At 66.7% G+C, this 114,633-nt stretch carries 102 protein-coding genes, 4 tRNA genes, 1 rRNA gene, 1 other RNA gene and 1 pseudogene (1 of these 109 only partly in view); 46 read left to right on the top strand and 63 right to left on the bottom strand.

Annotation, left to right across the window (positions count from 1 at the left end; genetic code table 11):
- The 5 genes from ACIG5A_RS14660 to ACIG5A_RS14640 form a co-directional block, all read left to right on the top strand.
- Positions 1-180 carry the 3' end of a hypothetical protein gene (locus ACIG5A_RS14660; protein WP_397240727.1) on the top strand. Its footprint begins 522 nt before the window's first position, so only the last 180 of its 702 coding nucleotides appear in the window; the start codon falls outside the window, past its left edge; it ends in the stop codon at positions 178-180.
- A gap of 21 nt (positions 181-201) precedes the next feature.
- Positions 202-1,023, top strand: coding sequence for an SGNH/GDSL hydrolase family protein (locus ACIG5A_RS14655; protein WP_397240726.1), 822 nt, complete (start codon positions 202-204; stop codon positions 1,021-1,023).
- 150 nt (positions 1,024-1,173) lie between these two features.
- On the top strand, positions 1,174-1,932 hold the full coding sequence (locus ACIG5A_RS14650) for a hypothetical protein (RefSeq protein ID WP_397240725.1): 759 nt from the start codon (positions 1,174-1,176) through the stop codon (positions 1,930-1,932).
- A gap of 49 nt (positions 1,933-1,981) precedes the next feature.
- Positions 1,982-2,803, top strand: a complete 822-nt coding sequence (locus ACIG5A_RS14645; RefSeq protein ID WP_397240724.1) for a MerR family transcriptional regulator — start codon at positions 1,982-1,984, stop codon at positions 2,801-2,803.
- An 82-nt stretch (positions 2,804-2,885) separates the two neighbouring features.
- On the top strand, positions 2,886-3,236 hold the full coding sequence (locus ACIG5A_RS14640) for a VOC family protein (protein ID WP_397240723.1): 351 nt from the start codon (positions 2,886-2,888) through the stop codon (positions 3,234-3,236).
- A 52-nt stretch (positions 3,237-3,288) separates the two neighbouring features.
- Here the strand turns inward: ACIG5A_RS14640 and ACIG5A_RS14635 are convergent, their stop codons facing one another.
- Positions 3,289-3,723: an SRPBCC family protein gene (locus ACIG5A_RS14635; protein WP_397241754.1), complete on the bottom strand. Its 435-nt coding sequence runs from the start codon at positions 3,721-3,723 to the stop codon at positions 3,289-3,291.
- Positions 3,724-3,927: 204 nt separating this feature from the next.
- On the opposite strand from ACIG5A_RS14635, the gene ACIG5A_RS14630 reads away from it, so the two are divergent.
- Entirely contained in the window at positions 3,928-5,379 is a 1,452-nt protein-coding gene (locus ACIG5A_RS14630) for an FAD-binding oxidoreductase (RefSeq protein ID WP_397241752.1), read from the top strand.
- The gene (locus ACIG5A_RS14625) at positions 5,376-6,692 is read left to right on the top strand and encodes a class I SAM-dependent methyltransferase (RefSeq protein WP_397240722.1); all 1,317 of its coding nucleotides are present in this window, start codon (positions 5,376-5,378) and stop codon (positions 6,690-6,692) included. Before ACIG5A_RS14630 ends, ACIG5A_RS14625 begins: the two co-directional genes overlap by 4 nt.
- Positions 6,693-6,808: 116 nt before the next feature.
- Here ACIG5A_RS14625 and ACIG5A_RS14620 read toward each other — a convergent pair whose 3' ends face one another.
- The 3 genes from ACIG5A_RS14620 to ACIG5A_RS14610 form a co-directional block, all read right to left on the bottom strand.
- Entirely contained in the window at positions 6,809-10,555 is a 3,747-nt protein-coding gene (locus ACIG5A_RS14620) for a protein kinase (protein WP_397240721.1), read from the bottom strand.
- Between the two features lie 170 nt (positions 10,556-10,725).
- The gene (locus ACIG5A_RS14615) at positions 10,726-11,364 is read right to left on the bottom strand and encodes an SgcJ/EcaC family oxidoreductase (protein WP_397240720.1); all 639 of its coding nucleotides are present in this window, start codon (positions 11,362-11,364) and stop codon (positions 10,726-10,728) included.
- Positions 11,365-11,409: 45 nt separating this feature from the next.
- Entirely contained in the window at positions 11,410-11,862 is a 453-nt protein-coding gene (locus ACIG5A_RS14610; protein WP_397240719.1) for an SgcJ/EcaC family oxidoreductase, read from the bottom strand.
- Positions 11,863-11,955: 93 nt separating this feature from the next.
- Here ACIG5A_RS14610 and ACIG5A_RS14605 point away from each other — a divergent pair, with 93 nt between their 5' ends.
- A complete protein-coding gene (locus ACIG5A_RS14605; RefSeq protein ID WP_397240718.1) occupies positions 11,956-12,441 on the top strand; it encodes a MarR family winged helix-turn-helix transcriptional regulator in 486 nt (161 codons plus the stop codon).
- Positions 12,442-12,450: 9 nt separating this feature from the next.
- Here ACIG5A_RS14605 and ACIG5A_RS14600 read toward each other — a convergent pair whose 3' ends face one another.
- Positions 12,451-13,353, bottom strand: coding sequence for a LysR substrate-binding domain-containing protein (locus tag ACIG5A_RS14600; RefSeq protein WP_397240717.1), 903 nt, complete (start codon positions 13,351-13,353; stop codon positions 12,451-12,453).
- A gap of 118 nt (positions 13,354-13,471) precedes the next feature.
- On the opposite strand from ACIG5A_RS14600, the gene ACIG5A_RS14595 reads away from it, so the two are divergent.
- Positions 13,472-13,912: a nuclear transport factor 2 family protein gene (locus tag ACIG5A_RS14595; RefSeq protein WP_397240716.1), complete on the top strand. Its 441-nt coding sequence runs from the start codon at positions 13,472-13,474 to the stop codon at positions 13,910-13,912.
- 16 nt (positions 13,913-13,928) lie between these two features.
- Here the strand turns inward: ACIG5A_RS14595 and ACIG5A_RS14590 are convergent, their stop codons facing one another.
- The 4 genes from ACIG5A_RS14590 to ACIG5A_RS14575 all read right to left on the bottom strand — a co-directional run bounded on the left by ACIG5A_RS14590 (position 13,929) and on the right by ACIG5A_RS14575 (position 22,387).
- Entirely contained in the window at positions 13,929-15,005 is a 1,077-nt protein-coding gene (locus ACIG5A_RS14590; protein WP_397240715.1) for an esterase-like activity of phytase family protein, read from the bottom strand.
- A 138-nt stretch (positions 15,006-15,143) separates the two neighbouring features.
- The gene (locus ACIG5A_RS14585; RefSeq protein WP_397241750.1) at positions 15,144-17,279 is read right to left on the bottom strand and encodes a 3-hydroxyacyl-CoA dehydrogenase NAD-binding domain-containing protein; all 2,136 of its coding nucleotides are present in this window, start codon (positions 17,277-17,279) and stop codon (positions 15,144-15,146) included.
- A gap of 61 nt (positions 17,280-17,340) precedes the next feature.
- Entirely contained in the window at positions 17,341-18,552 is a 1,212-nt protein-coding gene (locus ACIG5A_RS14580; RefSeq protein ID WP_397240714.1) for an acetyl-CoA C-acetyltransferase, read from the bottom strand.
- 379 nt (positions 18,553-18,931) lie between these two features.
- Positions 18,932-22,387, bottom strand: a complete 3,456-nt coding sequence (locus ACIG5A_RS14575) for a DNA polymerase III subunit gamma and tau (RefSeq protein ID WP_397240713.1) — start codon at positions 22,385-22,387, stop codon at positions 18,932-18,934.
- A gap of 503 nt (positions 22,388-22,890) precedes the next feature.
- Here ACIG5A_RS14575 and ACIG5A_RS14570 point away from each other — a divergent pair.
- Both ACIG5A_RS14570 and ACIG5A_RS14565 read left to right on the top strand, forming a co-directional pair.
- On the top strand, positions 22,891-23,715 hold the full coding sequence (locus ACIG5A_RS14570) for a hypothetical protein (RefSeq protein ID WP_397240712.1): 825 nt from the start codon (positions 22,891-22,893) through the stop codon (positions 23,713-23,715).
- 108 nt (positions 23,716-23,823) lie between these two features.
- Entirely contained in the window at positions 23,824-25,140 is a 1,317-nt protein-coding gene (locus ACIG5A_RS14565) for an ammonium transporter (protein WP_397240711.1), read from the top strand.
- A 62-nt stretch (positions 25,141-25,202) separates the two neighbouring features.
- Here ACIG5A_RS14565 and ACIG5A_RS14560 read toward each other — a convergent pair whose 3' ends face one another.
- Positions 25,203-26,324 carry a neutral zinc metallopeptidase gene (locus ACIG5A_RS14560; RefSeq protein WP_397240710.1) on the bottom strand — a complete coding sequence of 374 codons (1,122 nt, stop codon included), beginning with the start codon at positions 26,322-26,324 and terminating at the stop codon, positions 25,203-25,205.
- A 125-nt stretch (positions 26,325-26,449) separates the two neighbouring features.
- Between ACIG5A_RS14560 and ACIG5A_RS14555 the strand changes: the two genes are divergently transcribed.
- The gene (locus ACIG5A_RS14555; protein ID WP_397240709.1) at positions 26,450-28,063 is read left to right on the top strand and encodes a DUF2207 family protein; all 1,614 of its coding nucleotides are present in this window, start codon (positions 26,450-26,452) and stop codon (positions 28,061-28,063) included.
- Between the two features lie 89 nt (positions 28,064-28,152).
- Here ACIG5A_RS14555 and ACIG5A_RS14550 read toward each other — a convergent pair whose 3' ends face one another.
- Positions 28,153-29,421 (bottom strand): ROK family protein, encoded by a 1,269-nt coding sequence (locus ACIG5A_RS14550; RefSeq protein ID WP_397240708.1) that lies wholly within the window; start codon positions 29,419-29,421, stop codon positions 28,153-28,155.
- A gap of 402 nt (positions 29,422-29,823) precedes the next feature.
- Here ACIG5A_RS14550 and ACIG5A_RS14545 point away from each other — a divergent pair, with 402 nt between their 5' ends.
- The 4 genes from ACIG5A_RS14545 (at position 29,824) to ACIG5A_RS14530 (ending at position 32,856) form a co-directional block, all read left to right on the top strand.
- Positions 29,824-31,623: a hypothetical protein gene (locus ACIG5A_RS14545; RefSeq protein ID WP_397240707.1), complete on the top strand. Its 1,800-nt coding sequence runs from the start codon at positions 29,824-29,826 to the stop codon at positions 31,621-31,623.
- Between the two features lie 77 nt (positions 31,624-31,700).
- Entirely contained in the window at positions 31,701-32,156 is a 456-nt protein-coding gene (locus ACIG5A_RS14540) for a hypothetical protein (protein WP_397240706.1), read from the top strand.
- Positions 32,157-32,188: 32 nt separating this feature from the next.
- Positions 32,189-32,320: a hypothetical protein gene (locus ACIG5A_RS14535; RefSeq protein ID WP_397240705.1), complete on the top strand. Its 132-nt coding sequence runs from the start codon at positions 32,189-32,191 to the stop codon at positions 32,318-32,320.
- Entirely contained in the window at positions 32,317-32,856 is a 540-nt protein-coding gene (locus tag ACIG5A_RS14530) for a hypothetical protein (protein ID WP_397240704.1), read from the top strand. Before ACIG5A_RS14535 ends, ACIG5A_RS14530 begins: the two co-directional genes overlap by 4 nt.
- Before the next feature lie 121 nt (positions 32,857-32,977).
- Here ACIG5A_RS14530 and ACIG5A_RS14525 read toward each other — a convergent pair whose 3' ends face one another.
- Together ACIG5A_RS14525 and ACIG5A_RS14520 are read right to left on the bottom strand one after the other, a co-directional pair.
- Complete coding sequence (locus tag ACIG5A_RS14525; RefSeq protein WP_397240703.1) at positions 32,978-33,691, bottom strand: hypothetical protein; 714 nt, start codon at positions 33,689-33,691, stop codon at positions 32,978-32,980.
- A gap of 106 nt (positions 33,692-33,797) precedes the next feature.
- On the bottom strand, positions 33,798-34,385 hold the full coding sequence (locus ACIG5A_RS14520) for an HhH-GPD-type base excision DNA repair protein (RefSeq protein WP_397240702.1): 588 nt from the start codon (positions 34,383-34,385) through the stop codon (positions 33,798-33,800).
- Positions 34,386-34,560: 175 nt separating this feature from the next.
- On the opposite strand from ACIG5A_RS14520, the gene ACIG5A_RS14515 reads away from it, so the two are divergent.
- Positions 34,561-35,376, top strand: coding sequence for a methyltransferase domain-containing protein (locus tag ACIG5A_RS14515; RefSeq protein WP_397240701.1), 816 nt, complete (start codon positions 34,561-34,563; stop codon positions 35,374-35,376).
- A 65-nt stretch (positions 35,377-35,441) separates the two neighbouring features.
- On the opposite strand, the gene ACIG5A_RS14510 is transcribed toward ACIG5A_RS14515, so the two are convergent.
- Both ACIG5A_RS14510 and ffs read right to left on the bottom strand, forming a co-directional pair.
- Positions 35,442-36,728, bottom strand: a complete 1,287-nt coding sequence (locus ACIG5A_RS14510; protein WP_397240700.1) for an aminotransferase class I/II-fold pyridoxal phosphate-dependent enzyme — start codon at positions 36,726-36,728, stop codon at positions 35,442-35,444.
- A 135-nt stretch (positions 36,729-36,863) separates the two neighbouring features.
- Positions 36,864-36,958: signal recognition particle sRNA small type (gene ffs / locus ACIG5A_RS14505), an RNA gene on the bottom strand.
- 106 nt (positions 36,959-37,064) lie between these two features.
- On the opposite strand from ffs, the gene ACIG5A_RS14500 reads away from it, so the two are divergent.
- The 3 genes from ACIG5A_RS14500 (at position 37,065) to ACIG5A_RS14490 (ending at position 39,586) form a co-directional block, all read left to right on the top strand.
- A tRNA-Ser gene (locus ACIG5A_RS14500) sits at positions 37,065-37,152 on the top strand.
- A gap of 609 nt (positions 37,153-37,761) precedes the next feature.
- A complete protein-coding gene (locus ACIG5A_RS14495) occupies positions 37,762-38,400 on the top strand; it encodes a hypothetical protein (RefSeq protein WP_397240699.1) in 639 nt (212 codons plus the stop codon).
- A 133-nt stretch (positions 38,401-38,533) separates the two neighbouring features.
- Positions 38,534-39,586 carry a nucleotidyl transferase AbiEii/AbiGii toxin family protein gene (locus ACIG5A_RS14490; protein ID WP_397240698.1) on the top strand — a complete coding sequence of 351 codons (1,053 nt, stop codon included), beginning with the start codon at positions 38,534-38,536 and terminating at the stop codon, positions 39,584-39,586.
- A 688-nt stretch (positions 39,587-40,274) separates the two neighbouring features.
- Here the strand turns inward: ACIG5A_RS14490 and ACIG5A_RS14485 are convergent.
- From ACIG5A_RS14485 to ACIG5A_RS14475, 3 genes are read right to left on the bottom strand one after another with little or no spacing between them, the layout of a single operon-like run.
- A complete protein-coding gene (locus ACIG5A_RS14485; protein ID WP_397240697.1) occupies positions 40,275-40,625 on the bottom strand; it encodes a hypothetical protein in 351 nt (116 codons plus the stop codon).
- A 58-nt stretch (positions 40,626-40,683) separates the two neighbouring features.
- A complete protein-coding gene (locus ACIG5A_RS14480; protein WP_397240696.1) occupies positions 40,684-41,415 on the bottom strand; it encodes a hypothetical protein in 732 nt (243 codons plus the stop codon).
- Positions 41,412-44,477 (bottom strand): hypothetical protein, encoded by a 3,066-nt coding sequence (locus ACIG5A_RS14475; RefSeq protein WP_397240695.1) that lies wholly within the window; start codon positions 44,475-44,477, stop codon positions 41,412-41,414. The genes ACIG5A_RS14480 and ACIG5A_RS14475 overlap by 4 nt, the downstream gene beginning before the upstream one ends.
- An 841-nt stretch (positions 44,478-45,318) precedes the next feature.
- Here ACIG5A_RS14475 and ACIG5A_RS14470 point away from each other — a divergent pair.
- Positions 45,319-46,971, top strand: a complete 1,653-nt coding sequence (locus ACIG5A_RS14470) for an amidohydrolase (protein WP_397240694.1) — start codon at positions 45,319-45,321, stop codon at positions 46,969-46,971.
- A gap of 40 nt (positions 46,972-47,011) precedes the next feature.
- On the opposite strand, the gene ACIG5A_RS14465 is transcribed toward ACIG5A_RS14470, so the two are convergent.
- The 4 genes from ACIG5A_RS14465 to ACIG5A_RS14450 all read right to left on the bottom strand — a co-directional run bounded on the left by ACIG5A_RS14465 (position 47,012) and on the right by ACIG5A_RS14450 (position 50,532).
- The gene (locus ACIG5A_RS14465; RefSeq protein ID WP_397240693.1) at positions 47,012-47,455 is read right to left on the bottom strand and encodes an OsmC family protein; all 444 of its coding nucleotides are present in this window, start codon (positions 47,453-47,455) and stop codon (positions 47,012-47,014) included.
- 64 nt (positions 47,456-47,519) lie between these two features.
- Positions 47,520-48,899: a DHA2 family efflux MFS transporter permease subunit gene (locus ACIG5A_RS14460; RefSeq protein WP_397240692.1), complete on the bottom strand. Its 1,380-nt coding sequence runs from the start codon at positions 48,897-48,899 to the stop codon at positions 47,520-47,522.
- The gene (locus ACIG5A_RS14455) at positions 48,896-49,099 is read right to left on the bottom strand and encodes a hypothetical protein (RefSeq protein WP_397240691.1); all 204 of its coding nucleotides are present in this window, start codon (positions 49,097-49,099) and stop codon (positions 48,896-48,898) included. Before ACIG5A_RS14455 ends, ACIG5A_RS14460 begins: the two co-directional genes overlap by 4 nt.
- A complete protein-coding gene (locus tag ACIG5A_RS14450) occupies positions 49,096-50,532 on the bottom strand; it encodes an amidase (protein WP_397240690.1) in 1,437 nt (478 codons plus the stop codon). Before ACIG5A_RS14450 ends, ACIG5A_RS14455 begins: the two co-directional genes overlap by 4 nt.
- A gap of 76 nt (positions 50,533-50,608) precedes the next feature.
- Between ACIG5A_RS14450 and ACIG5A_RS14445 the strand changes: the two genes are divergently transcribed.
- Entirely contained in the window at positions 50,609-51,001 is a 393-nt protein-coding gene (locus ACIG5A_RS14445) for a MerR family transcriptional regulator (RefSeq protein ID WP_397240689.1), read from the top strand.
- 18 nt (positions 51,002-51,019) lie between these two features.
- On the opposite strand, the gene ACIG5A_RS14440 is transcribed toward ACIG5A_RS14445, so the two are convergent.
- From ACIG5A_RS14440 to ACIG5A_RS14430, 3 genes are all read right to left on the bottom strand, one after another.
- A complete protein-coding gene (locus ACIG5A_RS14440; protein ID WP_397240688.1) occupies positions 51,020-51,463 on the bottom strand; it encodes a hypothetical protein in 444 nt (147 codons plus the stop codon).
- 153 nt (positions 51,464-51,616) lie between these two features.
- Positions 51,617-52,078, bottom strand: coding sequence for a DUF6640 family protein (locus tag ACIG5A_RS14435; RefSeq protein ID WP_397240687.1), 462 nt, complete (start codon positions 52,076-52,078; stop codon positions 51,617-51,619).
- A gap of 186 nt (positions 52,079-52,264) precedes the next feature.
- Positions 52,265-52,825, bottom strand: a complete 561-nt coding sequence (locus ACIG5A_RS14430) for a hypothetical protein (RefSeq protein ID WP_397240686.1) — start codon at positions 52,823-52,825, stop codon at positions 52,265-52,267.
- A 143-nt stretch (positions 52,826-52,968) separates the two neighbouring features.
- Between ACIG5A_RS14430 and ACIG5A_RS14425 the strand changes: the two genes are divergently transcribed.
- A complete protein-coding gene (locus ACIG5A_RS14425; RefSeq protein WP_397240685.1) occupies positions 52,969-53,856 on the top strand; it encodes a DUF2268 domain-containing protein in 888 nt (295 codons plus the stop codon).
- A 45-nt stretch (positions 53,857-53,901) separates the two neighbouring features.
- Complete coding sequence (locus tag ACIG5A_RS14420) at positions 53,902-54,660, top strand: MerR family transcriptional regulator (RefSeq protein WP_397240684.1); 759 nt, start codon at positions 53,902-53,904, stop codon at positions 54,658-54,660.
- A gap of 5 nt (positions 54,661-54,665) precedes the next feature.
- Here ACIG5A_RS14420 and ACIG5A_RS14415 read toward each other — a convergent pair whose 3' ends face one another.
- A complete protein-coding gene (locus ACIG5A_RS14415) occupies positions 54,666-55,934 on the bottom strand; it encodes a hypothetical protein (RefSeq protein WP_397240683.1) in 1,269 nt (422 codons plus the stop codon).
- A gap of 152 nt (positions 55,935-56,086) precedes the next feature.
- Between ACIG5A_RS14415 and ACIG5A_RS14410 the strand changes: the two genes are divergently transcribed.
- Positions 56,087-56,440, top strand: a complete 354-nt coding sequence (locus ACIG5A_RS14410) for an MmcQ/YjbR family DNA-binding protein (RefSeq protein ID WP_397240682.1) — start codon at positions 56,087-56,089, stop codon at positions 56,438-56,440.
- Between the two features lie 73 nt (positions 56,441-56,513).
- Here ACIG5A_RS14410 and ACIG5A_RS14405 read toward each other — a convergent pair whose 3' ends face one another.
- Entirely contained in the window at positions 56,514-56,756 is a 243-nt protein-coding gene (locus ACIG5A_RS14405; RefSeq protein WP_397240681.1) for a hypothetical protein, read from the bottom strand.
- Positions 56,757-56,872: 116 nt separating this feature from the next.
- On the bottom strand, positions 56,873-58,381 hold the full coding sequence (locus tag ACIG5A_RS14400; RefSeq protein ID WP_397240680.1) for a wax ester/triacylglycerol synthase domain-containing protein: 1,509 nt from the start codon (positions 58,379-58,381) through the stop codon (positions 56,873-56,875).
- A gap of 166 nt (positions 58,382-58,547) precedes the next feature.
- Here ACIG5A_RS14400 and ACIG5A_RS14395 point away from each other — a divergent pair, with 166 nt between their 5' ends.
- Complete coding sequence (locus ACIG5A_RS14395) at positions 58,548-60,194, top strand: cytochrome bc complex cytochrome b subunit (protein ID WP_397240679.1); 1,647 nt, start codon at positions 58,548-58,550, stop codon at positions 60,192-60,194.
- Positions 60,195-60,326: 132 nt separating this feature from the next.
- On the opposite strand, the gene ACIG5A_RS14390 is transcribed toward ACIG5A_RS14395, so the two are convergent.
- On the bottom strand, positions 60,327-60,536 hold the full coding sequence (locus ACIG5A_RS14390) for a DUF397 domain-containing protein (protein WP_397240678.1): 210 nt from the start codon (positions 60,534-60,536) through the stop codon (positions 60,327-60,329).
- A gap of 417 nt (positions 60,537-60,953) precedes the next feature.
- On the opposite strand from ACIG5A_RS14390, the gene ACIG5A_RS14385 reads away from it, so the two are divergent.
- From ACIG5A_RS14385 to ACIG5A_RS14375, 3 genes are read left to right on the top strand one after another with little or no spacing between them, the layout of a single operon-like run.
- Positions 60,954-61,433, top strand: a complete 480-nt coding sequence (locus ACIG5A_RS14385; protein ID WP_397241748.1) for a DUF309 domain-containing protein — start codon at positions 60,954-60,956, stop codon at positions 61,431-61,433.
- 10 nt (positions 61,434-61,443) lie between these two features.
- On the top strand, positions 61,444-62,379 hold the full coding sequence (gluQRS, locus tag ACIG5A_RS14380) for a tRNA glutamyl-Q(34) synthetase GluQRS (protein WP_397240677.1): 936 nt from the start codon (positions 61,444-61,446) through the stop codon (positions 62,377-62,379).
- A gap of 47 nt (positions 62,380-62,426) precedes the next feature.
- Positions 62,427-63,170, top strand: coding sequence for an RDD family protein (locus tag ACIG5A_RS14375; RefSeq protein ID WP_397240676.1), 744 nt, complete (start codon positions 62,427-62,429; stop codon positions 63,168-63,170).
- Between the two features lie 67 nt (positions 63,171-63,237).
- On the opposite strand, the gene ACIG5A_RS14370 is transcribed toward ACIG5A_RS14375, so the two are convergent.
- Positions 63,238-63,762, bottom strand: coding sequence for a DUF4190 domain-containing protein (locus ACIG5A_RS14370; RefSeq protein ID WP_397240675.1), 525 nt, complete (start codon positions 63,760-63,762; stop codon positions 63,238-63,240).
- A 29-nt stretch (positions 63,763-63,791) separates the two neighbouring features.
- On the opposite strand from ACIG5A_RS14370, the gene ACIG5A_RS14365 reads away from it, so the two are divergent.
- Positions 63,792-64,574 carry a queuosine precursor transporter gene (locus tag ACIG5A_RS14365; protein ID WP_397240674.1) on the top strand — a complete coding sequence of 261 codons (783 nt, stop codon included), beginning with the start codon at positions 63,792-63,794 and terminating at the stop codon, positions 64,572-64,574.
- 46 nt (positions 64,575-64,620) lie between these two features.
- Here ACIG5A_RS14365 and tgt read toward each other — a convergent pair whose 3' ends face one another.
- From tgt to ACIG5A_RS14340, 5 genes and pseudogenes are all read right to left on the bottom strand, one after another.
- Entirely contained in the window at positions 64,621-65,856 is a 1,236-nt protein-coding gene (gene tgt / locus ACIG5A_RS14360; protein WP_397240673.1) for a tRNA guanosine(34) transglycosylase Tgt, read from the bottom strand.
- Positions 65,857-65,959: 103 nt separating this feature from the next.
- Positions 65,960-67,879: an ABC transporter ATP-binding protein gene (locus ACIG5A_RS14355; protein WP_397240672.1), complete on the bottom strand. Its 1,920-nt coding sequence runs from the start codon at positions 67,877-67,879 to the stop codon at positions 65,960-65,962.
- A gap of 80 nt (positions 67,880-67,959) precedes the next feature.
- Positions 67,960-69,684 (bottom strand): annotated as a pseudogene (locus ACIG5A_RS14350) (ABC transporter ATP-binding protein); the annotation flags it as partial.
- A 69-nt stretch (positions 69,685-69,753) separates the two neighbouring features.
- A complete protein-coding gene (locus tag ACIG5A_RS14345; RefSeq protein WP_397240671.1) occupies positions 69,754-70,242 on the bottom strand; it encodes an RrF2 family transcriptional regulator in 489 nt (162 codons plus the stop codon).
- Positions 70,243-70,388: 146 nt separating this feature from the next.
- Positions 70,389-70,982, bottom strand: coding sequence for a TetR/AcrR family transcriptional regulator (locus ACIG5A_RS14340; protein ID WP_397240670.1), 594 nt, complete (start codon positions 70,980-70,982; stop codon positions 70,389-70,391).
- Between the two features lie 208 nt (positions 70,983-71,190).
- On the opposite strand from ACIG5A_RS14340, the gene ACIG5A_RS14335 reads away from it, so the two are divergent.
- Both ACIG5A_RS14335 and ACIG5A_RS14330 read left to right on the top strand, forming a co-directional pair.
- A complete protein-coding gene (locus ACIG5A_RS14335; protein ID WP_397240669.1) occupies positions 71,191-73,500 on the top strand; it encodes an MMPL family transporter in 2,310 nt (769 codons plus the stop codon).
- 202 nt (positions 73,501-73,702) lie between these two features.
- Positions 73,703-76,003: an MMPL family transporter gene (locus ACIG5A_RS14330; protein ID WP_397240668.1), complete on the top strand. Its 2,301-nt coding sequence runs from the start codon at positions 73,703-73,705 to the stop codon at positions 76,001-76,003.
- 65 nt (positions 76,004-76,068) lie between these two features.
- Here the strand turns inward: ACIG5A_RS14330 and ACIG5A_RS14325 are convergent, their stop codons facing one another.
- From ACIG5A_RS14325 to ACIG5A_RS14305, 5 genes are all read right to left on the bottom strand, one after another.
- Entirely contained in the window at positions 76,069-76,269 is a 201-nt protein-coding gene (locus tag ACIG5A_RS14325; protein ID WP_397240667.1) for a hypothetical protein, read from the bottom strand.
- Between the two features lie 92 nt (positions 76,270-76,361).
- Positions 76,362-76,571, bottom strand: coding sequence for a hypothetical protein (locus ACIG5A_RS14320; protein ID WP_397240666.1), 210 nt, complete (start codon positions 76,569-76,571; stop codon positions 76,362-76,364).
- A 112-nt stretch (positions 76,572-76,683) separates the two neighbouring features.
- Positions 76,684-77,298: an RDD family protein gene (locus tag ACIG5A_RS14315; protein WP_397240665.1), complete on the bottom strand. Its 615-nt coding sequence runs from the start codon at positions 77,296-77,298 to the stop codon at positions 76,684-76,686.
- Between the two features lie 141 nt (positions 77,299-77,439).
- A complete protein-coding gene (locus ACIG5A_RS14310) occupies positions 77,440-78,147 on the bottom strand; it encodes a cupin domain-containing protein (RefSeq protein ID WP_397240664.1) in 708 nt (235 codons plus the stop codon).
- 205 nt (positions 78,148-78,352) lie between these two features.
- A complete protein-coding gene (locus ACIG5A_RS14305) occupies positions 78,353-79,207 on the bottom strand; it encodes an SDR family oxidoreductase (RefSeq protein ID WP_397240663.1) in 855 nt (284 codons plus the stop codon).
- Between the two features lie 62 nt (positions 79,208-79,269).
- Here ACIG5A_RS14305 and ACIG5A_RS14300 point away from each other — a divergent pair, with 62 nt between their 5' ends.
- The gene (locus ACIG5A_RS14300; RefSeq protein ID WP_397240662.1) at positions 79,270-79,662 is read left to right on the top strand and encodes a winged helix-turn-helix transcriptional regulator; all 393 of its coding nucleotides are present in this window, start codon (positions 79,270-79,272) and stop codon (positions 79,660-79,662) included.
- Between the two features lie 78 nt (positions 79,663-79,740).
- On the opposite strand, the gene ACIG5A_RS14295 is transcribed toward ACIG5A_RS14300, so the two are convergent.
- The 3 genes from ACIG5A_RS14295 to ACIG5A_RS14285 all read right to left on the bottom strand — a co-directional run bounded on the left by ACIG5A_RS14295 (position 79,741) and on the right by ACIG5A_RS14285 (position 81,626).
- A complete protein-coding gene (locus tag ACIG5A_RS14295) occupies positions 79,741-80,103 on the bottom strand; it encodes a cystatin family protein (RefSeq protein ID WP_397240661.1) in 363 nt (120 codons plus the stop codon).
- Positions 80,104-80,898: 795 nt separating this feature from the next.
- Positions 80,899-81,258, bottom strand: a complete 360-nt coding sequence (locus ACIG5A_RS14290; RefSeq protein WP_397240660.1) for a hypothetical protein — start codon at positions 81,256-81,258, stop codon at positions 80,899-80,901.
- A complete protein-coding gene (locus ACIG5A_RS14285) occupies positions 81,255-81,626 on the bottom strand; it encodes a hypothetical protein (protein ID WP_397240659.1) in 372 nt (123 codons plus the stop codon). The genes ACIG5A_RS14290 and ACIG5A_RS14285 overlap by 4 nt, the downstream gene beginning before the upstream one ends.
- 211 nt (positions 81,627-81,837) lie before the next feature.
- Between ACIG5A_RS14285 and ACIG5A_RS14280 the strand changes: the two genes are divergently transcribed.
- On the top strand, positions 81,838-83,001 hold the full coding sequence (locus ACIG5A_RS14280) for a helix-turn-helix domain-containing protein (RefSeq protein WP_397240658.1): 1,164 nt from the start codon (positions 81,838-81,840) through the stop codon (positions 82,999-83,001).
- Positions 83,002-83,961: 960 nt separating this feature from the next.
- On the opposite strand, the gene ACIG5A_RS14275 is transcribed toward ACIG5A_RS14280, so the two are convergent.
- The 3 genes from ACIG5A_RS14275 to ACIG5A_RS14265 all read right to left on the bottom strand — a co-directional run bounded on the left by ACIG5A_RS14275 (position 83,962) and on the right by ACIG5A_RS14265 (position 86,530).
- On the bottom strand, positions 83,962-85,611 hold the full coding sequence (locus ACIG5A_RS14275; protein ID WP_397240657.1) for a phage/plasmid primase, P4 family: 1,650 nt from the start codon (positions 85,609-85,611) through the stop codon (positions 83,962-83,964).
- A gap of 281 nt (positions 85,612-85,892) precedes the next feature.
- Positions 85,893-86,225 carry a hypothetical protein gene (locus tag ACIG5A_RS14270; RefSeq protein ID WP_397240656.1) on the bottom strand — a complete coding sequence of 111 codons (333 nt, stop codon included), beginning with the start codon at positions 86,223-86,225 and terminating at the stop codon, positions 85,893-85,895.
- A 50-nt stretch (positions 86,226-86,275) separates the two neighbouring features.
- Positions 86,276-86,530 carry a helix-turn-helix transcriptional regulator gene (locus ACIG5A_RS14265; protein WP_397240655.1) on the bottom strand — a complete coding sequence of 85 codons (255 nt, stop codon included), beginning with the start codon at positions 86,528-86,530 and terminating at the stop codon, positions 86,276-86,278.
- A 42-nt stretch (positions 86,531-86,572) separates the two neighbouring features.
- On the opposite strand from ACIG5A_RS14265, the gene ACIG5A_RS14260 reads away from it, so the two are divergent.
- Both ACIG5A_RS14260 and ACIG5A_RS14255 read left to right on the top strand, forming a co-directional pair.
- Positions 86,573-87,202 carry a hypothetical protein gene (locus tag ACIG5A_RS14260; protein WP_397240654.1) on the top strand — a complete coding sequence of 210 codons (630 nt, stop codon included), beginning with the start codon at positions 86,573-86,575 and terminating at the stop codon, positions 87,200-87,202.
- Positions 87,203-87,343: 141 nt separating this feature from the next.
- Positions 87,344-88,495 carry a tyrosine-type recombinase/integrase gene (locus ACIG5A_RS14255; RefSeq protein WP_397240653.1) on the top strand — a complete coding sequence of 384 codons (1,152 nt, stop codon included), beginning with the start codon at positions 87,344-87,346 and terminating at the stop codon, positions 88,493-88,495.
- A 37-nt stretch (positions 88,496-88,532) separates the two neighbouring features.
- Here the strand turns inward: ACIG5A_RS14255 and ACIG5A_RS14250 are convergent.
- The 3 genes from ACIG5A_RS14250 to ACIG5A_RS14240 all read right to left on the bottom strand — a co-directional run bounded on the left by ACIG5A_RS14250 (position 88,533) and on the right by ACIG5A_RS14240 (position 89,820).
- Positions 88,533-88,623 (bottom strand) — tRNA-Ser (locus ACIG5A_RS14250).
- A 101-nt stretch (positions 88,624-88,724) separates the two neighbouring features.
- Positions 88,725-89,183 (bottom strand): nucleoside deaminase, encoded by a 459-nt coding sequence (locus ACIG5A_RS14245; protein ID WP_397240652.1) that lies wholly within the window; start codon positions 89,181-89,183, stop codon positions 88,725-88,727.
- Positions 89,184-89,280: 97 nt separating this feature from the next.
- Positions 89,281-89,820, bottom strand: coding sequence for a tRNA adenosine deaminase-associated protein (locus tag ACIG5A_RS14240; protein ID WP_397240651.1), 540 nt, complete (start codon positions 89,818-89,820; stop codon positions 89,281-89,283).
- A 58-nt stretch (positions 89,821-89,878) separates the two neighbouring features.
- On the opposite strand from ACIG5A_RS14240, the gene ACIG5A_RS14235 reads away from it, so the two are divergent.
- Positions 89,879-90,832 (top strand): prephenate dehydrogenase, encoded by a 954-nt coding sequence (locus tag ACIG5A_RS14235; protein WP_397240650.1) that lies wholly within the window; start codon positions 89,879-89,881, stop codon positions 90,830-90,832.
- Positions 90,833-90,962: 130 nt separating this feature from the next.
- Here the strand turns inward: ACIG5A_RS14235 and ACIG5A_RS14230 are convergent, their stop codons facing one another.
- The 3 genes from ACIG5A_RS14230 to ACIG5A_RS14220 form a co-directional block, all read right to left on the bottom strand.
- Positions 90,963-91,562, bottom strand: coding sequence for a putative glycolipid-binding domain-containing protein (locus ACIG5A_RS14230; protein ID WP_397240649.1), 600 nt, complete (start codon positions 91,560-91,562; stop codon positions 90,963-90,965).
- 81 nt (positions 91,563-91,643) lie between these two features.
- Positions 91,644-93,767 (bottom strand): ABC transporter ATP-binding protein, encoded by a 2,124-nt coding sequence (locus tag ACIG5A_RS14225; protein WP_397240648.1) that lies wholly within the window; start codon positions 93,765-93,767, stop codon positions 91,644-91,646.
- Entirely contained in the window at positions 93,764-95,620 is a 1,857-nt protein-coding gene (locus ACIG5A_RS14220) for an ABC transporter ATP-binding protein (RefSeq protein ID WP_397240647.1), read from the bottom strand. Before ACIG5A_RS14220 ends, ACIG5A_RS14225 begins: the two co-directional genes overlap by 4 nt.
- A gap of 429 nt (positions 95,621-96,049) precedes the next feature.
- Between ACIG5A_RS14220 and ACIG5A_RS14215 the strand changes: the two genes are divergently transcribed.
- From ACIG5A_RS14215 to ACIG5A_RS14205, 3 genes are all read left to right on the top strand, one after another.
- Positions 96,050-97,183, top strand: a complete 1,134-nt coding sequence (locus ACIG5A_RS14215; protein WP_397241746.1) for a DNA cytosine methyltransferase — start codon at positions 96,050-96,052, stop codon at positions 97,181-97,183.
- A 70-nt stretch (positions 97,184-97,253) separates the two neighbouring features.
- Positions 97,254-97,673: a very short patch repair endonuclease gene (locus ACIG5A_RS14210; protein ID WP_397240646.1), complete on the top strand. Its 420-nt coding sequence runs from the start codon at positions 97,254-97,256 to the stop codon at positions 97,671-97,673.
- A gap of 345 nt (positions 97,674-98,018) precedes the next feature.
- Positions 98,019-98,759 carry a DUF998 domain-containing protein gene (locus ACIG5A_RS14205; protein ID WP_397240645.1) on the top strand — a complete coding sequence of 247 codons (741 nt, stop codon included), beginning with the start codon at positions 98,019-98,021 and terminating at the stop codon, positions 98,757-98,759.
- Here ACIG5A_RS14205 and ACIG5A_RS14200 read toward each other — a convergent pair.
- A complete protein-coding gene (locus ACIG5A_RS14200) occupies positions 98,752-100,326 on the bottom strand; it encodes an esterase-like activity of phytase family protein (RefSeq protein WP_397240644.1) in 1,575 nt (524 codons plus the stop codon). The two genes, ACIG5A_RS14205 and ACIG5A_RS14200, sit on opposite strands and share 8 nt — an antisense overlap.
- Positions 100,327-100,458: 132 nt before the next feature.
- On the opposite strand from ACIG5A_RS14200, the gene ACIG5A_RS14195 reads away from it, so the two are divergent.
- The gene (locus ACIG5A_RS14195) at positions 100,459-101,169 is read left to right on the top strand and encodes a maleylpyruvate isomerase family mycothiol-dependent enzyme (RefSeq protein ID WP_397240643.1); all 711 of its coding nucleotides are present in this window, start codon (positions 100,459-100,461) and stop codon (positions 101,167-101,169) included.
- 73 nt (positions 101,170-101,242) lie between these two features.
- Positions 101,243-101,824, top strand: coding sequence for an NADPH-dependent FMN reductase (locus ACIG5A_RS14190; RefSeq protein ID WP_397240642.1), 582 nt, complete (start codon positions 101,243-101,245; stop codon positions 101,822-101,824).
- Between the two features lies 1 nt (position 101,825).
- Here the strand turns inward: ACIG5A_RS14190 and ACIG5A_RS14185 are convergent, their stop codons facing one another.
- From ACIG5A_RS14185 to ACIG5A_RS14170, 4 genes are all read right to left on the bottom strand, one after another.
- Positions 101,826-103,127, bottom strand: a complete 1,302-nt coding sequence (locus tag ACIG5A_RS14185) for an ATP-binding protein (RefSeq protein ID WP_397240641.1) — start codon at positions 103,125-103,127, stop codon at positions 101,826-101,828.
- Positions 103,127-103,819 carry a response regulator transcription factor gene (locus ACIG5A_RS14180; protein ID WP_397240640.1) on the bottom strand — a complete coding sequence of 231 codons (693 nt, stop codon included), beginning with the start codon at positions 103,817-103,819 and terminating at the stop codon, positions 103,127-103,129. Before ACIG5A_RS14180 ends, ACIG5A_RS14185 begins: the two co-directional genes overlap by 1 nt.
- A gap of 46 nt (positions 103,820-103,865) precedes the next feature.
- Positions 103,866-105,356 (bottom strand): alpha/beta hydrolase, encoded by a 1,491-nt coding sequence (locus ACIG5A_RS14175; protein WP_397240639.1) that lies wholly within the window; start codon positions 105,354-105,356, stop codon positions 103,866-103,868.
- A gap of 108 nt (positions 105,357-105,464) precedes the next feature.
- Positions 105,465-106,334 carry an NAD-dependent epimerase/dehydratase family protein gene (locus tag ACIG5A_RS14170; protein ID WP_397240638.1) on the bottom strand — a complete coding sequence of 290 codons (870 nt, stop codon included), beginning with the start codon at positions 106,332-106,334 and terminating at the stop codon, positions 105,465-105,467.
- Between the two features lie 164 nt (positions 106,335-106,498).
- Here ACIG5A_RS14170 and ACIG5A_RS14165 point away from each other — a divergent pair, with 164 nt between their 5' ends.
- The gene (locus ACIG5A_RS14165) at positions 106,499-106,879 is read left to right on the top strand and encodes a hypothetical protein (RefSeq protein WP_397240637.1); all 381 of its coding nucleotides are present in this window, start codon (positions 106,499-106,501) and stop codon (positions 106,877-106,879) included.
- Positions 106,880-106,999: 120 nt separating this feature from the next.
- On the opposite strand, the gene ACIG5A_RS14160 is transcribed toward ACIG5A_RS14165, so the two are convergent.
- From ACIG5A_RS14160 to ACIG5A_RS14150, 3 genes are all read right to left on the bottom strand, one after another.
- Positions 107,000-107,075 (bottom strand) — tRNA-Arg (locus ACIG5A_RS14160).
- A 38-nt stretch (positions 107,076-107,113) separates the two neighbouring features.
- A tRNA-Ser gene (locus ACIG5A_RS14155) sits at positions 107,114-107,203 on the bottom strand.
- Between the two features lie 92 nt (positions 107,204-107,295).
- Positions 107,296-107,982: a dienelactone hydrolase family protein gene (locus ACIG5A_RS14150; protein ID WP_397240636.1), complete on the bottom strand. Its 687-nt coding sequence runs from the start codon at positions 107,980-107,982 to the stop codon at positions 107,296-107,298.
- 117 nt (positions 107,983-108,099) lie between these two features.
- Here ACIG5A_RS14150 and hisC point away from each other — a divergent pair, with 117 nt between their 5' ends.
- On the top strand, positions 108,100-109,176 hold the full coding sequence (hisC, locus tag ACIG5A_RS14145; protein ID WP_397240635.1) for a histidinol-phosphate transaminase: 1,077 nt from the start codon (positions 108,100-108,102) through the stop codon (positions 109,174-109,176).
- A gap of 9 nt (positions 109,177-109,185) precedes the next feature.
- Here hisC and ACIG5A_RS14140 read toward each other — a convergent pair whose 3' ends face one another.
- The gene (locus ACIG5A_RS14140; protein ID WP_397240634.1) at positions 109,186-110,250 is read right to left on the bottom strand and encodes an alpha/beta hydrolase; all 1,065 of its coding nucleotides are present in this window, start codon (positions 110,248-110,250) and stop codon (positions 109,186-109,188) included.
- Positions 110,251-110,334: 84 nt separating this feature from the next.
- Positions 110,335-111,366: a HoxN/HupN/NixA family nickel/cobalt transporter gene (locus tag ACIG5A_RS14135; RefSeq protein ID WP_397241744.1), complete on the bottom strand. Its 1,032-nt coding sequence runs from the start codon at positions 111,364-111,366 to the stop codon at positions 110,335-110,337.
- 527 nt (positions 111,367-111,893) lie between these two features.
- Between ACIG5A_RS14135 and ACIG5A_RS14130 the strand changes: the two genes are divergently transcribed.
- Both ACIG5A_RS14130 and ACIG5A_RS14125 read left to right on the top strand, forming a co-directional pair.
- Positions 111,894-112,967 (top strand): nitric oxide synthase oxygenase, encoded by a 1,074-nt coding sequence (locus tag ACIG5A_RS14130; protein ID WP_397240633.1) that lies wholly within the window; start codon positions 111,894-111,896, stop codon positions 112,965-112,967.
- A gap of 228 nt (positions 112,968-113,195) precedes the next feature.
- Positions 113,196-114,371 carry a DUF2786 domain-containing protein gene (locus tag ACIG5A_RS14125; RefSeq protein WP_397240632.1) on the top strand — a complete coding sequence of 392 codons (1,176 nt, stop codon included), beginning with the start codon at positions 113,196-113,198 and terminating at the stop codon, positions 114,369-114,371.
- Positions 114,372-114,510: 139 nt separating this feature from the next.
- On the opposite strand, the gene rrf is transcribed toward ACIG5A_RS14125, so the two are convergent.
- Positions 114,511-114,627, bottom strand: a 5S ribosomal RNA gene (rrf, locus tag ACIG5A_RS14120).
- Between the last annotated feature and the right edge of the window lie 6 nt (positions 114,628-114,633).

Below are 114,633 nucleotides of genomic sequence, written 5' to 3'. Positions count from 1 at the left end.
ACCGGCTGGTTGGTCTGGGCGGGCGTAGTCATCGCGGCGCTTGGGCTGATGAGCGCGCTGAGCCTCACCTTCACCGCGGCCGCCTTCCTGCTGCCGATCGCACGCTTCAGCGGCATGGCCTGGCTCATCGCCGTCGGCTTCCTGCTGCCACCGACCCCACAGTTCGTGTCCGGCAACTGAATTCGAGAGGAATCACCGAGGATGAAGACCGAAATGACCGAGAAGCTGGTGCGTTTCCAGCGCCCGGAGAAATCGCTGCCGTACCTGAACGGTGCGGACGAGGCGCATATCGCGGCACTGTTCGGGCTCAGCGCCACCGAATACCGGGAACTCGGCGACGATTTCACCGCGCGCGCCCGCGACGCCGCCGCGCGACTGCTCGACAACCCGGATATTGCCGCGCAGGTCGATCGGCTGCCGTTCGCGGCAGGCGCGCACGTCGTCGCCCTCGGCGAGAGCACCACCGCGGATCGGCTGTCCTGGTTCGAAATCCTGCGGCACCTGCTCGAATTGCGCAGGCCCGCCGACCGGATCCGGCTCACCAACCTGGCCGTCTCCGGCAGCACCACCACTCAGGCACTGAAATCCGTTGCCGCACTCGGCTTCCTGCGCCCCGACTGGGTGCTGTGCGCCCTCGGCGGCAACGACGCGCAGCAGGTCGGCATCGGCGGCCCGCTGCTGGTCAGCGCCAACGAGACCGCCCGCAACCTGACGCTGTTGCGCTCGGAGGCGGCGCGACTGTGCGGACCCCGATGGGTCTGGCTCACCCCCGCCACCATGGATGAGGAGCTGATCGCCGCGTACCCGCACTTCCAGCAGGCCCAGATCAGTTGGACCACAAAGGATCTCGAACACACCGCGCAACTGCTGCGCGCCAGGCCCGAGCCGGTGATCGACGCGTTCGCCGCCACCACGGCCGCGGCGCAGGTCCCGATGCACATCGAGGACGGCGTGCACCTCACCCTCGAAGGCCAGCGGGCCGTGGCGATCGCCGCGGTGGCGACACTGGCCGAACTGGCCTGATCAGACCGCGATCGGGGGACCGCCGAGCGATTCACCGAAGCCCCCGCTCGCCCTGGCGACCAACAATCGCGCCGCTTACCGCGGCGCAGGCCACGCTCGCGGATGCGACGTGAACCGTCTGCATTCTCAGCAGCATTCGAAGGACCACCCATGCGCTTTCCGAAGTCTTTGCTCACCTTGACCACCCTCACCGCCATGCTCACCGCGGTGCCGGTCGCACTCGCGGACCCGGCGACCGCGCCGGGCGCGGCCGATTCCGCCGTGACCACCGCAGGCGCCTCCCCACCCGGCCAGGTCGACGGCAACCCGATCGGTTTCACCGCGACCACCGTCGACAGGGCCGCCGTTATCGATATCACCGGCGGCGCCATCCGCAGCCACGATGGCGTCCTCACCATCGAGGCGCTCGACCACACCGTGCTCGCCGGCGCCGAATTGTCGTTCCGGGTGGACGATTTCGTCTTCCCGATCGACGCCGAGGTGCACGACCGCACCGCGAAACTCACCCCGCGATTCGACCTGGACCACGCCGTCTACTCCCCCGTCGCACTGCCCTTCGAGGATTCGGCCGACTTCAAGTCGCCGTACCAGCGGGAGCGGGACGCATGGGCCAGGATGACCAGCACCATCGCCACCGGCGCGGTCCTCGGCACGGTGGTCGGCGGGCTGGGCGGCGCGGCCGTCGGCTGCGTACTCGGCGGCATCACCGGCGGCGGCCTCGCGGCGGCCACCCTGGTCGGCATCTTCGGCCCGTTCCTGCCCGCGGCGGCGATCGGCTGCCTGGCCGGTATCGCCGCGGTGGGCGCGATCGGCGCCGTCGCCGGTCAGCTGCTGGTCACCGCGCCGGTCGCGATCCTGGCCGCGATCCAGTACTTCGCCACCATCACCGCCCCGCTACCGGCGCCATAACGGCGAATTTGTTGACTCTCCCCCCACTGGAGGGTGTTCGCTTAGCGACATGACAGCGACCGTCTCCATCGGGGAGTTCGCCCGGCTGACCTACCTGAGCGTGAAAACGCTCAGGTACTACCACGACATCGAACTGCTCGAGCCCGCCGCGGTCGATCCGGGTTCGGGGTACCGCCGCTATTCGACCGGTCAGGTGGAACAGGCCCATCTGATCCGCAGGCTGCGCCAGCTGGACATGCCGCTGCCGGAGATCAGAGCGGTACTTGCCGCGCCCGACGAGTCCGCGCGCGACGAGGCGCTGCGCGCCCATCTGGCGCGGATGGAGGCGGAGCTGATCCGCACCCGCGACGTGGTCGCGTCACTGCGCTCACTGCTCACTCCGTCCGCGCCGCTCGAGGTGGAATACCGCTCGACGCCTGCCTTTCCGGCACTGGCCCTGCGCGACACCATCTCCCGGGACGGCTCGGGCCCCTGGTTCGACGCGTCGTACGGCCTGCTCTATCAGACCCTCGAAGCGGCAGGTATCGAACCGGCGGGGCCGGGCGGTGCCACCTATTCGCTGGCGTTCTTCGAGAACGACGAGGGCGAAGTGGTGCTCTACGTACCGATTCCGGCGGACGCCACGCTGACGCCGCCCGATGACCTGGAAATCGTCGAGATGCCGGGCCGCCGATTCGCCGTCGCCGTGCACACGGGCTCGTTCGATGATTTCGACCGCACCTACGGCGCGCTCGGCAGCCATGTCGCCGAACACGACACCTCACTGCGCGAACCCATTCGCGAGGTCTACCTGGTGAGCCCGGGCGAGACCGACGACCCCACCGGCTACATCACCGAAGTCTGCTGGCCCATCGGGCAGCTTGCGGCATGAGCGTCAGGCCCGGAGGCGGCAGCCTGCGTAACCACGAAGGGCCCCGCGAATGCCGCCATCAAACACTGCGAGAGGAAAATCCATGACACTGTCGTTGGCGCACATCACCTTCGACTGCACCGACGCGGCCGAACTGGCCGGGTTCTGGTCGGCACTGCTCGACAAGCCGGTCGATCCGAAGGCGAGCGCCGAATTCGCCACCGTCGGCATGGGCGCGAGCATGGCGCCCGCGCTCATGTTCATCCAGGTGCCCGACAAGAACCCGGGCAAGAACGTCATCCACATGGACCTGCACTCGCCGGACTACGAGGGTGCGGTGCAGCGCGCGATCGGACTGGGCGCCAAGCACATCGGCGATTTCGACGAATACGGCGCCAAGTGGTCCACGCTCGCCGACCCCGAAGGCAACCTCTTCGACATCGGCGCCGAATAGCCGGGAAGTACCGCGGGGGCCGGGTCGGTCGACTCGGCCCCTTCGCCGTATCTCAGGCGAGTTCCCGCTGCAGGTTCGCGAGGACCTCGGCCTGAATCTTCTTCAGCCCCAACGGCGCGAAGATCCCCTCGAAGATGCCCGCGACGCCGCCGGCGCCCTTCCACGAGGTGCGCAGCGTCACCTGCGAACCGGCGCCGTCCGGCGTCACCGTCCAGGTGTTCACCAGCGTCGAGTTCGAATCACGTTCGGTCACCATCGAATCCGACACCGACACCACGGCATGCACATTGCGCGAGCGCTTCTCGGTGGCCTGCAGGATCCACTCCGCCACCGTGCCCGCGCCCTTGCCACCCTCGATCACCTTGTAATCGCGGTAGTGCGCGGAAAGGATCTTGGGGCGGACCGTCTCGTAGTCCGCGATGGCCTCGAGTGCCTTCTGCGGATCCGCCGCAACGGCGATCGAACTGCTGGCGCTGACCTGTCCCACAATGAGCTCCTTGTCCGAATGCGGTATCACGACCGCGTCCCATCCTGCCTTGTCCCGGCGTAATTGCGCCGTCCAGGTGGGCAGGTTGGTCGAGTGGTACCCACCACGGTCGAACGCGATGCAACATATGCGTGACATTTCTCCTTCGCGGGCTACCTGACGGTAGCTCCGCGCAGTGGTGCGTACTAGCGTCGAGGGGTGGCATTGAGTCTGTTGGGGAAGGCCGGACCAGCATCGGCCGCACGCGAATCAGGGTTTGCCGCGCACCAGGCGGGCGTCGACCGCCTGCTCGCGAGTTATCGCGCCATACCCGCGCACGCCAACGTGCGCCTGGCGAAGAAGACCTCGAACCTGTTCCGTGTCAGAGCGAAGAACACCGCACCGGGCCTGGACGTCTCCGGCCTCGCCAAGGTCATCGCGGTGGACCCGGTGGCGAAGACCGCCGACGTGGCAGGCATGACCACCTACGAGGAGCTGGTCGCCGCGACACTGCCCTACGGCCTCGCGCCGCTGGTGGTGCCGCAGCTCAAGACCATCACCCTCGGCGGCGCGGTGACCGGCCTCGGCATCGAGTCCACCTCGTTCCGCAGCGGCCTGCCGCACGAGTCGGTGCTGGAGATGGACGTGCTGACCGGCGCGGGCGAGATCCTCACCGCGACACCGGACAACGAGCACGCCGACCTGTTCCGCGGCTTTCCCAACTCCTACGGCACCCTCGGCTACACGGTCCGGCTGAAGATCCAGCTGGAGTCGGTCCAGCCGTTCGTAGCGCTGCGGCACGTCCGCTTCCACGATCTGCGCGAGCTGGAGGACACGCTCGCCAAGATCGTCGTCGAGAAGACCTACGACGGCGAGCGGGTCGATTACCTCGACGGCGTGGTGTTCACCGCCGACGAGAGCTATCTGACCCTCGGCAGGCAGACCGACGAGCCGGGCCCGGTCAGCGACTACACCGGCATGGACATCTTCTACCGGTCCATCCAGCACGATTCGGCGGTACCGAAACGCGACCGCCTGACCATCCACGACTACCTCTGGCGCTGGGACACCGACTGGTTCTGGTGCTCGCGCGCCTTCGGCGCCCAGAACCCCAAGATCCGCCGCTTCTGGCCGAAGCGGTACCGGCGTAGCAGCTTCTACTGGAAGCTGATCGCGCTCGACCACAGATACACCATCGGCGACAAGCTCGAGGCGCGCCAGGGCAATCCGCCGCGCGAGCGCGTCGTGCAGGACATCGAGGTGCCGGTGGAGCGCACCGCCGACTTCGTCGAATGGTTCCTGCGCGAGATCCCGATCGAGCCGATCTGGCTGTGCCCGCTGCGGTTGCGCGATACCGGTGCGAACCCCGTCACATCGGGAACATCCGGACGTGCGTGGCCGCTGTATCCGCTCGAGCCGAACCGTACCTACGTCAACATCGGGTTCTGGTCGGCCGTGCCCACCGTCGCCGGACAACCCGAAGGAGCGGCCAATCGTGCCATCGAACGCACGGTGACCGAATTCGACGGGCATAAGTCGCTGTACTCGGATGCCTTCTATGACAAAGATGAATTCGCGCGACTGTACGGCGGCGAGACGTACACCGAACTGAAGAAACGCTACGACCCAGACCAGCGACTGCTGGATTTGTATTCGAAGGCGGTGCAACGCAAATGACCACGTTCAAGGACCGTTCCGACGTCTTTGCCGATCTCGGGACCAAGCTCAGCATTGCCGAGATCTTCGAGACCCTGATCGACGGCGAGGTTCCTATCCGGTTCACCGCCTACGACGGCAGTGCCACCGGTCCCGAGGACTCCCCGTACACGCTGGACGTCCGGACGCCACGCGGCATCAATTACCTGGCAACGGCCCCCGGCGATCTCGGCATGGCCCGCGCCTATATCTCCGGCGATATGGTCGCCACCGGCGTCCACCCCGGCGATCCGTACGACATCCTGAAGGCGATGGGCGACCTGAAGTTCCACCGCCCCTCGGCGCTGGCGCTGGTCACCATCGCCCGCTCGCTGGGCTGGGAGCGGCTCAAGCCGGTCGCGCCGCCGCCGCAGGAGACACTGCCGCGCTGGCGCCGGATCGCGCTGGAAGGCCTGCGGCACTCCAAGACTCGCGACGCCGAGGCCATTCATCACCACTACGACGTCTCGAACACCTTCTACGAGTACGTACTCGGCCCGTCGATGACCTACACCTGTGCGGTCTACGGCGACGAGAAGTGGACGCTGGAGCAGGCGCAGGAGAACAAGTACCGCCTCGTCTTCGACAAGCTACGCCTGAAGCCGGGCGACCGGTTACTCGATATCGGCTGCGGCTGGGGCGGCATGGTCCGCTACGCGGCCAAGCGCGGCGTCAAGGTCATCGGTGCGACGCTGTCCGCCGAACAGGCGGAATGGGCGCAGCAGAAGATCGCCGAGGAGGGCCTGTCCGAGCTGGCCGAGGTGCGCCACTCCGACTACCGCGATATCCCCGAGGTCGAGTTCGACGCCATCTCCTCGATCGGGCTCACCGAGCACATCGGGGTGCACAACTACCCGTTCTACTTCGAGTTCATGAAGAGCAAGCTGCGCGAGGGCGGCCTGTTCCTGAACCACTGCATCACCCGCCCGGACAACACCCGCACCACCAAGGCGGGCGATTTCATCGACCGCTACGTCTTCCCCGACGGCGAGCTGATCGGGTCGGGGCGGATCATCTCCGAGATCCAGAACACCGGGCTCGAGGTGCTGCACGAGGAGAACCTGCGCGAGCACTACGCGCTCACGCTGCGCGAATGGTGCAAGAACCTGGTGGCCAACTGGGATGCCTGCGTCGAAGAGGTCGGTGAGGGCACCGCGAAGGTCTGGGGCCTGTACATGGCCGGCTGCGAACTCGGCTTCCAGCGCAATGTCGTTCAGCTGCACCAGGTTCTCGGCGTCAAGCTACCCGCCGACGGCACCTGGACGGTTCCCCTGCGCCCCTGGTGGAGTGCCTGAGCAGGACGACGCTGGTCCGTGGCGTCTCGGTGCGCGGAGCGTCGGTGCGCGGCTGGAATGATCTGGCGCTGCCCATCCTGGTCCAGGAGTTCGTTTAGGCCGGGACGGGCAGCGTCCTAGTCCAGGAGTTCGTCCAGGAATAGGACGGGCAGCGTCAGGTCGCCGGTATGCGCTGACGCCGTCGGCATTTCGTCGCGCAGCACCTGCAGGATGGAGACCACGCCGGGCCCCGCGTCGAGCAGCGGCCTGGTCCAGCCGAGGTCGGCGCAGGTGATCGCGGCGGGCAACAGCAGCCCGGTCGCCTCGCCGACCCAGCCGGAGGCCGCCAGGCATTCGGCAAGCAGCAGCGCCATATCCAATTGCGCTCGCGGACGCCGCTGTTCGCTCATCCGGCCGTGCAGCGCGCGGGCCATGCGCACCGCGCGGTCCTCCGAGTCGATCCGGTGCTTGGCGAGCAGCGCGCGGATGGCGGCGATCTCCTCGGCTTCCGCGGTGAGCGCGGCCGAACCCGTCAGCCGATGGCCGCGATAGGTGTGCGTGTGCGCCTCGCCCGCGCCGTTGCTGTCGATCGCCAGCCCGAGCCGCAGCCGTTCCGCGCGGATATGCGCGTCGAGCCGGGTCAGCTTGTTGTCGGCCGCGATTCGGGCGCCCTCGTCCAGCCGGGCGGCGGCGGTGTACAGGTCGCCGCGCACCGCCTTCACCCTGGCGCCGATGACGAAGGTCGAGATCAGGAAGTCGACCGGGCCGACCCGGGTGACCAGCTGATGACTGTCGTCGAGCAGCCGGTCAGCGGCGTCGAGATCGCCTCTGCGGTAGTTCAATTCACCGAGTAGTGCGGCGGCCACCCGCACCGCGTGCGAGCGCGGGCCGGATTCGGTGCGCGCGGTCTCCCACGCCTGCTGAAAACACTGTGTCGCCGTGGCGATATCGAGCTGCTCGTAGGCGGCGGCGCCCTGCCCGCACAGCCCGAACACCATGCCGAGCGGCCCCTTGGTCCGCGCGTGGTATTCGGCGGCCCAGTCCTGGACTTCGCGCGCGCCGTCGAAGTCGAACTCGCACAGCCGCACGAAGCTGGTGAGGTTCGCGGCCGTCGACACCGTCCAATCCGGCAGCAGCTCAGGATGTTTCATACAGTCGGCGATCCGGTCGAGCACACCCTCGGTGTGATCCCTTGCGATCTGGTCCGATGCGGCGAGCACCGCGGCCTCGCAGCGCTGGCGGACCACGTCGGCATCCGAGGCCGAGCCGCGGGCCAGCAGATTCGACAACCGGCCGAGCGCGCTGCGCGCGGCGCCGGACTGCTGCAGGTTCACATTGGCCCGCGCGACCGCCATCAGCAGCTTGGACCGCGAAGCCACCTGCTGCACCGGCAGTTTCGACACGGTGCCGAGCAGCGTCGCCAACCGGGAGCCGTCGATGAGGTCCATCCCGCCGCCCTCGATGAGATCGAGCGCCATCTTCAGATCGGTCGCCGCCAGCGCGTGATCCACCGACTTGCGCAGCAGCTGATGTTCGGCGTACCAGCGGGATGCCTTGCGGTGCAGCGCCTTCAGCCGGCCCGGCTGTGCTCGCTCCAGCCTGGCCCGCAGATGTTCGGCGAACAGCGGCTGCATGCGGAACCATTCCGGATCGTGCTCGATGCGGCGCACGAACAGCTCGCGCTGCTCGGCCTGCTCCAGCAGCCGCTCGGCCGCCGGATCCTCCGACAGCGCCGCGGCGAGCGAGGCCGACACCCGCTCGGTCACCGCGATCGACATCAGGAAGTCGAGCATCTCCGGTTCCAGTGTGTCGAGCACGTTCTCGGCCAGATACTCGCGAATACCGTGCGTGCCCTCGGACAGGTTCGCGATCAGCTGCGCCGGATCGGCCTTGCCGCGCAGCGACAGGCTGACCAGTTGAATGGCGGCGGGCCAGCCGTCCGTCGCGCCGTGTAGCTGTTCGACCTGCGCGTCGGTCAGCGCGAAGCCGTGCTGTTCGATCAGGATCTGCCTGGTCTCCGCGACGGTGAGCCGCAGTGCGGCCGAACCGATTTCGACCAGCTCGTCGTGCACCCGCATCCGGCTGGTCGGCAGGCCGGACCGTTCGCGGCTGGTCACCACGAAACGCAGATGGTGACATCCGTTGTCCAGCAGGGAATCCATCACCGCGTGCGCGCCCTGATCGGCGACCCGGTGCCAATCGTCAACGACGACAACGATGGTGGCGCCCGCCGTGTGGATCTCATCGATCAGCGTGGCGACGACATAGGCGACCGCGTCCGCGGGCCGCTCCTCCAGCACCTGGTCGAGCCCGGCCCCGATATCGGGGCGCACCCGGCGGATGGCCTGGATGAGGTGGGCGAGGAACCAGATCTCGTTGTCATCGTCGTGCGCGACGCCGATCCAGGCGACCGCGACGCCGCGGGCGGTCAGCTCGGCCCGCCACTGCGCGGCCACCGTGCTCTTGCCGAAACCGGCGGGCGCGTGGATCACCGCCAGCCTGCGCCTGCCCCCCGCGCGCAGGATCTCCAGCAGCCGCGGTCTCGGCACCGGATCGCGGGCCGGGGTCTGCGGGCGGAACTTGGTCGCCGCGGTCGGCGGCAGGGTGGCCGCAGGCCCGGTGTTGCCCGTATGCCGGGAGACCGCGGGGCGCAGCGCGAGCGGCCAACTGCGCCGCGCCGGAAAGGCCTGGCGCGCATCGGCATTGCGCACCGGATCGGGCGGCCGGTAGGCGGTGGACGCGGTCGGCGGCAGCTTGGTGGCGATCGGCGGCAGCCTGGTCGCGCCGACCCCTGCGGCGTTCGGTCCGGTGGCACTCGGCGCGGCGTGCTGGGACACCACCGGCCGCAGCGCCAGCGGCCAACTGCGCCGGGCCGTGATCGCGGGCCGCGACCGGGTCGACGGGTCCTTCTCCGGCCCGGCCGTCAGGTCCTCGGGTTCGGCGGGTATCTCCGGCAGCGCCATCTCGTCCGGCATTTGGCCGTGATCGCCCTGCACCCCGCGCAGCAGCTCACCGAATTCGAACGCGCTGGCCGGGCGCTGCTCGGGGTCCTGGGCCATCGCCTGCTCGATCGCGGCGGCCACATCGGCCGGAATGTCGAGCTCGCGCAGGTCGGGCACCGGCTGGGTGGTGATCCGCAGGAACTGCGCGACGATCTTCTCCCCCGATTGCCGCTCGAACGCGGCGTGCCCGGTGAGTAAGGCGAACAGCGTCGCGCCGAGTCCGTAGATATCGGAGCGGACCGTCGGCTCCTCGCCCTTGAGCACCTCGGGCGCGGTGAACGCGGGCGACCCGGTGATCAGGCTGCTCGACGTGCGGAACCCGCCCGGAATCCTGGCGATGCCGAAATCCGTCAGCTGCGGTTCGCCGTACCCGCTGAGCAGCACATTGGCCGGTTTCACGTCCCGATGCAGGATCTGGGCGCGGTGCGCGCTCTCGATCGCGCCTGCCAGCTTCACCCCGGCCCGCAGCGTATCCGCCCAGGTGAGCGGGCCGTGTTCGGCGATGAGCCGCTCCAGCGAGCCGCGGTTGCAGTACGGCATCACGATCAGCGGCATACCGCTCGCGGTGACGTCGACCTGCAGGATGTCGACGATATTCGGATGGCCGGACAGCCGGCCCATGGCCTGTTCCTCGCGCAGGAAGCGCTCGCGGCTCTCCTGGTCGATCTCCGAGGAGAGCACCTTCACCGCGACAACCCGCTCCAGCGCCAGTTGCAGGCAGCGATAGACCACCCCGAACCCGCCACGACCGATCTCCACCGCGTCCGACAGGCCCATGGCTTCCAGTTCATCGGTGATATCGATGGGCATATTGCGCTGGGTGTTCGATGCGGCGGGATCCGACTCGGGGTACTCCCTACCCGAACGCGTCTCTGGAGTCATGTGACCACCTCGAACTCAGATCGAATCGGCGTCACCGGCGATCAACGAACACACCGATATCGGACACCCCGGGTGAACCTCTGGATGTCCGATATGTGTGCACATACTCCAACGTAGCGCGCTGCGGGACGGTTGGGTGGACGTTTCGTAACTGCGCGGTTTCGGCCAGGTCAGCGCTCGGCGGCCGGGGTGGTGTCCGGCGCCCACAGGAAGGAGAACTTCTCCATCACGTTCTGGCGCTTGGTGTTCTGGAAGGCCGCGATCAGCCAGCGGCCGTCCTGCTTGACCACCGTGTAGGTCTGCACCTTGGACAGGTCCGCCTGCTTCTTGCGCTCGCCCTTGTAGGTGTCGCCGCGGCTGGTCACCACGGCCGTATCCGGACCGTAGAAGCGGACGTTCAGGTAGGAATCGGCGAGCTTCGTGCCCTCGAGGAAGCTGGCGAATCCGGCGCGGTGTCCCTCGGCGATATCGGCGCGGCCCTCGTAGTGCGTGCCGATGTAGGAGGTGTAGGTGGCGTCCTCGGTGAACACCGCGCCGTATGCCACGGCGTCGGCGCGGGCCCACGCACCGGTCAGCTCGTCGAGCGTCGCGCAGATCTCCCGCAGCGACTGCTGCGACGCGGCGGCGCCGGACGGCTTGACCGCGGCGCACGAGGTGGTGCCGAGGCGCTGTGCGTCGGAGGTGTTGTCCAGGTAGAGGTAGCCGCCCGCGGCGGCGAGGCCGAGTGTCACCGCCGATGCGGCGAGGACGCGGGATACGGTGCGGCGCTTCGAACGTGGCTTGGTCGCGGCGGTGGCGTTGGTGCTCATGATCGTTTCTCCACAGGTCTATCGAGATAAGCGGGTTGATCGGGGTCAGCGCTGGGCGAGCGGGCGGGCGGCCGGGACGGTGCGGAAGGTGATGAGCTCCATCAGCTTCTTGCGCTTGGTGTTCTGGAAGGCGGCGATGAGCCAGCGGCCGTCCTGGCGGACCAGGGTGTAGGTCTGCGCCTTGCTCAGCTCCTCGGCCTTCTTCGGCGTGCCCTTGTAGGTGTCGCCGCGGCTGGTGAGCACTGCGGTGTCGGGGCCGTAGAACCGGATGTCGACCAGCGCGTCGGCCAGCTTGGTGCCCTTCAGGACACTGCCGAACAGTGCGCGGTGCGATTCGGTGATGTCGGCGCGACCGGCGTAGTAGGTGCCGACGTAGCTGGTGTAGGTGGCGTCCTCGGTGAAGACGGCACCGTAGGCGTCGGCGTCCGCGTTGCCCCACGCGGTGACCAGTTCGGCGATGACGTTCAGGATCTGCTGGCGGTCGGTTGCGTTGCCCATGATGTCCTCCGTGGTAGATTCTCTTCGTAGAGGAGCTTTCTTCTTTGAAGAAGTCTCTTCGTTGAGGAAGACATTAGAAGATGGAGGGATCCGGTGTCAACACCTGCCGAGGAAGAGGCCGCTGCCAGCGGAAAGAGGCCACAGGACGACGCGAGCGCGGTCTACCGGCGCTATCTGAGTGCGGTGATATTGCACGGACAGGCCGGGGCGAGGGCCGTCGACCTGCACGCCACCGACTTCTACGCGCTGAACATCCTGGCGCTGGCGGGCGCGATGACGCCCGGTGAGCTCGGTGCGCGCAGCGGCCTGACCACCGGGCCGACCACCCGGCTGATCGACCGGCTCGAGGAGGCGGGGTACGTGCGCCGGGTGCCCGATCCCAGCGACCGCAGGAAGGTGAGCGTCGAGCTGGTCAGCACGCCGGCCGATCTGGACCGAGTACTCGCGCCCGCGCAACGCCGCATCGGCGAGATCGTCGGCGGTTACACCCCCGAACAGCGTCAGGTGCTGTTCGACTACTTCACCCGCGCCGCCGACGCCTTCCAGGAGGCCGTCGAAGACCTGCGGTCGGCCCAGTAGCCGAGGGACTCACCGAGCCTTCGGGCGCACCGACTCGGCGACCTCGAGAAACCTTGCCACCAAGGGACTTTCGTCGTCCGCGCGGCAGACCACGTGCTGCCTGGTGACGGTGCCCGCGATCGGGCGGGCCACCACGCCGACGCGGCGCAGCACCCGCATCGAATCGGCGAACACCCCCGCGCCGAAATCGGCGGCCACCAGCGCGAGCACGGTCTGCACGCTGCGCCCCTCCGCCGCGATCTTCGGGACGACGCCCGCGCGGTGGCACACCGCGATGATCTCGTCGTAGGACGGCGGCGACACCTCGCGGGGCCAGAGCACCAGCGGGATCTCGCCGAGCGCCGAAGCGGGGACCGGCGCAGGCGGGTTACCCACCGCCCTGGCCAGCCGATGCCGTTGCGGCACAAACAAAGTCAGCGGCTCACGCAGCCACTCACGCGCGGCGAGGCGGCGATCGGCCAGCGGGAAGCGCTGGATCGCGATATCGAAGGCGCCGTCGAGCACGCCCTGCGACATCTCCTCGTCGTTGAAGCTCTCGACCAGCCGCAGATGCACCCGCGGCGCCTCGCGGCGCAACCTGGCCAGTGCCGCGCCGAGCGGGCCGTTGATGCCGGATCCGGCGAAAGTGACGGTGAGCGTGCCGGATCGGCCCTGCGCGGCCAGGCGCACGTCCTCCCATGCGGCATCGGCCTCGGCGATCACCCTGCGGGCCCGCTCCACCAGGGCCAGGCCGGCCGGAGTCGGCGCGAGGCCACGCCCTTCGCGCTCGAACAGCTCGGCACCCAATCGTTTTTCCAGCTCGTGCAGCTGGCGGCTCAGCGTGGGCTGGGTCAGCGACAGGCGGCGCGCGGCGGCGCTGACCGAACCCTCGTCGGCGATCGCCACGACGTAGGTGAGCAGCCGAATCTCCATCCATACCTCCCAGGCATGGCAAGGATACCTATTGATACTTCCAAGGCTGTTCTCTGGTCGGCGCGCGGCAGAGTAGTGCTCAGCCGAACGGCAACCGAATCAGCAAGGAGCACAAGCCATGACCAGCACCGGACCCACCGCCGACCACACCGTGAACGCCTTCTTCGCCGCCTTCGCCGCGCGCGACCTCGACCGGCTGATCGAGCTGATCGCCGAGGACGCCACCTGGAACATCCCCGGCGATCCGGCCATCGTCCCGTGGGCAGGGATCCGGCACGGGCGCGAAACCCTGCGCGCGGGCTTCTTCACCCCGCTGTTCGAGGCGGCCGAACCGCTGGCCTTCGAGATACTGCACACCAGCGCCGCCGACGGCACCGTCTTCGTCAACGGCCACTTCACCTACCGCTTCCACCCGTCCGGGCAGCTGCTCGACGACGAGTTCGTCATGCGGTTCACCGTCGCGGGCGGGCGCGTCACGTCCTACCGGATCTTCGAGGACTCGCTCGACCTGGCCCGCGTCTACACCGGCGATCCGACTCTCGGCTGGGTCGCCGCGTGACCAGCCGCCGGTACCCCTAGCGCAGCGCGAGGGCGATCAGCTGGGTGACCTGCTGATCGGAGAAGTTGTTGTCGGACACCAGGATCAGGGTGCGCTCGCCCGAGGGCAGCCGCGGGCCCCAGGTCATGCCCTCGATGTTGTCGACGTGGGCGAGGCCGACATCGGCGAGGTCGACCAGCAGGCGCTTGGTAGCCGGGCGGGCAGTGCCGATGGGCGCATCGAGGATGTTGGTCGCGGCACTGATATCGGCCTCGTAGATCCGGATGCTGTTGCCGACGCCCTGGACGAAAGAGCGTTCCAGCACAAGGAATTTCGTCGGGTCGAGCGGATCGGCCGCGAGAATCGAGGCGACGCCGGAGCCACCGGGTCCCGGTGCGTGTACCGGCGACATCGGATACGCGTACTGCGCGAGCAGCGTACCGAACCTGGTCTGCACGGTGATCCGGCTCAGCGCGCCCTCGGTGTCGGTCGGCGACGGGCCGTCCTGCAGCAGCGGCTCTTCGACGGCGGTGACGAACAGCGTGCCGCCCGCGGCGAAGGTGGCGGCCTCCAGCGCGGCATTGCGGCGCGGGCCCGAATTCGGCCGCATCCGTTCATTTTCCGGGATCGGCAGCTCACCCGCGAAGGCGCCGTCGGGGCGGGCGATGCGCACGGAGGGGTCGGCGAGCACGGTATCGGTGCGCTCACCCTCCTGCGTCCAGAAGTAGTCGCCGGTCCACGGATCGACCCGAATCTCCTCCGGATCCAACGATTTCGGCGCGTACAGCGAGCCGTCGGCGGTGCGCAGCGGACGGGTGCCGGTGAACGCCACCGGACCCATTCCCTTGCCGTCCACCGGAATTCGCGCGGTGTAGAAGCGCGCCGGGTTCACATCGGAGCGGTCATCGCTGATCAGCACGTACTCCCCGGTGCGCGGCTGATAGTCGATACCGGAGAGCCCGCCCACCGTCGTGCCCTGGAAATCCAGCCCGAACGGCACCACCTGCTCACCGAGCAGCCGAACCGGCCCGCCCACCTCAGCCTGCGCCGTGGCAGTAGGCACCCCGGCGAGCGCGATAGCGAGCGCGGCAATCAGAAACGCGTGTCTTCCCACGCTCGCTCACGTTAGCCACCATCGCCCGCCACCGGGTGAACTCCGCCCGAACTCCGCGCGCAATCCCGAACAGCCGCACACCTTTTGATGACGAAAGCCCGCCACCGCGTGGCGCGGTGGCGGGCTTTCAGCGCGACATTACTTGCGCAGCGAAGCGGGGACCTGGAAGCGGTCGCCGTACTTGGCGGCCAGCTCGTCGGCGCGGGCCACGAAGGCCTCCTGCCCACCCGGGTAACCGACGATGAACTGGTGCACACCACCGGTCCAGGCCGGGTAGCCGATGCCGAAGATCGAGCCGATGTTGGCGTCGGCGGTGGTCTCCAGCACACCCTCGTCGAAGCACTTCTGGGTCTCGATCGCCTCGATGAACAGCATGCGGTCGATCAGATCCTGGAGCGGCACCGTGAAGTCGGCGACGGTCTTGAAGTGCTCGCGCAGGCCCGGCCAGATACCGGTGCGCTTGCCTGCCTCGTCGTACTCGTAGAAGCCCGCCTTCTCCAGACGGCCCGGACGACCCTGCTCGACCAGGTAGTCGATGACGTCCTGCGCCGGGTGCCGCTTCTTGCCCAGGGTGGCGTCGCCGTGCTCGGCGGCCTCCAGGCTCTCCTTGGCGATCTTCTGCATGAGCTTGAGGTTCAGCTCATCCGAGAGCTGCAGCGGCGCGGCCGGGTAGCCCGCCTGCAGGCCGGCCTGCTCGATGGTCGCGGGCTCGATGCCCTCGGTGAGCATGGCGATCGCCTCGTTGACGAAGGTGCCGATGACGCGCGAGGTGAAGAAGCCGCGGCTGTCGTTCACCACGATCGGGGTCTTCTTGATCGCGAGGGTGTAGTCGAACACCCGGGCCAGCGCCTCGGCGGAGGTCTTCTCACCCTTGATGATCTCCACCAGCGGCATCTTGTCGACCGGCGAGAAGAAGTGGATGCCGATGAAGTCCTCCTGGCGCTTCACGCCGGTCGCGAGACCGGTGATCGGCAGGGTGGAGGTGTTCGAGCCGAGCAGCGCGTCCGCGTCGACGATGTCCTCGATCTCCTGGAACACCTTGTGCTTGAGCTCGGTGTTCTCGAAGACGGCCTCGATGACGAAGTCGACACCGGCCAGATCGGCCGCATCCGCGGTCGGGGTGATCCGGTCGAGTAGCGCCTTGGACTTCTCCTCGGTGGTCTTGCCACGCGAGAGCGCCTTGGCCTCGATCTTCTCGGAGTAGTTCTTGCCGCGCTCGGCCGCCTCGATGCTGACATCCTTCAGCACGACCTGGTAGCCCGCCTTGGCGGAGACGTACGCGATGCCCGCGCCCATCATGCCCGCGCCGAGCACGCCGATCTTCTTGATGTCCTTCTTCGGGACATCCTTCGGCCGCGAGCCACCGTTGTTGATGGACTGCAGATCGAAGAAGAACGCCTGGATCATGTTCTTCGCCACCGGGCCGGTGAGCAGGCCGACGAAGTAGCGCGACTCGATCAGCGACGCGTTGTCGATATCGACCTGCGCGCCCTCGACCGCGGCGGACATGATCGCCCGCGGCGCGGGCATGTTGGTGCCCTTGAGCTGCTTACGCAGGTTGGCCGGGAACGCGGGCAGGTTCGCCGCGAACGCCGGGCTGGACGGGGTGCCACCGGGGATCTTGAAGCCCTTCTTGTCCCACGGCTGCACGCCACCCTCGGGGTTGGCCTTGATCCACGCCTTGGCGGCGGGCACCAGCTCCTCGATCGAGCCGACGACCTCGTTGATCAGGCCGATCTCCTTGGCCTTGCCCGGGCGGTACTTGTTGCCCTGCAGCAGCAGCGACATCAGCGCGCCCTGGATGCCGAGCATCCGCACGGTGCGGGTGACGCCGCCACCGGCGGGCAGCAGGCCGAGGCTGACCTCGGGGAGGCCGAGCTGCACGCCGGGCACATCGGCCGCGATGCGGTAGTGCGTGGCCAGCGTGATCTCCAGGCCACCGCCGAGCGCGGCGCCGTTGATCGCGGAGACGACCGGCTTGCCGAGGGTCTCCAGGCGACGCAGCGCGGACTTGATGACGAAGAGCTCGTCCATCAGTGCCTGCGCGTCGTTCGGGCCGACCTTCATCATGTTCTTCAGGTCGCCGCCCGCGAAGAAGGTCTTCTTCGCCGAGGTCAGCACCACGCCGGTGATGCTGTCCTTCTCGGCCTCGAGCCGATCGACCGTGGCGGTCATCGACGTCTTGTACAGCTCGTTCATGGTGTTGGCGCCCTGGTTCGGGTCGTCCATCGTCAGCACGACGATGCCGTCCGAATCCTGCTCCCAACCGATCATGTTGGTTTCGGTGCTGGTCACAGCTCTGTGTCTCCTTGGTAATTCAGCTGCCGGTTGGGATTTAGACGCGCTCGATGATGGTGGCAACACCCATGCCGCCACCGATGCACAGGGTGATGAGCGCGTAGCGGCCGTTGCGGCGCTCGAGCTCGTCGACCATGGTGCCGGTGATCATCGCGCCGGTGGCGCCGAGCGGGTGGCCCATCGCAATGGCGCCGCCGTTGACGTTCAGCTTCTCGTCCGGCACCTGCAGGTCGCGCTGGAACTTCAGCACGACGGAGGCGAATGCCTCGTTGATCTCGACCAGATCCATGTCCTCGATGGACAGGCCCGCCTTGGCCAGCGCCTTCTTGGCGGCCGGGGTCGGACCGGTCAGCATGATGGTGGCGTCGGCGCCGCTGGTCGCGGTCGCGACGACGCGGGCGCGCGGGGTCAGGCCCGAGGCCTTGCCCGCTTCCTCGGTGCCGATCAGCAGCAGGGCGGCGCCGTCGACGATGCCCGAGCTGTTGCCGCCGTGGTGCACGTGGTTGATCTTCTCGACGAAGTGGTAGCGCTGCAGCGCCACGGCGTCGAAGCCGCCCATCTCGCCGAGGCCGGCGAAGGACGGGTTCAGCTTGGCCAGGTCCTGAGCGGTGGTGCCCGGACGCATGTGCTCGTCCTTGTCCAGCACGATCAGGCCGTTCTGGTCCTTGACCGGAACGATCGACTTGGCGAAGTAGCCGCCGGTGGTGGCCTTGGCGGCCAGCTCCTGCGAGCGCACGGCGTAGGCGTCGACATCATCGCGGGAGAAGCCCTCGATGGTGGCGATCAGGTCGGCGCTGATGCCCTGCGGCACGAAGTAGGTGTCGTAGGCGGTGGCCGGGTCCATGGCCCACGCGCCGCCGTCCGAACCCATCGGCACGCGCGACATCGACTCGACGCCACCGGCGATGACCAGGTCGTCGAAGCCGGAGCGCACCTTCTGGGCGGCCAGGTTCACGGCCTCGAGGCCGGAGGCGCAGAAGCGGTTGAGCTGGAAGCCGCCGACGGTGTCGGGCAGGCCCGCGGTGAGCACGGTGGTACGCGCGATATCGGCGCCCTGGTCGCCGACCGGGGAGACCACACCCAGGATCAGGTCCGAGATACGGTCCTCATCGAGGTTCGGGAAGCGGTTGCGCAGCTCCTGCACCAGACCCGTGGTCAGGTCGATCGGCTTGACCGAGTGCAGCGACCCCTTCTTGTTGCGGCCACGCGGGGTGCGGATGGCCTCGAAAATGTAGGCCTCTGTGGTCATATCGGAGTGTTCCTTCCTCAAGGGTGCGGTGGCCGGACCTGGGGTGTCCGCCCATGCGCTCTATGCCGCGACCGGGCAGGTTCCCACCCACCCGAACGCTTTTTGCAACCTCACCGACCGGCACTGCCGCCGACCGTCTGTGTTCAATTCGCGGTGCTCACGGGCCTTTCGTGGTCACGCTTCGCTTCCTCCTCCAGGCCTGACGCTCACACCGCCTGACGCTGTACAAAAGTTGGCAAACACCAGCAAAACGAGTGTTCCTGGACGCCCGTTGCCTGGGCATACCATAGAACCTCGCCATACCGGAGCTCACGGCCACCCGTTCATAGTACCGTGCGTGCGAACTCCGGTTAACTTAACGTCGTGTGGGCTCCGGTTGTCAACCGTCCAGACGTGTGGCCCCGAGCTCACTCTTGAGCAATTCGAGCGCCATCTCGTCCGGGTCGCGCCGATCGGCCGCCGCCACCGGCTTCTCCGCCTCGGCGAGCATCTCCTGCTCTTCCTCCGGCGTCGACGCCGCGGGCACCCCGTCCGGGCCGTAGCCCGGCGTGAAGTTCTGGTCGGTCGCCCCGGTGTCTACCGGGCCGAAATCCGCAGGTCCTGGGTCATCCGGTAGATCAGGGAAGTCGGGCGGCGGAATGTCGTCGTCGCCACCGAACGACCTCGGCTCGGCGCCGCGCGGCTTGGTCCCACCCGACTTGTCTGCCGCGGCCCCCTTGGCCTGGCTCGGCCGTGAGAAGCGCGGCGGCCCACCACCGTCGGTGTTCTTCGCACCCGGTTCGCGTCCGGCCGCGCGCGCCCTGGTGCCCGCACCGGCCGGTCGCGGCGCCGCCGCGGGCCGCGCCGGAGCGCCACCCGCCTCCCAGCGCACCTCGTGCGCACCACCGAGCACCGCACGCACCGCCGACCGCACCGCGTCCACGTTCTGCGGACTCGACAACCGCTGCACCAGCGGCGGACTCTGATGCGCGAACACGATCGTGTTCCCGTCCACCCGGGCCACCGAAGCCCCCGACAGCAACGCCTGCAACGTCGCCCCGAACTCCCGCACCTTCGTCCGGATGTCGGGCCACGCCGCCTCCACCGCGGCGAGCAGATCCTCCCCCGCCCCCGCCGTCGGCTCCGCCGACTGCGATTCCTGGTTCACCGGCGCGGCCACCCGCGACGGCACGGAAACCGATTGCGCGGCACCGAATTCCGCCGCAGCCGAACCAGCATGCGCCCCAGCCGGATCCGCCGCGCCACCGGAAGCGGGCACACCACCGCGAGCGGCATCGACACCACCCAACCCGGTCGCACCAGCACTTTCCGCCGCACGCACGGCACCCGAACCGGCGGCCTCCTGACCGCCACCCGCGGCCGCGCCTTCGGATGTGACGAACTGCGAGGCAGCCGATGTCGCGGCAGCAGACGTCGCTGTGGCCGAGCCGGAAGTCTCACGCTGCTGCCCGCTCTGCCCTGCCAGACCTTGCTCGGCATCGGGCGCGAACTGCGCGGCGGCAGTGGGCGATCCGGGGCCAACCGTGGCAGACGTAGCTGCCATCGCCGAGCCGGAGGTCTCACGCGACTGTCCGGCTTGTTCTACCTGACCAGCGGAATAATCTGTCGAACCAACCTCGGCGGCGGTCGCCGCACCCTGTTCGGCAGGACCCGCCGCACTAGCGACATCGGCCGTAGCCCCCTTGTCGTCGCCGATCAATGCGGCCGAGGCAGTCGCACCGGTCGGATGCTGGGTAACAGTGCTCGTCGAACTCTGCGCGGCACTCGTCGCCCAAGCCGCGCTCTGCTCAGCGATACCGGCCGAACCCTGGCCACCAGCCGCCGTCCCGGCAGCCCCGGTCCCGCCCTGGGCACCGGCCATCGGCGCGGCAGAGCCTGTGCCACCAGTCGTCGGCGTAGCACTTCGCTCAGCAGCACCTGCCGAGCTCGCCACGCCCGCCGTCGCTCCGGCCAAACCCTCGACACCGGCCGAGTGCCCGGAGTAGGCAGCACCACCCTCACTCTGAGCAGCACTCGTCGCCCAGGCCGCGCCTTGCTCGGCAGTACCGGCCGAACCCTGGCCACCGGTTGTCTCAGCAGCCCCGGCCTCATTCGGAACGGCGGTCACCCCAATAGGTTCGCCAATTCCGGCCGGACCTTGGGTAGTGGCAGCCGTCGTCACGGGCGCGGCGGCACTCTGCTGGACGGAGCCTGCCGGACTCTGGGCGGGGGCACTCGATGCGGCGCTTACCGAACCGTGGACACCTGCCGCCTCGGTAGCGCCCTGTGCAGCAGCCGCGGCAACTGGACTGCCCTGACCGGCACCCCCTGGGTGCTGAGCTGCGGCACTCACCGAGCCCTGTGCACCGGCCGACGAATCGATCTGCCCAGCGGGGCCTGTTGAGCTCTCAGCACCGGTCGTCGATATGGCTGACGCGGCCGCGCTCTGACCGGCGGCGGTCGGCGCCGAGGTTGCGGGAGCACCCGGATGGGCGGCGTCTTGTCCGGGACTGCGGGTCTGTCCGGGCACACCCGCCTGGGTTTGCCCGCCGGCGCCCGAGTCGCGGCCTGCGCGGCTTTCACGAAGGGCCGCAAGGGCTTCCGCGCCGCGGCGGCGGGAGGGATCGGCGGCGGCCGGGCGGGCCTGGGCGGATTCGGCAGGGGCCTGGGCCGATGCGGCCGAGGCCGCGGCGACGACGCCGGTGGCGATGCCGCGTTCGAGGCGTTCCAGGCGTTGGAGGGTGGCGGATTCCGCGTCGGAGACCGAAGGGAGAAGCATGCGGGCACAGACGACCTCGAGCAGGAGGCGTGGGGCGGTGGCGCCGCGCATTTCGCCCAGGCCGTCGTGCAGGAGTTCGGCGTAGCGAGCCAGGGTGGCGGCGCCGATGCGGTCGGCCTGGTCGCGCATGCGGTCGAGGACGTCGCCGGGGCCGGAGACCAGGCCGCGCTCGACGGCGTCGGGGACCGCGCGCATCAGGATCAGGTCGCGGAGGCGTTCGAGCAGGTCGACGGCGAAGCGGCGGGGATCGTGACCCGCCTCCATCACCCGGTCGACGGTGCCGAACAGGGCGGCGCCGTCGTCGATGGCCAGCGCGTCGATGGCGTCGTCGATCAGCGCGACATCGGTGACGCCGAGCAGCGAGACCGCCCGCGGATAGGTGACGCCCTCGGGGCCGGCACCGGCGAGCAGCTGGTCGAGCACGCTCAGGCTGTCGCGCGGCGAACCGCCGCCCGCACGAATCACCAACGGGTAGACGGCCTCCTCGACCGGCACCTGCTCCTGCTCGCAGATCTTGCCGAGCAGCCCGCGCATGGTGGCGGGCGGCAGCAGCCGGAACGGGTAGTGATGGGTGCGCGAGCGGATGGTCGGCAGCACCTTGTCCGGCTCGGTGGTGGCGAAGATGAAGATCAGGTGGGCGGGCGGCTCCTCGACGATCTTGAGCAGCGCGTTGAAGCCCGCGGTGGTGACCATGTGCGCCTCGTCGACGATGAACACCCGGTAGCGGGATTCGGCGGGCGCGTAGAAGGCGCGATCGCGCAGTTCGCGAGTGTCGTCGACGCCGCCGTGGCTCGCGGCGTCGAGTTCGATCACGTCCAGGTTGCCGGGACCGCCCGGCCCGAGTGCGACGCACGACGGGCAGACGCCGCACGGTTTCGACGTGGGGCCCTGCACGCAGTTCAGTGAGCGCGCGAGGATGCGCGCCGAGGAGGTCTTGCCGCACCCGCGCGGACCGGAGAACAGATACGCATGACTGATGCGCCCCGTGTCGAGTGCGGTACTCAGCGGGTCGGTGACGTGCTCCTGACCCACTACCTCAGCGAACGTTGCCGGTCGGTACTTCCGGTACAGAGCCACGGCCAGAGGTTACCGGCGAGCACCGACAAAGAACATTCGCGACGGGCGAGCCGGGCGGGACACACGACGAGCACTCCACCCCTATGTGATGCAAATCACAGCGCAGCCGAGACCTTAATTCCTGATGAATGGACGATGAGAATGACGGCAATGATCGAGCTATCACTATCGACAAACCGGTCGAACCGGGAAATTCACCACCGCGTCAATGGTCTTGATCATGAATATTCGTACTCACACCCCGGTTTTCCTGCAATTTGTGGAGATAACGAATGCGTCAATGCGGCTGGCACCGACGCAATCGGCTGGCTAACGTGGCACTCGGCAACTTCGGTAGCCAAACCTTCATCAGGTTGGTGACCCCGGCCGGTCCCTCATCCCGACCGGGGCACAACCTGGCTCTCGCACAAACCCAGCTCTCACACAGACCACAGTTCGCAGGGGGAGCTCTTCCGGCGGATCCGCCGTTCTCTCCCGCTTCCACACCGGAGGAACGTTCGACCGTGCCGTCGCGTGACGACATCGCCGCAGCCTGGCTCTCCAGTACCGATTTCGCGGGCGACAACGCCGCCGTCGACCTACTGAGCCGCGCAATCAGCCCGCAGGACTTCGCGATCAAGCGCGATTCGCTGCCGGTCGCCGCCGCCGCTGATCCGTCCACCGCCGCAGCCATTCTCGAACTCCTCGAACGCGGCCAGGTGCCGACCATGGCCGCCATCCGTACGCTCACCGCGCAGAACGAGATGCGCCGCGAGGCCGAGCGCATCGAACGCCTCGGCAAGCGGGCCCAGCGCAGCATCGACGAATTCGGCCGCGTACTCGCCAGGCTGGCCAACGACCACTGGACCGCGCACGGCATCGGCCCCACCCGGCGCGATGTGCTCGGCTCCCCCGAGATCGTCGAGCTGATCCGCACCCGCATCGGCGAGATCGCGCCGACCGCGGTCAAACACCTGTGGCTGATCGAGCGGGCCCAGCGGGCCGGCTGGATCGCCTCCAACGCCGCGCCCGGATCACTGTGCGCCGCACGGCGTTTCCACGCCGCCAAATACGGCAACCGGGTCTCGCTGCGCCCGATCAACACCATCGGCACCCTGGTCGCCGGCTTCCTCGACGACTACCGCACCGAGCACGGCCGCCCGCCGCGCTGGGCGGCGCTCGCGCACGAGCTGCGCGACGACCGCGGCCGCCGGGTGTTCCACGACACCGCCGACGCGCGCGCCCAGCAGCTGTGGCTCACCACGGCCGAGTGGATGGCGGTCGAAGACGAGCTGCCGATCCCGGGAAAACGTGGTGCGCGCGCACTCGCGAAACTGGCCCGACGTTAATTCCATGTAACCGTGTTAACGGCAAGTAACCAGGTCGGACCAGCGCAGATGCCTCCTGTGAGGGTTCGGTAATTTCTTCGCAACGCATCATGCGTGGAAGGAGTAACCGTGTCCTCAACACTCGATCCCGCGGCCACCGCCTGGCTGCTCATCAGCACTGCCCTGGTGCTGCTGATGACACCGGCCCTGGCCATCTTCTACGGCGGGATGGTGCGCTCGACCGGCGTACTCAACATGCTGATGATGAACTTCATCGCGATCCCGCTGGTGACCGTGGTCTGGCTGCTCGCCGGCTACAGCCTCGCCTTCGGCGACGACGCGGGCGGCGGCCTGATCGGCGACCTCGGCCACTTCGGCATGGCGGGCATCGACCCGAACACCATGCACGGCCAGGTGCCCGAGCTGCTGTTCGCCACCTTCCAGCTGACCTTCGCCATCCTGACCGCGGCGCTGGTCAGCGGCGCCATCGCGGACCGCGCGAAATTCACCGGCTGGATCGTCTTCGTGCCGCTGTGGGCGCTCGTGGTGTACGCGCCGATCGCGCACTGGGTGTGGAGCACCGACGGCTGGCTGGCGAAGTTCGGCGCGCTCGATTACGCGGGCGGCCTGGTGGTCGAGATCGCTTCCGGCGCTTCGGCGCTGGCGCTCGCCATCGTGCTCGGCCCGCGCATCGGTTTCAAGGTCGACGCGATGCGCCCGCACAACCTGCCGTTCGTGCTGCTCGGCGCGGGCCTGCTGTGGTTCGGCTGGTTCGGTTTCAACGCGGGCTCGGCGCTGGCCGCCAATGGTGTTGCCGCGGCGGTGTTCTTGAACACGCTGGTCGCGGGCTGCCTCGGCATGCTCGGCTGGCTCGCGGTCGAGCAGATCCGTGACGGGCGCCCGACCACGTTCGGCGCGGCCTCGGGTGTGGTGGCCGGTCTGGTGGCGATCACGCCGTCGTGCGGCTCGGTGAATACCCTCGGCGCGCTGATCGTCGGCCTGGTGGCCGGTGTGGTGTGCTCGTTCGCGGTGGGCTGGAAGTTCAAGGCGGGCTACGACGATTCGCTCGACGTGGTCGGCGTGCACTTCGTCGGCGGCGTGGTCGGCACCCTGCTGATCGGCCTGCTGGCCAACCAGGTGATGACCGGCGGGGTCGAGGGCCTGCTGTACGGCGGCGGGCTGGCGCAGCTCGGTAAGCAGCTGGTCGGCGTACTCGTGGTCGCGGCCTTCGCCTTCGGCGTCACCTTCGCGCTCGGCAAGATCATCGACAGGACCATCGGCTTCCGCGTCAGCAAGGAAGACGAGACCTCGGGCATCGACTTCGCACTGCACGCCGAAACCGCCTACGCCGAAGGGGTGCACGGACATTCGCCGCGCGGCCACTTCGGCGGCGGACTGTTCGGGCACGGGCACGGCGCACCGGGCGACAACGACGCCGACCGCTGAACCATCGAGAAAGGCCCTGACCAGTCGTGCTGGTCAGGGCCTTTCGTCGTGCATCCGCCGGCTCAGCTCACCGAGCCAGGCGGCGCGGTGAACGTATTGCATTGCGCCGCACGGTTTTTGTCCAGTCCGATCTCGAACCACTGGCCGCCGTGCTGCGAGCTGCCGTGATCGCGCATATCGCCCGGCTGGTCGCCGCGGGCGTGCGCGTCGCGACGTGCGACACCCAGCTGCGAGTTGGACAGCGAGCCGCCGCTCGACGACGAGGACAGGTACATGCCGTCGAAACAGTTGGCCTGCAGCTCGATTCGGCGCGACAGCTCCAGGCCGCGTTCGCTGCGGACGCCGACGTCGACCCGATCGCTGTTGGCCTTGCGCAGGATGCCCGCGACCGCCTGCACGTGATGGCCGTACTCGTGCGCGAACACCGAAAGGTAGACCACCCAGTTGTTCTGGAACAGATCGGTCTGCAACTGACTGATCGGCAGGTAGATGGTCTTGTTCGATGGGCAGTAGAAGGCGGCGAAATTACTGCTGGAGCCGGTGCACGGGGTGGTGATGCCCGCGGTGGACGCGCTGACGCTCAACACGGGCGTGGAGAACGGCAGATTCGCCTGCTGCAGCACCGGTTTCCACGCCGTCTCCAGGCATTGCGCCGCGGTCTCGAAGAACCGGCGCGCGGTGTCCACCTGGGTGCCCCACGGCGAATACGCGCACTTCGCCGGAAGCAGGGTGGCGTCCGGATCGGTGAGCAGCGGATTGGAACCCGTCGCAGAAGGGCCCGTCGCGCGGTCCGGCATCGGCCCGACACTCGGTGACGATCCCGACGAACCGAGCTTGCCGGTCGCCACCGCGTTGCGCACCAGCGCACCCGCCACCAGGAACACGACGACGAGCAGCAGCGCCACCCAGGCACCGCCGCGCTTGGATTTGCGCGGCTGCTCATGCCGCGGGCGGCCGGGCGGACCGTACGGAATCGGTGGCGGCTGCCGGTAGCCGGGCGGCGGGCCGGGCTGACCGTAGGCCGGATGCCCCGGCGGCACACCGTAACCCGGTGGGCCATAGCCGGGTGGTGGGCCGTACCCAGGCGGCGGCCGCTGTCCCTGCGGCGGTCCGTAGGGCGGACCGGGTGGATTCGGGCGCCCGCCGGGCGGAACCGGCCGGTGTCCGTACGGTGGTTGCGTCACGCCGCCGTACCCCCTCGTCTCTCCTAAGCCGATCGCGTACAGCATTGGTTCGCGGAGCTGTCTCGGACCCATCGCTCGCTCCGTGCTGCTGACGCAGAATAGCAAGCTGTCTAGAGTAGGCAGCCATGCTGACTTTTCGGGGTGGCGCCGCGGCAGCGCTGGTCCTCGCCACCGCGGGTCTGGTCGGGGCCGGACCGGTCGCCGATGCGCAGCCCGCCCCCTCCGGTGTCACCATCACCGCCGATCTGAAGCTCGACCGCAACGGCGTACTCGAGGTCGCCGAGAAGATCACGGTGCCGCCGGACGGCAACTTCCGCATGTCGGTGCCGCTGCGAGTGACCATGGGCGACAACATCGAACGGGTCTTCAAGGTCACCGATGTGGACACCAAGGGCGCGGGCACCGCGAATGTCGCCGCCGATCAGTTCACCATCGAGGCGATGCCGGGCGAGTCGAGCTTCACCTACTCGGTGCACAACACCGTCAGCGACGCGCCGGGCAGTCAGCTGTTCCACTACCTCGGGGTGCTCAACGCCGATATCGCGTCGATCAACGCGACCGTGATCAGCCCGAGTTATCAAGTGGCCATTGTGGATTGCAAGCTCGGCCCGGTCGGCAACGCCAGGCCTTGCGCGAATGTGCACACCGAGGTCGACGGGGTGCTGTACCTGGATCAGACCGATCTGCATCGCGGCGACGCCATCGACCTCACGCTCCAGCTGCCGCCGGGCACCGTGCCCGCCAACGCCGATATTCGCGATACCAGCGACAGCGGACCGTTCTCGATCACCGCGCCGGTGCTGGTCGCCTTCGGCGTGCTGCTGCTCGCGCTGGCCGGGCTGGTCGCCTTCGCGCTGTACGCGCGGCGCCAGAATGCCTCCGCTACAGCGGGATCCGAGACGATCGACCCGCTGCAGCGCGACGCGGACCGGGTGCAGTTCGCCTCACCCGACGGCATACTGCCCGGCGAGGCCGGGCTGCTGCTCGACGATCATGTCGATCCGGTAGACATCGCCGCGACGGTGATCGATCTGGCGGTGCGCCGCTACCTGTGGGTGTCGCCGATCAGCGATTCGGACTGGCGGATCAGCCGGGTCAACGAAATCGACGATCAGCTGCGCGATTACGAGAAGGCCGTCTACCGCGCGCTGCTGCCGGACGGCACCGACTCGGTGACGCTCACCGAACTCCGTGCGCCGGACCGGATTCCGGCCGAGCCGGTGCGCGCCGCGCTGCTCGCCGACGCCGTCACGCGCGGCACCATGATCAATCGGCGCAAGCCGGGACTGCTGATCTGGTTGGGCTGCACGTTGATCGCGGCCGGTGTCGGCGTGACCGCGGGCCTGGCGTTCACCTCAGGCCACGCGCTGGTCGGCGTCGCCATCGCGCTGGCGGGTGTGGCGACCGCGCTGCTCACCCGCTACCTGCCCGCCCGCACCGCGCTCGGCCGCGAACTCACCGGCGAGATCCGCGCGCTCCAGCGCGGCCTGGAAGCCGTTCAGCGCGAACAGATCCCACCCATGGACCAGGAACTCGTCTTCTCCAGGGCGCTCCCGTTCACCCTGCTCGGCGGCCGCGCCGACAACTGGATCCGCGTTTTCCGCGAGATGAACCCGTCCTCCGACAACCAGCCGGGCCTCTACTGGTTCGGCGGTTTCGACCGCGACCCCAACCTGCACCGCTTCGCCGCCCACTTCCCCTACTTCATCACCGCCCTGGAAAGCCTCTTCGCCAAGTAGCCCGCGCACCGAATAAGCCGCCGCGCACGAAATTCCGTCCCAAATCGTGCGCGGCGGTGAGCTCAGTGTGCGGCGGTATGGCGGTGGGGTCAGTCGAGGCCGAGGCGGCGGATGGCGGAGAGGGGGTCGGCGTAGATGTTGCTGAGGGAGGTTACGACGGCGGCGAACTCCTGGACCTTGCCGCCGAAGCCGCTGATGCGGATGTCGGTGGGCGGGAGGGCGGAGCCCTGGTTGAAGGCGCGGGCGACGTGGCCGACGGCGGGGCGGTAGCCGGTGAAGGCCTGACCGCCGAGGATGACGCGGTCCGGGTTCAGCATGTCGCGGACCATGGCCACGGTGTGGCCGAGGATGGTTGCCCGCTCGGCGAGCAGTTCGCGCGCACCCTCCGAGCCCGCTTCGGCGGCCCGGTACACGTCGGCGATGGTCGAGCCCGCGGTTCCGTTGTGCGCCGGGATAATTCCGCGCCCGACGGCCCGCGCGTGCAGCGAACGATCGCCGACGGTGACCTCCAAGCAGCCGCGCCTGCCGCAGGTGCATTCGACGTCGGAGCCGGTGGGTAGGTGGGCGATGGAGCCGGGGCCGTTGCTCGGGGTGTGCACGCGGCCATCCAATGTCACGGAGATACCGGCGGTTTCGCGCGCGTAGAAGTACAGGCTGCTACCGCGCTCGTGGCCCTGGTCGCGCGGTTCGCCGGTGGGCAGCAGCAGTTCGGAGGCGGCCATCGCCTCGACGTGCGGCGCCACCGAGACCGGTAACTCGAGCACATCGCCGAGCACCGTGCCGATCGGCGCGCCCTGCCAGCCGAGCTTCGGATGGTCGACGACGCCGGTGAGCGGGTCGACCCGGCCGCCGATCGCGATGCCCGCCCACAGCGGGGTGCGCCGATGCCAGCGCTGCAGGAACGCGCGGGCGCTGCGGGCGACGGTGGTCGTCGCGAATTCCTGGCCGGTCTGCGGCGTCGCGATGGCGAGGCCGCCGAGGATCCGGCCGCGCAGATCGGCGGCGACGATCTTGGTGACCGCCGCGCCGATGTGGATGCCGAGGGTCAGGTAGGCCTCGTGATCGATCTCGAAGGGCACCCGCGGGCGTCCGACCGCACCCGCGGCGGTCAGGTCGGGCCGCTCGCGCAGCAGCCCGGCGGCAAGCAGTGCGGAAACCTGGCGGTTGACCGTCGCGATGCTCAAACCCGTTGTGCGAGCGGCATTGTCGCGCGAGACCGGTCCGCCGGTCGCGGCACGGAGCACGGCCGCCGCCGGGTTGTCCGAGATACGCAGCTCCGGGGTGACGACGGGGCGCGCGACACGGGCGCGGCCGGTGGCCACCCTGGAAATGGGTCGTTCAAGGGTAGGGAGGGACATATTGTTTCCTTGCTGAAGTCCCGAGTCGACGGGACGTGCCTACGGTTCGGCGACTAGGCAGCAAACGAGCCGGAACGAAGGACTCAGCTGCGGCAGCAGGAACAACACAGAACCCGCGCGAGCGGGAGCCGCAGACCCAGCGCGGCGGTCACATAGGTGACCCGCGGGGCGGAGGAGCGGCTGTCGAACATAACAATGAAATTAACATCGAATCACGCGGCACACCAAGCTTCTGTGCGTCGCTGTGCGAACACCCACACTATTTGCCCAGTTCAGCGGGGTCGCGGTCACTCGACCCCCGGCATGCTTGCTCGCCTCGTCTTCGGTGAGCTACCTTCGCCCGTACAGCGAAACTCCGGGGGGATCGATGCACGCGTACGGCACCGAATCGAGCAGGCGGCGATGGCTCCGCCGCTGATCGTCGACCCCGAGGTCTTCTACAAGGCGGCCAAGACGCTGGTCACCCTCACCACCGAGATCAACACCGCGGTCACCGCCCTGCTTCCTGGCTTGCCCACCAATCCGGGCATGGGCGGCGACTTTCCCGGCGTCGCGAGCTGGAACACCGCCTGCCACAAGCTCGCCGGTGACGTGCGCAAGGCGGTGCTGGCCTATTCGGGCGCGCTCGCGCACTTCGCCGACATCCTCAACATCGCCGGGTACAACTGGGACGCGGCCGAGTACAACGCCAATATCGACCCGAACCGGGGTACGGCGCCGTCGATTCCGGCGCGCGGAGCGGCGACCGCGATGGCCGACAACGGCTTTCCCGCCATGGCCGACCCGAAGGGCGACAACGGCGCCGGGCTGGTGATGCGCGGCAACGGCAGCTCGGACACCTGGGAGGGCGCACCGAACGGCCGCGCACCGGCGCTCAGCACGGCAGCGACGGCTTGGCGCGCCTTCGCCGACAGCTCGGAACTGATGCTGGCGCCGTTCACGCTGAAGTCCGCGCACGACTCGTTCGCCGGGGTCCAGGCGCCCGAGGTACCCGATATCCAGGCGGCGATCAACGCGCTGAGCGGTGGCGTGCAAGGGATCAGAACCGGCGCGGACACTCTCGCCACCGAGATCCAGGATTACCACGACAAACTGCTCGACGCGCGAACAAACCTCTCGAACGCGGCGCCGGGCGCGTTCACGCGCCACCCGGGCGCGGTGACGACGTCGACCGACGACACCAGCGTCACCGTCACGGTGAACGCCGAACTCACCGGCGACGACACCCGTGACGCCTACACCGCGTTCACCACGGCCTACAACGGCACCGACCTGCGGTACTACCTCACCCAGGCCACCGATGCGAAAGGGTTCCGCGGCGTCATCTTCGGCCCAGGGGTGCTGGACAACGTGCCGCAGCTCGAGGCACTGCTAAGGCTGCCGTGGTTGGTAGCCAGCGGGAACCAAACGGACAACACAGCGCTCATCGGCGACCTGGCCACGATCTCGACCTGGCAGACACCACAGGCGAAACTGTCGGCGCTCGACCTCAGCCAGCTGGACAAATACGGCCCACTGGTCAAGTCATGGGCCATCATGGCGGTGAAGTACGGCAACGAGGCGGGCGTCGATCCCCGGCTCGTACTCACCATGGCACTGCAGGAAGGCGCGTCACTGCGCACCGGCTACCCGAAGGACGGCGTGAACCTCTGGGACGCTCTCACCAACCCCGCGACCTTCAAACCCAACCCGGATGGTCCGGCGGCCGGCGCACTGTACGACGAAGGCCGGATCATCTTGGATAAGGGCGGCATTTCCAAGCATTGGCCGTATGCTTTCAATTTCGACGGCCCCGGCAACTCGATCGGTCTGACGAACTTGAAGAAGGATCCGTTCAACGAGGTCGTGGCCGCCTACCCGGACAAGTTCTCCGGAAAGAAGTGGACCGACCTGGCCGGGAACGATGACCTGGCAATGCAGGTCACCGCGTGGAACCTGCGATTGATCAACGACAATGCGGCGATGGCCGCGCCAGACGCGTTCAAGGAGACTATGCCGCTAAATCAGTTCCTCGGCGCCGCATACAACGCGGGTGGAACCTTCGGACACGCACAGCAAGTTGTGGCGGGCGAATTGCCCTTCACGTCTGGACTGCCAGGACAGGCCAAGGGCTCCGACGAGCTCGGACACGGTCGGGCGTCGAACGAGCTCACCCTTGGGATCGCGAACGAGATCCTGGTCGGCAGTGGAGCATTCCGGTGAACGCTGTCGCGCCGACCGGATGGTTTCGGCGAGCGCTACCGTATCTCGCTGTCCCGCTGGGGCTTGTGGTGGTCGCGGTGGTGTTCATCGTCGGATCCAGGATCTACACGTACGGCTGGGACTTCTGGAAGCTGCATCACCCGACCGGGGCGCGGCAGGTCGCAGAGAAAACCACCGTCTCAGGATTCACCCGGACCGGGATCTACAACTCGAACGGAAACATCCCGGCCTCGAAGGCCATCTTCATCGGCCCCGCGCCCGCACCGGATCCGGTTGCGGTTGTCTCGATTCCCGGAATCCAGCTGCAGACTGTGGTTCCGCCGCAAGCCTCGCACCCGCCGAACGACACGATCGTGGCGCACGGTCGGACCATCGACCCGGAACCGTGCAACGCGTCGGTGTCCTTCATCCGGGATCCGCTAGCTGATCCGATTCCCAAAAGATTGAATCTGTCGCCTGAACAGATCGACGCGGTGCGCTCTGGAACTCAGATCCTGCTGGGCGTTTACGTCAGCGGCTGCGGTTGGTACTAACCGCTGTCATTTCTTGCAGAAGGGGATTGATCATGGTGAAGTACTGGATCGTCCCGGTCGGCAGCGGCGACACAGCAACGCGGGCGACCGCGCGGAATCTGTCGAACGAGCTCACCCTCGGGATCGCGAACGAGGTCCTGGTCGGCAGCGGAGCGTTCCGGTGAGCGCAGGCGCGCCGACTGGGTGGCTTCGGCGGTCGCTGCCGTATATCGCTGTCCCGCTGGGGCTTGTGGTGATCGCGACGGTAGTGATCCTCGGGATGAGGATCTACACCTACGGATGGGACTTCTGGCGGCTACACCACTCGACCGGAGCGCGGCAAGTCGCGGAGAAAACCACCGTTACGGGATTCACGCGGACCGCGATCTACGATGTGAACGGAAACGCCGCACCGGGCTCGCATGCCGTCTTCATCGGCCCCGCGCCCGCACCGGATCCGGTCGTGAACGTGTCGGTTCCCGGAATCCAGTTGAGGGCCGTGGATCCGCCGCAAGACGTACACCCGCCCAATCACATAATTGTCGCTCGGGGAAAGACCGTCGACCCGGAGCTGTGCAGCGCGGCAGTGTCGTTCACCCGGGATCCGTTGAAGGATCCAGACCCCGGGAGATTGAAGCTGTCTCCGGAACAGATCGACGCGGTGCGCTCTGGAACGCAGATCCTGCTGGAGGTTTACATCGGCGGATGCGGTTGGTACTAGTTCGTGCCGAACCTGCCGAGTGCCTTAACCGCGCTCGAAACCAGCGCACGCGCGAACCACTCAGGCCCCGCCCAGACGAGAGTTGCTGGGCGGGGCCTGATTTCGCGCGGGTGATGCGTGCTTACTTGCCCGCGGGGGCGAACGGGGCGTTGATCGTGGTGAAGTACTGGATCGCGGCGGCGATGGCGACCGGGGCGGTGATGAAGATCTGACCGGCGAGCACGCCGATCGCGCCGATGGCGGCGATACCGCCCAAGCAGCCGAGCACGGCCGCGGGCACGAAGGGGCCGAACAGGCCGACGATCGACGCGGCGGCCGCACCGGCGCCGACGATGCCGCCGAGCACGCAGCCGACGGCGCCGCCGCCGATGCCGCCGACCAGCGTGCCGACCGTCGCGCCCGCGCTGATCGTGCTGGTCAGGCGGCTCCAGGCCGCCTGCTCACGCTCGTACTCGGTCTTCCACGGCGCCTTGTCCTCGAACGGCAGCGCGACGGGCTTGTACACCGCGTGCGCGGTGTCGACCTGCGGGGTGAGCGTGGCGGTGCGGTCGGAAATCTGTGCGGCGATCGGGAATTCGAATTCGTCGACCCGGAACTTCAGCGGTGTCCCCGCGACCACCGTGCCGTTGGCGGCCTTGATCTTCAGTGCACCGTCCTCGACCACGAGCGATCCGGCGTCGGTGGTGATGATCGACTGGGTGTCGGTGGCCCTGGCGGTGAAATTGATGACGCCGTTGTCGGCCTCGGTCTGCGGCGCGGCGGTGGAGGTGCCCGCAGCGACCCCGGTCGCCATGGTCACCAGCGCCGCGACGACGGCGAGCTTCCTCATCTTCATGTACTGCGTTCCCTCATCTAGGTGGAGCCGTTAGATGAGCAAGCCTCCAGCAATCGATAGCGGATATCGATAGAAAAATGCAGGACGATTCCAATAGCGGCGAACCCTATTTCTTCGCCGCCGCCTCCTTGGCCGCCGCTTTCATCTGCTTCTTGAAAGCCCGTACCTCGAGCAGTGATTCACCGTCGACGATGTCGGCCGCGGACCGGCGCGACCCCTGCTCCGAATACGCGCCCGCCGCCTTCTCCCACCCCTTCGGCCGCACACCGAGCTGCTTGCCGAGCAGCGCGAGGAAGATTCGCGCCTTCTGGTCGCCGTATCCCGGCAACGCCTTCAGCCGCTTCAGTACCTCTTTGCCGTCCGGATCGCCCTCGGTCCAGATCGCCTCGGTCTTGCCGTCGTAGTGCTCGACCACGTACTGCGCCAGTTCTTGGGTGCGCCGCGCCATCGACCGGCCGTAGCGGTGAATCGCGGGCGGCGTCGAGCAGAGTTCCTCGAACGCCTCGGTATCCGCCCGCGCGATCTTGTCGATATCGAAGCCGTCCATCCGGTCGGCGATCTTCTTCGGCCCGCGGAAGGCGTGCTCGAGCGGGAATTGCTGGTCCAGCAACATGCCGGTCAACAATGCGAAAGGATCCTCCGAGAGGAGCTTGTCCGCCTCCGGTTCCTGTGCGAGACACAGTTTCACGCTCACCGTCGTTCCTTTCGCCGTCGCATCGATAGCCGGTGCCGGATATCCGGCCGCTCCGATCATCCCACTCGATACCGACGTGTGTTCACGGCCACTCGGATCGGCGAAATGACCGGATCGTGACCCATCTCACAGACCTGCCGAGCGTGGCGACTCGCCCGCGCGTAGGCTCTGCGCCATGCCTCAGACGACGACTTACGGGTTGCGTCCCGATCGCTTCGACCGTGCGGGCCAGGATCAGCTGGTCGACGTACGCGATCTACAGGCCGCGCTGCCCGGAATCCGGCGGCTGCGGACTTGGGCGCACGAGGCGCTCGCCCTACAACCCGGCGAGCGCGCGGTCGATATCGGGTCCGGCACCGGCACGGAGGCCATGGCCTTCGCCGACGCGGTCGGCCCGACCGGAACCGCCATCGGTGTCGAACCCGACCCGCACCTACTCCACTCCGCCGAACGCCGTGCCGCACAAGCCGATTCGCGCGCCGAATTCCGCTCCGGCGACGCCTACGGGCTGCCGTTCGGCGCCGACAGTTTCGACGCGGCGCTCTGCGAGCGGGTGTTCCAGCACCTGACCGCACCCGCCCGCGCCGCCGCCGAGATCGCCCGCGTGCTGCGGCCGGGTGGCCGGGTCGTGGTGATGGACAGCGACTGGGGCACGGCCATCGTGCATCCCGGCGACCGGCAGGTGGTGCGCGAGGTCATCGACACGCTGGTGTCGGCGACCACCAACCCGCTGTCCGGCCGCATGCTGCCCGGCCTGCTCACCAAGGCGGGTCTGGTGATCGATGAGGTCGGTTCGCACGCGCTGATCCAGGATCGCAGTGTCGGCGTCGGCTCGCTGGTCACCAAGATCTCGGCAATGGCGGTGGCGCGCGGCGCGATCACCGAGGCGCAGCGCGATCAGCTGATCGCCGATCTCGAGCAGGGCGCCGACAGCGGCGATATCCATCTGTCGGTGACGATGTTCGCCGTGCTCGCCCACAAGCCACACTGACCGAGGACGACGAACGGCGGGCGCCTCCTCGAGGGCCCGCCGTTGTCGTGCGTTCGGATTCGGCGCTACTTCGCGAGCAGCTTCTCGGTGGCGGCCAGCAGCACACAGGTGGCCAGGCCGTCCATCGCCTTCTCCAGCTCGGCCTCCTTCGGGAAGCTCGGCGCGAGGCGAATGTTCTTGTCCTCCACGTCCTTCATGTACGGGAAGGTCGAACCGGCCGGGGTGAGCGCGATGCCCGCGTCCTTGGCCAGCTCGATCACGCGCTTGGCCGTGCCCTCGAGCACGTCGAGGCTGATGAAGTAGCCGCCCTTGGGTTCGGTCCAGGACGCCACCTTCGATGCGCCGAGGCGGTCCTCCAGAATGCGCAGCACCAGCGCGAATTTGGGCTCGAGGATGGCGCGATGCTTCTGCATGTGCGCGCGCACGCCCTCAGCGTTGCCGAAGAACCGCACGTGCCGCAGCTGGTTGATCTTGTCGGGGCCGATGGTTTTACGGCCCGCGTGCTTCAGGTACCAGTCCAGGTTCGCCGTCGATCCGCCGAGGAAGGCGACGCCCGCGCCGGCGAAGGTGATCTTCGAGGTGGACGCGAAGACCAACGGCCGGTTCGGGTTTCCGGCCGCGGCGGCCAGGCCGAGCACGTCGATCACCGGGGTCGCGGTATCGGTCAGCGGATGCACCGCGTACGCGTTGTCCCAGAACAACCGGAAGTCCTGCGCCGCGGCGGGCATCGAAACCAGTTCGCGGACAACCTCTTCGGAGAAGTTGATGCCGGTCGGGTTGGAGTAGGCGGGCACCGCCCAGATGCCCTTGACGGCCGGATCTGCCGCGACGAGCTCCGCGATGGCGTGCACATCCGGGCCGTCGTGGCGCATCGGGATCGGGATCATCTCGAAGCCGAGCGCCTCGGTGATCGTGTAGTGCCGGTCGTATCCCGGGCTCGGACACAGCCACTTGACCGGTTGATCGGCCCAGCGGCGCTCGGAATCCGGGGTACCGAACAGCGTGGCGAACATGATCGTGTCGTGCATGATCTCGAGGCTCGAGTTGTTGCCCGCGAGCAGGTTGCTCGCCGGAATGCCGAGCAGCTCACCGAAGATCGCGCGCAGCTCCGGAAGTCCTTGCAGGCCACCGTAGTTGCGTAGGTCGGTGCCCGCGTTGTCGCGGAAGTCACCGTCGCCGGGCAGCGCGAGCAGTGCCGCGGACAGATCGAGTTGTTCCGGCGAGGGTTTACCCCTGGTCAGATCCAGCGTGAGCTTCTCGGTCTTGAGCGTCGCGTAATTCGCGGACTGGGTCTCGTGTTCGGACACGAGTTCCTCATGGCTCATCAAACCGATCTGCGTTTGCCGGGGCATCCTGAGCAGCCTTTCGAAGCAGCGAAGTTGCGGGGGTGTCCGGGCCGACTGTGGGCCGGACCTGCGTCCGTGGCGACGAGTCGCCGGACCGCTGCTCACGTTACCCGGGTGTTGCCTCCGAGTGGGGGCAATAAATTTAGGGGACCCAGCGCACCCGGCAGAGCCCGTTGACCCTTGCTGCCTTCCGGCCCTGGGGGAGTTCACAGGATGCGCGCCGCGCTGGATCCGTCGGCCAGTGTAGCCGCAACCCGGCGATCCACCGCAAACGGGTGCTCCCGACGCCGATTGACAGGGGCATTTGGTGACCACCGGTGGTGTACCGGTATGCTGCTTCACGGAGGATTCGCCTAGTGGCCTATGGCGCTCGCCTGGAACGCGGGTTGGGTTAACGCCCTCAGGGGTTCAAATCCCCTATCCTCCGCCACGGCAAACGCCCCTGATCAACCAATTACGGCTGGTCAGGGGCGTTTTTCGTCTACGCTGCCTCTCGCTGGCTACCGATCAGCACTGTCGACCAAAGGGCTTGTTGGAGACCGCATTTGGAGCAACGTACACCGTTTCCGCAGGTAGAAGGCATGTTGACCGCGTCAACAAGTCTCGGGATAGGGGATCATCTCCCCTATGGGGCCGTTGACGTCTGCCGACTCGGATCGTTGACCACGCCAACACGTGGACATAGCATTGCGTGGTCCTGTCGCCGACAGGACCATGAGTCGAAATGATCTGAATTGCAGCGAGCTGACTGAGCGCAGCGTTCGTCTGCGGAGATCAAGGGATACAACCCGTAGTCCTCCACGAAAATAGCAGGTCAGGGGCGACTTTCAAGCCGCCTCTGACCTGTTCCATGTGTGGACGTGGATCGCGGATTCGAAGTCAACCGCGACGGTGGATTACCCGCATCGCACCGACCATCCGTCTCGACCCGAAGTGCGCGGCACTGCCACCTTTTCGGGGCTGATCGGGCGCGGGACAAAGCCACCATGGCGGCGGGAGTCCCGCGACAGTGCGTGGTTCGGCTTGCCATGCTGGAGCGGTGACACAGACAGCGGTTTTCCGGGGCGACTTCGAAGCGCATCTCACCGTCCGCGCGGATACGGATCGGCTGCTCGCCTTGGAAGCCTACGCCGCCGAGCGGGAGCTGAAATTCGCCCACATCGTGCTCGCCCGCGGCCGAGTGCCGCAGCAGCCTATGGTGACCGTGCGCCGGTCAGGAACATTGGCAGGAGTGCGTACCGAGGTGGCCGAAATCGCCGCCCGACTGGATGCCGACGGATTCCCGGTGCTGCGAACCAAGATCGAGGCGACCCCCTGGGCCGAGGGTGTGCCGAGCACTGACGAGCAAGCCGCAGTGCTGGGTGCGCACTTCTATTTCGAGCATCACGTAAAACTGTTGCTGGCTCCCGATTCCGGCACGACGGCGATCGAAGCGGCGGCGCGAGCGCATGCAGCGCACCTGTCCGCTAACACGCGGCGCGTCCGGCCGGACAGCCGTCTCGAACGGTTCGTCACCCAACGTTGTCGCGGTGTCGGCGACCTGACCGCCACCGTCCGTCTGCGCGCCTTGCTGGCAGACTTGACAGGACTGGATATCGCCTCGATCGAAAGAGAGTTTGTGGTGTACGACAGCAACGAATCTGTCGACGCGGGCTGGATCGATGAGCAACTGCTGTGACCACTACTCTCCGCGCAGCTTTCTTTCGTCGTGCCCAGCAAGGCATGACGCGATGACGGAGCCACACTGGGACCGGCTGACCTCGGAGACCATCGAGCACTGGTCCGCCGAGCAGCGCGAAGCCGTCGACCATGTGCTCGCGGCTATCGCCGACTCCGAGTGGGCGAAATGCCTGGTGCTGCGCGGCAGCGCTCTGTTGAAAGCCTGGTTCGGCGAGAAGGCCCGTGACCCGAAGGACCTGGATTTCATTGTCGGGCCTTGGGCGCGACGGCGTTTCGACGACGAATTCGAGCATATGGCTCGCGACATCGCGGAGGGCGCGGCCGCTCGGTCCACCACGCAGGTCCAGATCTCGCCGATGCCGATGGATTACGGTGCCGTCGAGCACATTTGGACCTACGGCGGTACACCGGGACGGCGACTATTGCTGTCGTGGGAGTGCCCGGCCCGCAGCACACGCGGACATGTCCAACTCGACTTCGCGACGGATGAGGAGTTGGCCGAGCAGCCACAGTGCACCGAGATCCCCCGCTTCGGTACCACCGGCCAGGCGTCCACCTTGCTGACCGCCACGCGGAGCCTGTCACTGGCGTGGAAATTATTGTGGCTGGCCAGCGATACGATCGCGGACTTGCCGCAGGGCAAAGATCTTTACGACGCAGTGCTGCTGGCCGAGCACTGTGACCTACCGCCAGCCGTGCTGCACGCGGTACTCAGCGTCAACGATTTCTGGTACCCCGGCTCCAATACCCGTTTGGATCTGCTGCTCGACATGGCGCAGCAGGTCGACTGGCAGACCTTTGCCACCGACTACCCCTTACTCGAGGACGCTCACGAGGAATTCGCGTGGCGTCTGGTGGTCGCGGTCGCACCTACGTTTCCGGACGGCCTCGACGACCTGCATAGGCGGTTGGTCGATGACCAAGCAGAATGGGTGCAGCACCTGCGTGACCGCTATCGCGACGATCCGCTAGGCGGCGCGGAGGAAGAATTCGCCTATCACGCCACCTGGGTTCTGGAGCAGCTCATCATCGTCCATGGATTGCTGGGCCCGACCGTCTCTCTGCGCGAGGCTGCCGACGTCGTGGCGGCCATGCAGCGGCGCCGAGCACCCGACGAACTGTTCGGGCGCCGGGGATTCACCGACCCGCACCGCATGGCCGCGGATCTCACTACCGCAACATGATTCGCCGCGATCGCGACGACCCCTACGCTGTTCTGGAATCTTCCCAGCCCATTCGCAGAACGCTTCTCAAGGGGCGAACCCAGACGAACCCGACTCCCTCATTCGCTTGAAGCGCCCAAGGTGCCGCAGGGATCGTTGAAACCTGCTGCGCGGCGGCCCACGCATCAATCTGCTCATCGGAAGCGGCTGCCGTCGCGTTCCGGCTTCAAGCCGTCACTCGGTCGAAGATCGCGTGGACCATTTCCACGACAGCAGTAGCTTCATTGCTGGTCATCGGCAAGCACAGACCAGACGGTCTAGACAGACGGATTCGCACTGTCGAACGTTGGGCTCGGATTCGGCCTGACGCGAACACTAGGGTCAGTTGCCACCGCGACCGACGCGAGCGAGCCCAATTGACCAGTCTCCTTATACACCACCGAAACCCCGCCAACGATTATGAAATCCGCATCCCCCATCGACCAGGTACTCGCGCGCACCGACATTGAAAACATAGAATTCGTCGTTCTCGACTATATTCCGATCATCCAAGCAAAATGTACCATGGGTCCAATTCAACCCAAGCTTGGCACGGACCAATTCGCGAGCGGCTTCGTACGTAATCACCATAATTCACCCGATCATCCGATCGTCACGGTTACTCATCGAATTTCTCAACCTTTGCCTTCGGTGGATGATTAATTCCATCTCAGTCGTCGAATTCGATAAGATCATCGACAGCTCTTCGAAGCCAATCGTAGAAATTCTTATACGACTCACGAGCCTCCCAGCCGGGCTCGGCGAAGTCATGAACGATTACAACACCCCAGGCGTCTCCTTCCCAGCAAGCGACGTCGTCGTTGTCTTGCCGTGCCGCGAATGGAATGAGCGTTCTGCCGGGATACCTTTCCCCGATACCAATGTGTCGCATTCGCAGCAGGTCGCCTTGCAAGATCTGCCAAGGCTCAATATCTAGAAGACCTAAATCTACGATACGTAGGAATTCGTGCGGATATGCGAACTTCGATGGAAGCTCATTAGTATTCAGTAGCTCGATCACTGTTAGTTCCTGACGATCCTGCTATTGGTGATCCAGGGCACCCACGAGCCACTTTTATCTATGCGACCTCATCCAATTCCCAACCTTGAGCAAGCAAAGCCGAAACTCTATCCTCGATTTCAGAGAACCCGCTGCCGCCTGGCCCCCAGAGCGACCAATGTATCCCAATTCGCAGAGACAGCTCAGCAAACTGTCTATTCACAATGAATTCCACAGGGGCATTCGAGGTAATATCCAGAGGCCCGCACACCCATCTATGACCATCGCGCACCACAGTTGGATGATCAACTAGCCAAGCTCGGTCCTGAACAGTCATCGACCCGTTGTCATTGAGTTTGCATCCGAATGGCAGTCGCGCCATCGACGACGTAACCCATATCGAATCACAACAAGTTGTCATACCAGAGCCGTCGTCAGCAATTGCATCAAGTACGAATCGAGAGATATCTGGGCTAGCCATTTGGTTGGATATGAACACTTTCTCATCGATCCAGATCGGAGAGATATTCATATCACAACCTGGTTCGGCGGCTCGAAGTGTTCTTTTAGGATACCGTGGTTCCACGCCCAGGATAGGCAGATCATTTTCACGATCCCAATAGACCGAAGAAATCTCAATCGTCAACGGGCGACAAAATCCTGCCGAGAATCTATGTAAAGCCTCGAGTGCGATCCTTGCCACATCGGACTCGCGATCGACATCCTCAATCCCGCGCCTCAAAACTAGGACATATCCTGGAGACTCCAAGATATGTGGATGCGCTTCCGGTATAAGATCTCTATTGATCATCTTATTCGGCTCCATTCGTTCCCAATTCGGATCATTTCGGTCAACACGGCACCACTGTCTGCGTCTATAAAAGTTACCCTGTCGAGAAGGTTGACATTTGGAGTTCCATTCAAGTTGAAAAGGGCTTCGTCGAAGAGATTTCCTTCTCGGACGATTTCTCCACCCGGCTTCCGTTGAACCCACCGTCCATCTGAGTATCTAGTCTTGGTCCCCCTTTTGGTAGACTTTGTACCCGTCTTTACCCTACCGTAGATGCTTACGTCTCGCGGCCTGGGCATGGGTGCGCCGACAGCATCGCGCTGCATGACCTTGTCGAGACCATGGCGTACGCCAGTCGTTAGGTTGTCGTAGCTCTCCATTCCCCCCTTTAGCGAGGTCACCTCCACCGTCCGCACTACCATTCCATCGCCGGTCATGAGAGCCATGTCAAATTCCTTGTATCGCCCCTGCCCTCCTGGTCTAATAGGCGCACCCTCCTCTAGTGCAACACGCACTTCCGTGCCGGGATATCGATCAAGCAGTCGACGTGCTTCACGAATTTCGTAAAGAGCTTCAGAGAATTCGAAGTCGGCCTTAGCTGCGTGAAATCCCACCCATTCATCCAAATTTTGAACACGGACAGCGACGCCGCCGAGAATACCCTCGGCCTTCTCCAATCGAGTTGATGGAAGCACTCGAAAATCGTCCGACAGACTTCCGATATTCGGGAATCTCAGTTCGCCAAAGCTCGATAACTCACTATACCTCGGTGGCTGAGTTATCATTTCGAAGTTGGGCGCCTTAACCTGCGAAAACTCACCGAGCTGCGTCATTGCTTTTTCTGGCTCCCACAGATGTCCCCATTGGTATTCAAACCATGGTTCTTGCAATGCAATTCTGGTTTCGGCAGCCGTTTTTGTGCTGATGTTGCCGAGGCTTCGGGCAAGGCGGGCGGCGGCGGATGCTCCCTTGGCGGCCCAGCTGATTCCTGTGGGAGCAAGGAGGAGGGATGCCTCTAGCGCGTAACTCATGGCTAGTTCGGTGGCGGTGCGCGCTTCGCCTGGATCGGTTGCCCAGTGAAGTCCGGTGGCGTCTTCGAACAAGATGCCGCCGCTATCTACTTTGTAGAGTTTTGCGTTCACGCCAGGCGGGGCGTGGATCTCGGTGTATGCGTGGAGGAGACCGGCTCGGTCGGGCGTTCGGATACCGGCAGTAGGAACCTCCAAGAGGGACTCGGCGCCGAAACGTGGTTTGCTGGGGTCTCTCTCATTTTCGAAAATGGAGGGGTTTCTTGCCGCGTCGTATGGAGGCACTTGGACGTCGCCTTTGCTGTCGACGCGGAGGAAGCGACCCCCTACCTGTATCACGGGTCCGCCGTCACGATCGGTGATTCGCCCGTCGGGATGGATGCTGAATTCGAATGGTTTGCCGCGTTCGAATTCGTCGTCAGCGGTCGTGATCACACGCTCCACACCGCCTGCGCTGATGAGGCTGTAGGAGAGGATGTTGCCCTCACCGTCGGCGGTTACTTTGACCATAGCCTTTTGGTCAAAGGTGAGTTGGCCGAGTATTTCCAGCCGCCGAAATGCGGCTTCGAACGCCGGGGTTTTCACGAAATGCGGAGTGTTCTCGGTGTTGAACTTGTAAAGTCGGGCTACTTCCCGAGCAAGGGCCTGGCCGAGAACTGCACGCTGGACGAATTCGGACTTCTCCCCGTTCGCGCCCTTCGTCCAGCCCGAGATGATCGAGCCGTCGGAGCCAACCACCGTATCGGCTATCTGTTTACCGGCGCGGTAGTCGTAGATCTTTTCGTGAGTGTTCTCGCCTTCTTTCGTTTCGACAATCTGCCGTTTGTTGGCGTAGTCGAAACCTGTTCGCCCTTCCGGAGTGATGTCGTACTGGATTCCTTTGTCTATTTCCCATCCGTAGCCCTTGTTGTTGACCTGCTTGACGAACGTGCTCTCGATGCCACCTTTGCCATCGGGTTTTGCTGCGGAAACGGTCAGGTTGTTGTCGTTGTCGTAGTGGTAGTTGTCGTACATGCCGTACTTGTTGGGGACGGCGATGTCGTAGCCGACCAGGGCACCGCTCTCGTCGTGGGACGGAGTGATGATCCTGGTGCGATCCGGGGTACGAGTCATCTCGAGATCTGGTCGCCCCGAGGTCGAACTCCCGCGTTTGAAATCCTGGGAGTACACCAGAGCGCCAGGGTGTTCGACGCTCTCGTAGTAGGCGGAGCCGTCTGCGTTCAGAGTCCAACGTTGGTAGCCATCGCGCCCATTGGCCACCACCCGCATCCGAGTGACACCGCCGTTGGCATCGGTGATTTCCTGGTCGACGCTCTGGTTGCCGTTCCCGAACGGTATGCGGTAGTGCACCGTCCGGTCGCCGATGACCTCGTCCCACTCGTCGCCCTCCGACCGGCCAGTGGTATCGGGCATCGGGAATGGATCGCGTGGCGTGGCACCTGGCGACTGGTTGTCACCGGGCCGGGCTGGGACAGCAGGGGTCGGTTGGGCCGGCACCGCAGGCACGGATGGTGTTGACGGGCCATTTTGAGGCAGGGCGGATTGCGGCGGCCGCGGCGCAAGCGCACTATTGTTCGGATTCGGAACTGTGCTGGGCTGCGCAGGCCGATTCCCGAAATCATCCATCGGAGCAAATGCCTGCGGGTCGACAATTTCCTTCGCCTGCGGCAGCACCATCGGTGCCGACGGCAGCGCATCCCCGACAACATCATTGATCAGCTGCGCTTGCGGCACCGACGGCGCCGATAACATCCGCGCATCCGTCACTGGGGTTTGAGCCACGTAGCCGTTCGACTGGATCTCAGTTCGTGCCACCGCGTCCAGATCATCACGGGCATAGATCCGTTCGAGCATCCGCGTCGCCGACTGCTCATTCATCCGCTCGTAGGTGTGAACCTTGCCGCCGAGATCCCCACCGGACAACTCAGCGGCCCGCTGGCGCGCAAGCGTAGCCACAAGGCTGTCGGTCATTGCCTCCCACTGGCGGGTACGTTCAGGTGTCTCCACAGGATCGGGCATTTTCGGAAACAACCAGGAGTAGTCACGTTCCGCCACAACAACACCTCACACACATCAGAAATCGGAACAAATGTTTCGGAAAAGAACGCGCGATCCCGCGCGTGAGACGGCACCATCGACAAGCGCTGTCAGCGCAATCCGTCACCGCAGCACAAACTGCTTATCGGTCAGGTTCCGCCCCGCCGCCCCGGCAGTGAACGCGATAGACACGAACAGGTTTCGGTTACCACCCACCCGATATCGCCGCAGACAAGATCTGATCCGGCATATCGCGGAGCAACTCCCCCAGAAATGCGAGAGGCCTCGATCCGCTCACCGGATCGAGGCCTCCGCAGTCAACAACCGGAGTTGTTGGGAGAGATAGGAAGTACGCACGCACGCGAAGAAAGCGCAGCTGTGGCAGTCCAAAAAGCTTCACCTAAGAGGGGCCAGCTGTCAAGCCCCCAGTTCGACACTGCCGGAAAGACGCAGCTAGCGCCCAGTTCAGATAGGTTGGTACGAGTAGTTGAGTGTCGTCTGATTGCAGTTGCCGTGCCCGTGATGTCGCCAGGTGGCCTACTCGCCGATCGACTCGACATCGGCGTTGACCGCGTCAATACCTGAGCCTAACGTTTGGGTCGCCAATTGAGCTGAAATGGCCTGAACTGCAACGAAACACACTGAACGCAGAGTTGACCTGGGGAAACGGATGGGTTCAAATCCCCTATCCTCCGCCACGGCAAACGCCCCTGATCGAGTCATAACGACTGATCAGGGGCGTTTTTCGTTTCGGTCAGCGCGCGCCAGGCCGGGTGCCGGATCCATCAATTGACCTGTGTACGTTGGGAATCCGTCTGATACTTGGAGGATCGGCTTCGCGACCGGCTCCGGAGGAATCATGACCGAGATCGTTCCCGCCCCAGCAGTCGACACCATCTACTTCGGCGGGGAGATCGTCACCGTCGACGACGCGCGGCCCAGTGCGGAGGCGGTCGCTGTGCGGGGAGGCCGGATCGCGGCGGTCGGGGATCTGGCCGATGTGCTGGCGCAGGCCGGTGCCGATACGCGGCTGGTGAACCTGCGTGGCCGAACGCTGCTGCCCGGGTTCGTCGACGCGCACAGTCATCTGTCGCTGATCGGATTCCAGGCGGGCGCGGCGAATCTGCTGCCCGCGCCCGACGGTGCGGTCGGCGACCTTGCCGCGCTCGGCGCCGCGCTGACGGCGTGGACCGAGACCGAGACCGGGCAGACCTGGCAATGGATCATCGGATTCGGTTATGACGACGCCCAATTGGCTGGGCGGGCGCATCCGACTCGTGACGATCTGGACGCGGTGTCGGTGGATCGGCCGGTACTGGTGATCCACCAGTCCAGTCACCTGGGGGCCGTCAACAGCAAAGGCCTCGAGTTGCTCGGTTACCACGAGGGGACCGAAGATCCCCCGGGTGGGGTGATCCGGCGCAGGCCCGGCAGCCGGGAGCCCAACGGCGTACTCGAGGAGACCGCCTTCTTCGCCGCGTGGGGAGCATCGGCGAAGGATTTCGACGCAGCGGAGCGGCGCAGGTTGCTCGGCCTCGGCCAGCAGGCGATGGCCGCGTTCGGTTTCACCACCGCGCAGGACGGGCGAGTGAGCTCGACGACGGATCTTGACGCGCTGCATTCGGCAGCGGAGGAGGGACTGTTCTACATCGACGTTGTCGCCTACCCGGACAGCTCGCTCGCCGCGAAGCTCGGGGAAGTGTCGGTGCCGCAATACCATGGACGGCTGCGGGTCGGTGGGCTGAAGCTCGGCCTCGACGGGTCGCCACAAGGGCGTACCGCCTGGCTCACTCAGCCGTATCTGACACCCCCGGACGGGACGGACCCGCAGTACCGGGGGTATCCGGCGATGACCGACAACACGGTGCTGGATGTGGTCGCCGACGCGTACAGCCGAGGGTGGCAGGTCCTGGCGCATGTCAACGGCGATGCCGCCCTTGATCAGTTCATCGCCGCGATACGCCACGCGACCACCCGTTATCGGCCCGTCGATCCGCGGCCGGTGGCGATCCACGCGCAAACCGCGCGGGAGGATCAGCTCGATGCCATGCGGGAGTTAGGCGTTATCCCGTCGTTCTTCTCCATGCACACCTTCTACTGGGGCGACTGGTACCGGGAAGTTGTGCTCGGCGAACGGCGCGCGGCGCGGATCTCGCCTGCCGCGTCCGCGTTGCGGCGAGGGCTGCGCTACACCTCGCACCATGATGCGCCGGTGGCACTGCCCAGCTCTATCGCGGTGCTGGCCAGCCAGGTCACCCGGGTCACCCGCAGCGGGCATGTGCTGGGCGAGGAGCAACGGGTTTCGGCGCTGGACGCGATCAAGGCGACGACGCTGCACGCCGCTCACCAGTATTTCGAGGAGGCGACCAAAGGCTCGATCGCGGTGGGAAAGCTGGCCGACTTCGTTGTGCTGAGCCACAATCCGCTCACGGTCGCGCCGGAAGAGATCAAGAACATCCAGGTGCTGGAGACCATCAAGGAGGGGCGGACCATCTATCCGGCGCAGGTGTAGCCGCCGTCGGGCTGTGGCCAGGCAACGGCGGACCCGATTCCTATGCGACCACGATCGTCGGTTCGTGACCTACCGGGAAATTCACCGAGTTCGCGATGAAGCAGCGCTTGTGGGCTTCGGCGTGCACGCGTTCCGCGATCTCGATCATGCTCGGTTCGGTGATGGTGACGCGTGGGCGCAGGGTGACGTGCTGGAAGCGCACGTCGTCCATGACGCCGACGGCGTCGTCGCGATACTCGGTGACCACGACGCCCGCCTCGACGCACAGGTGCAGGTACCAGAGCATGTGGCAGTCGGACAGTGCCGCGACCAGCAGCTGTTCCGGATTCCAGCGGGTGCGGTCGCCGCGGCCGACAACGGGATCCGCGCTCGCCAGAATCGGCGGGCGGCCGTCGGTCAGCAGGTCGTGATTGCGGGAGTAGTCGCGATATCCGGTGGTCGCGCCCGACCAGGTGACCGAGATCTCGTACACATGTTCAGCCATTCGCCGACCATCCCACATTTCCGGGACGCGGGCCACGGGGGCGAATCACAAAGGCATCGTGTGCCTAGCGGGGCATGAGGACGCTCGCCACCGAATAGGCGACGCCGAGACAGATGGCGCAGGCGGCGAAGGCCGCTGGGTAACCGGCGCTCAGGGCGATCGCGCTGAGCGCCGCCAGGCCTACCGCGCCACTGGTTTGCCGAACGGTGTTGAGCACTCCTGCCGCCAGGCCGTTGCTTTCGGGCGGCACACCGTCGGTGGCACCGAGGGTGAGCGGCGTGAAAGCCGCAGCCGTACCGAACCCGAAGATCACCCCCGACATCAGTACCGCCCAGACGAACGACGCGTCGAGCGCGACGCTCACGGCGGTGCAGGTGAAACCGGCACCACCGATGGCACAGCACAGCATCGCCGCGCGACGCGGCCCCAGCCGGACCGTGAGCCACCCGGCCGTCCGAGAACCACAGATCATCGCCGCCCCTGACGGGAGGTAAGCCGCTCCGGCCAGCAATGGCGAATAGCCGTGCACGTCTTGCAGATACAGCGACAGCAGCACCGGACTGCCGAGGAAGCCGGCACCGAGCAGGAATATCACCACGTTGGCGCTGGTCACCGAGCGCAATCGGAAGATCCTCGGCGGCAGCAGCGGGTTCGCCGCCCAATACGCTTGGTGGACAGCGAAGATCGCCATCAGCACGAACCCGATCAGCAGCGCGCCGAGAACAGTTGAATCGGTCCAGCCCGCGGCCGCGGAGCGCATGATCGCCAGCACCACACCGCTGATGCCCGCGGTAGCCAGCACCGCCCCCACCGCGTCCAGTCGCTGCCGCTCGCACCCGGCGTCGTGCGGTGGCAGCACTCGCCGCGCGCCGATCATTCCGGCCACGCCCAGCGGCGCGATGACGAAGAACACCCAGCGCCACCCCGCGAGCTGCATGAGCAACCCACCGAGCACCGGCCCGCACGCGGCACCGGCCGCGCCCACCGCGCTCCAGGTAGCCAGCGCCCTGGCCCTGGCCGCGGGCTGCACGAAGATGGCGGTCAGGATCGATAATGTCACCGGCATCAGCAGCGCACCGCCGAACCCTTGCACGGCGCGTGCGGTCAAGAGGAATCCGGGTGACTGGGCGAACCCGGCGCAGACCCGCGCCACCGTGAATATCCCCAAGCCCAGCACCATGATTCGGCGTCGGCCGAATACGTCCGCGCAACGACCGCCGAACAGGAGGCATCCCGCGAAGGTGAGGGTGTAGGCGTTGACCACCCACGGCAGCGTGGCGGGGGTGAAGCCGAGATCGGCACGCAGTGTGGGCAGCGTGACCGACACGATCGTCGCGTCCATGATCACGCAGAACGATCCGATACAGGCCAGGATCAGCACCAGGCGCTCCGGCGCCCCGGGGCCGAATGCCCTGCGGGCTACCGATGTGACGTACACGCTCATCGGCCCCACTCCTCGAACCGTGCCCGTGCGTGGAACCGCATCGCCGGGTCGCCGTATCGGACCGCGGGCGGCGCGTAGAGTGCGTCGACCGCCGCACGGAAGCCGGGGAAGAGGGCCGCGAGCCCGCGCACCTCTGCCGCGTTCGTGGGCAGGCCTGCGGCGCTGAGCAGTATCCGGACCGTTTCGGCAGACTGGTTCACGCCGCGACCCCCGCCCCCTGCGGCGGCACCTGCCGGTGCCATGGGGTGCGCTGCTGGTAAGCCTCACCGACCCGCAGGATCGCGGCCTCGCCGAACGCGGGGCCGGCGATCTGCAGCGACAGCGGTAGCCCGGTGGCGCCGAACCCCATGGGGACAGCCAGAACCGGAGTGCCGAGCCCGTTCCAATACGGCGTGTTGATCATGCCGAACACGCCGGCGTCGTCCTGGTGTCCGGCGTCGTCCACCAGTTCGTCGAAGCCGGGTGCGACGACGCCCGCTGTGGGACCGACGATCACGTCGAACCGATCGAACACGCCGGCTATCGCGATCTGCGCGACCCGTCGGATGCGTTGGGCCTGAACATAATCCGCGCCGGAAACCAGCGCACCCCTGGCCAGCAGTCCGCGTGCCGCCACGAAGTAGTCGTCCCAGCGCGCGGACAGCTCGGACCGGTGATACGCGAGCCCCTCCGAGACCGCGCACACCATCGTCGCCGTGCTGGTTTCCCGCAGGTACGGCAGCGTGACGTCCTCGAGGTCGGCGCCGCAGGTCGTGAGAACCGCTGTCGCCCGGTCGAATACGCCTGACAAGCCGGGATCGGACCCGGCCGGGAAATGATCCTGCCGAGCTACGCCCACCCGCAATCCGGTGAGGTCGAGCTCCGCCCGTTCCGGAGCCATGAATCCGGCGCCGGAGCGATCGGCGTGCACAGTGTCCGGGTCGCTCGAATGCGCACCGGCGATGACCGTCAGGATCATCGCGCAATCTCTGGCGGTGCGGGCCATCGGCCCGATCCGATCCAGGCTGTAACCCAGTGGCACACAACCGGATTTCGGCACTCGCCCGAAGGTCGGCATCAGTCCGGTGACGCCGCAGAACGCGGCGGGCATGCGGATGCTGCCCGCGGTGTCCGAACCGAGACCCGCGGGGAAGAAGCCCGCCGCGATGCCGCTCGCGGTACCGGAACTCGAGCCACCGGCCCATCGGCTCGGGTCCCACGGGTTTCGCGGAATCGGGAGTGGTTTGCCGAAATCCGGCACACCACAGGCGAATTCCATCGCCGTGGTCTTTCCGACAATAACCGCGCCCGCTGCCTTCAGCCGGGCGACCACCGGCGCGTCCCGCCCCGCCGCCCAGGAACGATCGTGCACCAGGCTCTGCGCGGTGGTATCGCCGTCGGCCACTGCGATGGTGTCCTTCACCGCGATCGGAACACCATGCAGGGCACCGAGATCGCCCCCGCGCGCTCGCTCGTCATCGGCCCGTCGCGCCGCCCGCAAAGCGGCCTCGTCGAACCGGGCCAGATAGACCCCGAGCTCGGCGTCATGCCGATCAGCCAGCGCGATGGCCGACTCGACGAGCGCGACACTGGTCGTTCGGCCCGCACGCAATGCATTGGCGATGTCGACTATGGAATTCAGCCGATCCGGCACTGTCCCACCTCCAGGTTGACCAACAAAGCTAAGGCTTACCTTGCCTGTTCAACCCGAGTTGAGGTCAACTGGAGAAATGCAGCAACTGACGCCGATCGCCACCGTTGTGCGGCATTTCGGCATCCCCCTGTCCACCCTGCACTACTGGGAACGCCGGAACCTGCTCACCGCGCATCGCCGTGGCGGCCGCCGCTGCTACGACGCCGACCAGCTCTACCGCATCGCCCTGATCAAGCAGTGGCAGACCACCGGCATGATGAGCCTCGACGAAATCGCCACCCTGCTCACCGCGACACGATCCGAGTCCTGGCACGCCACGGTCACCGCCCACATCACCGACATCGGCAACCGCGTCACCGAACTCGAAACAGCCCGCCGCTACCTGGATTACCTGCTCACCTGCACCCACACACAGCTCGAGCAGTGCCCGAACTACCGCGCAACGGTCACGCTGCCGAAGCCGGACTGATTCGCGATGTTTCCGGAGTCAGCCGACGACGAACGGCTGCGTTCCCGTGGTCGCCAGGACCGCGTTCACCGGCGGGCCCTGGATCAGGTTCACGGTCGCGGTGCCGTTGGCTCCGGCCGAAATGGGCAGTATGTTGCCTGGCGACCAAGCGAAGCCCTGCCAATTGTGGAGTGTGCCGTCACAGGCCACGATGACCGGACTTGCCAGTTGCAGTCCTGGCGTCCCGCTCGCGTTGGCACTGCCGCCGATCAGCGTGTACATCGTGCCGTTGAAGGTGACGGCGGCCTCGCCGCCGCCCCAGCAGGTGGCATTTCCGTACACCGTCACCGTCCCGAGGCTCCAGCCGAGCCGGGAGCCGAATGCCACCGTCGCGGGCGGATCGGCCGAGACCGGCCCCGCCAGGCTCGCGACCGTGGCGACCGCGATCGCCACCAGGGCGATTCGAGTTCTCTTGCACATCACGATCCGCCTCCTTCGGTTTACACCTTTTCGGCAGCCTTATGAAGATCGTATTCCCGGCACTCGAGCCGCAAAACACCCGACTACCTGCGACAACTGCGAACCGTCGGCATTTCGGAATCGGCAACGACGTCAACGTCTTTGGACGGTGACGGACTATTCGGCAGGCAGTTGCGGTATGCGCCAGCGGGTTCGCTCCAGTACCACCGCCGACGACAAGCCGACCAGCATGGCGAGCGCAATGAACAGCTGAGGGTCGAGACCCAGGACCTTCCCGCCGTCGTGCTTGAACTCCGGATCCTTGGCCGCCGTTCCCGGAAACAGCAGGGCGCCCCACATGCCGAGCCAGGTCACCGAGCCGAGTGCCGCCGAGAGATAGAACTGAGCGCGCGGATCACCCTTTCTGCGCGCGAGGATGCGCAGCCCGATCGCGCCGATCATCGCACCCATCCCGATGTACTGCGCATCGTGAAACTTCGCGTGCGGCGGCCAATTCGGGTTGTGCAGATGCTGTTTCGCGACCTCGGGAATGACCATGTCGGCAAGCAGCGGCCCGACAACGGTATTCGTCAGCACCGCACCGACCAGCACTCGCGGCAGTGTCCAGTGTCTCTTCATGGCCTTCGTCCTAACGGTCGATCAATGAACCGGAATCATATTCCGTTTTCACGGTAGACCGACCACCCGGAAGCGTCAATGACGGTGCACGATCCTGTGACACCGCGAACAGCGCTCTGAGGCAACCCGATTGGACGCGGATCGCCGGACCGGGCGCCAAAAGTCCTGCGTCGCAACCGACTCGACTCAGGACTGCGGCCAGAGCACCGGATCCTGTGGGCACAAGCTTGCCGAGCGGGTAGTCGGAACCGGTCCGGCCCCGGGCTCGAATCGCCACTGCGAGATCGGGCCCGCCGCCTGCCAGCGATCGGAAACCACCTGGTACATCTGCTCGCTGCCGTCGACGAGCTGAGTGCCGACGCAGTAGTCGTTGTATTCGGTGCCCGGTTGGATGGCACCGGGGCTGAACCTGCCTGCCGGATTCGCAGCGGCACCAGGATTCGCGACTGTGCTCGGTGCGTCGACGGACGCGCCGCGACGCCAGCGTGCCCCGCCCTGGTCCGTCGCACAGGTGAAGGCCCAGCCGCCCGCCACGACCGTCGCGCCCTGCGGATGACTCGCGCCTGCCCACAGGCAGTCGGCGGTGGGTGCGGCGTTCGCGGTGCCGACCGCCGCGGCGAGCGGGCTGATCACCACGGCCGCGGCGATCGAGCCCGCGAGCCAGCGGCGTGCGATGCCGGTGGCACGCAGGCGGTGCCGCCCGCGTGGCATGTCGTGATCGAGTGCGTCGGCTTCGGTGTTGAGCATGGCTCGACGGTAGAAATCCGCACTGCCACACCGCATCCCGCCATAGCGCCATTCGTGGGAGTACCGCGGTGCTAGGGGTCGCCCCCCATACCCCGGCTCAGGGTTTGACCTTGTCGCTACGTCAATGTTTAGTGTCGTGCGACATGACCATCACCGTTCTCGACTCCTACTCGGCCATGAAGAACATCCTGCGAGCACCGCAGGCCGATCGAGCAGGCCTGCTCGGCACGATGCTCGAACAGGTCAGGGGCATGTACCGCTACGCACCCGGCGAGGTCGATCTCATCGGCATGCATCACCAGTCCGCCGGCTTCCCGCTCGACCGCGACGAGCAGCGCTGTCTCGAGGCGCTGGAGACAATGGCCGCGGCCGGGGTGTGGGACCGGATGCAGCGCGCGCTCGACGAGGCGCACGAGGTGCTGGTAGCGGCGAATCCGGGGCTGGTCGCACCGGATATCACCGTGCTGCTCGTGCTCGGCGACCCTGGCGATGCCAACTTCATGGAGACCTCGCTCGGGGTGAACGGTTTCGGCGGGATCTCGGGCTACATCGTGATCACGCTGTGGCCCTACCCCGAGAACCTGGAGCACGTGGAGTCGACCGCCGTCCATGAGCTCAACCACAACCTGCGCTACAGCCCGGGCGGGGTGGTGTGGAATCCGATGACCGTCACGGTCGGCGAACACGTGGTCGGCGAGGGCCTGGCGGACGCGTTCGCCCGCCAGCTCTACGGCGATAAGCTCGGCTACACCCGGATCGGCGAACCGCACCTGCGCGACGACGCGGTCTTCGCCAAGCTGGCAACCGGCTTCGCGGTGACCGGCATGCAGAACTTCACGGCCTGGGTACACGGCGATGCCATCGCGGAACATTTCGGCGTCACCCCGGTGGGATTGCCGACCGGAGCCGGATACGCCGTTGGCAACCGACTGGTCGACCGCTACCTGGCCGCGACGGGGCAGACCGCCGCACAGGCCGTGCATGCCGACAGTGCGGAGATCATCGCCACCGCACTGCGCGACTTCAACTGAGCACGACTTCAACTGAGCACGACGACAACCGAGGGAGGTGGGTCGATGGAGTGGATGATCAACGAGCTGGCCGCGCGGGCGGGCATCACGAGCCGCACCCTGCGCCACTACGACCGCATCGGACTCCTGGCCCCCTCCCGCATCGGCGCGAACGGCTACCGCTACTACGGCCCGAAGGCGGTCGCCCGGTTGCAGCGCATCCTGCTGATGCGCCGCATGGGTGTCGGCCTGCCGACCATCGCCGAGATCCTGGCCGACGAGGTGGACGAGCACGAGGCACTCCGCGCACACATCGCCGAGCTCCAGCACGAACGAGACCGGATCGATCGGCAGCTGGCGGCAGTGCGGCACACGCTCGACGCCGCACTGGCCGGTTTCGAGCCGTCCATCGACGTGATGCTCGAGGGTTTCAACGACGGCCACAAGGACGAGGTGATCGAACGCTGGGGTGAACAGGCATTCCAGGCGAGCAACGACTGGTGGCATGCCAAGACCCTCGAGCAGCAGCGAGCATGGAAACAAGCCGCCGACGACCTCGTCGCCGCATGGATCGCCGCATGGCGGGACGGGATGTCTCCGGCCTCGCCCGCCGCGCAGGCACTGGCCGAACGACATGTCCAGTCGCTCAGCGAAGTTCCCGGCACCCCGACGGCCGAGGGTGACCGCGACCGCGCCATCGCGATGGTGTGCGGGATCGGCGACATGTACGTCGACGACCCCCGCTTCACCGCCACCTACCACGGCACCGAGTGCGCGAGCTTCGTCCGGGACGCACTGCACGAGTACGCGCGAACACAGATGTAGCGCAATCAGCCTCTGGCCCAGATTCTTTCGAGCTCCGGCCCGAGGTCGGCGCCGATCTCGTGTTCGGCCTTCACCGAACGGGTGAGGAGTTTGCGTGCGCTGCGGAACGGCAGCCGGTCGAGGCTCCAGCCCCACAGGCGCCTGCTCACCAGCTCGAAGGCATGGCCGCTGATCGCGGCGACGACCGCGCCGCCGATCGCGCCCGGCGGCCCGGCGACGAGCAGGCCGGTCATCGCGCCGAGGCCGGCGGCGAGCGCACTCGGCAGTACCTCGACCACGACGGGGCGGACCAGTTCCAATCGTTCACGCGGTGACCCGAGTTCGGTCGCGACACCGTTGGCGGCCCTGGTGAGCGCGCGCCTGGCCCGTTCGGAACGATCGGCGTCCTCGGCGGCGAGCTCGTCGCGCAATCGCCGATAGCGTTGCACCGCACGGGAATCGCGTAGCTCCCTCGCCCGGCGCAGCAGCTCGTCCGGCCCGCCGCGATCGTTGGCCATGGTGTCCACCAGGTACGGGAGAAACGATGGCGTCCACGGGAATACGTCGCTGCGCCAGCCAGGCCCCGCCTCGCGGACGCGGCGGGCGAGTTCGCGGTAGATCGCGGCCTCCGACACCGCGAGCGGGTTCGGCACCCCGATGCCCATCCCGCCGATCAGCCTGCTGCGCTGCGGCGAGACGATATGTGGCGCGCCGGTCTGCTGCGCGTAGCCGGTGAAGACGAGCTGGCCGAGCAGGAAGCGGGCCAATTCCTTGTCCCGCTCGCCGAGCACGCGGTCTTCCAGATATTCGAGCGACGGCTGCCACTGATACCGCGTGCCGTGCAGCTCACGCACCACCTCGTCGCCGACCGTGAGCGGAAGCAGCGGCCAGTTGCACATCCGATCCGAGAGCTGTTGCAGTGCAGCGGCTTTCACCAGCCGGTACTGCGCGTGGGAGACCTCGACATGCACGAGGGTGTGGTCGCCCTCGGTGTTCAGCACCGCGCCGAGCCGGTCACGGTGCACCGTCTCCTCGATATCGAAGACGTCGGGATAGTTGAACGCCGCCAGTTGATCGTGCAGCACGATCTGGTCGAAGAAGGTCACCAGCGCGCCGAGATCCGCCGCGATCACCGGCCAGCGTTCGGGCCCGGCCGGGCTGCCCTCCAGGAAGAACTGGCCCAGCCGGTAGACGAGCGGATCGACCACCCCGTCGAGGCCGTGCCGCGCCAGACCTCCCCAATCCTCGGCGGTATCGATGTGGATGTCGTACCGCGCCGCCGGGGAGGCGTTCACCTCTTCGAGAATAGTTGTCCGGCATACACTCTCGGCGAACGAACGGGATGCCGTCGGACACGATGTGATGCACACTGCATAACCGATGTCTCAGACGGGCTCCCACGCCCCTGACCGGCATATACTTCCCCACTCAGTGGAAGGGGTCCGTGGTGGCGGTGCACAGCGACGAGTTCTTTCGGATCCTCGGCGCCCTGGTCGACGTGAAGCAGACGAAGGGCGATACCTACACGACCTACTTCGTGCGCGGTAAGCGGTTCGGCTACTACTGGCCACGCACGCAGACCGTCGGCCTGAAGCAGACGCTATCCGAACAGCTCGCACTGATCGCCGAACGCCCCTCGGTGTTCGAGGCGCAGTTCACCGCGGGCGGTTTCGGCTGGGTCGTCGTCTCCCTCGACGGTATCGAGGCCGACGAACTGGCCGAGCTGGTCTTCGAAGCCTGGCGCCTCTCCGCCCCCGAACAACTCCTCGCCGAAGTCCCCGACTGGTCACCGAACGCCTGAAACAGCGAAACGGCCGGGTCGGAGACTGTTTTGGTCTCCGACCCGGCCGCTGTTCCCCCGGGTTTTGCCTGGATCAGCTGCAGCGCCAGTGGCGGCCGCCGGACAGCGAGCTGGTCTGCCTGCAGTAGTAGTAACGGATCTCGTCGGCGGTCTGCGGCGCACCGATCTCGGTGCCCTCCTGGATCTGTGTCGGCTGCGGCTGCGAAGCCTCCTCCAGCGGCAGGCCACCCTGCGCGAAGGCGGGCGCCGGTGCGAGCACCGCTACCGCCGCGGCGCCGATGAGCACGAGACCTGCGCGACGAATCGAAAACTTCATGTTCATGTTCCTTCGTTGACCGAGCTACTCCCCCGATGGAAGTTCGTGAGATGAATACTGGCAGAGCGATCTTGGCGTTCGCCTCTCAAATTCTTAACAACGCGACAACATCGAGGTCACGGCGTTAACGCCGACCCGATCCCGTGCAATGCGGTGCGCAGCAGCTCGGTGTAGCGGTCCAGATCGGGCAGCGCGGCGGCGTCCGCGTGCACCGAAACGGTGACCGTATCGCCGATTCCGTGCACGCCGTGGGTCAGCCGCATCACCGAGCCGATGGCGGGGAATCCCGCGGTGAATCGGACGCGCCCACCGCCGAAGGTGAGGTCAGCGGGCCCGCGATGGACGCTGGAGACAACCGTATGTCCGGCAATGGATTCCGGCACGGTATCGATCGGATAGTGGTCGACGTCGCGGCGCAGCAGCGGCGCGGGCGTGACGGCGGTGACCCGGTCCTGCGCGGCAAGCAGTGGATGCCTGGCCCGAATACCGCGCTGTACCAACGCCTCGGCGATCCGGGCGGCGCGCGCCCGCAGATCGGGTTCGCCGACGTGCAGGTCTATACCGAGGCTGCGGTAATTGTTGTGCGCCGCGATGGCGTTGCCAGGCAAGGCCATCGGCACCTGGGCGCCGAGCCGGTCGACACGCTCGCCGTGCTCCTCCAAGTAGCTGGTCAGCGCTACCGATACCGCGGTGAGCACCACGACGGTCACCGTCCGGCCCGGCGCCCGCAGCCGGTCCGCTGAACAGACGATCATCCGAATCCGATGCCCCGAAACGCCTTTCGCTGTCACGCCGTTCACCATGGTCGGCGGGAAGCCGGGCCCCGGTGCGGGCAGCGCTCCGGTGGCGGTGAGCGCGGCCAGCTCCTGTTGTGCTCGATAGGCGTCGAACCCACGCAGTGCGGTCTTGGCCAGCTGTACCGGAATTCGCACCAAGGCGTCGACCAGCGCAGGATCCACCGGTCCGCGCCGCGCGGCCGCGGCCATCAGGCGGCTACCGGATCGGCATGCGAGACCGCCGAATTCGGTCGTCCGGCGCAGCAGCTCCGAAAGTCCCGGCAGACCGAAATCGGCGAGTGGCCCGAGATCGCGCACCGAATCCGCCACCGACGCCGGGGCTGGATGGGCGCGCGGAGCCGAATCGGTCAGCGCCGCCGGATCGGCGAACAAGGCTCTGGCGATTGCCGCGCCCCGCCGCCCGTCGGCCAGCGCGTGCGACATCTGCAGGACCGCGACCAACGCCGAGTCACCCTCGATCCCCGGCACACCGGATATCCCACGGAAGACGTGCAACCGCCACGGCCGCACCGCCGCGTCGACACCGGTGCCGGCCAGCTCGCCGAGCGCCGCCGACAGCCCGGCCCAATCCGGCTGGGCGAGCCGATGTTCCACGAATTGCCCGGGCGCGGACTCGCAGCGCACCCACGACGGATATCCGAGATCCCCCGGCACCGCGCGCAGCCGCACTCGCAGATCGGGGATGGCGGCGCTGCGCTCGGCGACGAATTGGCGCAGCCGCACAGTCGGGAGCCCGGTGTCGGTGAAGCAGTACAGCAGGAAGAGATCGTTGCGAGTCCGGCCGGACAGCCAATAGATCGTCGCGTCCTGCGGTGCCACCGTCCTCACCCCTGCGACGATATCGGCACATGTACTCGCTGGCAGCACGGGTGCGGACACCGTACGAAAGATCTTGTTCCGCACGGGGTTCGGCAAACCCATCGATTACCGCCGCAGCCCCTGCTACCTTCTGTAGTAGAACAAGTACCTCTCACCCAGGGGCGGGGTGTCGGCGATGGCAACACAACTCGGTCGCGCGGTCGGTGCGCAGGCCAACGGCTTCGACGAGCGCTATGTCGCCGCGGCTTTCTTGAAACGGTCCATCAACAAGGTCTTTCCGACGCACTGGTCGTTCCTGCTCGGCGAGATCGCGCTGTACAGCTTCATCGTGCTGCTACTTTCCGGCACCTACTTGACGCTGTTCTTCGATCCCTCGATGACCGAGGTCGTCTACAACGGCGCCTACCAGCCGCTGCGCGGTGTCACGATGACCCGAGCGTACGAGACGTCGCTCAATCTGTCCTTCGAGGTGCGCGGCGGCCTGTTCGTCCGCCAGATCCACCATTGGGCGGCACTGCTTTTCGCGGCGTCGATCATCGTGCACCTGTTCCGCGTCTTCTTCACCGGCGCCTTCCGCAAACCGCGCGAGGCGAACTGGGTGATCGGCGCGCTGCTGCTGATCCTGGCGATGTTCGAGGGCTACTTCGGCTATTCGCTGCCCGACGATCTGCTCTCCGGCACCGGGCTGCGCGCGGCCTTCTCGTCCATCACCCTCGGCATGCCGGTGATCGGCACCTGGCTGCACTGGCTGATGTTCGGCGGCGACTATCCGGGCAACATCATCATCCCACGCCTGTTCATCGCGCATGTGCTGCTGTTCCCCGGCATCATGCTCGCGCTGATCGCCGCGCATATCGCGCTCGTCTGGTACCAGAAGCACACGCAATATCCGGGACCGGGACGCACCGAGAAGAACGTCATCGGCACCCGTATCGTGCCGGTGTTCTCGCTGGATCAGGGTTCCTTCTTCGCATTCACCCTCGGCATCCTCGCGATACTCGGCGGCCTGTTCCAGATCAACCCGATCTGGGCCTTCGGTCCCTACAACCCGGCCGAGGTGTCGGCGGGCACCCAGCCGGACTTCTACATGATGTGGACCGACGGCATGATGCGCCTCATCCCGCCGTGGGAGCTGTACCTGGGCCGCTACACCGTGCCCGCGCCCGTCTGGGGTGCGCTGATCATGGGCTTGGTGTTCACCATGCTGATCACCTATCCGTGGATCGAACGCAGGCTGACCCGCGACACCGTGGCGCACAACCTGCTGCAGCGGCCGCGAGATGTGCCGGTGCGCACCGCGATCGGCGCGATGGCGATCACGTTCTACGTGGTGCTGACGCTGTCCTGTGTGAACGACATCATCGCCTACAAGTTCGACGTCTCGCTCAACGCGACCACCTGGGTCGGCCGGATCGGGATTCTGCTGCTGCCGCCGCTGGCCTATTTCGCCGCGTACCGCATGTGTCTCGGGCTGCAGCGCGGCGACCGCGCGGTGCTCGAGCACGGTGTGGAGACCGGGGTGGTGCGCAGGCTGCCGCACGGTGAGTACATCGAGCTGCATCAGCCACTCGGTCCGGTCGACGAGCACGGCCATCCGATTCCGCTGGCCTATCAGGGCGCACCGGTACCGAAGAAGATGAGCAAACTCGGCTCGGCGGGCAAACCAGGCACCGGCAGCTTCCTGCGCGCCGATCCGTGGCAGGAGTCGCAGACCAATCTGGCCACCGAGCACGAGGAGGAGCGCAAGCAGCTCGCGGTGCTGCGCTCCTACCAAGAGCAGAGTGCGGAGCAGGCACGGAGCAACGGGTCGACACATCAATAGACCGCAGCATCAATAAACGGCACCGACGGAATACGTCGGTGCCGCGGTGCGATCGTGCAGACTTCGAACTCCGCGAAGGCCCCGAGCCGATCGACCCGGGGCCCGCACTGCCTGGTTCAGGCGCGAGAGGGCTCAGGCGCGCCGGAACTCCCCTTCGGTGACCCCATTTAGGAATGCGTCCCACTCGCCCGGAGTGAACGCCAACACCGGGCCGATTCCGTTGTCCTTGGTGTCGCGGACCCCGACATTGCCATCGACGAGAAAAGCGACTTCAACACAGTTCCCGTCCGGGCCACTGTGGCTGCTCTTTCGCCACACCGCACCGGTCGAATCAACTTTCACGGCACTAGCTCCTTTGCTGCGTCGAGAACGAGATTTCTTCTGGCATCGTTCTAACTAGCACCGGCACCCGACGTGGCACGTCGAATACCGCGGTGCGCCTGGTAGAAGCGCGCAACTCTCACGGGTGCATCGTGATCGCACTGCATCGGGGCGAATTAACCCCTCGGGGTTGTCCCCGCGATAACCCTAGCAGGTTCGACGAAAGTTTGCTCGGCTCTTGTCTATTCAACAATCGCAGCTGCCAACATTGCGAAGATGAAATGTTGCGGAGACATTGCCGGTTGTCAGCATTCTTTCCAGATGGCGATATACCGCCCCAACTTCGACCGTTGTGATTACTCCGTGATCGGTCCAAAGTTCTTAGCGAAGGCTCACTTTCACGAGCGGGCACCGCGCTGGCCGTGGATGATGGGAGACATGGTCGAACGTGCTCGCGACGAGTCAGGACGCGCCCGTAATGCCCGCCCACGTGACAGATTCGGGCGGCCATTGCCACCGGGCAGCGCAGGCGTCGAGCGAATTCCCGATGATCTGGACCTACCACCCCAGCAAACTCTGACCTTCGCCCAGCAACTGCTGGATGACGGTCTGGCATTCAACGCGCACGAGGTTTTAGAGGCCGCGTGGAAGAACGGGCCGTTCGCCGAGCGGATGCTGTGGCAAGCGCTGGCGCAGTTGGCGGTCGGGATCACGCACATCCAGCGCGGCAATCCCAAGGGGGCGCGGACACTGCTGACACGTGCGGCGACCCGATTGTCCGGTTATGCGCCGGGGGGCGAAGTGCCCTATGAAATCGATCGTGCTGGATTGATCGTGTACGCGGAAATGCTGCTCGCCGCACTGGACGCGGGCGAGACCGTACCGGCCGAGCGATTACGGCCTCGGCTGCGGGCATAACATGGCCGGCGTGGATCGAACCGGCACAACCGACCAGTTCGGCGCGGGCCGGTACGCGCCGAGCCCGTCCGGCGACCTGCACCTGGGAAATCTGCGCACGGCGCTGCTCGCCTGGCTGTTCGCCCGCGCCAGCGGCAGGCGCTTCCTGCTGCGCGTCGACGATCTGGATCGGGTCCGCCCCGGCGCCGAGGAGCGCCAGCTCGCCGACCTGGCCGCGATCGGTCTCGACTGGGACGGGCCGGTGCTCAGGCAATCGGACCGGCTGCCGTACTACAACGCGGCGATCGAACGGCTCACCGCCGCCGGGCGCACCTATGAATGCTTCTGCACCAGAAGGGAAATCCAGCAGTCCGCGACGGCGCCGCACGGACCGATGGGCGCCTACCCCGGCACCTGCCGCACACTGAGCGCCGAGGCACGCGCACGTCATCTCGCCGACGGCAGGCCTGCCGCGCTGCGGCTGCGCGCCGATATCACCGAATTCGAGATCGTCGACCAGCTGCACGGGCGCTACCGCGGACCCGTCGACGATGTGGTGCTGCGCCGCGGCGACGGCATCCCCGCCTACAACCTCGCGGTGGTGGTCGACGATGCGGCACAGGGTGTCGACCAGGTGGTGCGCGGCGACGATCTGCTGCCGTCGACCCCGCGCCAGGCCTATCTCGCGTCGCTGCTCGACCTGCCGGTACCGCACTACGCGCATGTGCCACTGGTATTGAACGGAGCGGGCGTGCGGCTGGCCAAGCGCGACGGCGCGGTGACCCTCGCCGACCGGGTCGCGCTGGGCAACACGCCCGAGCAGATCGTCGCGGCGCTGGCGCGTTCGCTCGGTTACACCGGTACGACGCCCGCCGAGCTACTCGGGCATTTCGACAGCGCCGATCTGCCGAAAGAACCGTGGATACTCGATGAGAATGGGTTGTTGCAACCCAACCTATGTCCGTAACGTACGCAAGCGACCCGATCGACTGATCACTGGACGAGGACTAAAACATGACGAGCGGTGGGTACGACCCCAACCAGTATCCGCAGGGCGGGCAGCAGCCGTATGGGCAGCAGTACCCGCAAGGCGGTCAACAGTTTCCGCAGGGCGGCCAACAGGGCGGCCAGCAGTACGGACAGCCGCAGCAGCCGTACGGACAGCAGCCCCCGCAGTATGGACAGCAGCCCCAGTACGGGCAGCCGCAGCAGCCCTACGGCCAGCAGCCGCAGTACGGACAGCCGCAGGATGCGTACGGCCAGCCGCAGCAGCCCTATGGCCAGCAGTACGGACAGCCGCCGGGCTTCGGCGGACAGGGCGGCGGCCAGCCCGCCGATCTGGTGAACCGTTTCCTCGCCCGGCTCATCGATATCTTCGTCGCGGGCATCCCGGCGATCATCATCTACTGGATCTTCTCGGGCGTCATCGGCGGCCTCGCAGGCTCGATCCTCGGCGGCGTCATTTTCTGGGGCCTGGTCACCGCGTACTTCGTGGTGACGGAAATCCAGATGGGCGCGTCGGTCGGCAAGAAGCTGCTGAAGATCCGCGTCGTGCCGCCGGGCGGCGCGGCCAAGATCGACCCGAAGACGTCGCTGATGCGCAACCTGTTCATCCCGCTGAACATCATTCCGTGCCTCGGCTTCCTCGCCTCGGTCGGCATCATGATCTACATCGCCGTCACCATCGAGCAGGACCCGAACAAGCAGGGCTGGCACGACAAGCTGGCCGGCGGCACCCAGGTCGTCAAGGACAACTGACGCGGATCTCCGGACAACGTCAAGGGGGCGCTCCCGAACGGGAGCGCCCCCTTGACGTTTCGATGTACTACGTGGACGACGACGCGGCGCTGATCAGCACGAGGATGAACCACAGCACGACGAGGCCGACGATGACGGCGCCGACCCAGATGCCCGACAGCGCGAGACCGCGGCCCTCCTGGCCGTTCTGCTTGATCTGATTCAGCGCGACGACCCCGAGGATGATCCCGACGATCGAGGAGATTCCGCAGGTGACCAGCCCGAGCAGCGAAGCGACCAGCGAACCGATCGCCATGCCGTTGGTACCGAGCTGCTGCGGATACCCGTACGGCTGATACGGCGCCTGGTACTGGTAGTTCGACGGCTGATACGGCTGCGGCTGCGACTGATAGGGCTGGCCGTACTGCTGCTGCGGCTGGGGTTGCGGGGTCAGCGGCTGCGCGGGCTGCTGCGGATACTGCGGCGCCGAGGAGTATCCGGACGGATCGGCGTTCGGGTACTGCGGGACCGAGCCCGGCGTCCCCGATTCCGGCGACACGCCCTGACCGCCGTACTGCTTCCACCATTCGTCGGAATCGCCGGGATTCGTCATTGCTACAGCCTATTCCACAACCTGGTTGGATGAAGCGCGTGAGTGAGTCGAATAAACACGAAGAACACGAAGAGCCTGGGCGCCCCGCGCCTGAGCATGCGGCGTTCGCCCAAGCCGCGCGGGGGTACTACACACCGGTCGTCGCGCTGTTCACCGCGACGCTGATCATCTCGAATATCTGCGCCACCAAGGGCGTCGAGTACTTCGGCGATCACCAGGTGTCGCTCGGACCATTGCAGATCCTGCCGATCACCACCGACGGCGCCTGGTTCCTCTTCCCGCTGGCCTACATCCTCGGCGATGTGCTCAGCGAGGTGTACGGCTTCCGCGCCGCCCGCCGCGCCATCTACTACGGCTTCGGCGCACTGCTGGTGATGGTGGCGTGCTTCGCCATCGCGGTCGGCCTGCCCGCCGCCTCCTTCTACGAGAACCAGGACGCCTTCCGCGCCGTCCTCGGGACGACGCCGCAGCTGGTGATCGCCGGTCTCGCCGGCTATTTCGTCGGGCAGCTGCTGAATTCCGCGACGCTGGTGCTGATCAAGGAACGCACCAAGGAAAAGCATCTGTGGGCCAGGCTGATCGGCTCGACGGTGGTCGGCGAATTCGGCGACACCCTCATCTTCTGCTCGATCGCGGCCACCGCCATCGGCATCGACAGCTGGGCCAGCTTCATCAACTACGTGATCATCGGCTTCCTGTGGAAGACACTCGCCGAGGTCATCGTGCTGCCCATCACCTACCGGGTGATCGCGCTGCTCAAGAAGCACGAGCCGAGCTACGCCCCGAGAGAACTCGAGGCATTGCGCGCCTGAGCTGCGCGATCGCACGCACCAGCGACGACAGATTTTGTGAGGCGGGCTAGCTCCGGCCCTTCCAGCGGCCGAGGGTTTCGTCCTTGTAGTCGTCGAAGTAGCCGCCCTCGATGCTGTCGCGAATGCGGTCGACGAGCCGAACCGTGTAGCGCTCGTTGTGGATCGTGCAGAGCGTGGCAGCCAGCATCTCCTTGGCCTTGAACAGGTGGTGGATGTAGGCGCGGGTGTAGTTGGCGCAGGTGTAGCAGTCGCAGGTGTCGTCGATCGGGGTGAAATCGCGGCGGAAGCGCGCGGTGTTGATGTTGAACCTGCCCTCGGCGACATAGATGGCGGCATTGCGCGCGACCCGCGACGGGTTGACGCAGTCGAAGGTGTCCGCGCCGTTCTCCACCGCGGTGAAGATGTCCTCCGGCTCGCTGATGCCGAGCATATGCCTCGGCTTGTGCTCGGGCAGTTCGTCACAGCACCAGCCGACGATGGTGCCGAGGTTGTGCTTCTCCAGCGCGCCGCCGATGCCGTAACCATCGAATTCGCTGCCCTCGGCGCCGCGGATCGTCTCCAGCTCGCGACATGCCTTGCGGCGCAGGTCTTCGTACTGCGCGCCCTGGATCACCGCGAACAGCGCCTGATAGGGACGGTGGGTGCGGGCCGCGGTCAGCTTCTCGTGCTCATCGATGCAGCGCTGCGCCCACTCGTGCGTGCGCTGCAGCGACTTCTCCTGGTAGCCACGGGTATTCAGCAGCGTGGTCAGCTCGTCGAAGGCGAACATGATGTCGGCACCGAGCCGATGCTGGATGCCCATGGACACCTCGGGGGTGAAGCGATGCTTCGAACCGTCCAGATGCGAGCGGAAGGTGACGCCGTCATCGTCGACGTGCGCTAGGCGCTCCTTGCCCTTGGCGATCACGTCGTCGCTCTGCACGTCGACGGCCTCCATGGCCAGCACCTTCTTGAAGCCGACGCCGAGCGACATCACCTGGAAGCCGCCGCTGTCGGTGAAGGTGGGGCCGGGCCAGTTCATGAACTTGCCCAGGCCGCCCGCCTCGTCCACGATGTCCGCGCCCGGCTGCAGGTAGAGGTGGTAGGCGTTGGCGAGCAGCGCCTGCGACCCGAGTTCCTTCATGGTCTCCGGCAGCACCGCCTTCACCGTCGCCTTGGTGCCGACCGGGATGAAGGCGGGCGTCGCGATATCGCCGTGCGGCGTGCTGATCACACCCGATCGGCCGTGCCGCCCCTCGAGGCGGGTACCGACGGTGAACGAGAAATTCGCGGGATCAGACACCCGGACATCCTCTCAGGCTCCGCCGGAAGCATGGCGCCGCGTCCTGGTCAGCCCGGCGCCCAACCGCCGGCCGCCAACGCCCCTCGACCCGGCGGAGAGGCGGTCAAGCGTCTGCGGCGGCTGCGGCGAACTGGGCGTTGTAGAGGCGGTAGTAGGCGCCGCGCTCGTCGAGCAGGCGGTCGTGCGTGCCGTGCTCGACGATGCGGCCCGCCTCCATGACGACGATCAGGTCGGCGTCGCGGATGGTCGAGAGCCGGTGCGCGATCACGAAACTGGTGCGATCGCGGCGCAGTGCGGCGGTGGCGTGCTGGACCAGCAGTTCGGTGCGGGTGTCGACGGAGCTGGTCGCCTCGTCCAGGATCAGGATGGACGGCTTGGCCAGGAAGGCGCGGGCGATGGTGATCAACTGCTTCTCACCCGCGCTGACGCCGGTGCCCTCCTCGTCGATGACGGTGTCGTAGCCGTCGGGCAGCGCGTGCACGAACCGGTCGACGTAGGCGGCGCGCGCCGCGGCGAGGATCTCGGTTTCGCCGGCGTTCGGGTTGCCGTAGGCGATGTTCTCCCGGATGGTGCCCTTGAACAGCCAGGTGTCCTGCAGCACCATGCCGAGGCGGGAGCGCAGGTGATCGCGGGTGATCTCGGTGATGTCGACGCCGTCGATGGTGATGGCGCCCGCGTCCAGCTCGTAGAAGCGCATCAGCAGGTTCACCAGCGTGGTCTTTCCCGCGCCGGTCGGGCCGACGATGGCGACGACGTGGCCCGGCTCCGCGACCAGCGAAAGCCGTTCGATCACCGGCTTTTCCGGTTCGTAGCGGAACGAGATGCCCTCGAATTCGACACGGCCGCGATCGACCGGGCGAGTATCGGCCATCACCGGGTCCGGGCTCTGCTCGTCGGCGTCGAGTATCTCGAAGATCCGTTCGGCCGAGGCGACGCCGGACTGCAGCAGGTTGGCCATCGCGCCGATCTGGGTGAGCGGCTGGCTGAATTGGCGCGAGTACTGGATGAAGGCCTGCACATCACCGAGCGACAGATTGCCCGTGGCCACCCGCAGGCCGCCGACCAGCGCGACCAGCACGAAGTTCACGTTCCCGAGGAACATGATGGCGGGCATGATCAGGCCGGAGATGAACTGCGCCTTGAAGCTCGCCTCGTAGAGGTCCTGGTTGCGCTTGTCGAATTCCTTGCCGACCTCGCGGTTGCGCCCGAACGCGGTGACCACCTCGTGCCCGGTGTAGGCCTCCTCGACCTGCGCGTTCACCATGCCGGTGAACTTCCACTGGTTCACGAAGTGCGGTTTGGACCGCTTCGCGATCTGCGCGGTGACCACGATGGCGGCGGGCACGGTGAGCAGCGCGACCACCGCGAGCAGCGGCGAGATCCAGAACATCATGATCAGGATGCCGAGCACCGAGAACACCGAGACGATCAACTGGCTCATGGTCTGCTGCAGCGTCTGCGAGACATTGTCGACGTCGTTGGTGACCCGGCTCAGCACATCGCCGCGCGGCGCGGAATCGAAGTAGCGCAACGGCAGTCGATGGATCTTGTCCTCCACATCGCTGCGCAGCCGCTTCACCGTGCGGTTGATGACGATGTTGAGCAGGTACGCCTGCAGCCAGCCGAACACCGACGCGCCGATGTACAGCGCCAGCACCAGCATCAGCACCCGGCCGACGGCGCCGAAATCGACGCCGACACCGGGGACGGCGTGCATCGCGCTGAGCATGTCGGCAAAGGTGTTGTCGCCCTTGGCCCGCAGCCCCTCGACCACCTGTTCCTTGCTGGTACCCGGCGGCACCTGCAGGCTCTTGCCGATCACGCCGTCGAAGACCAGGTTGGTCGCCTTGCCGAGCAGATACGGGCCGAGCGTGTTCAGCACCACCGAGACGATGGCGAGCCCGAGGATCAACCCGACGTATACCTTCTCCGGCGCGAGCCTGCGCATCAGCCGCTTCAGCGACGGCGCGAACGACTTCGCCTTGGCATCCGGCGAACCGAGATTCGGGGCTCCTGGCCGCATCAGCGGTTCTCCTCTTGCCGGACGCGGCCGTCACCGTTCGAACCTGGCGTCGCGCGCTTGCCGAGCGCGACACCGGCGACCTCGTCGGCGCCGAGCTGCGAGGCCACGATCTCCTGGTATTCGGCGCATTCGCGAATCAGCTGGTCGTGGGTGCCGATACCGATCATCTTGCCGTCCTCGAGCACCACGATCTGGTCGGCGTTGCGGATGGTGGTGATGCGCTGCGCCACGATGATCACCGAGGCGTCCTTGACTTCCGGCCGCAGCGCCTCGCGCAAGCGGGCGTCGGTGGCCACGTCGAGCGCGGAGAACGAATCGTCGAATACGTAGACCCGGGGCTTCTTCACCAGCGCCCGCGCGATGGCGAGCCGCTGGCGCTGCCCGCCGGATACCGTCGTACCGCCCTGCGCGACAGGTGTTTCCAGGCCTTTGGGCATATCACGGACGAAATCGGCGGCCTGCGCGATCTCCAGGCAGCGCCACAATTCCTCGTCGGTGGCGTCCGGGTTGCCGTAGCGCAGGTTGCTCGCCACCGTGCCGGAGAACAGGTAGGCCTTCTGCGGCACCAGGCCGATCTGCTCGCGTAGCAGCTCGAGGTCGATGTGGCGAACATCGGTGCCGCCCACGTAGATCGCGCCGTCGGTGACGTCGATCAGCCGCGGGATCAGGTTGACCAGCGTGGTTTTTCCGGAACCGGTGGCGCCGACGATCGCGGTGATCGTGCCGGGCCGCGCGGTGAACCGCACCGAGCACAGCACCGGCTTTTCCGCGCCGGGGAAGGCGAATTCGGCGAACTGCACGTCGACCGTCGCCGGATCCTCCTTGAACGGCTGCGGCAATCGCGGTGGCACCACCGAGGATTCGGTGCTGAGCACCTCGCCGATGCGGTCGGCCGATACCGCGGCGCGCGGCGCCATCATCGCCAGGAACGAGGCCATCATGACGGCCATCAGGATCTGCATGATGTAGGACAGCATCGCGGTGAGCGAGCCGATCTGCATCTGCCCGGAGTCGATGCGCTGCCCGCCGAACCAGATGACGGCCACCGCGGTGAGATTGCTGATCAGCATCACCGTCGGGAACATCAGCGCGCCGAGCCTGCCAACGCGCAGCGACGCCTCGGTGAGTTCGGTGTTCGCGACGCCGAAGCGCCAGGTCTCCTGGCGCTCGCGTACGAAGGCGCGCACCACCCTGATACCGGTGATCTGTTCGCGCAGTACCCGATTGACCTCGTCGATCCTGGTCTGCATATCCCGGAAGCCCGGCACCATCCTGGCGATCAGGAACCCCATGGAGATCGCGAGCGCGGGCACCGCGATCAGCAGCAGCCAGGACAGCCCGGCGTCCTGGCGCACCGCCATGATGATGCCGCCGACACACATGATCGGCGCCATCACCAGGATGGTCGCCGACATCACGATGAGCAGCTGCACCTGTTGAATGTCGTTGGTGCTGCGGGTGATCAGCGACGGCGCGCCGAACAGCCCGACCTCGCGCGCGGAGAAGGTGCCGACGCGATGCAGTACCGCGCCGCGCAGATCGCGGCCCGCGCTCATCGCGGCCTGCGCCGCGAGATAGACCGAGATGGCCGAGGCGACGATCTGCACGAGGGTCACCGCGAGCATCCAGAGACCGGCGTTCCAGATGTAGCCGATATCGCCCTTGGTGACACCCTTATCGATCAGATCGGCGTTCAGGCTCGGCAGGTAGAGCATGGAGATCACCGAGATCAGCTGCAGCGCGACGACCCCGGCCAGTTGGGCGCCGTACGGGGCCAGATGGGTGCGCAGCAGTCTGATCAGCATGATGACTGGCAGGCTACCGGCAAACGGTGACAGGCGTCGCGATGTTTCCTGACCTGCATGGATGCCATGTCATCTACGCGCCCACGCGCCCGGATCCTCGGTAAGTGCCTCGACAAAGCCGGGTAGTCGGTTCTCCGCGATGTCCTCGATCGAGACGTTCTCCAGCACCGCACGGATATTCACGCGCAGCGCGATCCACACATGTTGCAGTGGCGCGGCCGCGCCGGGATAGGTCACGTCCTCCGGCCGCTGTCCGCGCACCGAGGCCAGCGGTCCCTCGATCGCACGGATCACGTCGGCGATGGAGATCTCGGCGGCCGGGCGGGCCAGCCAGTAGCCGCCGTCCGGACCGCGCCTGCTGATCACCAGCTCGGCCCTGCGCAGTTCGCCGAGCACGGTTTCGAGCACCTTCGGCGGTATCTGCTGAGCGGCCGCGATGACATCGGCCTTGGTGGTCACCGCGGTGGCCGTCGGATTGCGGGCGCCGTCGAGCCGCGGTGCGCGGGCGATCTCGAGCAGCGTCCGCACCGCGTAATCCACCTTCGCGGTGATATGCACTCACAACTCCCTGAACGTACCGATGACCAGCTCGAATCTACGCGACACGAGCGCGGGCCCGGAGGAGGCCGCCTGCGTAACCACGCAGGGCCCGGGAGTGTCGCCGATCAGGCACAGCGACACGAGCGCTTGCCCGTAGCAGGTGATCACGCGGCGGCGTGCGCGGTGAGCACGCAGATCGCCGAGTCGAGCAGTGTCTTCGCCACCAGATCGTCGTCGGCGCCGGGCACCATCTCCTTGGACACCAGTGCGACACCGAGGATCTCGAGCGCCGCGCAGGCACGCAGGTGCGCCTCGTCGCTGGCGTCGGGTCCGGCGAGCCAGGCGCGCAGCTGCTTGCTCGAATCCATCAGATCCGGATAGCGGTCGGCCATCACGTTGATGATGGCGACGGCGTCGCGCACGCAGAGCGCGCCCGCGTCGCGGTGGCGGATCATCCCGCCCAGATAGTGCTGCAGCACCGCGCGAATGCCCGCGTCGTCGTGGGTGTGCGCGGTCAGATCGTCGACCACCTCGCGCATGTGATCGACGATCGGATCGATGATCGCGACGAGCAAGTCGAGCTTCGAGGCATAGTGATAGTAGAGCGACGCCTTTGTGATTCCCACCGCATCCGCGACCTCGCGCAGGCTCGTTTGTTCGAAACCTTTGCTGCCGAACAGCTTCAACGCGGCGTCGCGTATCGCGAGTTTAGTGCCGCCACCTGCGGCGACGGTATCGGATACAGCACGGACGACCATTAGATGATCCTCTCATCACTAGTGCGCCTAGCTAACGGTGTCGGGAAAATAGAGGTTGTGCCTCCGCTTATCGCCTCGGTAGTCTACCTACCGCACGGTAGGCAGATAGCGTCATGTGGAGGCGGGGCCGAGCAGGGCATCCCCGCGAGAGTGCTGTCTACAGGCTTCGACCCAGCACGTCCCAGTCCTCTCCCTAGGAGAACCCCTCGTGTCCGTTTATCTGTACAGATGGGGAAAGTTTGCTTTCCGCCGGAAGTGGATAGTACTTCCCGTCTGGTTGCTGCTCTTCGTTTTGCTTGCCGGACTTGGCTTTTCACTGAAGAAGCCATCCAGTGACGACTTCACCATGCCCGATCTGCCGTCCGAGCGGGCCACCGAGATCCTCGACAAGCACTTCCCCGGCATGTCGGCGGCATTCAAGCCCGACGCCGTCACGGGCACCTATGTATTCGGCGCACCGGCGGGCCAGAAGCTCACCGACCAGGTCAACCGCGAGGCCATCGACGCGTTCATCGCCAAGCTGGGCGACCTCGACATCGTCGACGACACCAAGCCGTTGACCAATCCGGTGACCGTCGCCGAGAAGATGGGCTGCCTCACCGGCGATCGCACCGACAGCGCCTTCCGCTCGAAGTGCACCGCGGCGCCACTGGACGTACTCAGCACCACCGCAACCGATTCCGTCGCGTTCCTGAGCGTGCCGTTCAAGATCGCGAAGTTCACCGACGTCACCGACGAGAACCGCGCGGCGGCCTATGACATCGCCGGCGACGCGCGCAACTCCGGTCTCACCGTCGAGGTCTCCGGCACCATCGTCACCAAGCAGGGTGGCACCGGCGGCCAGGCCGAAATGATCGGCTACGCGGTGGCTTTCATCGTCATGATGATCGCCTTCGGCGCGCTCATCGCGGCGTTCGTGCCGATCCTCACCGGCGTGCTCGGCGTCGGCGCGGCCACCTCGCTGATCTTCCTCGGCACCGCGGTGATCAACGTGCCGACCTTCACCATGATCCTGGCGTCGATGATCGGCATCGCGCTGTCCATCGACTACGCGCTGTTCATCGTCTCCCGCTACAAACACGAACTGACCGTGCAGGATTCGCCCGAGGAGGCGGCGGGCGTCGCGATCGGCACCGCGGGCTCGGCCGTGGTGTTCGCCGGTATGACCGTGATCATCGCGCTCGGCGGGCTCAGCATCGTCGGCGTCAGCTTCCTGACCTTCATGGGTCTCGGCGGCGCCATCGCCGCGGCCTTCGCGATCCTGGTCGCGCTGACCCTGCTGCCCGCGCTGATGGGCGCGTTCGGCCGCTTCCTGTTCAAGCCGAAGCTGCCGCTGGTGGCCAAGCACGACGCCGAGGACGACAGCGTCGTCAGCAACGGCAAGCGGTTCGCCAGGCTGATCGGCAAGTATCCGGCGGTGGCGCTGGCGCTGAGCGTCATCGTGCTCGGCGCGCTCGCGCTGCCCGCGACCGGACTCAACCTCGGCCTGCCCGGTGAGGACAGCCAGCCGAAGACCTCGACCATCCGCAAGGCATACGACCTGCGCACCGAGGGCTTCGGCGAGGGCAGCAACGGTGTGCTGCAGGTCGTCGCCGACCTCAGCAATGTCGCGCCCGCCCAGCGCGACGCCGCGCTCACCGCGCTGCACGACAAGCTCGCGTCCTACAGCGATATGGACTACGTCACCGCGCCGACGAAGAGCGAGAACGGCGAGGGCGCGCTGATGAACGGCGTGCCGAAGGCGGGCCCGAACAACCAGTCCACCCAGAAGCTGGTGAAGGACGCGCGCGCCGCGGAATCGCAGCTGCGCGAGGACTACGGCATCGAATACGGCATCACCGGCACGACGGCGATCTACGCCGACGTCTCGAATGTGCTGCTGGCCAAGATCGTGCCGTACATGGCGATCGTCGCAGGCGCCGCGTTCATCCTGCTCGTGCTGGTGTTCCGCTCGATCCTGGTGCCGCTGACCGCGGCGCTCGGCTTCCTGCTCTCCATGGCCGCGACCTTCGGCGCGACGGTGCTGATCTTCCAGGAGGGCAAGCTCGGCCTGATCGAGGATCCGCATCCGCTGGTCAGCTTCCTGCCGATCATGCTGATCGGCTTGGTGTTCGGCCTGGCGATGGACTACCAGGTGTTCCTGGTAACCCGCATGCGCGAGGAATTCGTGCACGGCAAGTCGCCGAAGGACGCGATGATCTCCGGCTACCACCACGGCGCCCGCGTGGTGACCTCGGCGGCGATCATCATGATCTCGGTATTCGGCGGCTTCCTGCTCGAATCCGATGTCACGGCCAAATCCATGGGCTTCGCGCTCGCGGCGGGCGTGCTGCTCGACGCGTTCCTGGTCCGCATGGTGCTGATCCCGTCGCTGCTGGTGCTGATGGGTAAGTGGGCCTGGTGGATGCCGAAGTGGCTCGACCGGATCCTGCCCGATATCGACGTGGAGGGCACCAAGCTGCGCGAGCTGCAGCAGCGGTCCGCGCCGACGCAGCAGATCCCGGTCAGCGTCGGCTGACAGGCCGCACGGCCGTTCGGCCCCGCACCTTCGGGTGCGGGGCCGACTGCGTTTCCGGGGCCGAATCACTTGATCTTGTAGCTACTACACAGCAGACTCAGAAACTGATCCGGGCTTCAGCAGGCCGCACGGTATATAGGCCATGGATGCGCGGAGACGTACAGACCGACAGCACGACCCCGGCTACCGCTAGGAGAATCCTGTGTCCGTCTATCTGTATCGGTGGGGAAAGCTGGCCTTCCGCAACAAATGGATCGTGCTGCCCGCCTGGCTGGTACTGCTCGCGCTGCTCGGGGTGCTGAGCGCGGTGCTGCAGAAGCCGATGAGCAACGATTTCAGCATCCCCAATCTGCCGTCGGAGCGGGCCAACCACATCCTGGACAAGCACTTTCCCGGTATGTCGCAGGGATTCAGCTTCGACGCGGTGACCGGAACCTACGTGATCGCCGCGCCGCCCGGCCAGAAGCTCACCGATCCGGCGAACGAGGCGGCCGTCGCGGCGCTGCTCAGCAAGCTGGCCACGCTCGACATCGTCGACCCCGCCAAACCGCTGGTCGATCCCATCACCGCCGCCACCGAGATGGGCTGCCTCGACGGCGACCGCGGTGCGCCCGCGTTCATCTCCAAGTGCAGCGGCGCACCGCTGAACGTGCTGAACAGGACCGATCCGGATTCGGTTGCGCTGGTGAATGTTCCGTTCACCATCAAGGGCGTCACCGATGTCACCGCCGAACAGCGCAAGACCGCGTACGACGCGGCCGACAGCGCGCGCCAGGCCGGGCTCACCGTGGAACTCGGCGGCAGCATCGCGATGGAGCAGCAGCAGCCGAGCGGTCAGTCCGAGCTGATCGGCATGGGCGTCGCGCTCATCGTCATGGTCATCGCCTTCGGCGCGATCGTCGCGGCGTTCGTACCGATCCTCACCGCGCTGGTCGGGCTCGGCGCGGCCATGTCGGTGATCTTCATCGGCACCTCGATCATGTCGGTGCCGAGCTTCACCACCTTCCTCGCCTCGATGATCGGCATCGCGCTGTCCATCGACTACGCGCTTTTCATCGTGTCGCGGTACAAACACGAACTGACCGTGCAGGATTCACCCGAGGAGGCGGCGGGCACCGCACTCGGCACCGCCGGTTCCGCGGTGGTGTTCGCGGGCATGACGGTGATCATCGCGCTGGTCGGCCTGAGCATCGTCGGCATCCGCTTCCTCACCTTCATGGGCCTCGGCGGCGCCATCGCGGCCGCGTTCGCGGTGCTCACCGCCATCACGCTGATGCCTGCGCTGCTCGGGGCATTCGGCCGATTCCTGTTCACGCCGAAACTGCCCTACATCGCGGCGCACGACCCGGAGGACGACAACTTCGTCACCAACGGCACCAGGGTCGCCCGCGCCATCGCCAAGGCGCCCGTCGTCACGCTGGTGCTGAGCATCATCGTGCTCGCACTGCTCGCCGCGCCCGCGCTGAACCTGAATCTCGGTCTGCCCGGCGCGGATTCGATGCCGAAGAGCACGAGCATCCGCAAGGCGTACGACCTGCAAACGGCCGGCTTCGGCGTCGGCAGCAACGGCACGCTGCAGGTGGCGGTCGATCTAACCGGCGTCGCGCCGGAGCGCAGGCCCGCCGCGCTTGCGGCACTGCGCGACAAGCTCGCCGCCTCACCGGATATGGACTACGTCACCGAACCGAAGATGAGCCAGGACGGCGCGGGCGCACTGCTGGAAGCCGTGCCGAAGACCGGTCCGAACGATCAGACGACGAAGGATCTGGTGCGCGACGCCAGGGACGCCGAGGGCTCGCTGCACACCGAATACGGCATGGAATACGGGATCACGGGAACCACCGCGATCTACGCCGACGTCGACCACGCGCTGCTCAGCAAGATCCTGCCGTACCTGGCCATCGTGGCGGGCGCGGCGTTCCTGTTGCTGATCGGCGTATTCCGTTCGGTGCTGGTGCCTTTGACGGCGGCGCTCGGCTTCCTGCTCTCGATGGCGGCGACCTTCGGCGCGACCGTGCTGGTCTTCCAGGAGGGCAAGCTCGGCCTGATCGACGACCCGCGGCCCATCGTGAGCTTCCTGCCGATCATGTTGATCGGCTTGGTCTTCGGGCTCGCGATGGACTACCAGGTATTCCTGGTATCGCGCATGCGCGAGGAATACGTGCACGGCAAACCGCCGACCGAGGCGATGATCAGCGGCTATCACCACGGCGCCAGGGTAGTCGCCTCCGCGGCCATCATCATGATCTCGGTGTTCAGCTCGTTCATGCTCGAATCCGACGCGACCGCGAAATCCATGGGTTTCGCGCTGGCGGCGGGCGTGCTGTTCGACGCGTTCATCGTCCGGATGGTGCTCATCCCCGCGCTACTCGTGCTGATGGGCAAGTGGGCGTGGTGGATGCCGAAGTGGCTGGACAAGATCGTGCTCGACATCGATGTCGAGGGCGCGAAGCTGGCCGAGTTGCGCGATCAGGCCCGGGCGCAAGTTTCTGTCGGCCATTGAGCGTCAGCCTTCGTCCCCGCCCGAAATCGGGTGGGGGCGAAGGTTTTCTACGGCTACGGCTACGGCTACGGACTCGGCTGCGGCACGTTGCAGTCGTTGATCTTGGGGTTGACGCCCATGTAATTGAGCGGACCCGCGAGTACCGTCACCGCGATCGTGCCGAAGCCCGCGCAGTTCACCGGGCCGCTGTCGAAATAGTGACGCTGGCCCGCGGCGACAACGCCGATCACCAGCCAGATCAAGACAATTACGCTGCCGATTCGCATTCCTACACCCTCGCGGACCATGATGCCTTCGCGTCCTTCCGAACTCGTCTCTTGTTCGGCGGATACCCAGGAACGCACGGTTCACCCGGCGGTCACGGACTCGGCTGCGGCAGCTCACAATTGCCGAGCTTCGGGTTCACGCCCATGTAGTTGAGCGGTCCGGAGACGATGGTCAGCGTGATGTTGCCGAAGTTGGCGCAGGTGATCGGCCCACTGTCGAAATAGTGGCGCTGGGCCGCGGCGATGAAGCCGACCACCAGCCAGATCAGGAGAAGCACGCTCCCCGTCTTCCCGAGTTTCATGGCCGTCTCCCGCATCGTTGCCGGGTGTGTCTTGTTCCGGCGATTGTCCCATCGCGGGCCACCCGTACCGAGGCGTTCGACCAATACCGCCGCGCGCCGCCGCGGTGTGGCGTCAGCCGGCTTTGATGACGACGGTCTGCATGATCTTGTCGGCGAAGGTTTGCCGTTTGGGATCCCAGAGCGGCCACAGCCAGCCGATGTAGCAGGCGAGGCTGTCCACGATATGACAGAGCTCGCGGACGATGGCCATGCCGAAACCTACTGTCCGGCCGTCGGATTCGCGGAGCAAGCGGATGTCGAACATCTTCTTGCCCGGGGTCTGGCCCGTCACGCCCTCGCGATAGAGAAGGTACAGGCGGATCGCGAGGGAGACGATCGCCGCGAGGACGAACAGGATCACCGCGGCCACGGGGAAGTTGTCCGTGGTGCAGGTTTCGGTGGTGTAGCCTGCGGGATCCTGTTCGCGCGTGCAGTCCAGCGATTGGACCAGGATGACGGCGCCGATGCCGTACAGGATTCCGGCGGGGATCACGACGATGATCGCGTCGATCAGGCGGGCGAGGACTCGGGTGCCCCATCCCGCGTAGGGCAGTGCCGGTGGCGCACCGTAGCCCTGCGGATATCCCGGTGCCGAGGGATTTCCCGGCGCGGGCGGATACCCGGGCGGCGGCGTCCACTGGCCTTGCTGCTGGGCGTACGGGTCACTCGGCTCGGTCGGGAAGGTCATCTGCGCGTCCTCCGCCTCGACGGCTCGTCACCGTCGACGAACCTACTGGTCATCAACATAACCCGAGGTCAGGGCGCCGCCCGGCGAATCGCCGGTGGCGTCGCGTGTGGCCTCGGCCGGCGGCCACACGCGGGTGCCCGGCTATCGGTGGCGGGTGATTACGACGGGTTTGATGTCGGTGGGCACATTCGCGAAGGCGGATACGGGGATGCCGAAGGAGGCGGCGAGGACTTCGCGCGGGATGGAATTGAGGGTGGCGACGATGCCGATATCGTCATTGGGTTCCTTGGCGCTGGTGTTGAAAACAACCAGGACGTCCAAAGCTGCTTCGGTGCTCGCGTTTTCGAAATAGTGGAAGTACCCCTGCGGTGCGAAGACGAGATCGCCCTGCTCGGCTTCGAAGACATCGTTGCGGTAGCTGCCGTCGGGGTGGGTGCCGAGAATGGTCCACTTGGCCTTGCCGGAGATGATGAAATTCAACTCCCAGGCGCTCGGGTGCCAGTGCGGTTCACGAATGCCGCCCACTTCGAGGTGGACGAAGTACACCGAACCCTTTTGTCCTTGCAGGACAGGGAAATTGTCCTCATTGGCGCCCTGGAGGTAGCCGCCGTCGAAGTCCGACCGCTCCGCGGCTTTCAGCTTGAACAGATGCGACCGCTCGTTGAGATTGGTGTCGAGCGCGCCCTCGGTACCGATCGCGGGCGGCGCGGCAGGCTGTGCCGCCGCCGCGCCGATCAGCCCGCCGCCGAGGGCGGCCACCCCCACCGCGGCGACGCCGGTGCCGAGTAGCACCCTGCGATCCACGGCTTGATTGTTGTTGTCCTGCTTCGCATTCGAGTCGTCCGACATGTCGTGATCCCTCCTGATGCTCCACACTTAGTTAGCTAATCTAAGTTTCACGGTAGCGCCGCTCTCGCATACGCAACCAGATGGCGCTGGTCACAGCGGAAGGCGACACTCCGGGCGCGTGGTCGCCGGGCTCGGAGCTGGCCGAGTCCCGGGCGGGTCGGCGCCGGCGCAAGGGGCGGCACGGGACCATCGCGCCCAGCTCAGATCAGGCGAAGTCAGCGGCATGATCGACCGCCCATTGCGCGTAGGTGCGCGCGGGCGATCCGGTGACATCCTGCACCGTCGACGTCGGCTGCCCGGGCGCGTCGACCATCGCCGCATATCCGTCGAGCACCAGATCCGCGTATTCCGCTGGCACCCAATCCATGTGGCGTCTCGCCTGCTCCCGGGTCAGCTCCTCCCACGCCAGCGGACGCCCGAGCGCCGCGCCGATGGCCGCGACCTGATCGATCCTGCGCAGCGAAGCCGAACCGGTCAGCACATATCTCGCCCCGGCATGCCCATCGGTGGTGAGCGCGCGCACGGCCACCGCCGCGATATCCGCCTCATGCAGCAGCGTCATCGATGCGGCGCCATATGCGCCGCGGACCACATCGCCCACGCGGGTCTGCGCCGCCCACTCCAAGGTGTTGGTCGCGAAACCGTATGGCCGCAGGAACGTCCATGCCAACCCGGAGGCCACGATCGGCCGTTCGACCATCGCGTGCTTCTCGCCGATCGGATTGTCCTGCTTCTCGAGGTCGTCGCGAACGGCACCGGAGGACAGCAGAACGATGCGGCCCGTGCGCCCGGCGATCACCTCGACCACCGAATCCGCTGCGGCGGCGGGCAGTAGCGGCCAGGTCAGATACACGGCGTCCACCCCGTCGAGCGCAGGGATCAACGTTTCCGGCTGGGTCAGATCGCCCGGCGCGACCTCGACACCGGCCGCGAACGACGCCGCCTCGGGCTTGCGCGCGAGCGCGCGCACCGCGACCCCGGTCTCCGCGAGCTGCGAAACAACCTGTCCGCCAACATGACCGGTAGCCCCGATCACCAAAACCCTATTGATATCAGCCATGAGCTCACCCTACGAATGCGGCTAACTCTCGGTAAGGGCCTACCTGGAAGTAAGCTCAGTTCATGGAGGTTGGTTCCCAGGCACGCAGGCCATCGACGATCCCGAAGAGTGACGCATTCGACAGCGACTGCCCGGCCCGCACGGTCCTCGACAAGTTGACCAGCCGCTGGGGCGTCCTCATCCTCGCCTCCCTGCGCGACGGCCCCATGCGCTTCCACATCCTGCGCGACCGAGTAGGCGGCATCAGCGAAAAGATGCTCTCCCAAAACCTCCGCACCTTCACCGCCTACGGATTCACCTCCCGCACAGTAGAACCCACTACCCCACCCCAAGTCACGTACACCCTGACCCCCATGGGAAAGGAGGTGGCCGACCAACTCCACGGCCTACTGAACTGGGTCAGCGTCAACGCCGAAAGCATCGTCCGCTTCCACGAACGCTCGACGGAACAGTGAGCCGCGGCGGAACCGTATGCCCGGGAGTGTCGGTCAAGCGAAGGCGAATTGGCGGCACATTCGTGGGGCGGAACCCGATCACATCGCCTCGGGCACACAGCTACTGGAGACCAGTTCATCTTGGTTGTCAGGCTTCACCCACACCACAACGTCACACCTTTCCCTGACGTCGTCGACCACCAAGGAAACGGTCAAGTAGTACCTCATGCCCTGCACCACTTGCTTCTGGGCCTTCAGCACGTACTGGGAACCCGGCTGGCCGTTGAGCTGGTCGACCGCGAACCGAGCGGCATCTTGGACGCGAGGGTCGTTCGGGTCGGCGTCCGATAGTCCGCCGGGCTGGGCCACCGCGGCGGCCGACGCGACGATCATCAGGACACACCCGAGCAGAAGCCCAGTCACGGCGCGGGAAGCGGACTTACGGAAGTCGACGCGAGTCATCGCAGAATTACATCCGATGCGCGTCACTGCCGGAGACCAATTGAGGTGGCGTGCCGGAAACCGGTGCCGGCAAATCAGCACCCAGCTGACCCGAGATCGTTGTCATCGCCCAGCAGGAATCTCGTTGCACCCGAGAACCTCCGCGCGAACAAGCATGCTCTGGAGATTCGGCAAAACGGTTGATCGAGGTAGCGCCGGAGACGCACCAAAAAAAAGTAACCCCCGACCTGCAATCGCAGGCCAGGGGCTTTGGCGGTGGCGGAGGGATTTGAACCCTTTCCGCCTTGCTGGTCAAGGGCCCAAGATCGGTTCTACCTGCAAAAACACATTATTGTCATTCACGCCGAATCACGGTGATTCGTGCCCAGTTGTGCCCATTCTGTGCCCGGAGAAACCAGCGGCCCCGGCCCTTGAAAACAAGGAGCGGTGGCCGCAATCGTTACCGGGCCACGCCTACGCGCCCACTTCCCAGCGACAGGAATTGGCTCCCCACCCCCAGGGGGCGTCCCCCGCGCCGAGCGTCAGCACCACCTACGGGGAGGGCGGTCGAATGTGCGGAGGGTTCAAACGTTCACAAGATCGGCGAGTGCGTCATGGCTTCCGACACGGTGTCTGCGATCTCCGCACGGACAAGCCCTAAGCCGCTGAGGGGAAGGCCGAAGCGGCGCGGCGCGGCTGACGACCACCCCCGGGGTTGTGATCGCCTGGTGCGCCCCGGGGGTGCCCCTTGCCCGCACGACCGACCGACCGATGACCGTCGACGGAGTGAATGTCGTGCGGGAAGCTCGGGGTTGCTCAGCGCGTGCGTGCTGGCCCGGGGTGCATGTTCGATGGGTCCAGGTAGGCGCGCGAGCTGTCCGGTTTCAGCCGTCCGGCATCGATCAACGCTTGCCGTGCCGCTGCTTTGCGTCCACAGCGCTCCACCGAGCACCCACGATGGCGTTGCATGGTCTTGTGAGCCTCGAGCACACCCATCGGGTAGTCGGGCGCTTCGTGCGGCCATCCGTGCGGCCACAGCCCGTCGTCGGCGGCGCGAGCGTCCTCGGCCTGGATGCGTTCGCGACGACGCTCGGCCTGCACCCGGTCAACGATGTCCTGCACACGTACGCCGGGTTCCGCCGTCTCGGCGTTCTCGCGCCACCAATCGAAACTCATCGCAACCACCGGCCAGAGATGCGGCCGACACCATCGGGATACGGGCTGAACGCCAGCGGCGGCCACTGGTGCCCTCGTTTCCAAGTCTGCTCGTCGCTGGCGATGATCAGATCGCAGTAGTCGGTGATCGTGCGCCGCGCCGACCAGATGTGTTCGCGGCTGGGCACGATCACCGCCGCAGCGCCATAGCCGACCACGTGCTGCAACAGCATGAGGTCCGGAGCGGGAACCGCAGCACCGACCACAATCACCGGCAGCAGATCGAAACCCCACCCCTGCGCCAGCTCGTGAATCGCCGCCTGGTCTCTGAATCGGCCATTGCCGGAAATGTCCTGTCGCACAAAGCCAATCGCTGATGGATTCATCATCCCGCCCTTGGTTGGTTGCTCGAATGGTGAGCACCCGCCGCCGGGGCCGAACGGGAGTTGGTCATCCCGACGGCGGGGCCGAGATCAGCGTCACACCGGGGACATTGCTGCGTCTGTGGCCTTTTGGGGTAGCGGCATCCGAAGGTGCCACAGACAGCGTGATCGGACTCAACCCACACATCACGGCAGATCACCGCCTAGCCTCGGAACTATGAGCGCGGATCTCGGCGCACGTCTGCAATCGGTGCGGAAGCGGCGCGGAATGACCCAGAAGGAATTGGCGCAGGCATCCGGTGTCAGTTTCTCCCTGATTCGCAAGGTCGAACAGGGTGAACGCGAAGACATCCGGATAGATACACTCCGCCGCCTCGCGGTCGCTCTCGAATGCCCGGTGACATCCCTACTCGGCCCCAATCCCCAACCACCCGAGGACAACCCCGGTGAACTCTGGTTGCCGACACGCGACGCGATCACCTCACCCAAGCCCCCGGAGGAAGCGACAGAACTACTCGGCGGGCGAGGTACGGAAGAGGCCCTGACCGCAGCCGTGATGCTCTATCACGACAACGAGTACGATCGGCTCGCTCGTGTCCTCCCGCGCCTGATCGACGACGGGAACTCGGCAACTCCGCTCATGCGATCCCGCATCATGCAACTTGTCGGGTCGGTGATGGTCCAGACGCGGCAGCTCCAGCCCGCGCGGGTCGCGCTGGAGCGGTCGTTGGCCGACGCCGAGGCGACCGGGAATGTTCTCGATGCGGCCTCTGCGGTGATCACCTTGTGCTGGCTCATGCTGGTGGAGCGACAGTTCGAGCAGGTACGCAAGCTCGCTACGCAGTGGGCCGACCGGGTAGAACCTCGACTCTCGGTGGCGACGACACGGGAGATTTCCGTTTGGGGCTGGCTACTGCTGCGCGGCTCAGCCGCAGCGATCCGCGACAACCGACCGGACGAAGCCGAGGACATGATGCGCCTCGCGCACGCTGCCGCAGTCGCGATCGGACACGAGTCCGGCGGCTACCACCAGTACTGGACGACGTTCGGGCCAGCCACCGTAGCGATGAAGCGGGTGGAGAACGCTGTCGTAAACGATCGGCCAGACCTCGCCCTCCGACTCGCCCGCAAGGTCCCTACCGGGCTGCGACCGACCTCTGACAATCGCAACCGTCATCTGCTCGACGTGGCTGCCGCACATACCGAACTCCGGCAATACGATTCGGCGTTCGAGGTCTTGGTCCAACTGTCGCGTGAGGCGCGTCCGTGGCTGCTCGAGCATCGGATGGCGAAGGATCTCCTCGGCAGGATCGTCAGCAGGCGTAGAACACTCACAGCCGAGATGCGGCAGCTGTCCGACTTGCTCCAGCTGGAATACTAACCGACACAACATCTTTCACCGTTCTGACGAGTGCACTCCGCAGTTGGGCAGATGCCCGGTGTTGCTCGCGCCTGCACCGCCCTGGTGCACGGTGTCGGTGGCCCGCACCGCCCGACGGAAATATTCGGACCCCCAGGGCCTGACTCGCCGTGGCAGTCAGGAGATTTCTCTCTCCCCCAGCGCGAATCGCACCGATCTTCAGCTCGTTCGGGCAGCTCAGCGCCCGGAAAATCGCGTCCGTAAAAAAAACTCCTGACTGCCACCGTCGAGTCAGGGCCCCCGGGGCCTGGATTTTTCGAGGGGGCAGGCGCTCCCCGGCTCGGGGATAGTGGTCGAAAGTGTTTCGTCGAACCAGCTTTTTGGGAGGGGCTCAGAAGAACGGTCCGGCAGTCATCGCGCTGGAGATTCGCGAGGAGTGGTTGTCGGAGTGCGCGCGGAAAAGCGTCCGAAGGTGTCCCGAGCCGTCTTTCGCCTCTGAACTGTGGTTTTTCGCCTTTGGATTTGCGGACGCCTTCAAGGCGTCAGCGTGGACCGAAAACGGGGCGGTGGCGCATGCATGGTCGCTGCTGCGATGTCTACCGCCTGCACGGTCCGGCGTGCCGGGGTCCCTCCCCTGGGGGTGGATATCGCCGCGTCGGCGGGGTCGGACATCGGTGCGGTGGTGGCCGTTTCGCACGCTCAACTCGGCGTTGATGGGGGACTCCGGAACCCGTACGGGCTCGGGCGCGCTATGCCCACCGCCATCGTGCAGGATGCCGAGGAGGGGGTGCCCCCAGTCCGAGGGGACCAACACAGGACATCCGATACCGGGGCGTAGTCAGGTATTGCAACGTCTGTGCGCTCAACTCGACGCGCACGGGGTGCAGGATGAGCTGTTGCGTTCCTGTGCGTTGCACACCACCCCCGCCTTCCCCGGTCCCACCGCAGAACAGTCGGGACAGTCGACCTCTTCACCTCCGGTCATGATGCGGCCTTGCGGGCGCAGTCGCGGTGCATGGGCAGCCCGGCGGCGTCGCCGTCGAGAGGGAAGCCGCACACCGGGCATTCGAGTACGCCCTTAAATGCACTCTCACCCGTGCCACCCGTGCCACCCTGTTCGACCTGCGGTTTCATGGCCGTGCTGCCCGTGGCGTATCCCGTGCCAGCACGCGAAGGTGGCACGGGATCACCTGCCGCTGGCACGGGATATCCGTCACCGACGAACCCCTGATGACCTGGGGTATGAGCGGCTGGCACGGGTGGCACGGGTGAATCAGCATTTAAGGCGCTACTGAGGGCGTCGATAACGTCGGCCTTGAGACCGATGCGGTCGTAGCGGCGAACACGCCCGCCCTCGGTCCGAGGCTGGGACACGATCAGTTCCGGCACCACCGCGCGCAGGTCGCGCCCGAAGGTGACGTTGCTGCCTGCCCGGTGCCCGTTGTCCTCGCACCAGGATTTCCACGCCTCGTAGATCGTCGTGCTCGGCACGTGCGCGGAGGCCGTGCGCACGCAGCAGTCGCGGACGAACGCGGAGATCGGTGAGGCCAGGTCCATCATCAACGTGGTGGCGTCCTGCGAGGCGGCGGGCACGGTGAACCGGCCGTGACGGACCAGGCGGTCCAAACCGTCGAGCGCCCACGACAAGATCCCTGGCAGCTCGGCGGTCAAGCGCGCGTCGAGTGTGCGGTCCTCCTTGCCGAGGAAGCTGCGCGTCATCTGCAACACGAGGAACCTGTTCGCTATCGCGCCAGAGGCATCGCCGAAGCGCGGCAACTCGTTGGACAGGATCACAAAACGCGACGCGATCTTGCCCGACCAGGGCTCCTTGAACTTGCGGTCCACGGTGAGCATGTCCTCACCGGTGATCGACAACAACCGCTCGACCACCGTGCGGACATCACCACCACCGAGACGGGCGTCGGCGACCACCGCCAACGGCTTACCCAGCAACGGAGCCAACCCAAAGTTCGTGCCCAGACTCGCCAGCGTCGGCCCCGCCGCGTTCCCGTGCCCGACCAGAGCGGTCAGCAGGCGCGCGTAGGTGCCCTTTCCGCTGCGGGTCGGCCCGATCAGCAACAGCGCCTTCTGCATATCGGTTCGCCCCGACAAGATGTAGCCGGTGTACTCCTGCAACAGCGCGACCGAATCGGCATCCTCGGGCCAGATCGAGGCCAGGAACTCCAGCCACGCAATAGGCGGCGGGGCGTCGACGCAGTAGTCGAACGGCACCGTCACGGTATTGAAGTACGCCGGGGTGTGCGCGTGGAGTCGGCGACCACGAACATGGAGCAGACCGTTGGCGCACGAGATGATCTCATTCGCCGCGACCTGCGCGCCGCGCCGAACCAGCCATGACGGGGTATCCACGTCGGCGCGCAAATGCCCGATCGCGGCCATTGCCTCGATCACGTTCGCCACCCGATGACGATTCGGATTCCACCGCACCGCGGTCTTGCCATCTAGATACTCGGCGTCTTCGAGGGTCGTGTAGACCTGGCTGCGCAGCTCGGCGTTGTCCATCTCGGTCCAATGCGTGCGCGCCCACCGCATCCACCCGCCACGCCACGCCCGCAGAGTAGGTAATCCGTCGACCCGATGGTCCTGGAAGATCCGCCGCGCTACCGGCAACGGTGAATCCGGTGCAGGGAAAAGGTCTTCGCCCGAATGCGCAACCGATCCGGCTGCGCCCCCGACATCCGCCGGAACAATCAGGTCGTCGCCGTATTCCCGTGACAGATCCGCGACAGTCCCGAACCGGCCCCCGCCCCCAACATCATCCAGGAGCACCCCGCCCCGAGTTCGCTTGCGGCTCCGTCGATTCCGCGACGGCATCACGTTCGGCGTCGGTTCGGCCTCGGGTCGGTACTTCGCCACCACCGCCTTCGCGTCGGCCGCAGTGCGGATCTGTTTCACGCGGCCACACCTCCCGCCCGATACACCCGCTCGGCCAGTATCCGATCGGCCCCGCCTCGCCGGTGCAGCGCCCGCAGCACCTCGAGCGGCAGAATCGGCGTATTACCATCCATGCCAATGTGATTCGCCGCATGACCCCATGCCTCAAGCTGCTTACCGGTCAGTCGGAAATCGTCACAGTGAAGGTCGATAACCCACGGATCGCCACCCGGCAACCGCTGCGCGGCCTCGGCGCGGTGGCGTAGCGCGTTACCCTGAACCTGGTCCCGCAGACCATCGACCGCCCCGCCCGCTCCCTCAGCGGTGGGGCGGTACCTCGTTTCGGTCATTCGTTTCTCCGTGTCGTTGGGTTCTGTTGCCCTCCTTCCGGCTTGGGTGATCAGCAAGCCGCGCTGCCCGAGGAATCATCGGTGCGCGAAACGGTATGCGACGCTTCCCATTCCACGATTTCCGACCACGGATACAACACCCGCCGCCCCCGCTTGAGGAACTTCGGCCCGGTCCCTCGATAACGGTCCTGAGCCAACGATGCCGTGCTGGTGTGCCAGCGCTGCGCCAACTGTTCTGGGGTGGCGTGACCATCCTGGATAGTCATTCCGATCTCCTCGCCTCGCTCTCGATTGCCGTCGATCACCCGACATTGACATAGTGCGTGGTTTAGCGCAGGGTTGTCACTATGCAACGAGGTACGGACCGGGAAGTTCGGCAGCGTAAGCGCATCGGCGAAGACGTAGAGATAGAACAGGACAACCTCGATCTCCATATCTCCGGCGAATACGAGCTGGTCGAAGACCGTTGGCTACCAACATTTTTCGAAGTTGTCGGGCACGGTACCGACACACCGAGCTGGTACGCCCGGATCGAACTGCGCGACGGCATCCCGGAACTGGTGGATTTCGGGCTGAAGTCACTGCCCGGCCAGCGGGGAATCAAGCAGAAAGACCTGCGTGACGCGTCGGTGGCAGCGGCAGTGGAAATGCTCTACCCCGCGTTCGTATTGATGGTCGACCAGCAGGCCATCGGCCATTCGCCGGAACCGGTCGGCACCACCGGAACCGACTCTGCGGCCTACCATGCCACCCGCAGGTTCGTCGAGCAGCGCCGTGCCAGCGCTGGGAAGCGGCGCGTCACCGACGAACTGCTGCGCCGCGTCGCCGAGGTCTACCGGGAAAACATCGACCACGCACCCACTGCGGCCGTTGGACGCATCTTCGGCGTCAAAACACGCATGGCCTCCACCTACGTGCAGAAAGCCCGCGAACGCGGATACCTCCCCAAAACCCAGCCCGGCAAGAAGAAGGCATAAATACACAGGTGACCCCCGCCGGAAGTCCCACAGGTGCAACTGCGGGCGACGGGGGCCACGGACACCACTACCCCACAACCCATCAAGGAAATGGAGCAGCAGCATGGGTAAGCGTAGCGAGACAGGCGGGGGTCGATAGGTATGGCCACGATCGAGAGCTACGAAACGGATTCCGGGAAGCGGTACATGGTCCGCTATCGGATGCCCAGCGGGAAGCAGACGAAGAAGCGTGGATTCCGGCGCAAGCGCGACGCTGAGGATTTCGCCAACACCGTTGAGGTTTCCAAGCTGTCCGGCGAGTACGTAATGCCGAGCCTCGGGCGCATCAAGGTCGACGAGCTTGCACCGAAATGGCTGGAGCGCAAGCAATCTGACGTAGCGCCATCCAACTACCGGACACTCGAATCAGCATGGCGAACCCACGTGCAGCCGAAGTGGGGTGCAAAGGCGGTTGCCGATATCGACCTCGCGGCGGTCGAGGAGTGGATAGCCGACATGTGCCGTCCCGCACTCGACTCGAACGACCCGGAGAAGGTGGTCAAGAAGGCCAGCGGCGCGACAACAGTTATCCGCGCCTACGGGGTGCTCGCGGGCATCCTGGACGATGCGGTGAAATCGAGACGACTGCGCGCGAATCCTGCTCGGGGCGTTGAGAACCTTCCTCGGAAGACGAGCAAGCGAAGGGTGTACCTCACTGCGGAGGATGTGGCGCGGCTGGTGGGTGAAGCCAAGCAGCATCGAGTACTCGTACTCACCTTGGCCTACACGGGGATTCGGTGGGGCGAGGCCGTGGCATTGCGAGTCCGGGACGTTCAGTTCCTCCGGCGTCGCCTGTCGGTCGCCGACAACGCCGTACAGCTCGGCGTTGATCACGCGGTCGGCCAGACCAAGAGCCGTAAGGAAAGGTCCGTACCGGTGCCGCAATTCGTTCTGGACGAACTCGCGGTGCAATGCAAAGGGCGCGACCACGAAGACCTCGTGTTCGGCGACGGCACCGACTACTTGCCGCGTCCGAAGTCGAGTGGCGGATGGTTCGCCGGGGCGGTCAAGCGGGCCAAGGTCCAGCGAATCACTCCGCACGACCTTCGGCACACTTGCGCAAGTCTCGCGATCAGCGCGGGCGTCAATGTGCTCGCGCTGGCGCGGATGCTCGGGCACGCCGACCCGTCCGTGACACTGCGCGTGTACGCGGACCTGTTCGACACCGATCTCGATGCGGTGGCCGAAGCGCTGAATACGAAGTGTGCCCAATTCGTGCCCAAACCAACGGGATCGAATGTGGCGACGGCATAGAAAAAGCCCCTGACCTGCTACTGCCGGTCAGGGGCTCTGGCGGTGGCGGAGGGATTTGAACCCTCGGAGGGGGGTTACCCCTCACACGCTTTCGAGGCGTGCTCCTTAGGCCGCTCGGACACGCCACCGCCGACAACCATACCGGAGTGGGGCTGGATCGTTAAATCGCCTGGGTGGGGTGGATTCGGGGGGTGAGCGGGGCGAGGGGGAGGTGTGATCGATGTCGCGGTCAGCGTTGGGTGCGGAAGAAGGTGTCGAGGAGGGCGGCGCATTCCGGTTCGAGGATGCCGCCGCGGACCTGGGGGCGGTGGTTGAGGCGGCGGTCGCGGACCACGTCCCAGAGGGAGCCGACGGCGCCGGTCTTGGGTTCCCAGGCGCCGAAGACGAGGCGGCCGATGCGGGACAGGGTCAGGGCGCCGGCGCACATCGTGCACGGCTCCAGGGTGACCGCGAGGGTGCAGTCCTCGAGGCGCCAGCCGTCGCCGTGTACCTCGGCGGCGCGGCGCAGGGCGAGGACTTCAGCGTGCGCGGTCGGATCGCCGGTGGCTTCCCGCGCGTTCGCGGCGCGCGCGAGTTCCCTTCCGGTGGAATCGAATACGACCGCGCCGACGGGCACGTCGCGCGGGTCGGCCGCCGCGGCGGCGGCGATCGCGGCGCGCACCATGTCGGCGTCGGACAGCGTGCTCATCGACGCGCCTCCTCGCTCATGCCACATATGACGGCGCCCCGCCCACGAGAGCTGACGCTCGTCGTGCGCGAGGCGCGATTGGTGGTGGATCGGCCGATCACCGCGGCAGTTTGTCCAGCACCGCCGATAGCTCGTTGGCGAAGCCGAGACGCTGGGCGATCATGCCGAGTTGTTCGTCCGGGTACAGGTCGGTCTCCGCGAGGATGACGCTGAGCACCGGCTCGGGCAGTCCGAGATCGGCGAGCACGCCGAGGTCGCCCTCCTCCCACGGCTCGATGTCGTCGAGCTCGTCCGGGTCGATATCCGGGATCTCGACATTCAACGCCTCGAGTACGTCGGCGGCGATGTCGTAGTCGATCGCGGCGGTCGCGTCCGATACCAGCATCCTGGTGCCACTCGGGGCGGGACGGAGCACGATGAAGAATTCGTCGTCCACGTCCAGCAACCCGAACACCGCGCCCGAACTGCGCATCTCTTTGAGTTCATTTTCCGCTGCGGACAAATCGGTGAGTGCCGCCTGGCTCAGCGGGCTGCACCGCCATTTGCCTTCTTCGCGGACAACCGCCACTGCGAACCCTTCTACGTCGTCGTAGTCTTCCGACGCCGCCCTGTTCGTGCCCGAGCGCTGTGCTGCCATGGCCGCAACGGTAGTCGTCTCGAGCGGAAATGTTGAAGTCGTATGGGAATCTGGTTCGGTGACTTCTGACCAGAAAACCCCGGTGTGTGTGCTCGGGGCCGGTTTGATCGGCGGTTCTCTGCTGCGCGCGGCCGTCGGGGCCGGATACGACGCCTGGGGCTACAACCGTTCCGAGGCCGGAGTGCGCGCCGCACGTGCCGACGGGTTCGATGTCACCGACGACCTGCCCGCCGCACTCGGGCGCGCCGCCGAGACCGATGCGCTGGTGGTGATCGCGGTGCCGATGCCCGCGGTGGCATCGGTGCTGGCCGCGGTGGCCACCTTTGCGCCGGACTGCGCACTGACCGATGTGGTGAGCGTGAAGGCGCCGGTCGCCGCCGAGGTGCGCAAGAACGGACTGTCGGCGCGCTACGCCGGCGGGCATCCGATGGCCGGTACCAATGAATCCGGTTGGGCCGCTACCGATTCCGAACTCTTCCGTGGCGCGGTGTGGGCGGTGGGCGTCGACGAGGGCACCCATCATGACCCGTGGATCCAGGTGGTCCGGTTGGCGCTGGACTGCGGGTCGGTGGTGGTGCCGGTCGTCGCCGACGAACACGACACCGCCGTCGCCCGCATCTCCCACCTGCCGCATGTACTCGCCGAGGCACTCGCCCTGGCCGGGGCCGGTGGCGGCGACCTGGCGCTCGGCCTGGCCGCGGGTTCGTTCCGCAACGGCACCCGGGTCGCCTCGACCGCGCCGGACCTGGTCCGCGCCATTTGCGAGCCGAACGCGGGCGCGCTGCTGGAGGCGCTCGACGAGACCCTCACGGTGCTGACGGCGGCCCGCGACGCACTGCGCGCGGACGGCTCGCTCGTCGACCTGGTCGAGGCCGGGCACGATGCCAGGCGGTCCTACGAAACCGCAGAGCGCTGGGAAATCACCGATATCCGCCCCGGCGACCACGATTGGCTGACGCGGCTGCGCGATGCGGGGCGCCGCGGCGGAGTTATCACGCGCGACCTCAGCTGAACGGACACTTTTCGGCAGCACGAGAGAAAACTGGCCGCCACACGCGAAAAGTGTCCGCGCCGCAGAGCAGCTACATCCGCCCGGCGACCCACGACTGGAACGCGGCGCGGGAATCAGAGGAGTAGGTGCGCTAGATGCGCTCAGCCAATCCTGGGTAATCGAGGAGGAAACCGTCGGCGTCCACGCGGACGGTGGCGCTGGAGACCGGGGAGAGGACGCTGATGCCGTCGGCGGCGCTGCTGTAGGTGAGGCTGGCTTCCTGGACAAGCAGGTCCGGCAGGCGGACGTAGACGACAGGGACCTGCACGTCGCCGACCGCGTTCTGCAGGCCGAAGCGGCGGATCGGGAGGGTGTTGAAGAACGGGCTGAGCACCACATCGACGTCGAGGGCTCCGGCGAAGGTGGAGCGGACGTGTGTGCCGCCCGCGTCGACCAGCCAGTAGTTCTCCTCGTCCCTGGCGATCGAGGCATGCCGCTCGCCGGTCGCCGCCGTGGTACTGCGTAGCGACAGCCGCTTCGTCACGCCGTTCTCGTCGGTGACCAGGTCATAGGACGCGCTGAAGGCCGGATGATCGGCCGTCTCGCCGCCGATCATCCGGCCCGCGGCGCGGATCCGGTTGCCGTTGAGCGTCACGCGCACCGACTCCATCCGCGTCGCGTCGTGCGCGCGCCACGTGAGAATCGCCGGCCACCGCGAGGCGCTCTCGGTGCCAGGGGCTGGGTTCGTCACCTCTCTACCGTAAGCGACGTCCCGACGGCGCGGCGCGACCGGCAGGCCGGGAGGCGGCAGCCGATCGCACCGAGCCCGGCATCACACCAGCGACTCACGCCATGCCGCGTGCAGATCGGCGAACCGGCCGGTGCCCGCGATCAGGGTGGCGGGCGCGCCGTCCTCGACGATCCGGCCGCCGTCGAGCACCAGCACCCGGTCGGCGATGGCGACGGTGGACAGCCGGTGCGCGATGATCACCGCGGTCCGCTCGCGCAGCACCGTTTCCAGCGCCTGCTGCACCAGCCGCTCACTGGGGATATCGAGGCTGGAGGTGGCCTCGTCCAGCACGATCACCGCGGGATCGGCCAGGAACACCCGCGCGAACGCGACGAGCTGACGCTGGCCCGCCGACAGCCTGCCGCCGCGCTTGCGCACGTCGGTGCCGAAGCCTTCGGGCAGCGCCATCACGAAGTCGTACAGGCCGACCGCCCGCGCCGCCGCGTACACCTCGGCATCGGAGGCATCCGGCCTGCCGAGCCGGATGTTGTCGGCGACCGATCCGGAGAACAGATACGACTCCTGGGTGACCATCACGACATTGCGGCGCAGATCGGTATCGGCGAGCTCACGCAGATCGATGCCGTCCAAGGTGATCGTGCCGCCCGAAGGGTCATAGAACCGCGTGATGAGCTTGGCAAGCGTCGACTTGCCCGCACCGGTGGCGCCGACCAGCGCGACCACCTGCCCCGCCGGAATATCCAGTGAGAACTCCGGAAGAACCGTGCTCGTCCGACCAGTAGCCGAATCCGCCGCACCGCCGAATCCGTTGTCGCCCTTGGCCGATTCCGCTCCAGCTGCGGTGCGGACGGGCGATTCCGCGCCGATACCGTTGGGCCGCTTCGCAATGTCCACGGCCACTGCGGATCCCACGGCCGCGGCGGTCTCGGTGACGTGGTCCGTCGATCCGGCGCCGTCCTCGGCCGGATTCGCTGCCGCTGACGCCGCGCCGACCGCGAGTGCGGTCGCATCATCCGAAGGGGTTGTGCCGTAACCGAACCAGACGTTGTCCATCCGGATCGCGCCGTCGGCCTTCGCCAAGGACACCGGGGCCTTGGGCTCCGGGACCGAGGGCTCCTCCTCCAGCACACCGGAGATCTTTTCCAGGGCCGCGGCCGCGGACTGGTAGGAGTTGAAGACCTGCGCGAGTTCGTCGAGTGGACCGTAGAACTCGTTGAGGTACAACAGGTATGCGGCGAGGACGCCGACGGCCAGGTGGCCCTCGATGACCTGCCAGGCGCCGACGACGATGACGATCACCGTGGTCAGGTTGCCGAGCAGGCGGGTGAGACCGGCGTAGTCGCCCATGCCGCGCATGGCCGCGGTGGTCGCCTGCTGGTATTCGGCGTCCTCGATGGCGAGCACCGATTCGTTGCGGTGCTCACGCCGGAACGCCTGCACCGCGCGCATGCCGCCCATCGATTCGACGAACTGCACGATCACCTTGGCGATGGCGCCGCGGGTGCGGCGGTACCCCGCCCGCTGCCTGCGCTGCGCCCAGCGGGTGACCAGCACCAGCGGGACGAAACCGGCGAGCACGATGGAGGCGAGCGTCGGATCGAGGTAGACCAGCAGCACCGCGATGGTCACCACCGAAAGGATCGCGCTCAACGCCTGATTGAGCGCGCTCTCCAGCAGGTCCTGCAGCGTTTCGATATCACCGGTGAGCCGGGCGACGACCTTGCCCGAGGTGTACTTCTCGTGGAAGGCGACGCTGAGCCGCTGCATATGCGCGAACAAGCGCTGCCGCAGGTCGAACAGCACACTCTGGCTGAGCTTGCCCGACACCCGCAGGAAGACGAACGTGGTGACCACGCCGATCCCCACCGCGCCGAGATATCCGGCGACGGTGCGGATCAGCGGAAGCCAATTCCCTTTCGCCCCTTCGGCGATGCCCGCGTCGAGCCCGTGCGCGACGAACAGCGGCGCCGAGACGGTCGCGACGTTGTTGACCACGATCAGCACCAGCGCCAGCGCGGCCAGCCCGCGGTAGGGCCGGACCAGATCGAGCAGCAGGCGCCGGGATCGACCGGCCAGCACCAGGTTTCCGGTCTGGGTGACCTCCTTGTCCTCGCTGGCGATGCCGCGCCAGTCCGCGGCTTCGTCGCGCTTGTCCGTCGAATCAGCGGAAGCCGCGGCGTTTTCCGTCATCGTGTCGGTGGTCATCGGTCACCTCCCATCAGTTCTCGGTAGTGGCTGCTGGTCCGCAGCAGCTGATCGTGTGCGCCCTCGGCGACGATGCGCCCGTCGGCGAGCACCGCGACCCGGTCGGCAAGCGCCGCGGTGGACGGCCGGTGCGCGACCAGCAGCGTGGTCGCGCCCGCGAGTACGGTCCGCAGCCGTTCCTGCACGCGCTCTTCGGTTTCCACGTCGAGCGCGGACAGCGGATCGTCGAGCACCATGATCCGGGTGCGGTTCGGATCCGACGCACCGCTGAGCACGGCGCGGGCCAGGGCGAGCCGCTGCCGCTGACCACCGGACAGGCTCAGCCCCTGTTCACCGATCCTGGTGTCCAGGCCCCACGGCAACTTCTCGACGAACTCGGTGGCCTGTGCGACGTCGAGCGCGCGGCGCACGTCGGCGTCGGTGGCCGCCGGATCGCCGAGCGCGACGTTCTCGCGCACGCTCGCCGAGAACAGCACCGGCTCCTCGAAGGCGACCGAGACCAGCGAGCGCAGGTCGGTCAGCCGCATCGAGGCGATGTCGATGCCGTCGATGGTGACGGCGCCGCCGGTGACGTCGTACAGGCGGGGAATCAGGTTGAGCAGCGCGGTCTTTCCGCTACCGGTCGCACCGACGAGCGCGACCGTCTCGCCGGGCCGGACCTTGAGCGAAACATCGTGCAGCACTTCCCCATCGGCCTCGGGCTGCGTCTGATTGTCCCGCTCCGCTTCGCTGCGCGGGAATGCGAATCGCACACTCTCCAACCGCAATTCACCGGCGATCCGCTCCGGCAACTCCACCGGATCGGCCGGATCGGTGATGTCGACGGGGGTGTCGATGATCTCCCAGTACCGGTCCGCCGCCGTGCGCGCGTCGTTCAGCTCGGCGAGCAGGAAGCCGGTCCAGATGATCGGCCACTGCAGGAAGGTCGCCAGCGTGATGCCCGCGACCAGGGTGCCGAGCGTCATGGTGCCGTGCACCACCGCGTAGCCGCCGAAGCCGAGCGCGAACGCGATCGCCAGCTGCGGCATGCTCGTCATCGCCGACCAGAGCGTCGCGTCCAGCCGGACCTTGAGCAGTTCGGTCTGCTGCAGTTCGCGCGACTGCGCGGTGAATCGGCCACCGAAGAACACACCGCGGCCGAACGCCTTCAGTACCCGCACGCCCTGCGCCGACTCCTCGGCCGTTGTGGCCAGATCGCCGGACTGGTCCTGTGAGCGCCGCGAGGCCACCGAGTAGCTGCGTTCGAAGCGAACGCAGATGTAAGTCAGCGGAATCGAGATGATCGCGAACGTCAGCCCGATCTGCCAGCTCAGCACGAACAGCACGATCAGGCCCGCCGGGATGAGCACGAGGTGCAGCAGCAGGAACGGCCCGGCGAACGCGACGAAGCGGCGCATGGTCGACATGTCCTCGACCGCACGCGAGAGCAGCTGCCCCGACTCCCAGCCGTCGTGCCTGGCGATCGCCAGCGACTGCAGTTTGCGGAATATCTTGGCGCGCAGGGTGATCTCGAACATGGTCGCCGGTTTCGAGACCAGCCACCTGCGCCCCCACACGCCGAGCGCCTCGAGCAGACCGAGCGCGAGCACGAACAGCACCGGCCACACCACACCGGCGAAATCGCGCTGCGCGATCGGGCCGTCGATGATGCGCGCGATGATCAGCGGGATGACCACCGCGGTCAGCGAGGCGAGGATCGCGAGCACGGTCGCGGCGAGCAGCGCGGTCCGGTGCGGGCGGATGTAGGGCCCGAACCTGCGTAGCGAATGTAGGCGACCCGGCCTGGTTGCGGCGGGTCGCTCTGTACTGTCGGCCTCCGGTTCGGCCGACGGGATGTCCAGTGCGACTGGCATAACTCCCCTTCGGGGTCCTTGGATTGCGATGCGGTGAGATGCGACGTCCGGCGAGGTGCGCGCCGAAGTCGGACATTCCAGGGTGGCATCGCCGTCCGAATCGGCCAACCGATTTTCCGGCTCGCACGATGCCCCCGGATCGACCGCTGTGATCACCCTCATGAACCGAGCAAACAACCTCGAGCATTCTCGAGGTCAAGGGACGCCTCGGGCGCCCGCCACGGATCCATCGGGGCCGACGTGCGCGAATTCGACTGCGAGAACGAGATTCGCCCGCACCGGCCCGACGACAGACAACCCATCCGCGCTCGAGTAACGTGTCTGCGTTGCGCGGGTCGTGTCGGCAGAAGGGACAGCTGTGTTGGATTGGCGGTGCTCCCTGGTCCCTGCGCGCTCACACGAGCCGGCACAGTGGTGAACACCATGCGGATGGTCGGGCTGTTCGCCGGAATCGGCGGCCTCGAACTCGGTCTCAGCGACAACGGCTGGCAGACCGAACTGCTCTGTGAGATCGACTCGGGCGCTCAGGCGGTGCTCGCCGCCCGCTTCCCCGGCGTACCGCTGCACGGCGACATCACCCAGCTGCGCGCGATTCCGGCGGGCACCGAACTGGTCGCCGCGGGCTTCCCCTGCCAGGACCTGTCCCAGGCCGGGCGAACGGCGGGCATCACCGGGAAGCGGTCCGGCCTGGTCGACGAGGTGTTCCGGCTGGTGCGCCGCAAACGCGGACCGCGCTGGCTGCTGATCGAGAACGTCCCGTTCATGCTGCAGCTCGGTCGCGGCGCTGCGATGCGCCACATCACCACGGCGCTGGAGGAGCTCGGTTACACCTGGGCCTACCGGGTGGTGGACGCGCGCGCGTTCGGCCTGCCACAGCGGCGTCAGCGGGTCTTGATGCTCGCCTCACGCACCGAGGACCCGCGGCGGGTGCTGTTCGCCGACGACGCGGGCCCGCGCACCGTCGGCGATCCCGACCACGACCCGTGCGGCTTCTATTGGACCGAGGGTGTGCGCGGGCTCGGCTGGGCGGTGAACGCGGTGCCGACGCTCAAGGGCGGTTCGGCGCTCGGCATCGCGAGCCCGCCCGCGGTGCGCCTGCCGTCGGGCGAGATCGTCACGCCGGGCATCGTCGACGGTGAACGGCTGCAGGGCTTCGCCCCCGGATGGACCGCGCCCGCAACGGAAGTCCCCGGTATCCGGCACGGTCATCGATGGAAGCTGGTCGGCAACGCGGTGAGCGTGCGCATGGCCTCCTGGGTCGGCGCCAGGCTGGCCGCGCCGCGCGATCCCATCCCCGGCGATCAACCGCTCGCCCCCGGCCAGCCGTGGCCGGTCGCCGCGTGGGGCCGCGACGGCACCGCCTATCGGGTGCCGGTATCGACCTGGCCGGTGCACGAACCGTACGAGGACCTGCGCGACTTCCTCACCGATTCGCGGCTGCTCTCGGCCCGCGCCACCGCCGGATTCCTGCGCCGCACCGGCATGGGCAGCCTGCGTTTTCCGCCCGGGTTCCTGGCCGACGTGGAGAGCCATCTCGATCGCATGGGCGGCTGGGCGGCATGAGCGGTCAGGCCCGGAGGAGGCAGCGCAGCGTAACCACGCAGGGCCCCGCTCATGTCACAAGGGACACAGCATGAGCCCCTCGTCGCAACGGCCATCGACCGATGCGGCGACCAGCGCGCGTATGTCCCGCCAGCGCCGCGCGGACACCGAACCCGAGCTGGCGCTGCGCCGCGAACTGCATCGGCGCGGACTGCGGTATTTCGTCGACCGCGCACCGCTGCCCGGCCAGCGCCGCCGCGCCGACCTGGTATTTCCCCGGCTGCGCATCGCGGTCTACGTGGACGGCTGCTTCTGGCATCGCTGCCCGGAGCACGCGACCGATCCGAAGAACAACGCCGAGTGGTGGGCCGCCAAGCTCGCGGGCAACGTCACCAGGGATCGGGCCACCGACGCGGCATTGGCCGCCGCCGGATGGCAGGTCATCCGCGTGTGGGAACACGAGGACCCGGTCGACGCGGCCGCACGGGTTCAGGCGGCGGTGCAACGCTGAACCGATCAACGCTGGAGTGATCGACGCTGCAGTGATCGACGCTGAAAATCAGCGGCGGCGGGTGGTGCGAACCAGCGAGCGCGGCGAATGAGCGGCCAGGTATCCGGATGCCGCCATCGCGGCGAGTACGGCGAATCCGGACAGTGCGGTGATGAAGCCGATCATGGGGAACCTCCTTGGGATCGCTTCAGTACTCACCCTCGCCGCCGAACCTGACAAAACCCTGTGCGGCAGTTGGCAATATCCCATCAGACCTGATGGATGGCGTGATCGACCGCACGGCGCGAATACGCCACGCACCTGCCGCTGATCATCGGTTCAGTGGTAACCAGGAGAATGGGACGCGTGAGTGTTAGCCCGAAGATCGCCGAACGGCGCGTCAAGGTGGCGTCCTGGTTGATCGCCGGGGCCATCGCGATCGCCGGTCTCTGCTATTCGTCCTGGGTTCTGCAATTCGTACTGCGCTTGGACAACGACCCGGTCAACTCGTTCCTCAGCCAGCTCGCCGAGCCGGGCGCCCCGTACCGCGAGGTGTTCGCGACCGGCGACAAGATCGTCGGGATACTGCTCGTCCCCGCCGCGCTCGGCGGCCTGCTGCTGTTCCCGCGCCGCCGCCTGACCACCGTCGGATGGGTGGCGCTGTTCTGCTTCGGCGCCGCGACCATCGCCGACGTGCTACTACCACTGAAAGAGTGCGCGCCCGGCGACAGCTCGTGCGGCGCCGGGCACAGCGAACTGTTCCCGCAGCTGCACCAGCCGCACGCGCTCACCAGCACCATCGCGGTGACCTCGATCGCGGTGGCCACCTTCGCGTTCAGCCTGGCCGCCTACCGCTATCACCGCTGGCGCATCCTGCGGGAATTCGGGCTCGTCGTGCTCGTACTCGGGTCGGCGGCGACGGTGTGGATGCTCGTCGCCGACAACCTGCCGGGCAACTACGCGCTCGGCATCGCCCAGCGCATCCAGGTCGGCTCGATGTCACTGTGGCTCATCACCCTTGCCGCGGCCGTCGTGCTCGAGGGCCGCGAATGGACCGAACCCGACGCGGTCGTCGAACCCGACCGCGCCGAATGCTCGGCTACTTGACCGTCAGCCGCACCGTGTAGGTCGCGGTCTTCGCGGGCAGCTTGGCGGTGTCGACGAACAGGATCTCGCCGGTGTCCTGCAGGCCGTTCGGCAGCACCTTCGGCTTCAGCCCGAACGGCGGCTGCTCGCCCTGGCTCGCGGCGAGCCCGAAATCGCTGTCGTTGGCGATGTAGAGCGTCTTACCGCCGTCCAGCGTGGCGACGCCCTCGATCTTGTCGTGGCCGAAGAACTTGCCGTCGGCGTTCAATCCCTTCAGCAGGCCGTTGAAGTCGAGGCTCTTGGTCTTGGCGGCCGGGGTGATGCCCGCCTTCTTCAGCGCGGCGATCGTGTCGGTGGTGGAGCCGGTGCCGACGAGCGCCTCCAGCGCCTTACCGTCGACCTGCAGGCCGCCGCGGTCCGGGTTGTACTGCGCGCCCGGCACATTCGCCTGCGGGCCGACGTCGGTGGCCTGCGCGATATCCACCGTCCACAGCTTCTTGTCCGCCTTGGGCGCCATGTTGCCGTCGCGTTCGTCGATCAGGAAGGTGGTCGCGCTGAGCGCGGTGATCTCCGAATCGGCGACCTTCGTCTTCTTCGGATCCTCCAGCGGCAGCACGAATTCCTTGACCGCCTTGGACTTCAGATCGACGGTGACGATGCGGGTGATCGGCACATCCTTGGCCGAACCGTCGAGATCCGGTGCGCGCAAACCGCTCTGCACCACACCGACCAGGGTGCCGCCGTCCGGGGTGACGGTCAGGCCCTCCATGCCCTGGTTGGGGGTGCGCAGCGAAAGTTCCTTCGGCAGGCCGTTACCGGGGCCGATACGCTCGATCTCCGCGCCCTTGGCGTCGAAATGCACCAGGAACGGGCCGTATTCGTCGGATACCCAGAAGGTGCCGTCGGACAGCGCGACCAACCCCTCGGGATCGAGGCCGTGATCGGTCGGCGGCAGTACATTGCCCGCCAGGTCCTTGATGGTCTCGCCGGTGCTCGCGGCGGAATCGACCTGACCGTTGAAGGGTGTGCCGTTGGCGGTGTGCAATTCGATGGTGGACTGCAGCACCGCGCGGGTGCCGGTCAGCTTGAAGCGGCCGATCTTGGGGACGAACGCCGGTGTCGGCGACAGCTTTTCGTTCTTGCCAGGACCGTCGACATTCGGGCCGCGGTCGGTGAGCCCGTAGAACTCGTCCTTCGCGCCGGGGACCGGCGTCCAGGCGGAGCCGAAACCGCTGCCCTGCACCGTGGTTCCGCCGAAATCGCCGAGCGCCGGAATGTCGGTGGTGTACAGGCGCACCGCGTCGGTGGTGGTGACGGCGAACTTGTCCTCGCCCTGATATCCGGCCTTCGGTGTGTAGACGAGCGCGCCGTCGAGGCGGCGGGTCAGCGTGCCGTGCTCCGGATCGGCGACCGCCACCGCGGCGCTACCGCCGGTCTTGGCGAGCAGATCGTCCAGCGAGATCACCAGCGGCCTGTCCTTCGGCGCGGTGAAATCGGTGTCCGAACTCGACGATGAGCAGGCGGCGGCCAAGATGCCGACAGCGAGGACGGCGGAGGCGGTGATTCGAGAGCTAACTACCACCGTCACTGCCTACCCTGTTTTTCCGACCGGAGGAAGACGGGCGGGTTAACGATTCGCACCACCTCCGGACCGACGCGATCGAGCGGCTGACTGCTCTTTCCGGGGACGGGCCCGCGCACTGTCGATAGGGTCGGAACCGTGACCAGCTCTGCTACCGATCAGATGCTCGATACCGTCGCCAAGGCGACGGACCGCCTCCTAGACACCGTCCGCGGCTACACCGAGGCCGACGTGACCGCCCCGTCGCGCCTGCCGGGCTGGACCCGTGGCCATGTGCTCGCGCACCTGGCCCGCAACGCGGACAGCCTGGTCAACCTGCTGCTCTGGGCGCGCACCGGCATCGAGACCCCGCAGTACGCGAGCATGGCGCTGCGCGACGCCGATATCGAAGCGGGCGCGCCGCGACCGCTCGCCGAGCAGCTGACCGATAACGAGGAGGCCGCCGACCGGTGGCTGGCGCTGGCCCGCGCCATGCCCGCCGCGGCGTGGCAGGCCCCGATCCGCACCCGCCAGGGCCGGGAGATCCCCGGTTCCGAGGTGCCGTGGATGCGCCTGCGCGAGATCGAAATCCATCACGTCGATCTCGGCGCGGGCTATGAAACCTCGGACTGGCCCGCCGAATTCGTGGCCAGGCTGCTGCCGGAGACCGTCACCATGATGAACGCGAAGGACGGCATCCCGGCGATCACGCTGCGGACCACCGACACCGGCTTCACCGCGACGCTCGGCGCCGCGACCGCCGACGGCACCGTCAGCGGTCCGGCCACCGCCGTACTGGCCTGGCTGCTCGGCCGTTCCGACGGCGCCGATCTGGCGGGCCCGGTGCCTGCGCTGCCCGCCTGGCTCTGAGCCGGTTTGACATCAACCTTTGTTGATGTTCGACGCTGTGGCGGTAACCCCCGCAGCGTCGAAAGGAATTGGCATGCCGGACACACCGGTTCAGGTCGCGGTGATCGTCGGTAGTACCCGGGACGGACGATTCGGGCCGACGGTGGCCTCGTGGTTCGTCGAACACGCCGCACAGCGCGGCGACATCGCGATCGACGTCGTCGACCTCGCGCGCACACCGCTGCCCGCGCACATCACGCATCGGCCCGACCCGGCCGAAGCGCAAGCGCTGCAAGCGGTGAGCCCGCGGCTGGCGGCGGCGGACGCGTTCGTGGTGGTGACCCCGGAGTACAACCACAGCTTTCCCGCACCGGTGAAGAACGCGATCGACTGGCACCACAGTCAGTGGCACGCCAAGCCCGTCGGCTTCGTCTCCTACGGCGGCGTCTCCGGCGGTCTGCGCGCGGTGGAGCACCTGCGGCAGGTGTTCGCCGAACTGCACGCGGTCACCGTGCGCGACACCGTGAGCTTCCACGGGGCCGTCGACAAGTTCGACGCCGACGGCCGGCCCATCGATCCGATGACAACGACGGCGGCCGACAAGCTACTCGACCAGCTCCTGTGGTGGGCGGACGCACTGCGTTCGGCGCGCGCCGAACGCCCCTACGTCGCCTGAATCATGGTGCGGGCAGGGTGAATCCGACGGCCGCGCCACCGTCGGGGTGGTTGTCCGCACGCACGGTGCCGCCGTGCGTGGCGATGATGTCGTGCACGATCGCCAGCCCGAGGCCGGAGCCAGGAGTGGCGCGGGTGCGGTCGGCACGATAGAAGCGGTCGAAGACGGCGGCGCGGTCCGCGGTGGCGATACCGGGACCGTGGTCGCGAACCGTGACACTCGTGCGCTGGACGGTGATGTCGACGGGTGCGTCCCGCGGGCTGAACTTGACGGCGTTGTCGACGAGGTTGTCGACGCAGCGGGCCAGGGCGCGAGGACGAGCCGAGACGGTCGCCGGATCGTCGAGCAGCACGGTGATCGCGCGCCCGGTGCGGCGGCGGAAACGCTCGGCGGTGTCCTGCGCGATATCGCTCAGCGCCAACGGCATCGGGTCTTCGACGGCGTACTGGTCGGCGGCGAGTTCCACGAGTTCGCGCACCAGTTCGTCCAGCGCCTTGGCCTCCTGCACGAGGGTGGCCAGCACCTGCGCCTCGTCCTCGGGGGCGAGGCGGCCGTGTGCGCGTTGTAGCAGCTCGGCGCTGCCGCGCACCGAAGTGAGCGGGGTGCGCAGTTCGTGCCCGGCGTCCTCGGCCAGCCGCTGCTGTTGCGCGCGCGAAAAGCGCAGGGCGGCAAGCATGGTGTTGAAGCTGCGGGTCAGCTCGCCGACTTCGCCGCGATCGGCCGCAGGCAGTGTGGTGCCGAGATCCTGTGTGGTGGCGATGTGTTCGGTGGCATCGGCCAGCCGGCGGATGGGACGCAGGATGCGGCCGATGGCCAGCCAGCACGCCAGCGCCGCCGCGGCGAGCGCCAGCGCGGTGATTCCCGTGGTGCGCCAGAGGAATTCGCGATCGATGCGCTCGGCCTCGGCGAAGTTCTGGCTCACCATCACCGCGCCGCCGCCCGGCCTGCCCTTGGTGACGATGCCGTGGCCGACGCCGTCGATGTCGATATCGGTCGCGTTCACGCCCTGGCCGGTGCGCGCCACCGCGAGGTCGGCCTCGGTGACCGGCAAGGGTTCCCGGCCCGGCTGGAGTGGGCGCACGGTGCCGTCGACCAGCAGCAGCTGTTCGGTGGTATCCGGTCGCGGCGGCAGCGGCGCGCCCGCGGCGAGCGCCGCGAGGACGGTGTCGGCGCGATCGGACAGGCCGCGATCGAGCTGATCGGCGATCAGCGGGGTGACGACCCGATACGACGGCACCACGATGATCAGAATGGCGGCGACCACCGCGATGATCGCGACGAGAGTGATTCGGGTGCGCAGCATTACGCGGCTTTGATGGTGTAGCCGACATTGCGGACGGTGTGGATGAGCCGCGGCGCGCCGTCCTCCTCGGTCTTGCGTCGCAGATAGCCGATGTACACATCGAGCGACCTGGATTCGGTATCGAAGTCGAAGCCCCAGATATGTTCGTAGATACGGCTTCTGGTCAGCACGATCCGCTCGTTGCGCATGAGCAGCTCGAGTACGTCGAATTCGGTTCTGGTCAGGTCGAGTTCGCGCGGGCCGCGGCGTACCTCGCGGGTCGCCGGATCGAGGCTCAGATCGCCGACCGTGAGCGTGTGCTGGTCGACGCCGGGTTCGGGTGCGCTGCGACGCAGCAGGGCGCGCAGCCTGGCGAGGAGTTCGTCGGTCGCGAACGGCTTGGCCAGGTAGTCGTCGGCGCCCGCGTCGAGCCCGGCGACCCGGTCGCCGACCTGATCCCGTGCGGTGAGCACCAGGATCGGCAGCCGGTCGCCGTTGCGGCGCAGCCGACGGCACAGCGACAGGCCGTCCAGCTCCGGCATGACCACATCGACCACCGCCATATCCGGGCGGTCGCGCTCGATCAGCGTCAAGGCGGCGAGTCCGTCCTCGGCCAGCAGCACCCGGTAGCCCTCGAAACGCAGCAGCTGGTTCAGGGTGCTGCGGACATTCGGGTCGTCCTCGACGACGAGCACGGTGGCGGCGGTGGTCACGGCACCATTGTCACGCTGCGGTGATGCGGTCATGTCGGCCGTCGTCTCAGTTCGTGACCGGTGTCACGGCGATCGGCGGGATGGTGGCGACGCAGTCGGTGGGACCTGGATCGCCGGTGCGTACGAATCGGGTGATGAGGTCGGTCACGCAGCCGCCGGGCGCCATATCCGGAACGTGTCCGGTATTCGGGACCGAGACGAACGTGGCGTGCGGAAAGCGCTTGGCGGCCAGCTTGCCGTTGGCGTCGGGGGTGATGGCGTCCAGGTCGCCGGACAGCACGAGCACCGGCACGTCGGGCAGCGCCGCGGTCATCTGCGCGGGACGCACCAGGCCGTTCGCGGGCCAGCCGAGGCAGGCGTCGCCACCGTCGCGCTGGGCGGCCGAGAAGCCCTCCGCACTGAACGCGCCGAGCGATCCGGCGCGGTCGATCGCCTGCCGGTACTGCTGCTCCCTGGTCGGGGTGTCCGCCTCGGGCGACCACAGCGACGAATAGTCGTTGCAGGCGACGGTCATGTACAGGTCGATGTTCTCGAAGGTCGGCTGCCCGGCCGCCGCGGCGGCGAAGGCGCGCAGCGGAGCGTCATCGCCGCGCACCGCCGCGTGCAGCGCCGCGGGGACGGTGCCGAGCAGCGGTTCGGTCGTCGGGTCGGCGCCGACGCCGCTGGTGGCCCCCTCGAACAGCAGGTTGCCGAGCTTGCCCTCGGTGAGCGTCATCGGCGCCGGGCCGTCGATGATCAGCGGCACGGTGCGCAGGCGCGCGGCGACGGTCCGCAGATCCGCGACCGCGGTCGCACCGTCGCAGGCGGCGCTGCGCTCGCAGATGCGGTGCAGCGCCTGCGAAACCGCCTCGGCGTTGGGGCGCTGCAGCGGATCGAAATCGACGGGGTAGGCGCCCGAGAGCACGATCGACTGCACCGTCTCGGGATGCCGCTGCGCGTAGATCGGCATCAGGTAGGTGCCGTAGGAGATCCCGTACAGCACCAGCTTCGGGATCTCGAGTTGCGCACGCACGGCATCGAAGTCGTCGGCCGTGGCCGCCGAGGTGTAGCCGACGGCGCGCGGGCCGAGTCGCTCGGCGCACCGAGCCACGGTCTGCCGCTGTGCTTCTCGCGTGCCGAGCTGGTAGTCCTGTTCGGACGCACCGCAATCCAGCGGGCTCGATTCACCGGTGCCGCGCGGATCGATCAGGAGCAGATCGTGATCGGTGAGCAGGCCGGTGTCCATCAGCCGCACCGCCTCGGCGGCATGCGCGATGAGCGGCACGCCGGGACCACCCGGGTTGGGTGCGATGACACCGGCCGCAGGCGCGTCGGTGTTACCGCGCCGCACCAGCGCATAGCTCACCTGGACCTCGCCGAGTTCCGGTTTGCCGGACACCAGCGGCCGCGCCACCGTCCCGCATTCGACCCGATGCCCCTGCACCGTCGGACACCACGACGGGGCCGCGGCGGACTGCTCGGTCCCGCAGGCGGGCAGGCTCATCGCCAACACCGCGGCCGCGGCGGCGCCCATCGCCCCGCGCACACTCCAATGCATCCTGAAAACCCTTTCGCCACCGTGCCTCTCGGAACGAGGCAACGACAGTGATCCTGGGTGGCCGTTGTCGGAGCGCGGTCAGACGAACGGCAAAAGTGTGTAAGAAAGTCAGCGGGTGTCGCGGACCATGGCTTCGACGGAGCGGGGCAGCGGAACCCAGCCGAGCTCGCGGCGGGCCAGGGCGCTGTCGCTGACCAGGCAGCTCGGTTCCGGAGCGGCGGGACGGTATTCGACGGCGATCGGCTGCCCGGTCACCCGTTCGACGGCGGCGACGACATCGTTGACGCTCGTGCCTGCGCCACTGCCGATGTTGTAGCGGCGGTACGCACCCGGCGCGGGAAGATGGCCGATCGCCGCGGTGAACGCGCGTGCGGCGTCATCGACGTGGACGAAGTCGCGGACAGCGGTCCCATCACCGTTGACGGTGAGCGTTGCCCCCGCGGCGGCCAGTGCGCGCGGCATGATCCGGGTGGGCTCGGGATCCGCTCCGCCCGCGATATTGAACAACCGCAACGTGATCGCCCCGAGCTGACCGGCGGCCACCCGTGCTGCGATCGCCCGCTCGGCCGCCAATTTGCTCACGGCGTAGGGATGCGGCGGATCGTCGGGTAGCTCCTCCGGCATCGGCTGACGCTCGGGTGCGCCGTAAATCGCTGCCGTAGAGGCGAATACGAGCCGCCGCACGCCCGCTGCCGCCATGGCGTCCAGCAGCGCCTCCGTACCGCCCACGTTGACGTCGTGATACCGCGACGGCTGACTGAGCGATTCCCGCGCCCGCCCCAACCCGGCGAGATGGCAGACCGCGTCGACATCCCGCACCGCGTCCACGAGCGACCCACGATCCAGCAGATCGCCGACCCGGAACCCCGCGCAGGCCTGTCCGCGCACCATCCCGGTGACCGCGTGCCCGGCGCCACGCAGCGACCGGACCACCGCCCCACCGAGATAACCACCCGCCCCGGTCACGAGCACGCGCATGCGATCCCTTTCAGAACGACAACCCCTCGATTATTCGTGTCGATGCCGCGCGCTGCCGCCCAGGGGGACGGCAAATGTAAGTCATTCGTCCGATAGAGCGAGAGTTGTTGTCTGGCAACATGGCTGGCGTTCGTCCAAGCCAAATATGAGGGAGTCTGTACTCGATGAGAAATCTTCGGAACTCTGTTTCGGCCGCGATCGTGCTGGCCGGCGCCGGCCTGGTGCTGAGCGCACCGCAGGCTTCGGCCGAGATCGGCGCCCGTGTCGTGATCGCCGGCGGCGGGCTGAGCAATGGGGTCGGGACGGGGTGCGCCTACGAGGTGGTCGCGACCGGCGCGACCGGCGCGGGCATGAACTTCTACGACAACGGCGCCTTGTTCGCCGCGACCCAGGCGAGCTCGGCCCCGAAGACGCACACCGCCAGGTGGACCCCGGCGACGCCGGGTACGCACACCATCCTGGTCACGCAGAACGACGATTCGAAGACGATCGTGCTCACGGTGGGCACCGGGATCAACGCGGGCAGTTCCTGCCTCGTGCTGTGACGGACATGACAGCGCCCGGACGAGCGATCGTCCGGGCGTTGCGAACTACCCCATAACGCGAACAAACCGCGAACCAATCCTGCGTTCGCGGTTTGCGCGTTCAGCGTTTCCGCCGATACATGGTGCGCCCGAAGGGATTCGAACCCCTAACCTTCTGATCCGTAGTCAGATGCTCTATCCGTTGAGCTACGGGCGCATGGCATTCTTCAGTTGTCACCCAGCCGAAGCTGGGTGTGGCGGAGGCGAGAGGATTTGAACCTCCGGTCCCCGTGAAGGGACAACTCATTAGCAGTGAGTCCCATTCGGCCGCTCTGGCACGCCTCCTGGAGCCTTCTCTTCGAGGGCACCGGTCCTTTCGAACCGCCGAGCATGAAGGTTACAGTAGCCGCCGTCCAGATCGCAAAACGCCTGGTTACTCAGCGTAAGTTGCTGTCGAACCAGGCGAAAATGCGGACCTGGGACGGATCGTCGGCCTCGGGGTGATCGGCGCGGTGATGCAGTCCCGGATAGGTGACCACGAGGCTGGCCACCGCGGCGCGAGCGGTGGCGTCGCGCAGTCGGTCGATATGGGCGGGCGGAGTCGCCGGATCGTCGGTGCCGTACAGGCCGAGCCACGGCGCCTGCAGGTTCGGCGCGGCGTGCACCAGCGCGTCGGCCTGGTCGGTGAGCGGCTCCACGATGCCGGGCGCCGCGACGCTCACCGCGGCGCCGATCGGCCGGTTGGTGGCGACCAGGAAGGCGGCGGTGCCCGCGGAATCGAAACCGAGGACGCCGATGGTGTCGGGAAACACACCGCGGCGGGTCAGCCAATCGAAGCAGGCGTCGAAATCGTCGAACAGTTCCTCACCGAAGACCGCGCCGGGCGGTTCACCGTTGACCCGGTGGAACAGATTGGGCGCGACCACCGTCCAGCCCTCGGTGGCCAGCGCGTCCATCAGATCCAGCAGCGTCCTGGTGAACTCCCGGGATTCGTGCAGCACCACGATCGCACCGCGCGCGTTGCCCTCCGGCTCGACCACCGTGATGGGTACCCGGGCATTGGCGGCCCGCGCCATATCCTCGCCGCCACGCAGTGGGGCAATATCGTCGTAAGTGCCCGACATGGAACCAGGGTATGGCGACTTCCTGATCTTGGCGAGAAATTCCAGCTGAACGGCTATCGACCACAGAATTTCCGGTACGGAGCCTAGGGTTTCGGAAGGCGACCTAAGGTGGATGGTGTGACAGTGCACATTCGGCCGGATCTGGATTCGATCCCGGCGTACGTCCCCGGCCGCAATCACCCAGGCGCGGTGAAACTGGCCAGCAACGAAACCACCTTCGGCCCGCTACCCGCGGCAGCCAAGGCCATCGCCGAAGCGGCCGAACTGGCCAACCGGTATCCCGACAACCAGGCGAGCGAGCTACGCGCGGCGCTCGCGGAGTTTCTCGGCGTCTCCGTCGCGAATGTCGCGGTCGGCTGCGGCAGCGTCGCGCTGTGCCAGGAACTGGTGCAGATCACCTGCGACACCCCCACCGACGAGGTGCTGTTCGCCTGGCGCTCGTTCGAGGCGTATCCGATCGTCACGCAGGTCGGCAACGCCACCTCGGTGACGGTGCCGCTCACGCCGGAGCTGGCGTACGACCTGGACGCGCTCGCCGCGGCGGTCACCGAGCGCACCAAGCTGATCTTCGTCTGCAACCCGAACAACCCGACCGGCACCGCGGTCGGCCGCGCGGAGCTCGAGCGGTTCCTCGACAAGATCCCGGCGCGGGTGCTCGTCGTGCTCGACGAGGCCTATCACGAATATCTGCGGCTGGCGCCCGAAGATCGGCCCGACGGTGTGGAATTGGGCCGCACGCGGCCGAATGTGATTGTGCTGCGCACCTTTTCCAAGGCCTACGGGCTCGCGGGGCTGCGCGCGGGTTACGCCGTCGGCGATCCCGCGGTGATCACCGCGCTGATGAAGGTGCACATCCCGTTCAGCGTCAACCGGGTCGCACAGGCCGCGGCCATCGCGTCGCTGGAGGCGCGACACGAATTGCTGGACCGCACAGAGACTCTCGTCATCGAGCGGGACCGGATTCGCGACGCTCTGCGCGCCGTGGGCTACCAGGTGCCGCCGAGCGAGGCGAACTTCCTGTGGCTGCCACTCGGCGCGCGCAGCGTCGAATACGGCGAGGCGAGCGCGGAAGCCGGTGTGCTGCTTCGCCCCTACAGCACCGACGGCGTCCGGGTGACCATCGGTGACCCGCACGAGAACGAGGCGTTCCTGCGCTTCGCCACCGATCCCGCCGTCGTGGCGAAGTTTGTCTGAGCAGTTCCGCTAGCGAGTGCCGATCGCGTTCGCGATGGTCGGCCACGACTTGCGCAGCTCGTCGGCCCAATACGGCCAGGAGTGGGTCCCGGTCGGCCGGAAGTCACTGGTCACCGGGATCTTCAGGTGCTCGAGGCGCTCGACGAGCCTGCGCGTGCACATGTTGGTCGCGGCCTCCAGCGGGCCGCCGAAGCCGATCGCGCTCGTCACGTCGACATTCGGCGTGCCGGGCACGTCGTACTGACCGGGTATGCCGCTGCCGACCGACACGTAGATCGCCTTGCCGCGCAACCCTTCCGCGTGCAGCGTGACGTCGTGGGCGAGCCATTCGGGATCGTCCTGGCCACCGAACATGTTGTCCGGCTCGCCCTGATAGGTCGCCACCACCGCGCGCGCCTGCGCCTGCCCCAAATCGGTTCCCGTGGAGAAACAACCGCTGTGCGCGCCGACAGCCTGGTACAGAGTCGGCTGCCGGAACGCGAGCATCATCGCGGCCTCGGCGCCCATCGAGACGCCCATGACCGCGTTGCGGCCGTTGCCATCGAACCTCGCGTTCAGCAGCGGGGGCAGCTCGCGGGCGAGGAACGTCTCCCACATGTTGGTGCCGAGCACGGGATCCGGCTTCCGCCAATCGGTGTAGAAGCTGGCCGGGCCGCCGACGGTGAACACCACGTTGACGTCTTTGTCGTCGTAGAACCGTACGGCGTCGCCGAGATCGATCCAGTTGTTGGATTCCGGCTGGGCACTGCGCCCGTCGAGCATGTAGATCGTCGGGCGCGCCGCGGACCGATTCCGCGGCAGCAGCACCTGCACCTGCACCGTGCGCTGCATCGCAGGCGATTTGACGAAGACCTTCAGCAATCTGTCGGTTATCGGCTCGACACGGTCGATCGACGGGCGCGAAGGGCCTGGTGTGACGGTCGGTTCGGCGGGGCCGGGACCGTCCGAGGATCCGGTACCGACCGGCGGTTCGGCAACCACGCGGGGCGCCCCGAATGCCGCCGCACCGGTCAGCAGTGCGGCAGTGACAACAACGCTGGAGACCCAGCGGCGCGCGACGCGCCGTAACAGCATGGCCGCCATGGTAGCCGGACATCGAGCGTCCTCCGGCCGGTCACGCCACGCATCGATGCCGAACCGCTGGTCGGCGCTCGATCGTCAGTTCGACGCGAGGTCGTCCTGCCAGCGCTGCTCCACCCGCGCGAAACGCCAGACCGCCACCGCGACGGCCCAGGTGAGAACGAACAGTCCGACGATGAGGTAGCCGAGATCGCCGAGATCGAGATTGCCGATCCAGGCCACCACGCCCGACTCGACATCGAGCTTGTCCGCGAAGATCGAAACGATCTCCTGGCCACCGATCAGCAACGCCACCGCAACAGAGAGGCCGGTGATCACCAGGTTGTAGTAGATCTTGCGCACCGGCTTGGCGAAGGCCCAGTCGTAGGCGTAACTCATGAACGAACCGTCGAGCGAATCGAACAGCGCCATCCCGGCCGAGAACAGCACGGGCAGCACCAGAATCGAATACCACGGCAACCCTGTTGCCGCCGCGCCGCCCGCGATCACCAGCAACCCGACCTCGGTGACGGTGTCGAAACCGAGACCGAACAGCAGCCCGACCGGATACATGTGCACCGGTTTACGCACCAGCCGCACCACCGGCGCGAGCACGCGATTCAGCAGGCCGCGGCTGTCGAGTTCGCGCTCGAGTTGCGCTTCGTCGAAATCGCCGTGGCGCATACGGCGGAACACCCGCCAGATCCCGATCAGCGAGGCCAGATTCAGCAGGCCGATGGCGATCAGGAAGGTGCCGGACATGCTGGTGCCCCACAGGCCGGTCCAGCGCTGCAACGCCGAATCCTCATCCTCCAGATTCGCCGCCAGCGCGCGCACCCCGAACGCGAGCAGCGCCACGAGGACGAACACCACGGTGGAGTGACCGAGCGCGAACCAGAAGCCGACCGATTGGACCTTCTTACTTCCGTTCTCCGCCACCAGCTTTCGCGTGGTGTTATCGATCGCGGCGATATGGTCGGCGTCGAACGCGTGGCGCATGCCGAGCGTGTACGCGGTCACACCGAGCCCGACCCCGAATACCGCGCCCTGCACCACGTGATGACCCGGCACCACGAGCAGCAGCAGTACGCCCCAGCCGATCACATGCAGCGCGACAACGGTGGCCGCCATTCCCACAACACTGCGCACGAGCAAACCCTCACTACTGAATCGCGGATCGGGTCAACCGTACTCGACATCGCTGGTTCGCCGAGTACCGATACGGTCCGTGCAGCAAATCCAGCAAATTCGGGCACACAGCCAGCACACTCGCCGTAGGCTGGTCCCCGGGCCTCTTTCGGGCGTCTACTAGGACAAGCATGATTGTGGATCCACACCATCGGCACCGAGGTCACCCTGCTGTGCGCCTGCACAGCAAGCCCGCCCGCCGGTTGACGCGTAGCCGCGACAGACCCCGCGCCGCCCCAGCACCCTTCGCGTGGAAGCTATTTCGCGGCATCACCGCATCCACCCGCCCTCGCGGACCGCCACGGCGGGCGATTCCGGCCGCGCGCTCGCGCGAATTCTCTGCTCGAACTCGTCTGTTTCACCGCAGCACCTATGCCCGACCGGAGAACATCGTGAACCCTGTGCTACCCGTTCCCCCGCTCCACGAGCCGCCCGACACAAAGCCTTTCAGCCTCGATCTGAAACGGCGGATGCGGGAGTGCGACGAATTCTTCCGGCTGCCCGAACTCGCGCACCTGTCGGCGCAGCGCCGCCGCACCGCGCTGGAGCAGCTCGAACAAACCGGCACCTATCTGCAAACCGCCGAGGAAATCCTGATCGGCGCCAAACTCGCGTGGCGCAATCACGCCCGCTGCGTCGGCCGAAAACATTGGCGCTCACTGAAACTGCTCGACGCCCGTCGCGTGCGCTCGGCCCGCGACCTGGCCGAGGTCTGCTGGCAGCACCTGCACATGGCCACCAACGGCGGCTCCATCCAGTCGCTGATCACCGTCGGCCCGCCGCGCCAGGCCGACGGCCGCGAATTCCGCATCGTCAGCCCACAGCTCATCCGCTACGCCGGCTACCGCAACGGCGACGGCACCGTCACCGGCGACGCCGCGCACATCGCGCTCACCGAATTCGCCAGGAAACTCGGATGGCGCGGCGCCAGAACACCGTTCGACATCCTGCCGCTGCTCATCAGCACTCCCGACGAACCGATCCGCTGGTTCGACATACCGCCCGAACTGGCCATGCAGGTGCCGCTGGAACACCCGGACTTCGACTGGTTCGCCGGACTCGGCCTGAAATGGCATGCGCTGCCCGCGGTATCGAATATGAACCTGGAAGTCGGCGGCGTCACCTATCCGTTCGCGCCCTTCAACGGGTGGTACCTCGGCGCCGAGATCGGCGCGCGCAACCTGAGCGACGCCAACCGGTACAACATGCTGCCGCTCATCGGCGAGATGATGGGGCTCGACACGGCCATGGAACGCACACTCTGGCGGGACCGGGCGCTGGTCGAGCTGAATCGCGCGGTGCTGTACAGCTTCCGGAAAGCGAAGGTGCACATCGTCGACCACCACACGGTGGCCAAACAGTTCTGCGACCACGTCAGCCGCGAGGAGGCCGCAGGCCGCACTTGCCCCACCGATTGGAGCTGGATCAACCCACCCCTCTCCTCCGGCCTGACCCCCACCTTCCACCGCTACTACGACCCACCCGACCTGACCATCCGCCCCAATTTCGTCCGCCGGGATTTCAGCGCGGAGGCGAGCATCTGAGCTGATCGATGCCGGGTCGGAGCATGTCGGTGGGCCGCCCTATCGTTGCAGGACAGACAACAGCGTCGATACTGCACGGAGGGGGCGTCATCCATGGGTAAGCAGCGTGGTCGGCGGGGTGCCGAGTCGCGTCACAGGCAGGGTGCCGACTCCGGGCAGCGAGGCGGAGCCGATCGAGGACAGGCTCGGGCCACGTCTGCGGATGCGGAGCGGATCGCCAACGCGATCATGGTTGCTGCTGCTGAATTGGTGCAGGGGCGGAAGAATGCCGCGGGGCGGTGCGCCATTGATCTGGTCGGGCGCGATCCGCTACGGCGGGAGGTGGAACACGGCGCACTGATGGCGGGGCAATACGTCATCCTGCGGGTGTTCCAGAACGGCTGGCTGCCCGGGGATGTTCACCAGGCGGCGTTACGCAATGTCGACGAGTTCGCGGTGGCGTTCCTGACCGATGTGATCGCTTCTTACGTCCAGCCTTTCGCGGCGACGTCGATCGATGAGACCTGGCGGGCGCAGCTGAACGAGCTCGAGGCCACGGTCTGGTGGTCGGAGTCGGAGCCGCATCTCGGTCAGTACGCGGCGAAGCAGCTGCTCACTCCGGTCGAAGCGGTGACGACGGTGATCGAGGCGCTGGCGCTGCTGATTCGGTTGCCACAGCTGGAGCTCATCCGTCCGCTACCCGGCACCGCGCGCCCCCGAGCCGCCACGCATCATGCGGTCGACGAGAAGGTGTTGAGCCGGGTGCGGGGTCTGCTGGCGAAAGCCGAGTCGACCTCGTTTCCCGAAGAGGCCGAGGCGCTTTCGGCCAAGGCACAGGAGCTGATGACCAAGTACGCGCTCGATCGGGTGCTGATCGATGCGGATACTTCGGTCCCCGATCTCCCCGGCGCCCGCCGAATCTGGCTGGACACACCGTATGTCGACGCCAAGGCGCTGCTGGTCGATGTGGTGAGCACAGCCAATCGGTGCCGCGCGATCTTCGCCTCGGCCTGGGGCTTCATGACCGTGGTCGGCGACGAATCCGACCTGGACGCCGTCGAACTCCTCACGACTTCCCTACTCGTGCAAGCCACCCGCGCGATGATCGCCACCGGCAACCAGCGCGCCCGCACCGCCGACTCGCGAAGCCGCTCCTACCGCAAGTCCTTCCTCATCGCTTACGCCACCCGCATCGGCGAGCGCCTAGCCGAGGCGAACACCACCACCATCGCCGAGTCCCCCGACTCCGCCCGCTTACTCCCCGTCCTCGCCTCCCACCAACTAAAGGTCGACGAGGCCTTCGACACCCTCTTCCCCCAAGCCCGCAACCGCAGCATCTCCATCGCCAACGCCAACGGCTGGGACGCAGGCCGTGCCGCCGCCGACCGCGCCCACCTACAAGCCCGCCGCGCCGTCGGAAAGTAGACGCCCCGCAATCGGTGCGCGCGAATGGTCGAGCGCAATCGAGCGGCAGGGCGTGAATGAGGGTTGACGGATATTCGATAGAGGGTCCGGAAACGCCGAAAGCCCCTCGACCGTAGTCGAGGGGCTTTCGCGAATGATGTTCCGGCGGTGTCCTACTCTCCCACACTCTGTCGAGTGCAGTACCATCGGCGCAGGTGGCCTTAGCTTCCGGGTTCGGAATGGGACCGGGCGTTTCCCCACCGCTATAGCCGCCGTAACTCTA

The organism is Nocardia sp. NPDC052566 (genome assembly GCF_044547285.1).
In the GTDB taxonomy this organism is placed as follows: Bacteria; Actinomycetota; Actinomycetes; order Mycobacteriales; family Mycobacteriaceae; genus Nocardia.
Note: the sequence above shows the minus strand (reverse complement) of the source record. Positions and strands in the feature narration are given on the sequence as shown.

Excerpts from the sequence above, each read along its gene's own strand:
- ACIG5A_RS14600 (WP_397240717.1), bottom strand. The coding sequence starts at position 13,353 with ATGGAGATTCGGCTGCTCACCTACGTCGTGGCGATCGCCGACGAGGGT.
- ACIG5A_RS14545 (WP_397240707.1), top strand. The coding sequence starts at position 29,824 with ATGGCTCCGCCGCTGATCGTCGACCCCGAGGTCTTCTACAAGGCGGCC.
- ACIG5A_RS14150 (WP_397240636.1), bottom strand. The coding sequence starts at position 107,982 with ATGTCGGGCACTTACGACGATATTGCCCCACTGCGTGGCGGCGAGGAT.
- ACIG5A_RS14515 (WP_397240701.1), top strand. The coding sequence starts at position 34,561 with ATGCCTCAGACGACGACTTACGGGTTGCGTCCCGATCGCTTCGACCGT.
- ACIG5A_RS14245 (WP_397240652.1), bottom strand. The coding sequence starts at position 89,183 with ATGAGCACGCTGTCCGACGCCGACATGGTGCGCGCCGCGATCGCCGCC.
- ACIG5A_RS14130 (WP_397240633.1), top strand. The coding sequence starts at position 111,894 with ATGCGGGAGTGCGACGAATTCTTCCGGCTGCCCGAACTCGCGCACCTG.
- ACIG5A_RS14285 (WP_397240659.1), bottom strand. The coding sequence starts at position 81,626 with ATGATGAATCCATCAGCGATTGGCTTTGTGCGACAGGACATTTCCGGC.
- ACIG5A_RS14385 (WP_397241748.1), top strand. The coding sequence starts at position 60,954 with ATGGTCGAACGTGCTCGCGACGAGTCAGGACGCGCCCGTAATGCCCGC.
- ACIG5A_RS14255 (WP_397240653.1), top strand. The coding sequence starts at position 87,344 with ATGGCCACGATCGAGAGCTACGAAACGGATTCCGGGAAGCGGTACATG.
- ACIG5A_RS14365 (WP_397240674.1), top strand. The coding sequence starts at position 63,792 with ATGAAGCGCGTGAGTGAGTCGAATAAACACGAAGAACACGAAGAGCCT.
- ACIG5A_RS14640 (WP_397240723.1), top strand. The coding sequence starts at position 2,886 with ATGACACTGTCGTTGGCGCACATCACCTTCGACTGCACCGACGCGGCC.
- ACIG5A_RS14535 (WP_397240705.1), top strand. The coding sequence starts at position 32,189 with ATGGTGAAGTACTGGATCGTCCCGGTCGGCAGCGGCGACACAGCAACG.
- ACIG5A_RS14645 (WP_397240724.1), top strand. The coding sequence starts at position 1,982 with ATGACAGCGACCGTCTCCATCGGGGAGTTCGCCCGGCTGACCTACCTG.
- ACIG5A_RS14240 (WP_397240651.1), bottom strand. The coding sequence starts at position 89,820 with ATGGCAGCACAGCGCTCGGGCACGAACAGGGCGGCGTCGGAAGACTAC.
- ACIG5A_RS14550 (WP_397240708.1), bottom strand. The coding sequence starts at position 29,421 with ATGTCCCTCCCTACCCTTGAACGACCCATTTCCAGGGTGGCCACCGGC.
- ACIG5A_RS14470 (WP_397240694.1), top strand. The coding sequence starts at position 45,319 with ATGACCGAGATCGTTCCCGCCCCAGCAGTCGACACCATCTACTTCGGC.
- ACIG5A_RS14580 (WP_397240714.1), bottom strand. The coding sequence starts at position 18,552 with ATGACCACAGAGGCCTACATTTTCGAGGCCATCCGCACCCCGCGTGGC.
- ACIG5A_RS14300 (WP_397240662.1), top strand. The coding sequence starts at position 79,270 with ATGGAGGTTGGTTCCCAGGCACGCAGGCCATCGACGATCCCGAAGAGT.
- ACIG5A_RS14480 (WP_397240696.1), bottom strand. The coding sequence starts at position 41,415 with ATGATCAATAGAGATCTTATACCGGAAGCGCATCCACATATCTTGGAG.
- ACIG5A_RS14465 (WP_397240693.1), bottom strand. The coding sequence starts at position 47,455 with ATGGCTGAACATGTGTACGAGATCTCGGTCACCTGGTCGGGCGCGACC.
- ACIG5A_RS14625 (WP_397240722.1), top strand. The coding sequence starts at position 5,376 with ATGACCACGTTCAAGGACCGTTCCGACGTCTTTGCCGATCTCGGGACC.
- ACIG5A_RS14185 (WP_397240641.1), bottom strand. The coding sequence starts at position 103,127 with ATGCTGCGCACCCGAATCACTCTCGTCGCGATCATCGCGGTGGTCGCC.
- ACIG5A_RS14290 (WP_397240660.1), bottom strand. The coding sequence starts at position 81,258 with ATGAGTTTCGATTGGTGGCGCGAGAACGCCGAGACGGCGGAACCCGGC.
- ACIG5A_RS14305 (WP_397240663.1), bottom strand. The coding sequence starts at position 79,207 with ATGGCTGATATCAATAGGGTTTTGGTGATCGGGGCTACCGGTCATGTT.
- ACIG5A_RS14220 (WP_397240647.1), bottom strand. The coding sequence starts at position 95,620 with ATGCCAGTCGCACTGGACATCCCGTCGGCCGAACCGGAGGCCGACAGT.
- ACIG5A_RS14585 (WP_397241750.1), bottom strand. The coding sequence starts at position 17,279 with ATGATCGGTTGGGAGCAGGATTCGGACGGCATCGTCGTGCTGACGATG.
- ACIG5A_RS14525 (WP_397240703.1), bottom strand. The coding sequence starts at position 33,691 with ATGAAGATGAGGAAGCTCGCCGTCGTCGCGGCGCTGGTGACCATGGCG.
- ACIG5A_RS14650 (WP_397240725.1), top strand. The coding sequence starts at position 1,174 with ATGCGCTTTCCGAAGTCTTTGCTCACCTTGACCACCCTCACCGCCATG.
- ACIG5A_RS14280 (WP_397240658.1), top strand. The coding sequence starts at position 81,838 with ATGAGCGCGGATCTCGGCGCACGTCTGCAATCGGTGCGGAAGCGGCGC.
- ACIG5A_RS14610 (WP_397240719.1), bottom strand. The coding sequence starts at position 11,862 with ATGGGCAACGCAACCGACCGCCAGCAGATCCTGAACGTCATCGCCGAA.
- ACIG5A_RS14375 (WP_397240676.1), top strand. The coding sequence starts at position 62,427 with ATGACGAGCGGTGGGTACGACCCCAACCAGTATCCGCAGGGCGGGCAG.
- ACIG5A_RS14270 (WP_397240656.1), bottom strand. The coding sequence starts at position 86,225 with ATGACCGAAACGAGGTACCGCCCCACCGCTGAGGGAGCGGGCGGGGCG.
- ACIG5A_RS14175 (WP_397240639.1), bottom strand. The coding sequence starts at position 105,356 with ATGCATTGGAGTGTGCGCGGGGCGATGGGCGCCGCCGCGGCCGCGGTG.
- ACIG5A_RS14325 (WP_397240667.1), bottom strand. The coding sequence starts at position 76,269 with ATGCGAATCGGCAGCGTAATTGTCTTGATCTGGCTGGTGATCGGCGTT.
- ACIG5A_RS14260 (WP_397240654.1), top strand. The coding sequence starts at position 86,573 with ATGCAACGAGGTACGGACCGGGAAGTTCGGCAGCGTAAGCGCATCGGC.
- ACIG5A_RS14395 (WP_397240679.1), top strand. The coding sequence starts at position 58,548 with ATGGCAACACAACTCGGTCGCGCGGTCGGTGCGCAGGCCAACGGCTTC.
- ACIG5A_RS14430 (WP_397240686.1), bottom strand. The coding sequence starts at position 52,825 with ATGCTCAACACCGAAGCCGACGCACTCGATCACGACATGCCACGCGGG.
- ACIG5A_RS14310 (WP_397240664.1), bottom strand. The coding sequence starts at position 78,147 with ATGTCGGACGACTCGAATGCGAAGCAGGACAACAACAATCAAGCCGTG.
- ACIG5A_RS14135 (WP_397241744.1), bottom strand. The coding sequence starts at position 111,366 with ATGGCGGCCACCGTTGTCGCGCTGCATGTGATCGGCTGGGGCGTACTG.
- ACIG5A_RS14320 (WP_397240666.1), bottom strand. The coding sequence starts at position 76,571 with ATGAAACTCGGGAAGACGGGGAGCGTGCTTCTCCTGATCTGGCTGGTG.
- ACIG5A_RS14170 (WP_397240638.1), bottom strand. The coding sequence starts at position 106,334 with ATGCGCGTGCTCGTGACCGGGGCGGGTGGTTATCTCGGTGGGGCGGTG.
- ACIG5A_RS14295 (WP_397240661.1), bottom strand. The coding sequence starts at position 80,103 with ATGACTCGCGTCGACTTCCGTAAGTCCGCTTCCCGCGCCGTGACTGGG.
- ACIG5A_RS14125 (WP_397240632.1), top strand. The coding sequence starts at position 113,196 with ATGGTTGCTGCTGCTGAATTGGTGCAGGGGCGGAAGAATGCCGCGGGG.
- ACIG5A_RS14215 (WP_397241746.1), top strand. The coding sequence starts at position 96,050 with ATGGTCGGGCTGTTCGCCGGAATCGGCGGCCTCGAACTCGGTCTCAGC.
- ACIG5A_RS14165 (WP_397240637.1), top strand. The coding sequence starts at position 106,499 with ATGAGAAATCTTCGGAACTCTGTTTCGGCCGCGATCGTGCTGGCCGGC.
- ACIG5A_RS14210 (WP_397240646.1), top strand. The coding sequence starts at position 97,254 with ATGAGCCCCTCGTCGCAACGGCCATCGACCGATGCGGCGACCAGCGCG.
- ACIG5A_RS14460 (WP_397240692.1), bottom strand. The coding sequence starts at position 48,899 with ATGAGCGTGTACGTCACATCGGTAGCCCGCAGGGCATTCGGCCCCGGG.
- ACIG5A_RS14225 (WP_397240648.1), bottom strand. The coding sequence starts at position 93,767 with ATGACCACCGACACGATGACGGAAAACGCCGCGGCTTCCGCTGATTCG.
- ACIG5A_RS14140 (WP_397240634.1), bottom strand. The coding sequence starts at position 110,250 with ATGCTGTTACGGCGCGTCGCGCGCCGCTGGGTCTCCAGCGTTGTTGTC.
- ACIG5A_RS14510 (WP_397240700.1), bottom strand. The coding sequence starts at position 36,728 with ATGCCCCGGCAAACGCAGATCGGTTTGATGAGCCATGAGGAACTCGTG.
- ACIG5A_RS14355 (WP_397240672.1), bottom strand. The coding sequence starts at position 67,879 with ATGCGGCCAGGAGCCCCGAATCTCGGTTCGCCGGATGCCAAGGCGAAG.
- ACIG5A_RS14190 (WP_397240642.1), top strand. The coding sequence starts at position 101,243 with ATGCCGGACACACCGGTTCAGGTCGCGGTGATCGTCGGTAGTACCCGG.
- ACIG5A_RS14445 (WP_397240689.1), top strand. The coding sequence starts at position 50,609 with ATGCAGCAACTGACGCCGATCGCCACCGTTGTGCGGCATTTCGGCATC.
- ACIG5A_RS14315 (WP_397240665.1), bottom strand. The coding sequence starts at position 77,298 with ATGACCTTCCCGACCGAGCCGAGTGACCCGTACGCCCAGCAGCAAGGC.
- ACIG5A_RS14420 (WP_397240684.1), top strand. The coding sequence starts at position 53,902 with ATGGAGTGGATGATCAACGAGCTGGCCGCGCGGGCGGGCATCACGAGC.
- ACIG5A_RS14340 (WP_397240670.1), bottom strand. The coding sequence starts at position 70,982 with ATGGTCGTCCGTGCTGTATCCGATACCGTCGCCGCAGGTGGCGGCACT.
- ACIG5A_RS14595 (WP_397240716.1), top strand. The coding sequence starts at position 13,472 with ATGACCAGCACCGGACCCACCGCCGACCACACCGTGAACGCCTTCTTC.
- ACIG5A_RS14370 (WP_397240675.1), bottom strand. The coding sequence starts at position 63,762 with ATGACGAATCCCGGCGATTCCGACGAATGGTGGAAGCAGTACGGCGGT.
- ACIG5A_RS14555 (WP_397240709.1), top strand. The coding sequence starts at position 26,450 with ATGCTGACTTTTCGGGGTGGCGCCGCGGCAGCGCTGGTCCTCGCCACC.
- ACIG5A_RS14620 (WP_397240721.1), bottom strand. The coding sequence starts at position 10,555 with ATGACTCCAGAGACGCGTTCGGGTAGGGAGTACCCCGAGTCGGATCCC.
- ACIG5A_RS14425 (WP_397240685.1), top strand. The coding sequence starts at position 52,969 with ATGACCATCACCGTTCTCGACTCCTACTCGGCCATGAAGAACATCCTG.
- ACIG5A_RS14655 (WP_397240726.1), top strand. The coding sequence starts at position 202 with ATGAAGACCGAAATGACCGAGAAGCTGGTGCGTTTCCAGCGCCCGGAG.
- ACIG5A_RS14615 (WP_397240720.1), bottom strand. The coding sequence starts at position 11,364 with ATGAGCACCAACGCCACCGCCGCGACCAAGCCACGTTCGAAGCGCCGC.
- ACIG5A_RS14435 (WP_397240687.1), bottom strand. The coding sequence starts at position 52,078 with ATGAAGAGACACTGGACACTGCCGCGAGTGCTGGTCGGTGCGGTGCTG.
- ACIG5A_RS14405 (WP_397240681.1), bottom strand. The coding sequence starts at position 56,756 with ATGAAGTTTTCGATTCGTCGCGCAGGTCTCGTGCTCATCGGCGCCGCG.